At 67.4% G+C, this 115343-nt stretch carries 109 protein-coding genes and 1 riboswitch (2 of these 110 only partly in view); of the genes, 62 read left to right on the forward strand and 47 right to left on the reverse strand.

Going from position 1 to position 115343, the window contains the following annotated elements:
• The 3 genes in view from OVA31_RS16565 to OVA31_RS16575 are tightly spaced (each overlapping or abutting the next) and all read left to right on the forward strand, a layout consistent with a single transcriptional unit that may run on beyond the window.
• A protein-coding gene (locus tag OVA31_RS16565) for a transketolase family protein (RefSeq protein WP_267627694.1) crosses the window boundary here: on the forward strand, nt 1-835 show its 3' portion. It extends 155 nt beyond the left edge of the window; 835 of the gene's 990 nt are visible here — the last part of the coding sequence; the start codon falls outside the window, past its left edge; its stop codon occupies nt 833-835.
• On the forward strand, nt 820-1959 hold the full coding sequence (locus OVA31_RS16570) for an iron-containing alcohol dehydrogenase (RefSeq protein WP_267627695.1): 1140 nt from the start codon (nt 820-822) through the stop codon (nt 1957-1959). Before OVA31_RS16565 ends, OVA31_RS16570 begins: the two co-directional genes overlap by 16 nt.
• Nucleotides 1949-3523 (forward strand): long-chain-fatty-acid--CoA ligase, encoded by a 1575-nt coding sequence (locus OVA31_RS16575; RefSeq protein ID WP_267627696.1) that lies wholly within the window; start codon nt 1949-1951, stop codon nt 3521-3523. Before OVA31_RS16570 ends, OVA31_RS16575 begins: the two co-directional genes overlap by 11 nt.
• Nucleotides 3524-3750: 227 nt before the next feature.
• On the opposite strand, the gene OVA31_RS16580 is transcribed toward OVA31_RS16575, so the two are convergent.
• Together OVA31_RS16580 and OVA31_RS16585 are read right to left on the reverse strand one after the other, a co-directional pair.
• Nucleotides 3751-5349: a GMC family oxidoreductase gene (locus tag OVA31_RS16580; RefSeq protein WP_267627697.1), complete on the reverse strand. Its 1599-nt coding sequence runs from the start codon at nt 5347-5349 to the stop codon at nt 3751-3753.
• 55 nt (nt 5350-5404) lie between these two features.
• On the reverse strand, nt 5405-7141 hold the full coding sequence (locus tag OVA31_RS16585) for an aldehyde dehydrogenase family protein (RefSeq protein WP_267627698.1): 1737 nt from the start codon (nt 7139-7141) through the stop codon (nt 5405-5407).
• A 189-nt stretch (nt 7142-7330) separates the two neighbouring features.
• Between OVA31_RS16585 and OVA31_RS16590 the strand changes: the two genes are divergently transcribed.
• The 8 genes from OVA31_RS16590 (at nt 7331) to OVA31_RS16625 (ending at nt 17380) form a co-directional block, all read left to right on the forward strand.
• Entirely contained in the window at nt 7331-8521 is a 1191-nt protein-coding gene (locus OVA31_RS16590) for a PucR family transcriptional regulator (RefSeq protein WP_267627699.1), read from the forward strand.
• 163 nt (nt 8522-8684) lie between these two features.
• The gene (locus tag OVA31_RS16595; RefSeq protein ID WP_267627700.1) at nt 8685-10205 is read left to right on the forward strand and encodes a long-chain-fatty-acid--CoA ligase; all 1521 of its coding nucleotides are present in this window, start codon (nt 8685-8687) and stop codon (nt 10203-10205) included.
• Nucleotides 10206-10327: 122 nt separating this feature from the next.
• On the forward strand, nt 10328-12037 hold the full coding sequence (locus OVA31_RS16600; RefSeq protein ID WP_267627701.1) for a hypothetical protein: 1710 nt from the start codon (nt 10328-10330) through the stop codon (nt 12035-12037).
• A gap of 197 nt (nt 12038-12234) precedes the next feature.
• Entirely contained in the window at nt 12235-13284 is a 1050-nt protein-coding gene (locus OVA31_RS16605) for a hypothetical protein (protein WP_267631566.1), read from the forward strand.
• Nucleotides 13281-13883 (forward strand): NUDIX hydrolase, encoded by a 603-nt coding sequence (locus OVA31_RS16610; RefSeq protein WP_420714055.1) that lies wholly within the window; start codon nt 13281-13283, stop codon nt 13881-13883. Before OVA31_RS16605 ends, OVA31_RS16610 begins: the two co-directional genes overlap by 4 nt.
• Before the next feature lie 127 nt (nt 13884-14010).
• On the forward strand, nt 14011-14559 hold the full coding sequence (locus OVA31_RS16615) for a YceI family protein (RefSeq protein ID WP_267627702.1): 549 nt from the start codon (nt 14011-14013) through the stop codon (nt 14557-14559).
• A gap of 163 nt (nt 14560-14722) precedes the next feature.
• Entirely contained in the window at nt 14723-16444 is a 1722-nt protein-coding gene (locus tag OVA31_RS16620) for an adenylate/guanylate cyclase domain-containing protein (RefSeq protein ID WP_420714056.1), read from the forward strand.
• Nucleotides 16445-16504: 60 nt separating this feature from the next.
• Nucleotides 16505-17380, forward strand: a complete 876-nt coding sequence (locus tag OVA31_RS16625) for an oxidoreductase (protein ID WP_267627703.1) — start codon at nt 16505-16507, stop codon at nt 17378-17380.
• A 22-nt stretch (nt 17381-17402) separates the two neighbouring features.
• Here OVA31_RS16625 and OVA31_RS16630 read toward each other — a convergent pair whose 3' ends face one another.
• Nucleotides 17403-17942: a hypothetical protein gene (locus tag OVA31_RS16630; RefSeq protein ID WP_267627704.1), complete on the reverse strand. Its 540-nt coding sequence runs from the start codon at nt 17940-17942 to the stop codon at nt 17403-17405.
• 113 nt (nt 17943-18055) lie between these two features.
• Nucleotides 18056-18682, reverse strand: coding sequence for an alpha-ketoglutarate-dependent dioxygenase AlkB (locus OVA31_RS16635; RefSeq protein ID WP_267627705.1), 627 nt, complete (start codon nt 18680-18682; stop codon nt 18056-18058).
• Nucleotides 18683-18874: 192 nt separating this feature from the next.
• Between OVA31_RS16635 and OVA31_RS16640 the strand changes: the two genes are divergently transcribed.
• The 3 genes from OVA31_RS16640 (at nt 18875) to OVA31_RS16650 (ending at nt 22630) form a co-directional block, all read left to right on the forward strand.
• Nucleotides 18875-21112: an MMPL family transporter gene (locus OVA31_RS16640; RefSeq protein ID WP_267627706.1), complete on the forward strand. Its 2238-nt coding sequence runs from the start codon at nt 18875-18877 to the stop codon at nt 21110-21112.
• Nucleotides 21113-21130: 18 nt separating this feature from the next.
• Entirely contained in the window at nt 21131-21748 is a 618-nt protein-coding gene (locus tag OVA31_RS16645) for a TetR family transcriptional regulator (RefSeq protein WP_267627707.1), read from the forward strand.
• Between the two features lie 69 nt (nt 21749-21817).
• On the forward strand, nt 21818-22630 hold the full coding sequence (locus tag OVA31_RS16650) for a mycofactocin-coupled SDR family oxidoreductase (protein WP_267627708.1): 813 nt from the start codon (nt 21818-21820) through the stop codon (nt 22628-22630).
• A gap of 15 nt (nt 22631-22645) precedes the next feature.
• Here OVA31_RS16650 and OVA31_RS16655 read toward each other — a convergent pair whose 3' ends face one another.
• From OVA31_RS16655 to OVA31_RS16670, 4 genes are read right to left on the reverse strand one after another with little or no spacing between them, the layout of a single operon-like run.
• Nucleotides 22646-23308, reverse strand: coding sequence for a hypothetical protein (locus OVA31_RS16655; RefSeq protein WP_267627709.1), 663 nt, complete (start codon nt 23306-23308; stop codon nt 22646-22648).
• A 25-nt stretch (nt 23309-23333) separates the two neighbouring features.
• On the reverse strand, nt 23334-25064 hold the full coding sequence (locus OVA31_RS16660) for a GMC family oxidoreductase N-terminal domain-containing protein (protein ID WP_267627710.1): 1731 nt from the start codon (nt 25062-25064) through the stop codon (nt 23334-23336).
• Nucleotides 25061-26599 carry a flavin-containing monooxygenase gene (locus OVA31_RS16665; protein ID WP_267627711.1) on the reverse strand — a complete coding sequence of 513 codons (1539 nt, stop codon included), beginning with the start codon at nt 26597-26599 and terminating at the stop codon, nt 25061-25063. The genes OVA31_RS16660 and OVA31_RS16665 overlap by 4 nt, the downstream gene beginning before the upstream one ends.
• Nucleotides 26592-27173 carry a TetR/AcrR family transcriptional regulator gene (locus tag OVA31_RS16670; protein WP_267627712.1) on the reverse strand — a complete coding sequence of 194 codons (582 nt, stop codon included), beginning with the start codon at nt 27171-27173 and terminating at the stop codon, nt 26592-26594. The genes OVA31_RS16665 and OVA31_RS16670 overlap by 8 nt, the downstream gene beginning before the upstream one ends.
• Before the next feature lie 147 nt (nt 27174-27320).
• Here OVA31_RS16670 and OVA31_RS16675 point away from each other — a divergent pair, with 147 nt between their 5' ends.
• Nucleotides 27321-28283 (forward strand): SMP-30/gluconolactonase/LRE family protein, encoded by a 963-nt coding sequence (locus tag OVA31_RS16675; protein WP_267627713.1) that lies wholly within the window; start codon nt 27321-27323, stop codon nt 28281-28283.
• Nucleotides 28284-28477: 194 nt separating this feature from the next.
• On the opposite strand, the gene OVA31_RS16680 is transcribed toward OVA31_RS16675, so the two are convergent.
• Nucleotides 28478-29071 (reverse strand): TetR/AcrR family transcriptional regulator, encoded by a 594-nt coding sequence (locus OVA31_RS16680; protein ID WP_267627714.1) that lies wholly within the window; start codon nt 29069-29071, stop codon nt 28478-28480.
• Between the two features lie 155 nt (nt 29072-29226).
• On the opposite strand from OVA31_RS16680, the gene OVA31_RS16685 reads away from it, so the two are divergent.
• Complete coding sequence (locus OVA31_RS16685; protein ID WP_267627715.1) at nt 29227-30210, forward strand: LLM class F420-dependent oxidoreductase; 984 nt, start codon at nt 29227-29229, stop codon at nt 30208-30210.
• A 128-nt stretch (nt 30211-30338) separates the two neighbouring features.
• On the opposite strand, the gene OVA31_RS16690 is transcribed toward OVA31_RS16685, so the two are convergent.
• Nucleotides 30339-31493 carry a pyridoxal phosphate-dependent aminotransferase gene (locus OVA31_RS16690; RefSeq protein ID WP_267627716.1) on the reverse strand — a complete coding sequence of 385 codons (1155 nt, stop codon included), beginning with the start codon at nt 31491-31493 and terminating at the stop codon, nt 30339-30341.
• An 81-nt stretch (nt 31494-31574) separates the two neighbouring features.
• Here OVA31_RS16690 and OVA31_RS16695 point away from each other — a divergent pair, with 81 nt between their 5' ends.
• On the forward strand, nt 31575-32654 hold the full coding sequence (locus OVA31_RS16695; protein ID WP_267631704.1) for an LppU/SCO3897 family protein: 1080 nt from the start codon (nt 31575-31577) through the stop codon (nt 32652-32654).
• Nucleotides 32655-32666: 12 nt separating this feature from the next.
• On the opposite strand, the gene OVA31_RS16700 is transcribed toward OVA31_RS16695, so the two are convergent.
• Both OVA31_RS16700 and OVA31_RS16705 read right to left on the reverse strand, forming a co-directional pair.
• A complete protein-coding gene (locus OVA31_RS16700) occupies nt 32667-34334 on the reverse strand; it encodes a DNA repair helicase XPB (protein WP_324290120.1) in 1668 nt (555 codons plus the stop codon).
• A 55-nt stretch (nt 34335-34389) separates the two neighbouring features.
• Nucleotides 34390-36726 (reverse strand): helicase-associated domain-containing protein, encoded by a 2337-nt coding sequence (locus OVA31_RS16705; RefSeq protein ID WP_267627719.1) that lies wholly within the window; start codon nt 36724-36726, stop codon nt 34390-34392.
• A gap of 78 nt (nt 36727-36804) precedes the next feature.
• On the opposite strand from OVA31_RS16705, the gene OVA31_RS16710 reads away from it, so the two are divergent.
• The 5 genes from OVA31_RS16710 (at nt 36805) to OVA31_RS16730 (ending at nt 38944) form a co-directional block, all read left to right on the forward strand.
• Nucleotides 36805-36990, forward strand: coding sequence for a hypothetical protein (locus OVA31_RS16710; RefSeq protein ID WP_164307170.1), 186 nt, complete (start codon nt 36805-36807; stop codon nt 36988-36990).
• Between the two features lie 80 nt (nt 36991-37070).
• Nucleotides 37071-37499 carry a cyclic pyranopterin monophosphate synthase MoaC gene (gene moaC, locus OVA31_RS16715; RefSeq protein WP_203589147.1) on the forward strand — a complete coding sequence of 143 codons (429 nt, stop codon included), beginning with the start codon at nt 37071-37073 and terminating at the stop codon, nt 37497-37499.
• Entirely contained in the window at nt 37492-37992 is a 501-nt protein-coding gene (locus OVA31_RS16720; RefSeq protein ID WP_267627722.1) for a MogA/MoaB family molybdenum cofactor biosynthesis protein, read from the forward strand. Before moaC ends, OVA31_RS16720 begins: the two co-directional genes overlap by 8 nt.
• Nucleotides 37992-38444: a molybdenum cofactor biosynthesis protein MoaE gene (locus tag OVA31_RS16725; protein ID WP_267627723.1), complete on the forward strand. Its 453-nt coding sequence runs from the start codon at nt 37992-37994 to the stop codon at nt 38442-38444. The genes OVA31_RS16720 and OVA31_RS16725 overlap by 1 nt, the downstream gene beginning before the upstream one ends.
• On the forward strand, nt 38441-38944 hold the full coding sequence (locus OVA31_RS16730) for a DUF6328 family protein (protein ID WP_267627724.1): 504 nt from the start codon (nt 38441-38443) through the stop codon (nt 38942-38944). Before OVA31_RS16725 ends, OVA31_RS16730 begins: the two co-directional genes overlap by 4 nt.
• A 104-nt stretch (nt 38945-39048) precedes the next feature.
• Here OVA31_RS16730 and OVA31_RS16735 read toward each other — a convergent pair whose 3' ends face one another.
• The 5 genes from OVA31_RS16735 to OVA31_RS16755 all read right to left on the reverse strand — a co-directional run bounded on the left by OVA31_RS16735 (nt 39049) and on the right by OVA31_RS16755 (nt 42232).
• Nucleotides 39049-39690, reverse strand: coding sequence for a transglycosylase family protein (locus OVA31_RS16735; RefSeq protein ID WP_267627725.1), 642 nt, complete (start codon nt 39688-39690; stop codon nt 39049-39051).
• Nucleotides 39691-39695: 5 nt separating this feature from the next.
• Nucleotides 39696-39905, reverse strand: a riboswitch (cyclic di-AMP (ydaO/yuaA leader).
• A 226-nt stretch (nt 39906-40131) separates the two neighbouring features.
• A complete protein-coding gene (locus OVA31_RS16740; RefSeq protein ID WP_267627726.1) occupies nt 40132-40380 on the reverse strand; it encodes a MoaD/ThiS family protein in 249 nt (82 codons plus the stop codon).
• A gap of 6 nt (nt 40381-40386) precedes the next feature.
• The gene (moaA, locus tag OVA31_RS16745) at nt 40387-41478 is read right to left on the reverse strand and encodes a GTP 3',8-cyclase MoaA (RefSeq protein ID WP_267627727.1); all 1092 of its coding nucleotides are present in this window, start codon (nt 41476-41478) and stop codon (nt 40387-40389) included.
• Nucleotides 41475-42026, reverse strand: a complete 552-nt coding sequence (locus OVA31_RS16750) for a flavin reductase family protein (protein ID WP_267627728.1) — start codon at nt 42024-42026, stop codon at nt 41475-41477. Before OVA31_RS16750 ends, moaA begins: the two co-directional genes overlap by 4 nt.
• On the reverse strand, nt 42023-42232 hold the full coding sequence (locus OVA31_RS16755) for a hypothetical protein (RefSeq protein ID WP_267627729.1): 210 nt from the start codon (nt 42230-42232) through the stop codon (nt 42023-42025). Before OVA31_RS16755 ends, OVA31_RS16750 begins: the two co-directional genes overlap by 4 nt.
• Before the next feature lie 221 nt (nt 42233-42453).
• On the opposite strand from OVA31_RS16755, the gene OVA31_RS24715 reads away from it, so the two are divergent.
• Nucleotides 42454-42867, forward strand: coding sequence for a cold-shock protein (locus OVA31_RS24715; protein ID WP_164307758.1), 414 nt, complete (start codon nt 42454-42456; stop codon nt 42865-42867).
• Between the two features lie 16 nt (nt 42868-42883).
• Here OVA31_RS24715 and OVA31_RS16765 read toward each other — a convergent pair whose 3' ends face one another.
• From OVA31_RS16765 to OVA31_RS16775, 3 genes are read right to left on the reverse strand one after another with little or no spacing between them, the layout of a single operon-like run.
• Complete coding sequence (locus OVA31_RS16765; protein ID WP_267627730.1) at nt 42884-43435, reverse strand: DUF2771 family protein; 552 nt, start codon at nt 43433-43435, stop codon at nt 42884-42886.
• A gap of 9 nt (nt 43436-43444) precedes the next feature.
• Entirely contained in the window at nt 43445-45448 is a 2004-nt protein-coding gene (locus tag OVA31_RS16770) for an MFS transporter (protein ID WP_267627731.1), read from the reverse strand.
• 15 nt (nt 45449-45463) lie between these two features.
• Nucleotides 45464-45652 carry a hypothetical protein gene (locus OVA31_RS16775; RefSeq protein WP_267627732.1) on the reverse strand — a complete coding sequence of 63 codons (189 nt, stop codon included), beginning with the start codon at nt 45650-45652 and terminating at the stop codon, nt 45464-45466.
• A 153-nt stretch (nt 45653-45805) separates the two neighbouring features.
• On the opposite strand from OVA31_RS16775, the gene OVA31_RS16780 reads away from it, so the two are divergent.
• Together OVA31_RS16780 and OVA31_RS16785 are read left to right on the forward strand one after the other, a co-directional pair.
• Nucleotides 45806-46609, forward strand: a complete 804-nt coding sequence (locus OVA31_RS16780; protein WP_420714057.1) for a DUF3027 domain-containing protein — start codon at nt 45806-45808, stop codon at nt 46607-46609.
• Nucleotides 46610-46617: 8 nt separating this feature from the next.
• Nucleotides 46618-49401: a sacsin N-terminal ATP-binding-like domain-containing protein gene (locus OVA31_RS16785; RefSeq protein WP_267627734.1), complete on the forward strand. Its 2784-nt coding sequence runs from the start codon at nt 46618-46620 to the stop codon at nt 49399-49401.
• Here the strand turns inward: OVA31_RS16785 and OVA31_RS16790 are convergent.
• Nucleotides 49370-49957 carry a TetR/AcrR family transcriptional regulator gene (locus tag OVA31_RS16790; protein WP_267627735.1) on the reverse strand — a complete coding sequence of 196 codons (588 nt, stop codon included), beginning with the start codon at nt 49955-49957 and terminating at the stop codon, nt 49370-49372. The two genes, OVA31_RS16785 and OVA31_RS16790, sit on opposite strands and share 32 nt — an antisense overlap.
• Before the next feature lie 59 nt (nt 49958-50016).
• Between OVA31_RS16790 and OVA31_RS16795 the strand changes: the two genes are divergently transcribed.
• Nucleotides 50017-51159, forward strand: coding sequence for an acyl-CoA dehydrogenase family protein (locus OVA31_RS16795; protein WP_267627736.1), 1143 nt, complete (start codon nt 50017-50019; stop codon nt 51157-51159).
• Nucleotides 51160-51184: 25 nt separating this feature from the next.
• Here the strand turns inward: OVA31_RS16795 and OVA31_RS16800 are convergent, their stop codons facing one another.
• Together OVA31_RS16800 and OVA31_RS16805 are read right to left on the reverse strand one after the other, a co-directional pair.
• Entirely contained in the window at nt 51185-52009 is an 825-nt protein-coding gene (locus tag OVA31_RS16800) for a hemerythrin domain-containing protein (RefSeq protein WP_267627737.1), read from the reverse strand.
• A gap of 152 nt (nt 52010-52161) precedes the next feature.
• Nucleotides 52162-54324, reverse strand: coding sequence for an MMPL family transporter (locus tag OVA31_RS16805; RefSeq protein WP_267627738.1), 2163 nt, complete (start codon nt 54322-54324; stop codon nt 52162-52164).
• 110 nt (nt 54325-54434) lie between these two features.
• Between OVA31_RS16805 and OVA31_RS16810 the strand changes: the two genes are divergently transcribed.
• Genes OVA31_RS16810 through OVA31_RS16820 form a run of 3 tightly spaced genes read left to right on the forward strand, consistent with a single transcriptional unit; the run spans nt 54435 to nt 57434 of the window.
• Nucleotides 54435-55019 (forward strand): phosphatase PAP2 family protein, encoded by a 585-nt coding sequence (locus OVA31_RS16810; RefSeq protein WP_267627739.1) that lies wholly within the window; start codon nt 54435-54437, stop codon nt 55017-55019.
• A 50-nt stretch (nt 55020-55069) separates the two neighbouring features.
• Complete coding sequence (locus OVA31_RS16815) at nt 55070-56323, forward strand: acyl-CoA dehydrogenase family protein (protein WP_267627741.1); 1254 nt, start codon at nt 55070-55072, stop codon at nt 56321-56323.
• Between the two features lie 37 nt (nt 56324-56360).
• Nucleotides 56361-57434, forward strand: a complete 1074-nt coding sequence (locus OVA31_RS16820) for a phosphotransferase family protein (RefSeq protein ID WP_267627742.1) — start codon at nt 56361-56363, stop codon at nt 57432-57434.
• On the opposite strand, the gene OVA31_RS16825 is transcribed toward OVA31_RS16820, so the two are convergent.
• A complete protein-coding gene (locus tag OVA31_RS16825; RefSeq protein ID WP_267627744.1) occupies nt 57435-58283 on the reverse strand; it encodes an alpha/beta fold hydrolase in 849 nt (282 codons plus the stop codon).
• A gap of 82 nt (nt 58284-58365) precedes the next feature.
• On the opposite strand from OVA31_RS16825, the gene OVA31_RS16830 reads away from it, so the two are divergent.
• Both OVA31_RS16830 and OVA31_RS16835 read left to right on the forward strand, forming a co-directional pair.
• Nucleotides 58366-58944 carry a TetR/AcrR family transcriptional regulator gene (locus OVA31_RS16830; protein ID WP_267627745.1) on the forward strand — a complete coding sequence of 193 codons (579 nt, stop codon included), beginning with the start codon at nt 58366-58368 and terminating at the stop codon, nt 58942-58944.
• A 58-nt stretch (nt 58945-59002) separates the two neighbouring features.
• On the forward strand, nt 59003-60073 hold the full coding sequence (locus tag OVA31_RS16835; protein WP_267627746.1) for a MerR family transcriptional regulator: 1071 nt from the start codon (nt 59003-59005) through the stop codon (nt 60071-60073).
• Nucleotides 60074-60089: 16 nt separating this feature from the next.
• On the opposite strand, the gene OVA31_RS16840 is transcribed toward OVA31_RS16835, so the two are convergent.
• The 6 genes from OVA31_RS16840 to OVA31_RS16865 all read right to left on the reverse strand — a co-directional run bounded on the left by OVA31_RS16840 (nt 60090) and on the right by OVA31_RS16865 (nt 66174).
• Nucleotides 60090-60800 (reverse strand): TetR/AcrR family transcriptional regulator, encoded by a 711-nt coding sequence (locus OVA31_RS16840; RefSeq protein WP_420714058.1) that lies wholly within the window; start codon nt 60798-60800, stop codon nt 60090-60092.
• 4 nt (nt 60801-60804) lie between these two features.
• Nucleotides 60805-61950: an acyl-CoA dehydrogenase family protein gene (locus tag OVA31_RS16845; protein ID WP_267627749.1), complete on the reverse strand. Its 1146-nt coding sequence runs from the start codon at nt 61948-61950 to the stop codon at nt 60805-60807.
• A 219-nt stretch (nt 61951-62169) separates the two neighbouring features.
• Nucleotides 62170-63852 carry a class I adenylate-forming enzyme family protein gene (locus OVA31_RS16850; RefSeq protein ID WP_267627751.1) on the reverse strand — a complete coding sequence of 561 codons (1683 nt, stop codon included), beginning with the start codon at nt 63850-63852 and terminating at the stop codon, nt 62170-62172.
• Nucleotides 63853-63885: 33 nt separating this feature from the next.
• A complete protein-coding gene (locus tag OVA31_RS16855; RefSeq protein WP_267627752.1) occupies nt 63886-64635 on the reverse strand; it encodes an SDR family NAD(P)-dependent oxidoreductase in 750 nt (249 codons plus the stop codon).
• A 37-nt stretch (nt 64636-64672) separates the two neighbouring features.
• Nucleotides 64673-65464 (reverse strand): enoyl-CoA hydratase-related protein, encoded by a 792-nt coding sequence (locus OVA31_RS16860; RefSeq protein ID WP_267627753.1) that lies wholly within the window; start codon nt 65462-65464, stop codon nt 64673-64675.
• Nucleotides 65465-65589: 125 nt separating this feature from the next.
• Entirely contained in the window at nt 65590-66174 is a 585-nt protein-coding gene (locus tag OVA31_RS16865; protein ID WP_267627755.1) for a helix-turn-helix domain-containing protein, read from the reverse strand.
• A gap of 151 nt (nt 66175-66325) precedes the next feature.
• On the opposite strand from OVA31_RS16865, the gene OVA31_RS16870 reads away from it, so the two are divergent.
• From OVA31_RS16870 to OVA31_RS16880, 3 genes are read left to right on the forward strand one after another with little or no spacing between them, the layout of a single operon-like run.
• Nucleotides 66326-67711: a nucleobase:cation symporter-2 family protein gene (locus OVA31_RS16870; RefSeq protein WP_267627756.1), complete on the forward strand. Its 1386-nt coding sequence runs from the start codon at nt 66326-66328 to the stop codon at nt 67709-67711.
• Nucleotides 67712-68773, forward strand: a complete 1062-nt coding sequence (locus tag OVA31_RS16875; protein WP_267627757.1) for an isopenicillin N synthase family dioxygenase — start codon at nt 67712-67714, stop codon at nt 68771-68773.
• Nucleotides 68773-69576 carry an alpha/beta fold hydrolase gene (locus tag OVA31_RS16880; RefSeq protein WP_267627758.1) on the forward strand — a complete coding sequence of 268 codons (804 nt, stop codon included), beginning with the start codon at nt 68773-68775 and terminating at the stop codon, nt 69574-69576. Before OVA31_RS16875 ends, OVA31_RS16880 begins: the two co-directional genes overlap by 1 nt.
• A 26-nt stretch (nt 69577-69602) precedes the next feature.
• Here the strand turns inward: OVA31_RS16880 and OVA31_RS16885 are convergent, their stop codons facing one another.
• Nucleotides 69603-69851 (reverse strand): DUF2530 domain-containing protein, encoded by a 249-nt coding sequence (locus OVA31_RS16885; RefSeq protein ID WP_267627760.1) that lies wholly within the window; start codon nt 69849-69851, stop codon nt 69603-69605.
• Between the two features lie 127 nt (nt 69852-69978).
• Between OVA31_RS16885 and OVA31_RS16890 the strand changes: the two genes are divergently transcribed.
• Both OVA31_RS16890 and OVA31_RS16895 read left to right on the forward strand, forming a co-directional pair.
• Entirely contained in the window at nt 69979-71454 is a 1476-nt protein-coding gene (locus OVA31_RS16890; protein WP_267631569.1) for an NCS2 family permease, read from the forward strand.
• 160 nt (nt 71455-71614) lie between these two features.
• Nucleotides 71615-72085 (forward strand): MarR family transcriptional regulator, encoded by a 471-nt coding sequence (locus tag OVA31_RS16895; protein ID WP_267627761.1) that lies wholly within the window; start codon nt 71615-71617, stop codon nt 72083-72085.
• Nucleotides 72086-72116: 31 nt separating this feature from the next.
• Here OVA31_RS16895 and OVA31_RS16900 read toward each other — a convergent pair whose 3' ends face one another.
• Nucleotides 72117-73361, reverse strand: a complete 1245-nt coding sequence (locus OVA31_RS16900) for a GNAT family N-acetyltransferase (RefSeq protein ID WP_267627762.1) — start codon at nt 73359-73361, stop codon at nt 72117-72119.
• Nucleotides 73362-73538: 177 nt separating this feature from the next.
• Between OVA31_RS16900 and OVA31_RS16905 the strand changes: the two genes are divergently transcribed.
• A complete protein-coding gene (locus tag OVA31_RS16905) occupies nt 73539-74393 on the forward strand; it encodes a TrmH family RNA methyltransferase (RefSeq protein WP_267627763.1) in 855 nt (284 codons plus the stop codon).
• Nucleotides 74390-74728, forward strand: coding sequence for a DUF2537 domain-containing protein (locus OVA31_RS16910; RefSeq protein WP_267627764.1), 339 nt, complete (start codon nt 74390-74392; stop codon nt 74726-74728). The genes OVA31_RS16905 and OVA31_RS16910 overlap by 4 nt, the downstream gene beginning before the upstream one ends.
• Nucleotides 74729-74768: 40 nt before the next feature.
• Here OVA31_RS16910 and OVA31_RS16915 read toward each other — a convergent pair whose 3' ends face one another.
• The 3 genes from OVA31_RS16915 to serC form a co-directional block, all read right to left on the reverse strand.
• Nucleotides 74769-75569 (reverse strand): DUF6928 family protein, encoded by an 801-nt coding sequence (locus OVA31_RS16915; protein ID WP_267627766.1) that lies wholly within the window; start codon nt 75567-75569, stop codon nt 74769-74771.
• A 9-nt stretch (nt 75570-75578) separates the two neighbouring features.
• A complete protein-coding gene (gene sepH / locus OVA31_RS16920) occupies nt 75579-76580 on the reverse strand; it encodes a septation protein SepH (protein WP_267627767.1) in 1002 nt (333 codons plus the stop codon).
• Between the two features lie 323 nt (nt 76581-76903).
• On the reverse strand, nt 76904-78049 hold the full coding sequence (gene serC, locus OVA31_RS16925; RefSeq protein ID WP_267627768.1) for a phosphoserine transaminase: 1146 nt from the start codon (nt 78047-78049) through the stop codon (nt 76904-76906).
• 129 nt (nt 78050-78178) lie between these two features.
• Here serC and OVA31_RS16930 point away from each other — a divergent pair, with 129 nt between their 5' ends.
• From OVA31_RS16930 to OVA31_RS16940, 3 genes are read left to right on the forward strand one after another with little or no spacing between them, the layout of a single operon-like run.
• Nucleotides 78179-78844 (forward strand): TetR/AcrR family transcriptional regulator, encoded by a 666-nt coding sequence (locus tag OVA31_RS16930; protein WP_267627769.1) that lies wholly within the window; start codon nt 78179-78181, stop codon nt 78842-78844.
• Entirely contained in the window at nt 78828-79739 is a 912-nt protein-coding gene (locus OVA31_RS16935) for an ABC transporter ATP-binding protein (RefSeq protein WP_267631570.1), read from the forward strand. The genes OVA31_RS16930 and OVA31_RS16935 overlap by 17 nt, the downstream gene beginning before the upstream one ends.
• Nucleotides 79739-81370, forward strand: a complete 1632-nt coding sequence (locus OVA31_RS16940) for an ABC transporter permease (protein WP_267627770.1) — start codon at nt 79739-79741, stop codon at nt 81368-81370. Before OVA31_RS16935 ends, OVA31_RS16940 begins: the two co-directional genes overlap by 1 nt.
• A 175-nt stretch (nt 81371-81545) precedes the next feature.
• On the opposite strand, the gene OVA31_RS16945 is transcribed toward OVA31_RS16940, so the two are convergent.
• A complete protein-coding gene (locus OVA31_RS16945) occupies nt 81546-82673 on the reverse strand; it encodes a citrate synthase 2 (RefSeq protein ID WP_267627771.1) in 1128 nt (375 codons plus the stop codon).
• A 183-nt stretch (nt 82674-82856) separates the two neighbouring features.
• Here OVA31_RS16945 and pdxH point away from each other — a divergent pair, with 183 nt between their 5' ends.
• From pdxH to OVA31_RS16960, 3 genes are read left to right on the forward strand one after another with little or no spacing between them, the layout of a single operon-like run.
• Nucleotides 82857-83552, forward strand: a complete 696-nt coding sequence (gene pdxH / locus OVA31_RS16950; RefSeq protein ID WP_164307754.1) for a pyridoxamine 5'-phosphate oxidase — start codon at nt 82857-82859, stop codon at nt 83550-83552.
• Nucleotides 83552-84820, forward strand: a complete 1269-nt coding sequence (locus OVA31_RS16955) for an MFS transporter (protein WP_267627772.1) — start codon at nt 83552-83554, stop codon at nt 84818-84820. The genes pdxH and OVA31_RS16955 overlap by 1 nt, the downstream gene beginning before the upstream one ends.
• A gap of 57 nt (nt 84821-84877) precedes the next feature.
• A complete protein-coding gene (locus tag OVA31_RS16960; protein WP_267627773.1) occupies nt 84878-85963 on the forward strand; it encodes an isopenicillin N synthase family dioxygenase in 1086 nt (361 codons plus the stop codon).
• Nucleotides 85964-86087: 124 nt separating this feature from the next.
• Here the strand turns inward: OVA31_RS16960 and OVA31_RS16965 are convergent, their stop codons facing one another.
• Genes OVA31_RS16965 through OVA31_RS16975 form a run of 3 tightly spaced genes read right to left on the reverse strand, consistent with a single transcriptional unit; the run spans nt 86088 to nt 88706 of the window.
• Nucleotides 86088-87110, reverse strand: a complete 1023-nt coding sequence (locus OVA31_RS16965; RefSeq protein ID WP_267627775.1) for an oxygenase MpaB family protein — start codon at nt 87108-87110, stop codon at nt 86088-86090.
• 34 nt (nt 87111-87144) lie between these two features.
• Entirely contained in the window at nt 87145-88017 is an 873-nt protein-coding gene (locus OVA31_RS16970) for a biotin-dependent carboxyltransferase family protein (RefSeq protein ID WP_267627776.1), read from the reverse strand.
• On the reverse strand, nt 88014-88706 hold the full coding sequence (locus tag OVA31_RS16975) for a 5-oxoprolinase subunit B family protein (protein ID WP_267627777.1): 693 nt from the start codon (nt 88704-88706) through the stop codon (nt 88014-88016). Before OVA31_RS16975 ends, OVA31_RS16970 begins: the two co-directional genes overlap by 4 nt.
• A gap of 87 nt (nt 88707-88793) precedes the next feature.
• On the opposite strand from OVA31_RS16975, the gene OVA31_RS16980 reads away from it, so the two are divergent.
• From OVA31_RS16980 to OVA31_RS17000, 5 genes are all read left to right on the forward strand, one after another.
• Nucleotides 88794-89795: a carbohydrate kinase family protein gene (locus OVA31_RS16980; RefSeq protein ID WP_267627778.1), complete on the forward strand. Its 1002-nt coding sequence runs from the start codon at nt 88794-88796 to the stop codon at nt 89793-89795.
• A 10-nt stretch (nt 89796-89805) separates the two neighbouring features.
• Nucleotides 89806-91128 (forward strand): citrate synthase, encoded by a 1323-nt coding sequence (locus OVA31_RS16985; protein WP_267627779.1) that lies wholly within the window; start codon nt 89806-89808, stop codon nt 91126-91128.
• Nucleotides 91129-91208: 80 nt separating this feature from the next.
• Entirely contained in the window at nt 91209-91577 is a 369-nt protein-coding gene (locus OVA31_RS16990; protein WP_161060126.1) for an FKBP-type peptidyl-prolyl cis-trans isomerase, read from the forward strand.
• 53 nt (nt 91578-91630) lie between these two features.
• A complete protein-coding gene (locus tag OVA31_RS16995; RefSeq protein WP_267631571.1) occupies nt 91631-92911 on the forward strand; it encodes a cryptochrome/photolyase family protein in 1281 nt (426 codons plus the stop codon).
• A gap of 42 nt (nt 92912-92953) precedes the next feature.
• Nucleotides 92954-93982 (forward strand): enoyl-CoA hydratase/isomerase family protein, encoded by a 1029-nt coding sequence (locus OVA31_RS17000; RefSeq protein WP_267627781.1) that lies wholly within the window; start codon nt 92954-92956, stop codon nt 93980-93982.
• Here OVA31_RS17000 and OVA31_RS17005 read toward each other — a convergent pair.
• From OVA31_RS17005 to OVA31_RS17025, 5 genes are read right to left on the reverse strand one after another with little or no spacing between them, the layout of a single operon-like run.
• Nucleotides 93948-95153: an ABC transporter permease gene (locus OVA31_RS17005; protein ID WP_267627782.1), complete on the reverse strand. Its 1206-nt coding sequence runs from the start codon at nt 95151-95153 to the stop codon at nt 93948-93950. The two genes, OVA31_RS17000 and OVA31_RS17005, sit on opposite strands and share 35 nt — an antisense overlap.
• Nucleotides 95150-96055: an ABC transporter ATP-binding protein gene (locus OVA31_RS17010; protein WP_267627783.1), complete on the reverse strand. Its 906-nt coding sequence runs from the start codon at nt 96053-96055 to the stop codon at nt 95150-95152. The genes OVA31_RS17005 and OVA31_RS17010 overlap by 4 nt, the downstream gene beginning before the upstream one ends.
• A complete protein-coding gene (locus OVA31_RS17015; protein WP_267627784.1) occupies nt 96052-96642 on the reverse strand; it encodes a hypothetical protein in 591 nt (196 codons plus the stop codon). The genes OVA31_RS17010 and OVA31_RS17015 overlap by 4 nt, the downstream gene beginning before the upstream one ends.
• Nucleotides 96639-96938, reverse strand: a complete 300-nt coding sequence (locus OVA31_RS17020) for a helix-turn-helix transcriptional regulator (RefSeq protein ID WP_267627785.1) — start codon at nt 96936-96938, stop codon at nt 96639-96641. The genes OVA31_RS17015 and OVA31_RS17020 overlap by 4 nt, the downstream gene beginning before the upstream one ends.
• Nucleotides 96939-96970: 32 nt before the next feature.
• On the reverse strand, nt 96971-98122 hold the full coding sequence (locus OVA31_RS17025; protein WP_267627786.1) for an NAD(P)-binding domain-containing protein: 1152 nt from the start codon (nt 98120-98122) through the stop codon (nt 96971-96973).
• Nucleotides 98123-98157: 35 nt separating this feature from the next.
• Between OVA31_RS17025 and OVA31_RS17030 the strand changes: the two genes are divergently transcribed.
• From OVA31_RS17030 to OVA31_RS17045, 4 genes are all read left to right on the forward strand, one after another.
• Nucleotides 98158-98889: an enoyl-CoA hydratase gene (locus tag OVA31_RS17030; protein ID WP_267627787.1), complete on the forward strand. Its 732-nt coding sequence runs from the start codon at nt 98158-98160 to the stop codon at nt 98887-98889.
• Between the two features lie 151 nt (nt 98890-99040).
• The gene (locus OVA31_RS17035; RefSeq protein WP_267627788.1) at nt 99041-100765 is read left to right on the forward strand and encodes a purine-cytosine permease family protein; all 1725 of its coding nucleotides are present in this window, start codon (nt 99041-99043) and stop codon (nt 100763-100765) included.
• 71 nt (nt 100766-100836) lie between these two features.
• Complete coding sequence (locus OVA31_RS17040) at nt 100837-101943, forward strand: XdhC family protein (RefSeq protein WP_267627789.1); 1107 nt, start codon at nt 100837-100839, stop codon at nt 101941-101943.
• Nucleotides 101944-102040: 97 nt separating this feature from the next.
• Nucleotides 102041-103102 (forward strand): hypothetical protein, encoded by a 1062-nt coding sequence (locus tag OVA31_RS17045; protein WP_267627790.1) that lies wholly within the window; start codon nt 102041-102043, stop codon nt 103100-103102.
• Here OVA31_RS17045 and OVA31_RS17050 read toward each other — a convergent pair.
• The gene (locus tag OVA31_RS17050; protein WP_164307111.1) at nt 103084-103707 is read right to left on the reverse strand and encodes a TetR/AcrR family transcriptional regulator; all 624 of its coding nucleotides are present in this window, start codon (nt 103705-103707) and stop codon (nt 103084-103086) included. The genes OVA31_RS17045 and OVA31_RS17050 overlap by 19 nt on opposite strands.
• Nucleotides 103708-103894: 187 nt before the next feature.
• On the opposite strand from OVA31_RS17050, the gene OVA31_RS17055 reads away from it, so the two are divergent.
• From OVA31_RS17055 to OVA31_RS17065, 3 genes are read left to right on the forward strand one after another with little or no spacing between them, the layout of a single operon-like run.
• Nucleotides 103895-105076 (forward strand): MBL fold metallo-hydrolase, encoded by a 1182-nt coding sequence (locus tag OVA31_RS17055; protein WP_267627791.1) that lies wholly within the window; start codon nt 103895-103897, stop codon nt 105074-105076.
• The gene (locus tag OVA31_RS17060) at nt 105073-107577 is read left to right on the forward strand and encodes an HAD-IC family P-type ATPase (RefSeq protein WP_267627792.1); all 2505 of its coding nucleotides are present in this window, start codon (nt 105073-105075) and stop codon (nt 107575-107577) included. The genes OVA31_RS17055 and OVA31_RS17060 overlap by 4 nt, the downstream gene beginning before the upstream one ends.
• Before the next feature lie 13 nt (nt 107578-107590).
• The gene (locus OVA31_RS17065; protein WP_267627793.1) at nt 107591-107839 is read left to right on the forward strand and encodes an antitoxin; all 249 of its coding nucleotides are present in this window, start codon (nt 107591-107593) and stop codon (nt 107837-107839) included.
• Here the strand turns inward: OVA31_RS17065 and OVA31_RS17070 are convergent.
• Entirely contained in the window at nt 107836-108441 is a 606-nt protein-coding gene (locus OVA31_RS17070) for a DNA-3-methyladenine glycosylase (RefSeq protein ID WP_267627794.1), read from the reverse strand. The two genes, OVA31_RS17065 and OVA31_RS17070, sit on opposite strands and share 4 nt — an antisense overlap.
• Between OVA31_RS17070 and OVA31_RS17075 the strand changes: the two genes are divergently transcribed.
• From OVA31_RS17075 to OVA31_RS17095, 5 genes are all read left to right on the forward strand, one after another.
• Complete coding sequence (locus tag OVA31_RS17075) at nt 108419-108856, forward strand: SRPBCC family protein (RefSeq protein WP_267627796.1); 438 nt, start codon at nt 108419-108421, stop codon at nt 108854-108856. The genes OVA31_RS17070 and OVA31_RS17075 overlap by 23 nt on opposite strands.
• Nucleotides 108857-108879: 23 nt before the next feature.
• Nucleotides 108880-110700, forward strand: coding sequence for a substrate-binding domain-containing protein (locus tag OVA31_RS17080; protein WP_420714059.1), 1821 nt, complete (start codon nt 108880-108882; stop codon nt 110698-110700).
• Between the two features lie 94 nt (nt 110701-110794).
• Nucleotides 110795-111256, forward strand: a complete 462-nt coding sequence (locus OVA31_RS17085; RefSeq protein ID WP_267627803.1) for an FMN-binding protein — start codon at nt 110795-110797, stop codon at nt 111254-111256.
• A gap of 7 nt (nt 111257-111263) precedes the next feature.
• A complete protein-coding gene (locus OVA31_RS17090; RefSeq protein ID WP_267627805.1) occupies nt 111264-112157 on the forward strand; it encodes an FAD:protein FMN transferase in 894 nt (297 codons plus the stop codon).
• Nucleotides 112154-113722 carry an RnfABCDGE type electron transport complex subunit D gene (locus tag OVA31_RS17095; RefSeq protein ID WP_267627806.1) on the forward strand — a complete coding sequence of 523 codons (1569 nt, stop codon included), beginning with the start codon at nt 112154-112156 and terminating at the stop codon, nt 113720-113722. Before OVA31_RS17090 ends, OVA31_RS17095 begins: the two co-directional genes overlap by 4 nt.
• Nucleotides 113723-113816: 94 nt before the next feature.
• Here OVA31_RS17095 and OVA31_RS17100 read toward each other — a convergent pair whose 3' ends face one another.
• The gene (locus OVA31_RS17100; protein WP_267627807.1) at nt 113817-114707 is read right to left on the reverse strand and encodes a LysR substrate-binding domain-containing protein; all 891 of its coding nucleotides are present in this window, start codon (nt 114705-114707) and stop codon (nt 113817-113819) included.
• Between the two features lie 76 nt (nt 114708-114783).
• On the opposite strand from OVA31_RS17100, the gene OVA31_RS17105 reads away from it, so the two are divergent.
• Nucleotides 114784-115343 carry the start of an acetyl-CoA C-acetyltransferase gene (locus OVA31_RS17105; protein ID WP_267627808.1) on the forward strand. Its footprint extends 664 nt past the window's final position, so 560 of the gene's 1224 nt are visible here — the first part of the coding sequence; its start codon is at nt 114784-114786; its stop codon lies off the right edge, out of view.

Below are 115343 nucleotides of genomic sequence, written 5' to 3' on the forward strand. Positions count from 1 at the left end.
CATCATCCCGTTCCGGGAACGGTTCCCGGAACGGTACTTCAACGCCGGGATGGCCGAGCAGAACGCGGTGATGATGGCGGCCGGATTGGCCAAGGTCGGCAAGATCGCCTTCTGCGCGACATACGCCGCCTTCCTCACCCGGCGCGCGCTCGACTTCATCGCGGTGTCGTGTGCGCACAGCAAGGCGGACGTGAAGATCGTCGCCGGCTCTCCCGGCCTCGTGAATCCCTATGGTGCGACCCATCAATCCCTAGAGGATCTGGTGGTGATGCGGTCGATCCCCGATCTCACCGTCATCGACCCATGCGATGCGGTCGAGCTGCGCCACGTGATTCGGGCGGCCGCCGAGACGCCGGGGACCTTTTACATCCGCAATCTGCGCGGCAAGGTGCCGGTAGTGTTCGACGAGAGCGATTTCCGGTTCGAGATCGGGCGTGCGCGGCTGCTCCGACCCGGTCGTGACGTCGCGGTGATCGGCACCGGCTTCATGACCGCACGCGCGCTGAAGGCCGCGGCGACCGCTGAGCGGCAGGGCATATCCGCGTCGGTCCTGCACGTGCCGACGATCAAACCGTTGGACACCGAAGCCATCGCCGCGGTCGCCGCGGATTCCGGCCGGGTGATCGTGGTGGAGAACGGGCTCCGCTCGGGAGGCCTCGGTACCGCGGTGGTCGAGACGCTGGCCGACCGCGGAATCTCTGTCCCGGTGATGCGCATCGGCCTCGGCGACCGATTCCACCCGTGTGGATCCCAGTCCTACAACGAGACGCTGTTCGGGCTGGACGAGGACGCGATCACCCGCGCGGTCATCACCGGCGAATGGCCGCACACATGAGCGCGATCCTCGACGGCGTCGGCGTCGAACGCGCGGCCCGCAGGTTCGCGGCGCCTCAGCAGTACGTGCAGGGGCCTGGAGTGTTCGACAAGCTCGGCGCGATCGTCGCCGAACACGGCGCCCGCCCGGTCGTGGTGATCGACGCCGACATCGTGGAGCTACTCGGCGCACGTCTGACCGCGTCGATGGAGTCGGCCCCGCTCGCGCACCAGGTCGTGCCGTATCGGGGGCCGGTGACCCGCGGCCACATCGCGGCCACCGTCGACCGCGTCGCGACCGGTTTCGGCGACGTCATCGTCGGTGTGGGTGGAGGCAAGGCCCTCGATGTCGCGAAGGGCGTCGCCCACCGGCTCGAGCGCCCGATGATCTCGGTCCCGACGACGGCGTCCAATGACGGCCCGACGGCGAGCATCTACGCGCTCTACGACGACGAGGGCCGTTTGTCGGAACTCGGCAGACTGCCGAGCAACCCGGCCGCGGTGGTCGTCGACACCGAGGTCATCGCGAACGCCCCGATCCGGTTCCTGGTGTCGGGAATCGGGGACGCGTTGTCCAAGAAGTTCGAGGCACGGTCCTGCGCGCGGGGTCGCGGTGTCACAACCCAGGGGACCCGACCGCTGATCATCGGTGAGGTGATCGCGGACGGTTGCTCGCGAGTGCTGTTGCGTGACGGTGTGGCCGCGATCCGCGATGTCGTGGGCGGTCGGGTCACGGCTGAGGTCGAAGCCGTCGTCGAAGCAGTGATCCTGTTGTCGGGCATCGGATACGAGAACGGTGGTCTGTCGATCGCGCACTGTATGACACGCGGGCTCCAGGTCGGGCGCGGATCATCGAAGCACCTCCACGGGTTCCACGTCGCCTACGGGCTCCTGGTGCAACTCGCGCTCGAGAACGACCCCGAGGTCGACCGGCGCGAGATCCGCGACTTCCTGACCGAAGTCGGCCTGCCGACGTCGCTCGCAGACCTCGATATGCCGTCCCCGACGAGCGAGGAGATCGCCGCTCTCGGCGCCGCTGCCGCCGCGGCCCCCCATGTGGCAAACACGTGGGTCGACGCGTCCGCCGCACGTATCGCCGCGGCCATCGACGACGTGGAACGGGAGGCGGCCTCAGATGGCATCTGAGGATCGACCCGTGCCCCCGGTACCTGCGGAGTTCACTTTCTCGGCACTGAGCCCCGCGACGTTTCTGGACCGGGCGGCGCACGTCTTCGCGGACCGGATCGCCATCGTCGACGGTGATCGGCGGTTCACCTACTCCGACTTCCATCGGCGCGTCGACAGGCTCACGTCCGCCCTGGAGGGCCTGGGGATCGGCTCCGGAGATCGGGTCGCGGCTCTGTGCGCCAACAGCCACGTGATGCTGGAGTTGCACAATGCCGTTCCGGCGCACGGATCGGTGTTGGTGCCGTTGAACATCCGACTGTCGGAGGCTGAACTCGTCTACATCATCGAGCACAGTGGGGCAACGCTGTTGGTGGCGACCGCCGAATTTGCCGAGCGAGCGCGCGCGGTCGGTGCTGCGACCGGCGTGCGTGTGGTGGTCGCGGGCGACGAGCCATCGGACGAGTACGAACAACTCTTGGACGGCGCGTCGGAGCCGGTGTACCGCGAGCCGGACGAGCGAGGACTCCTCGCCGTCAACTACACGTCGGGGACCACCGGCAGACCCAAGGGCGCGATGTACCACCACCGTGGTGCCTACCTCCAGTCGGTGGCGATGGCCTACCACGCGGGTCTCCGCCCCGGTTCGCGATATCTGTGGACGTTGCCGATGTTCCATTGCGACGGATGGTGTTTCACCTGGGCGGTCACCGCGGCGGGCGGCACGCACGTCTGTCTGCGCAGCATCGATACCGCGCAGATCTGGCGCCATCTCGTCGAGGACGGGATCACACATTTCAGCGCGGCCCCGACGGTCCTGACCATGATCGCCGAGGACCCGGCCGCCGCCGCGCTTGAGCGCACCGTGCAGGCCGGAACCGGCGGCGCGCCACCGTCGCCGGCCCTGCTCGCGCGGATGGCCGGGTTCGGGATCGAGGTCACCCACCTGTACGGGATGACCGAGACGTTCGGTCCCATCGTCGTGAACCAGTGGCAGCCGGACTGGGACGTCGAGTCGGCCGCCGACCGAGCCGTGCGCACCGCGCGACAGGGCATCGGCAACATCGCCGCGGGACACGTCCGGGTGGTGACCCCCGAGGGCGTCGACGTCCCGGCCGACGGGGAGGCGCAGGGGGAGTTGGTAGTCCGCGGCAACAACGTGATGCTCGGCTATTACCGCGATCCGGCCGCGACCGCAAAAGCCACGACCGGCGGTTGGCTGCGCACCGGTGACCTCGCGGTGATGCATCCCGACGGGTATGTCGAGATCCGTGACCGCAGCAAGGATGTCATCATCTCCGGTGGCGAGAACATCGCCTCGGTCGAGGTCGAACGTGTTCTCGACGGACATCCGGACGTCGTCGAGTCGGCAGTGGTCGGACGCGCCGACGAGCGCTGGGGCGAGATTCCGGTCGCTTACGTGACCGTGCGTGGTGGTGCCCAGGTGGAGGCCGACGATCTGATCGCTTTCGCCCGCGAGAGTCTCGCCCGGTTCAAAGTGCCCAGGGAGATCGTGTTCGCCGACCTGCCGAAGACGTCGACCGGCAAGGTCCAGAAGAACGTCCTGCGCACGAGAGGCATATGAAATCGCTGTCTCTGCCGGAGGGCTCGGCGGGAGCCGACGGCATTTCATGGCAGGCCGATCACCGTTGTCGTTCTCGCGCCCGCGTTCTGCTGGGGACGCATGAATAACGCCTTCGGCCGCTCATCTACGCATCTATTTTGACTGTGGACCGATGGCGTCCAACGCGTATCGATCGCCGCCGCCCGAGCAGGCGACCAATTATCGCGCACGTCCTGGCAGGCGACAGATCAGCGATCCGCGAGGATCAGATCCGCCGCCTTCTCACCGATGATCACCGACGGGGCATGGGTGTGCCCTCGGACGATCGTGGGCATGATCGAGGCGTCGGCGACGCGCAGGCCCGAGACACCCCGAACCGCGAGGGTGGGCGTGACGACACTCTCGGCGTCGGTGCCCATCCGGCAGGTGCCCACCGGGTGATAGAGGGTGTGCGAGTGACGGTCCAGCACCTCGGTCAGGATGGCGTCGTCGGGCACGCGCGAGTCGGTGCGCGGCTGCGAGACCACGCCGAGGCGCCCCCGCAGTGACGGCGCCTGTGCGATCTCGACGGTCGCCCGCAGTCCCTGCATCATCGCCGCGCGGTCGACGCCTGCGGGATCGCTGAGGTAGCGCGGGTCGATCATCGGCTTCGCGGTCGGGTCCGCGGAGCGCAGCGTGATCGTTCCGGTGCTCTTCGGCTGGACCAGGATCGGACCCATCGCGACGGCGTGGTGCGGATACGCCTCGCCCACCCCTTCGTTGTAGAACGCGACAGGCGCGAAGATCAGCTCGAGATCCGGCAGGCGCAAGTCGTCGCGACTGCGGATGAATCCGTAGGCCTCGCCGACGTTCGAGGTCAGCATGCCGCGACGGCGCAGCAGGTAGTCGGCGAGTTGGCGAGGGCTCTCGGCGTCGCGCAGCGTCCCGGAGTCGACGTCCCAGCCGATCGGCGCCAGCAGGTGATCGAGCAGGTTGCGGCCGACGCCGCCGTTGTGCGCGACGGTGCGGATGCCGTGCCCGGCGAGCTCGTCGCTGTCGCCCACGCCCGAGAGCATGAGCAACTGCGGGGTGTTGACGGCGCCGCCGCACAGCACGACCTCACGTCGCGCGTGCACGGTCTGCGTCCGACCGGCCTGGGTGTACTCGACGCCGACCGCGCGGGTGCCCTCGAACAACACCTTGGTGGCGAGCGCTTCGGTGACGAGGCCGAGGTTCTTTCGTTTGCGCGCGGGACGCAGATATGCGTCGGCGGTGCTGAACCGTGCGCCCTTGTGCTGGGTCACCATCGTCTGCGAGAAACCCTTCGGCTCCGGCAGATTCGCACGTTCCACGGTGTGTCCGCATTCGGCCGCGGCGTCGAGGAACGCGCGGGTCAGCTGGCGCGGCGAGCGCTGGTGTGACACGTGCAACGGCCCGGTGGTGCCTTCGTCGTTCTCGGTGGCGCCCGCGACGTTCTCGATGCGCCGGAAGTACTCGACGAGACCGTTGAACGACCAGTCCTCACCCGCATGGTCGGCCCACTCGTCATAGTCGGCGGCGAATCCGCGAACCCACATCATGGCATTCATCGACGACGAGCCGCCGAGCGTCTTGCCGCGTGGGTAGACGACGCGTCGACCGCCCAGTTCCGCCTGCGGCTCGGTCGAGTAGTCCCAGTCCGACGCGCTGCCGAACAATTTCGAGAACGCCGCGGGGATGTGGATGAACTTGTCGGAGTCCTTCGTCCCGGCTTCGAGGACGAGGACCTCGTTGCGGGAGTCGGCGCTGAGTCGGTTGGCGACGACGGCACCGGCGGATCCGGTCCCGACGACGACGTAGTCGACGGTGCGTGGTGCTGTGCTGGGCATGGTGGCCTTTCGTGGTGGGATGGTCAGCCGTAGTTGTGTTCAGCCGCAGTTGTCTTCAGCCGCGCAGGGCGGAGGCGAAGATGGCGGGCAATTTCAGCGGAGACGGCGCGCTGGCGAAGTCGGCGAGCAGGCGACCGGTGGTTGCGGCTGTCCGGTTGGTGACGAACCACGGCGGCTTCGGGGAGATCGACCATTCACGATGCAGAACCGAGCGCGGTGCGGGCCGGAAGGGCCCGCGAACCACCGTGCGTTCGGTGTCGGCAAGGAGGAAGGCGTTGTGCACCACACCGGTTCCCGATTGGACGTCGTCCATCGTGTGACCGGGGAACGCGCCCCACGTTGCCGCGGCGCTGAGGAAGCCCACGCCGGTCCACGCGTTGACGGCGATGGTCCCGTAGCGGAGGTCGGCGATCATCGACTCGAAGGCCCCGCCGAGTCCGGCGATCGAAGCAGGGTGTGCGATCACGTTGACCCCGAGGGTGCCGAGGAAGTGATTGTTCGCGGCATCGGTTGCGCTGGTGAGGAAGTCGGCACCCGTTCCCGGAAGTTCGAGAACACCGAGGACCGGTCCGAAGTACTCGGTGTGCAGGATGTCCTCGTCACTCCGCTCGCCCCGGTCGTCGAGGGACAGCCCGGTGATCAGCAGTCGCTCACCTGCCGTGCCGAGTTGTTCCGACGTCGGGTACGCCGTGCGGGCGGCGCCGACGCGGTCGTCGCTGCCCGGGTAGTAGCAGACCCGCGCCGGGGCGGAGGCGAACGCCTCGCGGAGCGCGTCGAGGAACTCCTGCTTCTGGTCCCAGTCGGCGGAGACGATGACGACCTGGGCGGCCACGCAGTTGTATCCGCCGTTGTGCAGACGCTGGGTCGCGATGTGCTCGGCCTGGTAGCGCAGGTCCGCTGTGCTCCATCGGCCGGGCACCACGATGGCCGGGGACACACCGCCGAGTTCGCTGGTGATCGGCTTGGTGAGGCGCGGCTCTCCGGATGCCCTGCGCCGCTCGGCCTCCTCTCCGGTTCCCCAGACGATCGCGTCGTGCGTGTTGGCGCTGCCGGTCATGTGGACGTGCGCAACCGCGTCGTGGCCGACGAGGTACTCGCCGACATCGGCTCCGCCGGTGAGGATTCGGATCGCGCCGAGTGAGATCAGGGGTTCGAGCACCCGCTCGAGAACAGGCAGCAGGGGATCGGTGAGCGGGTTGAGCTTGAGGGCGACGACCCGGTTGTGGGCGAGCAGTTCGTAGATCACGTCCAGCGGGGCGATCGACGTGATGTTGCCGGCGCCGAGGACGACGCCGATGCCGCCCGTGGCAGTGGGATCGAGTTGTGCGAGACCTGCCGCCGCTGTGGCCTGCGCGGCATCCACCCCGGGCCGCAGCCACACGTCGGCGGTGAAGCCATTGAGCAGCAGCGAGTCGTAATGCGACGACGGCAGAACCCGGATGGTTGTCTGGCCTGCTGCGGTCCCGAATGCGGCGTCGGCGATGGGGCTGCGACCCGCGGCCAGGTCGCGAAGCGTTTGTGCAGCGGCACCGAGGCCGGTGGCGAATGCGTAGGGGCCGGACATCCATTCCTCGCCGAGGAGGGCCGAATGCGGCCCGAGCCGTTTGATCGACGCCGACGCCGCGACCCAGTCGGCGGCGTGTGTCCCGGTGCGTTCCCGGACTCGGTCGAGAAGGTCGGCGCGTTCGAGCAGGGACAAGCCGGCCCAGGCCTTCTCACCTGCGGACAGATCAGAGAGCGCGGCGTCGATCAAGTCTCGGTGATCGGCGGTCTGGTGTGTGTCGACGCTCATGTGCGTTGATCAACTCCTGTGGTCTCGTGGTTACTGCTCGTGGATTGGGTGATGGCCCGATACCTGGATTCTTCGTGGTGGACCACGGTTGCCGCCATAGGCGACGGCCACGCTGTCGGCCACGTGTCCTTGTGCACTGGCACAAGGCCGAAGTGGTGCAGCTCACCGTGGCCCGCTACGATGTCAGCCGTGGCCATCTCAACCAGCAGCTCGACGGCAGCTGCGCTCGCCGCCGACCTGCTCGACGACTTGCCTGCTCTCACCGAGACCCTTGTCGAACGATTGCAGAGGGCGGAGGCGACGTACCTCGAGTCGCAGTTGCTCACGCTGGAGCAACTGTCGGCTGCGTGCACCGAGAATCTGAGTTCGATCCTCACAGTGCTCGCCGGTCGCGGCCGGTTTCGGATCGACGTCGCGCGCGCGACAGGCCGACTCAAGGCCGAGCAAGCGATCCCGCTCCCGGCGCTGCTACGCGCGTACCGGCTCGGTGGTCAGCTGATCTGGGAGCAGATGTTGCGCGGCTCTCGCGGTGTCTCGCCGGTCGAACTGCTCGACGTTCCCGGTCAGCTCTGGGCCGCGATCGACAGGTACTCCGATGCCGCCGTGGAGGGCTATCGGGAGGCGGAGATCCTGCTCACCCATGCCGACGCCGAGGCGCGAGCGCTCCTCGTGCGGACGGTGTTCGACGACCACTCGGACAACCCGACAGCCATCATCGACGCCATGCGGGCCCTCGGTCTGCCGGAACGTGCGAGCTACGTCGTGGTGTGTGCGGAGAGTCCCGAGTCGCGCCCTGCCACGGCGAGCGATACCGCAGGCCGTTTGCAGAGCAAGGGCATCACGTCGGTCTGGGACGCGCGACCCGACGGGTATCTCGGATTGATCTGCGGCCGGCACGATGCCGACATCGAGGCCGGGCTCACCGAACTCGGCACGGTGTTCGACCTACGTGTCGGTGTGAGCGGGCCGTTCTCGATGCCCATCGAGATCGCGCGTGCTGTGGACGAGGCGCGCCTTGCCCGACGCTCCGTTCCTCCTGGTGCGGCGACTTTCAGCCGATACGGAAGTCTCACGCTGGCACTACTTCTCGTCCGCAGCCCGGATACCGCGCGTGAGGTTGCGGCCCGCACGTTGGGGCCTCTGCTGAACCTGCCCGAGGACGAACGCGAGGAGATGCTCGCGACTCTCGAGGCGTGGTTCGAGTGCGACGGTTCGACAGCGGCAACGGCGAAACGGCTCCATTTCCACCGCAACACGGTGCTGTACCGGCTGCGCAAGATCCGCGATCTCACCAATCGGTCTCTCGACAAGCCGGTGGACGCCACCGAGTTGTACCTCGCGCTGCGGTCGGTACAGCTCCTCGGTGATGGGCGGGTGTGAAGAACCCGACGATGCGTCATCGGGTGTCGGCCCCGGGATGTGCGGATGAACAACACGGTCGCCGATCGCATGTGGCAGCGACCATCGACGCCCGATCGGGCGTGCCCGACAATATGAGACATTCACGACATCAAGTCCCACATCAAGTCCCAGGAGTACAGCGATGACCAACCTTTCCATGAACCTGGTTGCCACGGCGCGCGATCACGGTGACACCGTCGCGTTGCGGTGCAACGACTTCGCGTTGACCTTCGCCGAGTTCGACTCCGCCGCAGCGCGGATCGCGACGCTGCTGGACCGGGAGGGGATCGGGCCGGGGGACCGTGTCGGCATCATGCTGGGCAACACACCGGCCTTCGCGCTGGCGTTCTACGGGATTCTCCGTCGCGGTGCGATCGCGGTGCCGATGAATCCGCTGCTGAAGGCTCGTGAGATCGAGTTCTACCTCAGCAACACCGGAGCGTCCGCGCTGTTCGCGACGCCGCTGTTCGCCGACGAGGCGCGCGCGGCCGTCGACGCGGCGGGTGGCCGGTTGTGGCTGGTCGACGATGCGGGTCTGGCCGACATGATCGCTGACCTGCCGGCTCAGCAGAGCCCCGTCGATTGCGAGGACTCCGACACCGCCGTGATCCTGCACACCTCGGGAACCACCGGCAAGCCGAAGGGCGCTGAACTGACCCACGGCGGGCTAGCGCACAACTGCGAGGTGACTGCGCGGACCCTGTTGGGGATCGGGTTCGGCGACGTCGTCATGGGATGTCTGCCCCTGTTCCACGTGTTCGGGCTCACCTGTGGGATGAACACTTCGGTGCTGGTCGGCGCGACCTTGACGCTCATCCCTCGATTCGATCCGCGTACCGCCTTGCAGGTGATCGAGCGGGACCAGGTGACGGTGTTCCTGGGCGTCCCCACGATGTATGCGGCGATGTTGAGTGTGGCGCAGGAGTTCGGCCCGTCGGCAACCGCGAGCCTGCGAACCTGTGCATCAGGCGGGGCGTCGTTGCCCGTTCAGGTGCTCAACGACTTCGAGAAGACCTTCGGATGCATGATCCTCGAGGGCTACGGATTGTCGGAGACCTCACCGGTCGCGTCGTTCAACCATCCTGACCGCGAGCGGAAGGCGGGTTCGATCGGCACCCCGATCGAGGGCGTCCGGATGCGGGCGGTCGATGGCGAGGGGAACGAGGTCGCCACCGGAGAGCCCGGCGAGATCCAGATCGCCGGCCACAACATCATGAAGGGTTACTGGAATCAGCCCGACGCGACGGCTGCGGCCATCGACGCGGAGGGGTGGTTCGCCTCCGGCGACATCGGGACCGTGGACGAGGACGGCTATTTCTTCATCGTCGACCGCAAGAAGGACTTGATCATTCGCGGCGGCTACAACGTGTACCCGCGTGAGATCGAGGAAGTTCTCTACGAACATCCCGCGGTCGCCGAAGTGGCCGTCGTCGGAATCGCGCACGAATCCCTTGGCGAAGAGATCGGCGCCGCGGTCGCGCTGAAGCCGGGAGCTGCCACCGACCCGGGCGAACTCGTCGACTTCGTCAAGGAGCGCGTCGCCGCCTACAAGTACCCGCGTCACATCTGGTTCCTCCCCGAGCTGCCGAAGGGCGCCACGGGCAAGATCCTGCGCCGGGAGATCAACGTGTCGGACGTCGAGAGCAGCACGGGACGCGCGTAGTTCGGTGGGCCGGTGCCCACCGCAGGTTGCGACCCCCCCGGTTGGGCAAAAACGACTCCACACCCTCGGCGTTCGCGCTACGCTCCGCCGCATCCGATCGACTTCGGCGGGGGATGGGGCGGATGAAGTTGTCTGTGCGATGGGCGTTCGCGCTCGCGGTTTCCGGGCTGGTGGGCGTGATGATCGGGCAGACCGCCGATCTTCCGATGGCGGCCGGTCGACCATCACCGAGCCGGATCGAACACCGGATCGCGTCATCGTCGCCGGTGACCGACGTGATCGCATCGGTGGTCAGTCTCAGGGTGCCGCTGCCGGCGACCGCGAAGGCTCATCCCGCCGCGTGTGATCGCCTCTCCTATCTCAGATACCGCTCGGCGGACGGGCCGGCGAGATCGGTCGATGCCGACCGCGTGCTGGTCGCCCAGCCCGGCATCTTCGAAGGTGCCGGGGCGTTCGAATCCGTGGCGCGCAACACCGTGGCCGCCGCGGCGGCGCAGGGACGTCATATCGAGTTCTGGGCCCTCGACCGCCGATCCAACTGCCTCGAGGACCACACGGGAACCCAGGCTGCGCTCTCGGCGAAGAACCTCGATGTCGCGACCGACTACTACTTCCACGGATCATCGGTGTACGGGCGGAGATTCGGCGGCTACGCCGACGGTCCGGCCACGGCCTGGCTGGGGGACGTGGGGCTCGCACAGACACTGCGTGACGAGTACGACGTACTCCGGCTCGAGTTCCCCGACCAGGCGGCTCGAAAGCGGAAAGTCATGTGCGGCGGACATTCACTCGGCGGATTCATCACCGGGTACTTCGCCAACTGGGACTTCGACGGCAATCGTGCAACCACGCGCGATGCCGGATTCAACCAGTGCTCAGGCTATTTCGCGCTCGACACCGTCATCAAGGCCGGCGGTCCGAACCCGATCCGCGGCGTCGACACCCCCGACATCCCGCCGGCACTCGCGGCGCCGCTCGCGGCCGCCTCCGGCGAGCTCACCGATATCTATCCGGTGCTGCGGCTGCCGGCGGTCATCAATCCCGAGACGACCAATCTGCTCGCGATCGCGGGCCTCGCCGCGCGACTGAACCCCGACGGCATCAACGATCTCGTCTCCCGACTTCCACAGAACCCCAACATCGATGCCACCCTGCGGGCGTTGCTGTCGAAGGACCCGCTGATGGCCGCCTCGGGATCGCCGAGTATCCGCGATCTCTATGCCACCAACGACGCCGTTGTGGGAGCCTTGCTCGACGACAACTCGCAGCCGCTCGGGTTCCTGCAGGCGAGTGTCGGATTCATCGATCGTGGGCCGGTGCAGGACAAGTCCTTTCCGGTGCCCAACGAGGTCGTCGCCGCCGCGCCGGCACTGGGCAGCGTGTTCGGGCGCGACCGCAAGGCAGCGCCTTCGGTGTACGGCAACCCCAGGGTCGTCTACACGTGGGCCGACTACGACGAGGTCACCCCGAACGCCTACACCGACCCGTCGAAAGAGGTGACGTCGATCGCGCAGCTGGTGCGGAGCCTGTCCGAGCCGCCGCTCGACTTCACCGAATGGTATTTCCCGATGGCGATCAACACCGACCTCGTGCAGGGGACCGCTCCGGCGATCGCGGCGCACTACCTCTACCGCGACGGAGTCAAACGCAATCCCGTGCTCACCGTGCAGGGTGACGGTGGCCTCGACCTCGGAGCGTCGGACAACCCCACCGACGTTCCGGTCACACTGCACGGCTACAACCACATCGACGTGCTGACCGCGGCCCAGCGGCAGAACGACGGGCGGCCCGAGCAGGTCTCGACCCGGCTGGCGGCGTTCAGCGGCCGCTGAATGGACCGCGGACGAAACGACCCTGTCCCGGTCAGCCGATCGTGCGCGCCGGTGCCCTCGGAGACCAATCCACCTCGATTGCCGCAATCCACCTGTGAACCCTCCGAAGGTGGATTGCGACGAACGGGGTGGATCGAGCCGACGCGCTCGCCATACTTTCGACCATGACCGAGTCGCGACATTCGCGCACCAACGCGGTGATCGTTCGCAGTATCTACGGGACCGCTGCGGTCGAGTGGTTCCTGATCTTCGCCATCGGCACCATCCTGGTGACGCGGCTCTATCTCCAGCTGACCGGGTATCCACAGGTCGGCGGCGGGACGCTGCACATCGCACACGCGCTGTGGGGCGGTGCGCTGATGATGCTCGCATTGGTCACCGGCTGGCTCTTCCTCGGCGCGACACCGCGCATCGTGGCGGTCGTCATGGGTGGCATCGGGTTCGGCCTGTTCCTCGACGAGGTCGGGAAGTTCGTGACCAAGGACAACGACTACTTCTACGGTCCGTCCGCCGAGATCATGTACGTCCTCGTCGTGCTGATCCTGCTGATCAGCCGGATCGTACGGGACGTCAAGCGGCCGTCCGAAGCGGAGGCGTTGGCGAATGCGGCGGCGATCATCGCCGACGGCGTCGCGCACGGCCTTCCGCATCGCAGGCGTGAGCAGGCCGAGAATTTCCTCGACCTCGCGGCAGATCGAGGCGCCGATCCGGACGTGATCGGTCACCTGCGGGCACTGCTCGACACCGGAGCCGACTCGCCCGATCGTCTGATGCGTCTGCGCCACCGGGCCACGGCGATGATCCCGGGGTTCCTGCGGAGTCCGAAGTGGGTCACGTTCTTCGGATGGATGCTCACGATCAGTTCGGTTGGCACGGTGATCGTCGGCGGCCTCAGCTTCTACTTCGACGGCACGCGGGGTGGCGATGTCGACATCTATCTCGAATTGAGCCGCAACGAGACCGCGACGTGGATCCTGTTGGTCAGCGGCGTGGTGACTCTGACGCTGTCACTTCCTGCGATGATCGCCCGCCGACGGACCACTCGCGTGTGGCCCCTGCGGTCGCTGCGCATCGCGGCGCTCGTCTTCACGCTCTCCAATGCACTGGTCGACTTCGCGCTGGACGGCTTCGGCGCATTGTTCAACCTCGCGATCGGGCTCTTCGCGCTCGCGGTGATGACTTACCACCTCGGACTGACGGTCCAGGCGGCCGATGCGGCAGGCGAGCATGATCAACTGAGAGTGTGATCACCGCAGAACGCACACAGGCCGCGGCCCGCATTGCCGGGCTCGGCCGCCGCGAAGTGTCGTCGCCCGAAGCCCGCCCGGCCGCGGTCGCGATCATCATCGCGGAGCGGGCCGGCCGGCAGGGGATCTGGCTCATGAAGCGGCCCGCGACGATGCGCCGCCATGCCGCGCAGTATGCGCTGCCGGGCGGCCGCCTCGACCCGGGTGAGGACTCCGTGACAGCGGCATTACGGGAGACGCACGAGGAAATCGGGCTGGATCTCGGCACGGACTCCGTGCTCGGCATGCTCGACGACTACCCGACCCGATCCGGCTTCGTGATCACGCCGGTCATCTGTTGGGCCGAGGGCGAGGCCGAACCGACGCCCAGCCCGGACGAGGTGGCGCAGTTGTTCTTCGTCACGCTCGACGAGCTGATGGTCGAGCCGCGGTTCCTCACCATCCCCGAATCGGACCGCCCGGTGATCCAGCTCCCGATCGTCGGCGCCCTGGTCCATGCGCCGACGGCCGCAGTCATCTACCAGTTCGCCGAGGTCGTGCTCCGGGGGAGATCCACCCGTGTCGACGGCTTTGAGCAGCCGGTTTTCGCCTGGCGATGATTTTTTGAGAATTTTTCCAGATCTCGGGAATGGAATCGGACCGCGGTCCGTTTGAACGTGTGATGGGTCGAGAGGCCCACCCTGACAGACCGAACATGATCACCGTCCACCTGGAGGATTTGTCACCATGACCACAGCAGTAACCGCTCCCATCGCCGCCGGCACCTGGGCGATCGACGCTTCGCATTCCGCCGTCGCCTTCTCCGTGAAGCACCTCATGGTGAGCAAGGTCCGCGGAAACTTCGAGAACTTCTCCGGCACCATCACCATCGCCGAGGACGGCACCCCTGCCGTGCAGGCCGAGATCGACGTCACCTCGATCACCACCGGCAACGAGCAGCGCGACGGACACATCAAGTCCGCCGACTTCTTCGACGCAGAGAAGTTCCCGAAGGCGACCTTCGTCTCCACTTCTGTTGCCCCCAAGGGTGACGACTACGTCCTCACCGGCGACTTCACCCTCCGCGGCGTCACCAAGACCGTCGAGCTCGAGCTCGAGTTCAACGGCGTGAGCCCGGGCATGGGCCACGGCCCGGTCGCCGGTTTCGAGGCCAAGACCGTGCTCAACCGCAAGGACTTCGGTATCGACATCGAAATGCCCCTCGAGGGCGGCGGCGTCGTCGTCGGTGACAAGGTCACCATCACCCTCGAGATCGAGGCAGGCCAGCCGGCCTGATCCCGACCGTCTGACCTCGGCACCGGAGTCACCTCGGGTCGACCCCTGACGGGAGTCGATGCCGCGCCACACCTGAGCGCGGCGTCGGCTCCCGTTTTCGTGGTCGGCGCAAGGGCGGCGTTCGGTAGGCTTGCACTACGCCGCTGGGCAGGGAGGTGGCCGTATGGTGCGACCACGCGGCCCCTGGTCCGACACCGTCGGGTCGTGGGGCGGAGTCCATGCGCCCTCATTGCTGTGGGGTCGCATCAGCGCACCGATCTCACAGCATTGGGCCAACCTGACTGCGACCGAGCGCGCGCGAATGGCGCGGTGGGCCACGGCGGCGGCGGCACTGGCGATCAGCATCACGAACTGTGTCGTCGGCGTGGAGACCTTTCTCCTCGTGCAACTCGCGTTCAACGGCGGCCAGCTCAACTTCGACACCACGCTCGGCGCCCCCAATTTCCCCGCAGTCGTGATCGCCATCGTGATAGGGCTGATCATCAACGTCGCCCTCGGACTCTCCGTGTTCCGCCCGCAGCTGCGCTGGTTCGTCAGCGGGCGTCCCGCGGACCGCGCCCGGCGTCGCGCCGTGCAGCGCATCCCCGGCTATCAGGTGATCGCCACCCTGATCGCGTGGTCGGCGGCGGTCCTGTCCTATGTGCTCGCCGCCAACGAGCTCACCGAGAAGACCGTGGTGGGTGTCGCAGTGGCATTCATGATGGCGGGTTTCTCGAGTTCCTGCATCACCTACGTGTTCGCCGAGCGGGCCGCCCGGCCGTTGTCGGTGGTCGCGCTGCAGGACGCACCGGCACAGCACGTGATGCACGGCGTACAGACGAGGATGATCGCGGTGTGGGCGGTGAGCTCGGCCGTCCCGATGCTCGGCCTGCTCATCATCAACATCGGGCGGTGGACGGGCATGCTGCCGCCGGCCGTCGGCCCCGTCGACTGGGCGACCGTGGTACTCGCCATCGTCGGTCTGGCATCCGGAGCCCGCGTGATGGTCCTCGTCGGCCGAGCCATCGCCGACCCGCTCGTCGATCTGCGGCGAGCTGTCGAACGCGTCGAGCAAGGGGACCTATCGGCCCAGGTCGCGGTCTACGATTCCTCCGAACTCGGTGTCCTGCAACACGGTTTCAACGAGATGGTGGAGGGACTCGACGAGCGTGAACGCATGCGCGAGCTGTTCGCCCGCCACGTCGGGGACACGGTTGCCGAACTCGCGCTCGAGCGTGGGGTCGGCATGCACGGCACCAACGCACTCGTCGGTGTGCTGTTCGTCGACATCGTGGGGTCGACGTCGATTGCCGCCCAGCAGGACCCGCAGGCCACGGTGAAATTGCTGAACAGCTTTTTCACCATCGTCGCCGACGTGGTCGACAACCATTCCGGGTTCGTCAACAAATTCGAGGGTGACGCCGCACTCGCGGTGTTCGGCGTGCCGGTCGTCATCGACGATCCGGCAGCCGAAGCCCTGGCGGCCGCGCGGGATCTGGCGGTGCGGCTCGAGGAACTGCCGGTCCGGTGGGGGATCGGGGTTTCCTACGGGATGTCGTTCGCGGGCAATGTCGGTGCCGAACAGCGCTACGAGTACACCGTCATCGGAGATCCGGTCAACGAGTGCGCGCGGCTGTCCGAACTCGCGAAGACATCCGCCGTCCCGGTTCTGGCCGGTGACGCTGCCGTCGGCGCTGCGGGAGATGAGGCGGAGGAGTGGAGTTCGGTTGGCAGCCGGACATTGCGCGGTCGGCCGCGGCCGACGGAGGTGTTCGCCCCGGCGGCGCTGATCGTCGAGCCGGCGAACCCGTCGGTCGGCGGGGTGCTCTCGGGCCTGCTCCGGCCGGCGCGGCGCGTGGGGCTGACCGGGATGATGCGCCTGCCGTCCGGGTTTCTCGGCCGTTGACGGCCATCGGCGACGTCAATAGCGTGGACCGCATCATTCGCCGAGCAGGGGGTTGTGAGCATGAGTGGTTGGTCGACATCGGACATCCCGGATCAGTCCGGACGCACGGTGGTCATCACCGGCGCCAACAGCGGTCTTGGTGCGGAGACCGCGAAGGCGCTGGCTGAGGCGGGTGCAGAGGTGATCCTCGCGTGTCGTAACGCGCAGAAGGCCGATGTGGTGGCGCGGGAGATCGGGTCCGCGGCGACCGTGGCCCAACTCGACCTCGCCGATCTCGACTCGGTGCGTGCCTTCGCCGACGGTCTCACCGGGGCCGACGTGCTGATCAACAATGCGGGAGTGATGGCGATCCCGCTCGGTCGCACGGCGCAGGGATTCGAGATGCAGATGGGCACAAATCATCTCGGCCACTTCGCGTTGACCGCGCTGGTCCTGCCGAAGATCACCGGACGGGTCGTGACGCTGTCGTCGACGATGCATCAGATGGGACGAATCGACCTCGGGGACCTCAACTGGGACAAGCGACGTTATCGGCGCTGGCGAGCGTACGGCGACTCCAAGCTGGCCAACCTCATGTTCGGCAAGGAGCTGGCCGATCGACTTGCCGCCGCCGGGTCTGCGACGGCGTCGCTGATCGCGCACCCCGGTTATGCCGCAACCGAACTGCAGGGCAAGTCCGGGACGGTCGAGGACGTGTTCATGAATGCGGCAAACAAGATTTTCGCGCAGTCGGCCGCAGCGGGGGCACTGCCGTCGCTGTATGCCGCGACGTCCCCCGATGCCACGAGCGGTACCTTCTACGGGCCCACCCAGATGTTCGGTGCCCACGGCGCCCCGGGGATCTCCGGGTACAACAAGCGTGCCGACGACAAGGCCATCCGCGATGGTCTGTGGACGACCTCGGAGAAGTTGACAGACATCGGCTTCCAGATCTGACGCCGGTGTGCAGGCGCCCGGGCTACTGGACGTCGAACTTGATGGAGTTCGAGGCTCCGGAGATGGTGTCGGTGACGCTGATCGAGTAGGAACCCGGAGCGCGGAGGAGGAACGTCTTCGCCGAGGTGCAGTCCTGAGTCTTGGTCAGCTGCGCCTTCTTCGGGACCTTCGGTCCCGACAGGCGGACCTCCATGCGGCACTGGTTGCCGTCGACCACGGGACCGGCGTCGATGGTCGAGTTCCACCGCACGCCGAGCTGTGCGTTCTTCGGGTACACGCCCGGTGAGATCGCCTGTGCCTTGGGCGCATACGCCCACACGTTGATGGACTTCACGCCATTGGTCGCATCGGGGCGGCCGAGCTTGCCGAAATGCTGCGGCTTCGAGCTCGACGACCCGAGGGCGGAGCTGCCGGCGTTCAGGAGATCGGAACTGCCCGACCCTGAGCTTCCCGCGCCCGCACTGCCGAAGAGAGTGTCCAGTGGACCGGCCGTTGCCGGGGCGGCGGCGGTGGCGATCGCGGCGGCGGCCAGAATGGCGACGGCGGCAGACTGTCGGATCATGATTCTCTTTTCGGCTCGGCCCCAGGGCGGTGACAACGCCCCCGATTCAACCACCCGACCAGGATGGGAAAGATATCGGGTTGGGTCGATGTCGGGTCTGTCGGATCCCGCCGCTACCAGACGCCGGGCGGGCGGAACTGCACACTGATGCGGGGACCGACGCCGGGCGATTTGGGCACCGCGTGTTCCCACGTCCGTTGACAGCTCCCACCCATCACCAGCAGATCCCCGGGCCCGACCACGAACCGCACCGACGATCCGCCGCCGCGGGGCCGCAACATCAGCGGGCGCGGGGAGCCGAGGGAGACGATGGCCACCATCGTGTCCGCGGTGGATCCGCGGCCGATCCGGTCGCCGTGCCAGGCGACGCTGTCGGAGCCGTCGCGATACAGACACAGTCCCGCGGTCGCGAAACCCTCGGGCAGTTCGTCGCGGTAGTGCCGCGACAGCCGCTCACGTGCTTCGCGGAGCAGGGGATCGGGGAATGCCGCCGCCTCGAGGTAGGTCGAGACGAGTCGCGGGACGTCGACGACGCGGTCGTACATCCGTCGACGTTCGGTGCGCCAGTCGGCCTTCTCGCGCAGCGCGTCGAAGAGCAGATCGGAGCCGGCGATCCAGCCCGGTCGCAGATCGACCCACGCGCCGTCGGTGAGCATGCGGCGAGTGGTCGCGTCGAGATCTCCGATACTCGTCTGGTCGCACTGCTGATCGAAGAGTGAACGCTGGATGCCCGCGGTCATGCCCAACAGGCTACCGCATGATGCGAACATGTGTTCGATGATGTGCATCGCACCCGTATGGCGCCGAGGGGTCCGCCACAAATGTCCATTTTGTGGTGGCGAACAGCCGAGTCTTTCGGTATCCAGTAACAAGTGGAAGTCACTAACATTTTTGGTGGCTTCTGTTTGTTGGGCTCGTGCGAAGGGAAGACCATGGCGTCGTTGTTGTTCCGGGTCGGGAGGTTCTCCTTCCGGCACAAGTGGTGGGTGATCGCGGTGTGGTTGCTCGCTGCCGTGACCGTCGCCGGTCTCGTCGGTGCGTTGAGCCCGAAGTTCGCGAAGGACTTCAGCCTGCCCGGTACCGATTCGGGAACCGCGACGTCGCAGGTCGAGAAGTACTTCCCCGACGTGATGAAACAGCAGTCGCAGGCATCGACCAGTGTGCTGGTGGCCGCCGACGACGGACTGGCGGCACACTCGTCGCAGATCGATGCGCTGGTCGCCGATCTGCACAAGCTGCCCGAGTTGACCGACGGCACGACCGTCGTGAACCCGACCACGGTGGCCAAGGCGCAACCGGCGCTCGCCTCGTCCGTCCTCGGCGACGACGGCAAGGTCGGTCTGATCCAGGTCCGGCAGAGCATCGAGATGATGGACCTCACGGTCGACCAGAAGGATCAGCTCAAGGAGATCCTCGCCGATCACCGCGGTGGCGGGCTACGCGTGGAGGCGACGGGCTCCCTGATGCAGGTGCAGGAAGCGGGCGGCAAGGCCGAACTGATCGGTTTCGCGGTGGCCTTCGTGGTGATGATCGTTGCCTTCGGCGCGCTCGTCGCCGCATTCATCCCGCTCGTCACCGGATTGGTCGGCGTGATGATCACCATCATGCTGCTCACGCTCGGGGCCAAGTTCATGAGCATCAACCAGACGGCCACCGGCATCGTCACGATGCTCGGCATCGCCGTCTCGATCGACTACGCCCTGTTCATCGTGTCGCGCTATCGCAGTGAACGACAGCGCGGTGGGAGTGCCGCCGATGCCGCGGGCAGAGCAGTCGGCACGGCCGGGTCGGCGGTCGTGTTCGCCGGGCTGACCGTGATCATCGCGGTGGTGGCACTGATGGTCGTCGGTATCCCGCTGATCACCCAGATGGGTATGGGCGCGGCGGTCGCCGTCGCGGTGGCGGTCCTCGCCGCACTGACCCTGATCCCGGCGTTGCTCGGCGCCGTCGGACGGTTCGCATTCGCACCCCGTATCCCGTGGATCAAACATGCCGAGCCGTCGGAGAACTCCGAGACCGTCGGCGTGAAGTTCGGCCGCACCGTCGTGAAGCGTCCGTTGCCGTTCATCATCGCGGGCCTGGCCGTCCTCGTGCTGGCCGCGATCCCGGCCACGAAGCTCGAGTTGGGGATGTCGATGACCACCGACGACGAGGCGGCGGCACAATCGCTGCTGCAGCGCGGCTTCGGTGAGGGCATCAACGGTCCGCTGCTGGTGGTGGTGCACACCGAGAACGGTGACGTCACCGTGGCCGCCGCGCAGACCGTCGAACACATCAAGACGCTCCCCGACGTCGCCAACACCAACACCCTGACCTGGGTGGGCAACGGCGCGACGCAACCTCAGGTCGGCGCGAACACCGCACTCATCTCGGTGACGCCGACGAGTGCACCGTCGGATGCGGCCACCCATGATCTGATGGAGCAGATCCGCGACTACACGCCGGTCGTGGAGACCACGGGTGCGCAACTGCACGTGGGTGGGCAGACGGCGATCATGTCGGATCTGTCGGCGAAGCTCGACAAGGCCCTGATTCCCTACCTCATCGTGGTGGTGGGCCTGGCCTTCCTGATCATGATCGCGGTGTTCCGATCGATCTGGGTCCCGTTGATCGGCACCGTCGGCTTCATCTTCTCGGTGCTGGCGACGTTCGGTGTGACCGTGGCGATCTTCCAGGAAGGCAACTTCGGGCTCATCAGCCACACCCAGCCTATCCTGTCGTTCCTGCCGATCTTCCTGATCGGGGTGGTCTTCGGCCTTGCCATGGACTACCAGGTGTTCCTCGTGACGCGTATGCGTGAGGAGTACATCCACGGGATGTCGGCGAAGGACGCCATCATCGCGGGCTATCGGCACGGTGCACGAGTGGTGACCTCGGCGGCGATCATCATGATCAGTGTGTTCGCCGCGTTCATGCTGTCCCCGGACACGACGTCCAAGATGATCGGGTTCGCACTCGCGGTCGCGGTTGCCTTCGACGCCTTCATCATTCGGATGATGGTCGTACCGGCGATCATCGCATTGCTCGGAGATCGCGCCTGGGGCCTCCCGAGATGGTTGGATCGACTCGTGGTGAACTTCGACATCGAGGGCGGCGCCGTCCGCGACCGTGGACTGACGGACTCCGACACCGAGGCGACACCACGGGAGCCAGTGGGTTCGGCAAGCTGATTCGAGGAGGTCGGGAGCATGGCCACACCGACGACGGCCCCGGGCGTCAGTCCGGGGCGTCGCATCGGGTTGCGGGAGAAGAACAAGATCCGCACCCGCAAGGCGATCCGCGAGGCGGCGATGGGGCTCTTCGCCGAGCACGGTTACACGCAGACCACCGTCGAACAGATCGCCCGTGAGGCCGAGGTCTCCCACACCACCTTCTTCAGGTATTTCGCATCGAAAGAACAGGTGGTCATCTCCGACGACCTCGAGGAGGCGAGGGCCGCGGCGACCGCCGCGATTCCCCCGGGCCTCGGGCATTTCGACCTCTTGCGCCGATTGGTGACCGATCTGTTCCAGATCGGTACCACCGACGACTGGGCCAGCAACACCGAACGGATGCGTCTGATCCAGTCCGAACCGGTCCTGCGCACCGCGTATCAGATCGAATCCGACCGGGCGATCTCCGAGGCGACGGACTTCTTCGCGGAGTACACCGGCAAGACCGTCGACGACTTCCGGCTGCGGGTGTTCATCGCCGCGGCCGGCGGGGTGATGTTCCATTTCGCCCAGTCCGACGACCTGGCCGACGATGAGCTACTGCGAGGATTGCTGGAGGCCATCGACCTGCTGGAACAGGGCCTGCCTCTCTAGGGCGCGCATCATCACATCTGCTTCGACTGCGGTGGCATGGTGTCGCCGCGTCACGAAAGGAGTTCTGCCATGGGACGTCTCGACAACAAGGTCGCTTTCATCACGGGTGCCGCCAGGGGCCAGGGGCGCGCCCATGCGGTTCGGCTGGCGGGCGAGGGCGCGCAGATCATCGGTGTCGACATCGCGGGACCGCTGCCCGGCGTGCCGTACGACCCGGCGACCCAGGCGGATCTCGACGAGACCGGCCGGCTCGTCGAGGAGCAGGGGTCGAAAGCGCATCTCGTCCGCTGTGATGTGCGGGACCTCGACGAGTTGAAGGCAGCCGTCGACGACGGCGTCTCCGCGTTCGGTGGTCTCGACATCGCGGTGGCGAACGCGGGTATCTGCATCCCGGAGACATGGGACGAGGTGACTCCCACCAGCTTCCGCGACACCATGGACATCAACGTGATCGGCGCGTGGAACACGGTGACCGCAACCGCGCATCACCTGATCGAGCGAGGTGGCGGCTCGATCATCCTGACCAGCTCGTTTGCCGGAAAGAAGATGCAGCCGTTCATGGTTCACTACACCACCAGCAAACACGCGCTGGTCGGGATGACGAGGGCCTTCGCCGCCGAACTCGGGAACCACAGCGTCCGGGTGAACAGCATCCATCCCGGAGCGGTGGCGACGCCGATGGGGTCGGGTCAGATGGTCGCCCGGATCGAAGAGACCAACGCGGCCAACCCGCGACTGGCCGGGATGGGTATGACCTTCCTGAACCAGTTCGTCGCCGAGGCCGACGAGATCGCCAATGTGGTCGCGTTCCTCGCCTCGGACGAGTCGAAGTTCATCACGGCCGAACACATCTCGATCGACGGTGGCGCGCAGTACTTCTGAGTACGGTCCGCGGCGTCAGCAGCGACGCCCGCGGCCGGTCGACATCCGGCCGCGGGTGATCGTGATGCCCTGATGTGTACCCGCTCTCAGCCAGGTGGGGAGTGTCGGCCCGGTGAGGACGACGTCGACGCGGGCGGGACGGAAGGTCCCGGCGAGCGACGCCGTGGCGCGGAGGAAATCGACCGGTCCGCCCGCCCGGCTGATCGGCTGCGCGAAGCCGAGCGCACCGGCGATGGGCAGTGTCACCGGTAGCGAGCGCGCGATGGCGTGCACCGACCAGTCGGCCCCGTTGGCGACCATCTCCGACGTCGCCGAGCCGGTGAACGCCGCCATCACCTTGGGCAGCATCCAATGGCAGCGGCCACCGTGGACAGAGGTCTCCGAATCCACCGCGATGAACGGGACGTGCAGCCGTGGAAGAGGTCCGAGCCGCCGGCTCGGTGTCAGGAGCACCGGGCTGGCGAGGACTTCGCGATACGGTCCGACCGGCGAATCGAGGTAGTCGATCATCATCCCCATCGTGACCGGAATGGTCTTGGCGTCGGAAATCGCCAGCGACCGGGCGTCGTCGGTGGCCAGGTGCCACCAGAGGGTGGCGCGGACCGACGCAGGCCACGGCGCCGGTGGGCTCACCGGCCAGAGATCACGATCGGTGCGGGACTCGACGACACTCCACATGCTGATGCTCCTGGGATTCGTGTGCTCAGGCGTGATGACGGACGGGACTGATGGGTAGGTGTCTCGGGAGGCGCAGCGCGCCCGGGGCGCCGGACGGGACGGCCGGGTATTTCGGTGACACCGGCTCCACCAGCTGGTAGGCGGAGCCCGGTGCGGGGCGGTGGTCCTGTTCACCGCTATTGGGCCACATGGCCAATGCCCGTTCGGCCGCGGCGGTGATGGTGAGCGACGGGTTGACGCCGAGGTTGGCCGAGACCGTCGAACCGTCCACGATGTGCAGCCCCGGGTGGCCGAACACCCGGTGATAGGCGTCGACGACACCGGTCCGCGAGTCGGCGCCGATGGCACAGCCACCGAGGAAATGCGCTGTCATCGGGATGTTCAGGAGGTCGACCACGGAGCCGCCGGCATCGCCGTCGATGCGCCCGGCGACCGATCGCACGGCCCGATGACCCTCGGGGATCCACCGCGGCGGCGGGTCCCCGGCGCCGGGCCGGCTGCGCAGACGCGGACCGAGGCGGCCTCGCCTGGCGAAGAGTTCGATCGAGTTGTCGGCGGTCTGCATCACCAATGCGATGATCGTGCGCTCCGACCAGTGCCGCACCGACAACGATCGGAGGGCGGCAGCCGGGTTGGCAACCATCGCCCCGATCGCCTTGACCACCCGCGGGACACGTCCGCCGCCGTCCACGAGCACCGCCTGGAGGAGACCGATCAGGTTGCTGCCCTTGCCGTATCGGACCGGCTCGATATGGGTGTGCGCATTCGGGTGGAACGAGGAGGTGATCGCCACGCCCTGGGTGTAATCGACTGTGCGGTCGCGTGCGGTCGCTGCCAGTACGGCCTCCGAATTGGTGCGGACGACTTGGCCGAGACGATCCGAGAGGCCGGCGAGCTCTGCGGACTGCTTCATCGAGAGGAGAAGTTTGTTGGTGCCGTAGGTGCCGGCCGCGAAGACCACCTGGTCCGCGGTGTAGGTGCGTACCCGCCGACGGCGTCCGGTGCGATGGGTCCCGACGGTGTAGCCGCCCTCGGCGCTGGGGCGGACGGCATGCACCGAGGTCATCGGGATGATCTGTGCGCCTGCTTGTTCGGCGAGATACAGATAGTTCTTCACCAGGGTGTTCTTCGCCCCGACGCGGCAGCCGGTCATACATGCTCCGCACTCGGTACAGCCGGTGCGTGCCGGGCCCGCGCCGCCGAAGAACGGGTCCTCGGTGGTGACCCCGGATTCCCCGAAGAAGACGCCGACCGGCGTCGGGACGAAGGTCTCCTCGACGCCGAATTCCGCTGCCACCTCGCGCATCACGTCGTCGGAGGGGGTGACGTGCGCGTATGTGGTGGCGCCCAGCATCCGTTCGGCCTGGTCGTAGTACGGGCCCAGTTCGTCCGCCCAGTCGGTGATGGCGCCCCAGTGCGGATCGTCGAAGAAAGCCGCGGGTGGCCGGTAGAGCGTGTTCGCGTAGTTGAGCGAGCCACCCCCGACACCCGCGCCGGCCATCACCAGGACGTCGCGGAGAAGATGCATTCGTTGCACGCCATAACATCCGAGAAACGGCGCCCAGAGGTAATCGCGGAGCCGCCAGCTCGTCGCCGGGAGTTCGTCGTCGGCGAACCGCCTGCCCGCCTCGAGGACGCCGACGCGATAACCCTTCTCGGACAGCCGGAGCGCGGCGACCGAGCCGCCGAAGCCGGAGCCGATCACGATGACGTCGAAATCGGTGGTGGATGCGCCGACGGTGGGACGGCCGATCATCGAACGACGCCCACGGTGTCCGGGAACCTCGGCGTGATGTCGGCGGTTGACGAGCTGGTGCCGGTGATCAGGTGATCGGCCGGGTCGAACTGCGACATCATCTTTCGGTAGTCCTTGGTGAACGTCGGCCACATCACCGAGTTGCGCCCCGAGGAATCCATGTACCAGCTCGAACAGCCGCCGGAGTTCCACACAGTACCTGCGAGCTCGCTGTCCATTCGGGCGGCGTAGCGTCGCTGGGCGTCGCCGGTCACCTCGACGGCCGAACGGCCCTGGGTGCGAAGGTGTTCGAGTACGGCCGAGATGTAGTACGCCTGCGGTTCGAGCATCAGCACGATGGAACTGTGTCCCAGGTTCGTGTTCGGTCCGTACATCAGGTGGAGATTCGGGAAGCCGTGTACGGAAACACCGCGATAGGCGCTCGGCGAACCGGCCCAGGCCTCGGCCAGTGTCCGGCCGTCCCGGCCCCGGAGGATCCTGGCGATCGGCGGCGTGGTGGGTGTGAAGCCGGTGGCGAAGATGACCGTGTCGACCCGGTGTTCGGTGCCGTCGGCGTCGACCGCCGCACCGTCGGCGAGTCGGGAGATCGCTCCGGTCAGCGTCACGTTGTCACGTTGCAACGCCGGAAACCACTTGTTGGTCAGCAGCATCCGTTTGCACCCGATCGTGTAGTCGGGGGTCAGTCGTCGTCGCAGACCACGGTCGCGGACCTGGAGGCGCAGGTGCGCCTTCGCGAGGGCGGTGGCCGCCGGGAGCAGTCGTGGCCGGCGGGCCATCATCACCACGTAGGCCTCCCGATAGAGATAGGTGAGTCGACGGATCAGCGTGTGGCTGATCGGCAGGGTGCGATAGGCACTCCGTTCGACGGGGCCGATGGTCCGGTCCATCCGCGGGACGACCCAGGCGGGCGTGCGCTGGAAGACGGTGAGATGCGCGACCCGGTCGACGATCTCGGGAACCACTTGGACGGCGGACGCCCCGCTGCCTACGATCGCGACGTGGCGGCCGGTGAGGTCGTGATCGTGACGCCACCGTGCTGTGTGGAACACCGTCCCGCCGAACCGATCCGACCCCGGCAGATCGGGGACACCCGGCTCGGAGAGGGCGCCGGAGGCGGCCACGAGGTGCCGAGCGCGGATCGTGCCGAGCCCGGTCTCGGCGATCCAGTGCGCGGTGTCGCCGTCCCAGGCCGCCGCCGTGAGCGGGCAGTTGTACCGGATGACGTCGGCGTGGTCGCGGGCGACGGCCTCGAGGTAGCGGCGGATCTCGTGCTGTCGGCCGTAGGTGTGCGACCACTCCGGGTTGTCGGCGAAGGACAACGAGTACAGGGAGGTCGGCACGTCGCAGGCCGCACCCGGATAGTCGTTGTCGCGCCAGACCCCGCCGGGACCGGCGGCGCGCTCGATGACCCTGATGGTGAGCCGGGGATGGTCTGTGCGGAGGCGATGGACGGCGGCGAGTCCGCCGAATCCGGTTCCGACGACCAGGACGTCGACGTCCTCGGTCGGCTCGGGGCGTTCGGGATGTTCAGGCATGGCGGTCGAGGAGTTCCTTCCACACTGGGAGCAGCCGGGTGATGAGGGCCCGGTCGGCATCGGCGGTTCGGAGGATTCGGGAAACAGCAAGTCCACGTGCGAGTTCCACGGTGAGCTCGAGTTCGGCGGGGGTGTATCGGTCGCCGAACAGGTCGGCGCACCCGGCGGCCAGCGCGTCGGTGACCTGTTGCTCGAGGGGGATCATCGCCTCGCGGAGCCCGCGGTCGGTGCGCGCGGCCACCCAGAGTTCCAGTGCCGCATCGAAAAGTGGACCGCTGAAGGCTTCGACGATGATCTCGATGTCCTCGTCACCGGTACGGGGGCGGTTCAGGAGTTCGGTCAGCCGACGATCCACGAGGTGTGAGACCGCGGCGACGACGAGCGCCTCGCGGGTGGGGAAGTGGTGCAGCAGGGCGCCGCGGGACACACCCGCGCGGCGGTTGACCTCCTGGGTCGTCGTCCCGGCGTACCCGAGCTCGACGAGTGCGTCGACGGCCGCATCGAGCACCTTCGCCTGGGTGGCGGCGGTGCGCTGGGCCTGGGTGCGCGTCGCCGGTGCGGGCTGCTCGGTCATGGTGCGAGAGCGTAGCGGGATTTCAAGAAACAGTCCAGACTGCTTGTTTGTTTCCGTGTCGTACATCCTCGTGCGCCTATCCGAGGGACCTCGAGTCGGATAGCCTCTGACCTGCACAGGGTTGGCGCGCCGTCGGCTGCCGCGGGTATGAGGGGAGATCCGACGACCAAGGTGGGCCGGATTCAATTCGTCGGTGTGGTGGTGGTGGCGGCGGTGGTCGCCGGAATGGTGCCGTTGTTGGTGGGCCCACAGGCCACGGCGGCACCCCGTTGCCCCGCGGTGTCGGTCACCACCGCGGCCGAGTCGCCGGCTCTCACCGGCTGGGCCGAGAACCTGACCTTCGACGGCGGCGGCAACCTCTGGGTGTCGAGGGTGCTCGACAACACGGTCGAACGCTTCGATCGGGCCGGGCATCGCACCGCGGCAGTGCGTGTCGTCGCTCCCGGTGCCATTCGGACCGGACCCGACGGCCTGCTCTACATCGCCTCCGGTGACACCACACTCAACATGATTCCGGGATCACCGCGCATCGGCACGATCGTCCGGCTGGATCCCTCGCGGCCTCGTCCGGTCGCGCAGGTTTTTGCGACAGGCCTGGGCATGCCGAACGGAATGGACTTCGACGACGCCGGTTTTCTCTATGTCGCCGACGGCAACCTCGGGGTCCTGCGCATCGACCGTCGCGGAGCCATCGACACAGCATGGTCCCGTCGGGCGCCGAAGAATCTCGCGCTGTCTCCTACTGTGAACGGCACGAGCACCAACGGGATCGTCGTCCTCGGCGCCAACCTGTACGTGACATTGACGATGAGTCTCACCGGACGGATCCTGCGAGTGCCGATCGGGGATCCGGGCGCGGTGTCGATCGCCGCCGACGTGACGCGGCCCGTCCCGGGAGTACTCGACGATCTGGTCGCGCTCGACGGTCGCACGCTGGCGGTCACGATGACCACCGGCCAGATCGCCACCGTCGATCTGCCGACCCACGAGGTCTGCGTTGCCGGCGTCGGTCAGCCGGTCACGGCCATCGCGCAGCGTCCCGGCCGCCCGGACCTGCTGATCGTCGGCACCGAGTCCGGTGCGCTCCTGGCCGTCTCCGCGCGACGCTGAGGCGATGTCGTCCCCGATTGGCGAGAAAACTCGGCCGGTGTGTTGAGTCAGGTGACTGAATGATGGTTGAATGGGTCGGACCCCGGGGGCCGGGGGGCTCCGGGGTTGCAGTCGGGGGACCGTGTCAGGGGGTGTCGGGCTTCCGGGGATGTGGGGGTCCTCGGCGGTTCGGCGCCCTCTGCGCCGGTCGCCTGTCACTCGGGCGTGTGGGTCACCGGTGCCAACCAGATGCCGACGAGCGCATCGATGAGCTGGTTGCCGACGTCCGACCACGACCCGGTCGCCTCGCCGGCGGCACGAGACCGCTCATGGTCGGCCAGGGTCAGCAGGATCATGTTGCGCGCCATGGTGTCTCGCGATTCGAGAACGGTGTCGGGAATGGCGGGTAGCGAGGAGTACAGGCCGGTGAGAACGGCCATCAATCCACTGGATGCGACCGCCTGATCGTAGAGCAGAGTCCCGAACTTCGGGTCGATCGTGATCTGCGCGCAGAAACGGGCGAAATAGGTGGGCGTGCCGAGCGAACCCAGATAGTCGGTCTGCGGCGCGACGAGACAGCCGATCCAGTCACGAATCTCGACGTCCGGTCCGAGTGCCTCGACCATGTGGTGCCGCAGCGGTTCGATCTCGGCGTTGTGATGTTCGAGGATGGCCCGGACCAGTTCGAGCCGACCACCGAAGTGGTACCCGACGGCGTAGTTGTTGCCCTGGCCTGCGGCCTCGCTGATCTGGCGATTGGAGACCGTCGAAACACCCTGCTCGGCGAAGAGTCGCTCGGCAGTCGACATGATTCGGGCCCGCGTTGTGGTGACCCGCTCACTGCGGACCCTGCCCATCGTCGTCGATCTCCTACCTGTCGCCGACTCCGTTCGGGTCGGGCACACCTCGAGTCTAGTGCCCACCGAAGGCACTGGCGCCTGGTCGGCCCGGGTAGCGTGGGGCCATGCGATTCGGACTGTTCATTCCACAGGGTTGGCGTCTCGATCTCACCGGCATCGCGCCGGCCGATCAGTGGTCGGTGATGTCGTCGCTGGCCGCGACCGCCGAAGGGGCGGAATGGGATTCGATCTGGGTCTACGACCACTTCCACACGGTCCCGATGCCGACCGACGAGGCCACCCATGAGGCGTGGAGCCTGGTGTCGGCCTTCGCGGCCACCACGACCCGCGTCGACATCGGGCAGATGTGTACGGCGATGAGCTATCGGAACCCCATGTACCTGGCGAAGGTGGCGGCCACCGCCGACCTCATCTCCGGCGGGCGAGTGCAGATGGGGATCGGCGCCGGGTGGTACGAGCAGGAATGGCGTGCCTACGGCTATGGCTTCCCGTCCGCTGGTGAGCGACTCGCTCGGCTCGACGAGGGGGTGGCGATCATGAAGCAGGCCTGGGAGACCGGGCGTGCGAGTCTCGACGGCGTGCACTATCAGGTCGATGACGCGATCTGCGCGCCCCGGCCGACGGCGGGCCGCCTCCCGCTGTGGATCGCGGGCGGTGGCGAGCGGAAGACCCTGCGGATCGCCGCCCGGTACGCCGACTACACGAACTTCGACGGGACGGTCGACGGGTTCGCGCACAAATCGTCTGTGCTGCAACAACACTGCACCGACCTGGGGCGCGATTACGAATCCATCGTGCGTTCGGCGAACTACAACGTCGTGATCGCCGAGACGGATGCCGAGGTGGAGCGTCGGCTCGACGCCCTCGAGCAGCGGCTGGCGCGGTTCGTCCATCCCGAGGCTGCTGCCGGCAGCATGGCGGCCTATCGCGGCATGCCTGCCGTCGGGACGCCGGAGCAGGTGGTCGAGAACCTGTCTGCCCTGGCCGACCTGGGGATGTCGTATGGGATCTTCTATTTTCCCGACATCGCGCACGATCGCAGCAGCCTCGACCTGTTCGTCAACGAGGTGATGCCGGCGCTGCGCTGACGGCATCCGCCAACCGCCGACCGTGCGCAACTTTTCGTCGATCGTGCGCAGACTTCCGCCGAGTGGGTACAGTTTTTCGTCGATCGTGCGCACCGAGGGCTTTGCGTAGGTTGTCAGTTCGGTGGCTGCTAGAGCTGCCGAAGTCGTTGCGCGGCTTCGGCGATGACGTCCTCGCGCTTGCAGAACGCGAATCGGACGAGGTGTCGCCAGGGTTCGACGTCGTCGACGAATGCGCTGACCGGCACGGCCGCGACCCCGATCCGCTCGGGCAGCATGCGACAGAACGAGACGCCGTCGTCGAAGCCGAGCGGTCGTGGATCGGCACACACGAAGTAGCCGGCCTCGCTTCGGTGGACGCCGAATCCGGTGTCGCGGAGGGTGTTCGACAACAGGTCTCGTGCCGAGGCCAGTCGTTGCGCGGAGTCGTGCACCCAGTCCATCTCGTCGTCGAGGGCGGAGGCCACCGCGGGCTGGAACGGTCCGGAACCCACATAGGACATGAACTGCTTGGCCGAGCGGGCCGCCGCGACCAGCTGGGCGGGACCGCTGACCCACCCGACCTTCCATCCGGTGCAGTTGAACGTCTTCGCGGCGCTCGAGATCCGCAGGGTTCGGTCACGCATGCCGGGGAAGGTGGCGAGTGGTCTATGGACGCGGTCGTCGAAGAGCAGGTGCTCGTAGACCTCGTCGGTCACCGCGACCACGTCGTGTTCGACGCACAGCCGTGCGATCTCGGCGAGGTCGTCGTCGGAGAGGACCGTTCCGGTGGGGTTGTGCGGTGAGTTCACCAGGATGATCGCCGTGGAGGGCCCGAACGCTTCGGCCAGCCTGGTCCGGTCCAGACGGAAGCCGTCGCCGTCGGCGATCAGGGGGACAGTGCGGCGGATACCGCCGGCCATCGCGACGGTGGCGGCATACGAGTCGTAGTACGGCTCCACCATCACCACCTCGCGGCCGGGCTCGACGAGTCCGACGACCGCTCCGGCGATCGCCTCGGTTGCGCCGACCGTGATCAGCACCTCTGAGTCGGGGTCGTAGTCCAGTCCGTAATGTCGCCGCTGGTGGCGGGCCACCGCATATCGGAGTTCGGGCACGCCGAGCCCGGGTGGGTACTGGTTGTGCCCCTCGGCGATGGCTCGTTGCGCGCCCGCGAGCATCGACTCGGGCCCGTCGGTGTCGGGAAAGCCCTGACCGAGGTTGACCGCATCGTGCTCGACCGCGAGCGCGGACATCTCGGCGAAGATCGTCGTGCCGAAGGGGCGGAGGCGGGAAACGGTGCGCACGGAACAAGGCTGACACACCGAGGGGCATGCGTGCAGACGGCATCGCCACGGCCGTCGCGGGCGGCGGTACGATCTGCGACTATGACCACCCCGCCCGAACCGCCGAACCCGGATTCACCGCAGGGGCCGCAGGACGCGGAACCCGAGCAACCCCAGGGCAGCGGTGAGGGCTCGGACGGAGCACAACAGTCACCGAGCGGCGAGCAGTACCCGGGTGCCCAGCCCTACCCGGGGGAACAGCCCTACCCGGGGGAACAGCCGTACTACGGGCAGCCCTATACCGGCGCCCAGCCCCAGCCGGGTGCGCAGCCGTACCCCGGCGCGCAGCCGTACCCCGGCGCACAGCCATATCCGGGTGCGCAGCCATATCCGGCTGCGCAGCCGTATCCGGGTGCGCAGTACCCGGGAGGCCAGCCGGGCCCCGGCGCCCAGCCGTATCCAGGGGAGCCGCCCTACCCCGGTGCCCAGCAATACCCGGGCGGACAGCAGTACCCGGGTGCCCAGCCGTATCCAGGGCAGCAGCCTTATCCCGGTGCACAGCAATACCCCGGTGCACAGCCGCTTCCCGGCGGCCAGCCCTACCCGGGCCCGTATCCGTATGCGGCACCGCCGCCCAAGCGGTCCAGCAAGCGGTTGTGGTGGGTCGTCGGGATCGTGGCGGTCCTCCTGATGGCGATCATCGGGGTGGTCGGCTTCATCTCCCGCGATTCGGTGTCCGGCACCGATGACGTCGCGGTGGGTGACTGTGTCTCGGTCACCGGCGGTGGCCAGGGAAGTGACGTGCACGCGCGGAAGATGGACTGCTCCTCGACGAGCAAGTTCACCTTCTACGTGGCTCAGAAGGTCACCGGCGCGACGTGCCCCAGCGAGGACTACTCCCGGCTCTACTGGATGCGCGACGGCGAGGAAACCGGCGAGCAGTTGTGCCTGTCGCCGAACCTCACCCAGGGCAAGTGCTACCAGATCCCGGTCGGCGGGATGCCGAGTGCGTCGCTGTCGGACTACAAGGAGCTCGCGTGCGGGGCCACCAAGGCGGCAGGCACCGAGATCGTCCGCGTCGATCAGCGGAGCAACGGACAGCCGTCATGCTCCAGCGATCAACTGTCCGTCTACTTCGCGCTGCCCAAGCCGCTCGGCTACTGCCTCGCCGAACCGACCTGAGTCACCGGCCGGTCACCCCGCCGATTCCTCGCCGATGGCGGGACCCAGCAGATCATCTGCGTCGGTGATCCGGTAGGCGTAACCCTGCTCGGCGAGAAACCGCTGCCGATGCGCCGCATAGTCGGCGTCGAGGGTGTCGCGGGAGACCACCGAGTAGAAATGTGCCTGCCCGCCATCACGTTTCGGCCGCAACAGGCGACCGAGTCGCTGCGCCTCCTCCTGGCGGGAACCGAACGTGCCGGAGACCTGGACCGCGACGGACGCCTCCGGGAGATCGATCGAGAAGTTGGCCACCTTGGAGACCACCAGGGTACGGATCTCACCCTTGCGGAACTGGTCGAAGAGGACCTCTCGTTCCTTGTTCTTGGTGGAACCCTGGATCACCGGCGCGTCGAGCTCGCGGCCCAGCTCCTCCAGCTGATCGATGTAGGCGCCGATGACCAGCGTCGGAGAATCCTTGTGCCGGGCCAGGATCGACTTCACCACATTCACCTTGGTGTGCGCGGTGGAGCAGAGTTTGTACTTCTCCTCGGCCTCGGCGACCGCGTACTGCATGCGCTCCTCGTCGGTGAGGGTCACCCGAACCTCGACACAGTCGGCTGGCGCGATCCAGCCCTGGGCTTCGATGTCCTTCCACGGTGCGTCATAGCGTTTCGGCCCGATGAGGCTGAAGACGTCACCCTCGCGACCGTCCTCACGGACGAGGGTCGCGGTCAGGCCGAGCCGGCGCCGTGACTGCAGGTCGGCCGTCATCCGGAAGACCGGCGCGGGCAGCAGGTGCACCTCGTCGTAGATGATCAGGCCCCAGTCGCGGGAGTCGAACAGGTCGAGATTCTTGTACTCGCCCTTCGACTTCCGGGTCATCACCTGATAGGTGGCGATGGTGACCGGACGGACTTCCTTGCGTTCCCCGGAGTATTCGCCGATCTCGTCCTCGGTCAGCGAGGTGCGGGCCACGAGTTCGCGTTTCCACTGACGCCCGGCGACCGTGTTGGTCACCAGGATCAGCGTGGTGGCACCGGCCTTGGCCATCGCGGCGGCGCCGACCATCGTCTTGCCCGCGCCGCAGGGCAGCACCACGACACCCGATCCGCCCGCCCAGAACGAGTCGGCGGCCAGTTCCTGGTAGTCACGCAGATGCCAGTCGTCTTGATCGAGTTCGATGTGGTGGGCCTCGCCGTCGACGTATCCGGCGAGATCCTCGGCCGGCCAGCCCACCTTCAGCAGGACCTGCTTGAGGCGGCCACGCTCGGACGGGTGTACGACCACCGTGTCGTCGTCGAGGCGGGTGCCGAGCATCGGGGCGATCTTCTTGTTGCGCATGATCTCTTCGAGCACGGCGCGATCGAGACTGACCAGGGTCAGACCGTGTGCCGGGTGTTTGACCAGCTGCAGGCGGCCGAACCGGCCCATCGTGTCGACCACGTCCATCAGCAGCGGCTGGGGGACTGCATAGCGGGAGTGGCTCACGAGTGCGTCGACCACCTGCTCGGCGTCGTGGCCTGCGGCACGCGCGTTCCACAGGGCGAGCGGAGTCACCCGGTAGGTGTGCACATGTTCGGGGGCACGTTCGAGCTCGGCGAACGGCGCGATCGCCGCACGGGCCGCCGCCGCGTCGGGGTGGTCGACCTCGAGCAGCAGGGTTTTGTCGGATTGCACGATCAGGGGTCCATCGGTCACCCCGTCCATTGTCCAGATCGGCGCAACTCCTGTCAGAATGCGGTCCCGACGGCCCTCAGTTCTCGAGGAGCTCGACGCTGGTGATCCGGTGCAGGGAGAAATGCTGCTCGTCCTCGGTTCCCGAGTCGATGGCGACGAGTTGTCCCGCCCCGAGGGTTCGGGGCGTCACCACATGCCTGCTGGCCGATCCGTGCGCGTCGACGTAGTCCACTCGCAGCCGTCGGTTCACCCGCAACGCGAGCTGGATCAGGGCAGTCGCCGATTCACCGCCACCGCTGGCCCGGACCGGTGTCGCCGACGTCGCACGGTCTGCGGGACGGGCCGTCGCGGCCCGGTCCTGGGAACGCAGCCGGGCGACGACGGTCCGCAACTGATCCGGTGACGGCACGGGCCGGCGGGGCTGGGGTTGCCGGCGCTGGCGGGCGACGGTGACCCGGCTGCCGCGTTCACGCAGGTCGACGACGGTACCGGTGGAATCCTCGCCGGCCGGGGCGAAACCGGCGGCGCGGAGTCGGTCGATCACCTCGCGGACATCGGCCTGCGACACCGCAACAGTCGGCGCCAGTGCGCGTAACGCCAGGTGATCGGCGGCGTCGCTGCGCAGCACCGCGGCCAGGGTGGTGGGGTCCTCGCAGCGCACGAAGGCCGACGCGACGCCCACCCGCAGCTGCCCGTGCTTGCGCGCGACGTCTTCGATCAGATAGGTCAACGACTGGGGCACCGGGGTCCGCGAATGCGCGGTGAACAGGGTCAACAGTTCACTGCTGCTACGGCCCGCGTCGAGCGCGCGCCGCACGCTGGCCTCGGAGACGCGATAGACCGACGCCGCGCCACCGGACTCGAGGTCGGCCACGAGTTCCACCTGTTCGGCCAGGTCGGCGGTCATGGGTCCAGGAACCGTCAGGGTGAGGTCGGCCTGGGCGAGGAAGTGGTCGACGGGCTCCGGCAACGCCGCCCGCATCGCGGTGAGCACCGACGACTCGATCTCGTCGTGGTCACCGGTGATGGCTGCCCGACCCACCGCGGTCAGCGATCCATGGGCGACCACCCCCAGTTCGCGCGCCTCGCGCAGTGTCTCTTCGACAACGTGTCGCGAGTACCTGCGGATCTGGCGTGGATGCTGCCAGTGCACGGCCGCGGCGAGTGCGTCGGTGGTCACCGGCATCGCGCGTCCGGCCTCGCCCAACGTCGAGAGCATCTCGTGTCGCGCGATCGGCGCGTAGGCGTCGTGGAGCTCCCCCGACAATGCCGGGAGGGCGTTGCCGTCGCGATCGGGTTCGCCGATCTGCCACGCACGCCGGGGCATCTCGAGCCATGCGCCCAGCAACGCCCACCACTGCCGGTCGGGTGCCTGGTGCAGCCAGGTGTCGGCGGCCGTGGTGGGCGCGAAGGCGTGCTCGCCGGAATCGGATGCCGGCGGGGGCTCGGGGAATCCGGCATCGATCAGGCGCAGGTAGGCGAGCAGTTCGGCGATGAACGCGAGCCGCTGCTGTTCGAGGCCGGTCACCTTGGCCAGGCGCCGCACTTCACGAACCCCCAGCGCGCCCGATCGCAATACCGCCGCCGGCGTCGCGCCGAGTGCCCGGATGAGCGAGGTGGCGTGGCGGATGAGCTCCAGCGCCTCGCCGCCCGCGGCCGCCTCGACGGCGCTGGGGGAGAACCGGCGCTTGGCCGACTCGTCGTGCAGGGCGGGGGCAGCGAGATCGTCGGTGCGCAGTGCGGGCTCATCGCGCAGCAGCTGGCCGATCATCGGCGGCAACTCGACGGTCTGGTCGTCGATGCGCGCCAGGAGACCGGCAGCGAGGAGCCGGGCGACCGGTGCGTTCGGATCGGCGTCGGGTGCGGCGTCGCGGCTACGGCCCAGTGCGGGCCCGCGGGACAGGGTTTCGAGTAGGTTGCGCTCGCGCTCATCGAGACCGTCGAGGGTGGCGCGCAGATCCTCGGGCTTCTGGCGGGCGAGCGGCCCGGTGAGATGGTGGCCGCGCCACGGCAGGGCGGCCGGGGCATGCGCTCCGGTCAGCAGGGCGTCGTCGGGCCCCCAGAGCAGGGCGCGTCGCCGCAGCAGGTCGATCCGATCGAGGACCTCCTGGTTGTCGGCCTGGCCGGCGAGTGCGGCGACGATCGATGCGACGGCGGTCGGCGCGGGAATCGTGCCGGTGGTCTCGAGGCCCAGCGCGATCACCTGCTCGAGCACGGCCACCGCGAGCAGGTCGAGATCTTCGCCTGCCAACGCCGATGAGGCCGCCGACAATGCCCGCGAGGCCAGCACACCTGTGCCCGCAGGCGGTGGGGACGCGAGATCCGGGCGGGCGGTGAGCAGCTCGATGATCTCGTCGTCGCTGCGCAAGGCCAGGTCATCGGCCAGGCTGACGCCCTGGTCATCCGCACTCATTCGGTCGATTCTACTGAGCGGACTCCCGACCGCGGTTTCGGCGGGACGGCCGTCGAGGCCACATGGCACAATGACCCCGTGGCTGAGAAGAAGAAGTACGTCGACAACGGCTGGCCGAAAGACGGAGAGGGCGACAGCGCGCACGCTGTTTCCGAGTTCGCGGCCGGCCTGTCCGGTGCCTTGTCACCCTTCGGTGACGTCGAGTTCCCGCTGGCCCCCGACGACCTGCCCTACCTTCAGCCGAAGACCGTCGTCAACCGCTGACGAGAGTGGCCGCCGGGAGCGAAGCGAGCGGGCCGACCCGACCGGGCCTGAGTCACGTCGACTCGACCGGCGCGGCCCGGATGGTCGACGTCGGCGGCAAATCGCGCACCGACCGCCGTGCGGTGGCCGGTGGGACGTTTCGCACCACGACCGAGGTGATCGGCTTGCTCAGCGACGGCAAGCTCCCGAAGGGCGACGTCCTCGCGACCGCCCGGATCGCCGGGATCATGGCGGCCAAACGCACCGACGAACTGATCCCGCTGTGTCATCAGCTCGCCCTGTCGTCGGTCGAGGTCGAGTTCGCGATCGCCGACGATCACATCGACGTGACGGCAACCGTCGGGACCAGCGGGCAGACCGGTGTCGAGATGGAAGCCCTGACCGCCGTCGCCGTCGCCGGCCTCACCTTGCACGACATGGTGAAGGCGGTCGACCGACGCGCCAGCATGGACGGGGTGCGCCTGCTCGAGAAGACCGGAGGCAAATCGGGGTCGTGGCGACGTGAGTGAGTCACCGGGCGACGGCGGACGGCCCCGGGTGGCCAGGATCGTGGTCGCCTCGACTCGGGCCAGCCGTGGCGACTACACCGACCGCACCGGACCCGTCATCACCGACTGGCTCAACGCCCGCGGGTTCGTCGTCGATGACCGCTGTGTGGTGGCCGACGGCCGGCCGGTCGGGGACGCGATCCGCGCCGGTGTCGATGCAGGCGCCGATCTGGTCATCACCACCGGCGGGACCGGCCTCTCACCGACCGATCGCACCCCCGAACAGACCCACCCGTTGCTCGACGTCGAGATCCCCGGTCTGGCGGACGCGATCCGTTCCGCCGGCCTGCCGACGGTGCCGACCGCAGTCCTGTCGCGCGGCATCGCGGGTGTGGCCGCCACCACGTTGGTGATCAACCTGCCGGGGTCGACCGGCGGGGTGAAGGACGGGCTGTCCGTGCTCGCGGGAGTCCTCGACCACGCGCTGGACCAGATTCGCGGCGGCGACCACTGATGCCCGAATGGTCCGTCGGCGTACAGGTGGTGCGGGCCTCGTTGTCCGACAACGAGATCGACCTGGCATCACACGAAGCCCTCGTCGTCGAGGCCGCGGGCGGTGCCGCCGGCGCGGTCGTGGGGTTCGTGGGTGCGGTACGCAACCACGATGGCGGGCACGAGGTCACCCGGCTGGTCTACTCCGCCCATCCGACGGCGCCTGCGGTGCTGTCCGACGTCGTCGGCGAGGTCGCCGGGGCAGCCGCCGGGGTCCGTGCCGTGGCGGTGTCGCATCGGGTCGGAGAACTCGCGATCGGCGATGTCGCCTTCGTGGTGGCGGTCGCGGCCGATCATCGTCGGGCGGCGTTCGAGCTCTGCGCGCGCCTGGTCGACGAGGTGAAGGCGCGATTGCCGGTGTGGAAGCACCAGTTCTTCGGCGACGGCAGTGACGAGTGGGTCGGCTCGGCATGACCTCGCAACGGGATGAGGACGACGCGTCACAACCGCGCCGCCACGAGACGCCGACCGAGCGACTCGACCGAAACTGGGCCAGCCTGCTGCAGGAGCTGCGGGTGGTGCAGACCGGCGGTCAGATCCTCACCGGTCTGATGCTGACCGTCCCGTTTCAAGAGGGCTTCGAGGAGCTGAGCTCTCGTGAGCAGTACATCTTCGTCGTCAGCCTGGTTTTCGCGGTGCTGTCGACGGTCACCTTGATCTCGCCGGTGGCATTGCACCGATTGTTGTTCCGGCGCCACGCGATCGATCAGCTGGTGGACCGCGCACACCTGTTGACGCTGATCGGCATCGGATTGCTCGGAATCGCACTCATCGGCGTTCTCACGGTCATCTTCGACATCGTGTTCGGCGGCTGGGCCGCGATCACGGCCGGGTGTCTGGCCCTGGTGGTCTTTCTGTTCATGTGGGTCGCGATGCCGCTGCGTGAACGGCGACGGTTGTCACGACGCGACTGACCGGCCGTCCATGAGGGTGGAAAAGGGCCCCGCACGGGTCTGAAACCATCGTGCGGGGCCCTTCGACTGTGGGCCCGTGGATCGGGCCGAGTCAGCTGCTCCTATCAGGGAGTGGGCAGCTGGTCCTTGTGCTCGTTGAACATCTTGATCTGGTCCGGGGTGAGCTCGTAGCCGCTCTTCTTGGCCATGTCCCACATGTTCTTGACCTCGGGCGAGATCTTGCCCTTCTCCTGCGCCTGGCTCAGCGCGGAGTCGAGCTGCTTCTGCACGTCACCGGTGCTCTTGGCCTCGGGTGCGGCCGACCAGTTGAACGGTGCCGGGAGCTTCGGGAGCTGCAGGCGCGGTGCCTCGCTCGGCGCGCTGCGCTGGGTGGCGCCCGAGAGTCCGGTGCCGCACACGGGCCATGCGCCCTTGCCCTGGCTGCCCAGCACGCGCTCGGCCACCGTGATCTGCTGCTCCTTGGTGGCCTGATCGGCGCTCGGAGCGAACTGGGTGCCGCCGTGGCCGGCCCAGGTGCTCTGGCTGAACTGGAGTCCGCCCTGGTAGCCGTTGCCGGTGTTGATGGCCCAGTTGCCGCCCGACTCGCACTGGGCGACCTGGTTCCATTCGGCGTCGGTTGCGGCGTTGGCCGAACCGGTGCCACCCAGGAGGGCGGCGCCGCCGCCGAGGACGGCCCCGGTGAGGGCGACCTTGGCGAAGGTCTTGGTGGGAGTGCCTGTCGTCGGTTTGCGATGGCGTCCGGACATGGTGGTGTTCCTCTCTCCACGCGCCTACGAAGTCAGCTGTCGGGTTCGGGCGAGAGGTGCCCGGTCTCGGCCTGACGTGAGTCACGCCGGGACTTAACCCCAAGGACGTCGTGATGACCGCCCGGTTCTCTGTCGGAGGGTGGGTCCCCCGTCCTCGCTCCTAGATGTCGTTCTGGTGAGTCCCGTGACGGAGCGAGGTTCGGCGCGGCCGACGGGACGTTATGCATTTGGTTACTTGCTCGTGACCCCCCAGGGGGCGTCGTTCAGTCACAGTACGACGTCTGCGAGCTCGAATCACGTTGTTGGCAAGCCTGTTTTCGGCGCCTGATTGGGTCTCCCGACCCAATTCGAGGGTCGTCCCTGCTCACGGGGCGATAGTCGACTTGTGTCCTTCTCGTTATCGACCCGTTATGTGAGGAAGCTCACAAGGGGGATGTGGCGTCAGCCACCGGCAAATGGCGGCAGAACGTCGACGGTCGCACACGTCCCAAGGGCCACAGTGCGATCGCAGAGCGCGACGGAGTCGCGAAGATATGAACACCGCGCCAACACCCGCCGCAGATCCGGATTGTCGGCGGACAGGATCGTCTCGAGATCGGCGAGCGTCGTGTCCGCGTCGACGTCGACGACGGCCGTGTCACTGCCCGCCGCGGCGCGCGCGGCAGCGAAGTACCGGACGGTCAATTCCATCGCCGATCAGCCCCCGATGGCCGACATCGGCCGGGTGGGCTGGTGGAACTCGGGGCTGTTGACCCCGTGCCCGGCGGCCTTGACCCAGGTGTTGCCGCGCCAGAGGTCGGCGATTGCCGCATCGAGGCGATCGCCCTGCAGGCCGCTGCGCAGCACGGCGCGGAGATCGGTCTCCGACTCCGCGAACAGGCAGTTGCGCAAAGCGCCGTCGGCGGTGAGCCGAGTGCGATCACAGTCTCCGCAGAAGGGACGGGTGACCGATGCGATCACTCCGACGCGCGCGGGCGCACCGTCCACGTCGTGACCGTCGACCAGCCAGGTCGCGGCCGGAGCACTGCCGCGTGGCCGGGGATCGGGCAGCAGGGTGTAGCGGGCGCGCAGCGCCGCGAGGATCTCGTCGGCGGTCACCATCGACGACCGGTCCCAGCGGTGCTCGGCGTCCAGTGGCATCTGCTCGATGATGCGCAGCTGATAGCCCTGGTCGAGGCAGAACCCGAGGAGGTCGGGGAGGCGGTCGAGATCGTCGTGGCCGGCGAGGACTGCGTTGACCTTGATTGAGCGAACTCCGGCGGCTCGGGCGGCGGCCAGACCGTCGACGACGTCGTCGAGGCGGTCACGACGGGTGATCGCGGCAAATCGCTGTCGGTCGACGGTGTCGAGTGAGACGTTGATCCGGTCCAGTCCGGCCGCCACCAGCGGTTCGATCCGGTGCCGGAGACCGAGGCCGTTGGTGGTCATCGCGATCTCGGGTGCGGCAGGCAGGGCAGACATGGCGGCGATCAGGTCGTCGAGGTCGCGACGGAGCAGCGGCTCGCCGCCGGTGAAACGGATCGTGCGGATGCCGAGGTCGCGGACCGCCACGGTCATCACCCGGATCAGCTCCGTGGTCGTCAGCACGTCGTCGGTGGGCAGCCAGTCGAGGCCCTCGGCGGGCATGCAATAGGTGCAACGCAGATTGCAGCGATCGGTCACCGACACGCGCAGGTCGGTGACGATCCGACCGAACCGATCCCGCAGCGGACCCGTCGTGGGGGTGCCTGCCTGCGGGGCATTCATCGTCGGCGAGGTGGTGGGGAGGCCGAGCCCGACGACCGTCATGGGTCGGTCCTCCGCACTTCCAATGAGCGAAATGTGCTGGCGTGGAACACGAGTGGTTCCACGCCGGCATCGTACTGCAGTGCCTCGATGCGGAGGAGGACCAAGGTGTGGTCGCCGGCCGGGATCTCGTTGTGGAGCGAACAGGACAGACACGCGGCCGCGTCCGGGATGAACACAGCGCCGTCGTCGGTGCCGGAGGGGGTGATCCCGGAGAAGCGGGCATGGCTCGGGCCGGCGAGCTGTCGACACAGGTCGGACTGATCGCGCGCGAACACGCTGACGCCGATGGCCGGGGCCGCACGGAGTCGCGGCCAGGTGGTCGACGAGTTCTGGACGCACAGCGAGACGAGGGGCGGATCGAGCGAGACGGTGGTGAACGCACTCGCCGCCATCCCGACGAGTTCCGGCGCGCCGTCGGCGCCGGCGACCCGGCATGCGACCGCGACGACGCCGGAAGGGAAACAACTGTAGGCGCGTTTGAGTACATCGATGTCGGCCGCGGGGGAGAGTTCGGCGGCCGTGGTCGGGAACGCGGAGTCGAGGGTCACCGTGCGCGCCGCCCCGATCGGAGTGCGAAGACCAGCCCGATCACGAATCCCACCGGCGCGCACATGGTCAGCACGTACACGAAGGTGGGTGCCGTGCCACCGTCGGTGACCAGGGGGGTCACGAACAGTGCGACGATCGCCGCGAGTCCGATCGCGAACACGACCCCGGCCAGCTGCAGCAGTCGCGGGGACGATTGGCTCTTCATGTCTTCCACGGTAGAACACGTGGCGGATCGGTGGCGCCCGTGATCGGCGCCGGACGTGAGGTAATCCACGTGACCGGTCTGATCCGCGTTGGCTAGACTGAGTGCTCATTGGCGCCTCTGCTCATCTGATGTGGAGCCGGGTCCCGTCCGCGGGACCAGCTGTGACTCAGGTCAGGGGCGCTTTTGTCATGGACTCCGACGTACAGGTGAGGGTGAGCACGGTGCCGACCGGCAAGGTGAAGTGGTACGACGCGGAAAAGGGTTTCGGCTTCCTCGCGCAGGACAGCGGTGAGGACGTCTACGTCCGATCCTCCGCATTGCCCGACGGCGTGGAGGGACTGAAGCCGGGCCAGCGCGTCGAGTTCGGCATGGCCGCGGGTCGTCGCGGACCACAGGCGCTGACCGTCACCGTTCTCGAACCGGCGCCCAGCGTCGCGAAGAACACGCGCGAGGCTGCGCGCAAGGAGACCAAACGCCACACCCCCGACGAACTGCACGGCATGGTCGCCGACCTGATCACCCTCCTCGAGGGTGCCGTGCAGCCGGAGCTTCGAAAGGGTCGCTACCCGGATCGCAAGACGTCGCAGCGCATCTCCGAGGTGGTCCGCGCGGTCACCCGCGAACTGGAGCGATGACCCGACCGGGTGAACGTCAGCGCGGGTCCGCGGCGGGCAGTCGTAGGTCCTGCGGGCTCGTATCGGCCGCGAGGTAGCCGCGCGCGATCACGTTGTTGTTCTCGGCATCGGCGATCGCCGACGGCACCTGCACCTCGACGTTGACCAGGATTCGGTCCGGCGTCGAGTGCAGCACCGTGGTGTAGGTGGAGTTCGACCGCATCGGGACCGACGTCCCGTCGAGTCCCTCGGGTGTGAGGTACTGGATCACCAGATTCCACGGCCATTCGGCGATGTCCTTGGACACCGACAGCATCACCGCTTCGCCGACCGGTACCGGCACGCGCTGGGCCTGGGCATCGGCGATCCTCTTGGGCTCGCAGTTCTTGAGGAAGACGTCGCACATCCGGGTCGGCTCCACGCGTACGAGCCGATCGCCCACTGCGAGTTGCAGATACGGATGCTCCTCGGTCGAATCGCCGGACCACTGATCTCTCGTCAGCACGGCGACCGTCCCGCCGACGATCACGACGAACGCGACCACCACGGCCGCGATGATCGCGAGCGCCTTTTTTTCTCCACTGTTCACGTGCACGGTCTACGACTGTCCTCGATCGGGTTCGGCGGGCATCTTCCGGGTCGGGTCCGCGGCCTGGCCGCGACGTTGATCAGGGTGCCGACCACCAGGATGATGCGCGATGCGGGTCGGGGCGTCGGACGGGGGGTGGTGCCCGGGCGACGACCGGCGCGGCGGTGGCCCGGGGTTACCGACCGCGCGCAACGCCACCGTCGGTGCGGCGTAGTCGGGTCGTTGTCCGCCGATACCCGGCACCAGCGACGATCCGCGCGTGGTCATCACGGTCTGCACAAGGCCGATACCCAGTAGCACCGCGACGACGGTGAAGCCGATCCACAGGGTCGGGGGCAGCAGGACACCGAGTGTGGCGCCGAAGACCCATCCGAGCTGGAGAACGGTCTCCGACCGGCCGAAGGCCGAGGCCCGCGACTCCTCGGGCAGATCGTCCTGGATCGACGAGTCGAGACAGACCTTGCCGATCGCACTGGTGCCGGAGGCGACGAAGGCGGCCAGCGTGGCGATCACGATGTTGCCGAAGATCGCAGCCAGCGCGGCGACGACGAAACAGGCCGCGGTGGACCAGAGCACGATCCGCGGTGGGTTCTTCAGCTCCAGTCGGGTGCCGAGCCCGTTGCCGATCATGTTTCCGACACCCGCGGCCGCGCCGACCGCACCGAGCAGCACGAGTTGCGTCCAGTCGGAATGCACGTCCTGCTGTGCCTTGGCATAGAAGGCGATGTAGAGCGTGAGGAACCCGGTCAGGATGCGGATGGTCGCGTTGCCCCACAGCCCCGCGACGACCTTGCGGCCGAGTGGCTGTCGCATCTTCGCCGCCAGCGCGGTGGCCGTCTCGCGGGCGCCGCGGCGACCGCCGGCGGCGTCACCCGTGGGAGCGTGCGACATCGCCGGTTCCCCGTGATAGGTCAGCGTGGTCGGGATCTCACCCTCGGTCACCTCGACCCACGATGGGATGCGCATGCACAGCCAGGCACCCACAGCGGCGATCACCGCCAGCCAGGCCATCGCGCCGGGGATGTGGATGGGCAGCACCTTGGCCAGCAGCAGCTCGAACATCGCCGCGACGGCACCGCCGATGATGGTGCCGCCGATCAGGCCGAAGGTGGTGAGACGGGAGTTCACCCTGGGCAGGTCGATCGTCGGTGGCACCACGCGTGGCGTCACCGCGGATTTGAGGACCCCGAACGATTTGGACAGCACCAGCAGACCCAGCGCGCAGGGATAGAGCACCCAGGGGTCGTATTGCAGTTGTTGCGTCGTCGTGTCCCAGGACGAGTTCGCCAGGATGAGCAGTGCCAGGATCACCCTGAGCCCGAACGTGGTGGCCATCGCGATGCGGCGGCCGTGCTGGAGGCGATCGAGCATGGGGCCGATCAACGGCGCGATCAGCGCGAACGGGGCGATCGTCAGCGCCAGGTAGAGGCCGACATTCGTCTTCGACTCGCCGGTCGCGGCCGCGAAGAACAGTGTGTTGGCCAGTGCGACGGCCATCGCGGCGTCCACGGCGAAATTGACGATAACGGGCAGCGTCAGGGCGGTCAGGCCGGAGCGATCGGCGCCGTCGGCGGTCGCAGCCTGGTAGATCTTGCCGATCCCGCGGCCGGTCAACTCGCGGCTGCGCATCGCGGCGACACGTGCGACGGTGATCTTCTTGGGGATTCCCGGACCAGAGTTGCCGCCCGGCATCGCCCTGGTCCCGCCGATCCGGTCGGTCGGGGCCCCTGACGGGGTCTCATCGCGCCCGTCGAGGGGCGGCAGATGTGGATTGTGGGTGGGCGGTGGCAGATACGCGGTGTCGGCCGGGCCGCGGGACGAGGAGCGTCCGGTGACCGGACGCCGGGCGGTGGTCGGCTCGTCGGCGGGGTAGTTCGCGGTGCCGGGGTGCTGCCGACGACTGCGACCATCGTGGCCTGCACCCGGTTCGGCATCGTGACCCGCGCCGCGCGGGTCGGGCCCCGTCGGTTCGCTTCGCTCCCCCCGGGGGAAGCGGGGGCTGGGTCGGTTCACACCGACAATTGTTCCTCATCCCACCGACTCGGTGTCGGCACGGCCATCGCCCGCGCGTTCGACGGTCCACACATCACCGACCGTGCCCAGTTTTCCGCCGATCGTGCCCAGTCTTCTGCCGATCGTGCCCAGTTTGCTGTCGACCGGGCACAGCGCATCCGTGTGCCGTCCATCGGTGCGCACGGTCGGCGCGAATGTGCGCACGATCGGCGGGTGGCGCCGGCGCGGCGAGGTCGACCGGCCTCGCGAGGCGGGCGGGCCGGCACGACGCGGTACGGCCCAGGACTGCGGCACAGGACCGCGGTACAGGACTCCGGTGCGAGACAAAGTGCGGGTCGGTGCCGCCGCGATCACGCGATGTTGCACACTGGACACGTGACTCTTGCATTCGACGGTGACCGGCTGCTCGCCGCTGTCGACGTGGCGCGCGCAGCGTTGGTCGAAGACGGTCAGCACCCCGGGGCGCACCTGGAGAGCACCCCGGAGGGGGATTGGGCGGTCGCCCACTACTTCGAGGCCGACCTCGCAGGCTACCGAGGCTGGCAGTGGTGTGTCGTGCTGGCCGGGGCGCCGGACACCGACGAGATCACCGTCAGTGAGCTCGTGTTGCTGCCGGGCCAGGGATCGCTGCTGGCCCCGAGCTGGGTGCCGTGGAACGAGCGGGTCGTCGCGGGCGATCTGTCACCGGGTGACGTCCTGGCCGCCGATCCCGACGATCCGCGGCTGGTGCCCAATCAGATCGACACCGGCGACGAGTTCGCGTTGTCGTCCGACGACGACGATCCCGACGACATCGGGCAGATCGCCGGTGAACTCGGCCTCGGTCGTCGGCGACTGCTGAGTCCTGACGGTCGTGACGATGCTGCGCAGCGCTGGCACGACGGGGAGTTCGGTCCGCGCAGCGAGATGGCGGTCGCCGCGGCCTACTCGTGTGCCAGTTGCGGCTTCTACCTCCCGCTCGCCGGTGCTCTGCGGCCTGCGTTCGGCGTGTGCGCCAACGAGTACTCGGCCGACGGCCACGTGGTCGCCGCCGACTACGGGTGCGGTGCGCACTCCGACGTCCCCGCACCGTCCGGCGGTGGATCGCCCGCCTACGACGCCTACGACGACGGCGCCCTCGAGATCGTCAGCGCCGGCGTCGGCGCGGACGCGACGTCCTGACCGACGCCGTGCCCTCGGGCGTCGATCCCTCCGACCTCGACGACCCCTTCGGTCTCGACGAGCTCCGGGCGGCCACGCTCGACGCGTGGCGTAACTCACCGACAAGATTCGCCGAAGACGCTGCGGCCGAACGGGATCTGGTCACCGTCGGTTACCGGGACCGCCTGTTCATCGAACTCGCGGCCAACGCCGCGGATGCCGCCTCCGCTTCCGGTTCCCCGGGCCGGCTCGCCATCTGGCTCGACGGACGTGCGCTACACGTGGCCAACACGGGTGCCCCGCTGACCGTCGACGGCGTGCGGTCGCTGTTGTCGCTGAGGGTGTCGGCCAAGCGCGGTGATCTGGGACCACCGAGCGTCGGCCGGTTCGGGGTCGGCTTCACCGCGACCGGCACCGTCGCCGATCGCATCGAGATCCGGTCCACGTCCGGGTCGTTCGTCGTCGATCGCGACCGGACCGCACAGGCTGCCCGCGACGCCGGGGTGGCCGTGTCGGGGTCCGACCACACGCCCTTGCTCCGACTGGCGTGGGCTCTCGACGCGACGCCGGTGCCCGACCACGACACCGAGATCATCCTGCACCTGCGCGACGACGTCTCGGCCGACGCGCTGTTGGCGGCGGCCCGAGCGCAGGTCCCCGATCTGCTCCTGGAACTGGCGGGCCTGGACGAGATCGCGGTGTCCGGCTCGACGACGACGATCGACCGGGGGAAGCCGGCCGCGCACGCGCGGACCCGCCGGTTGACGATCACCGGGACGGCGGCGACCGACGGTGTGGTGCGGACCTGGATCGAGGCCGAGCGCGGCGGCACCCGATGGTTGATCGAGGCGGGGGAGTCGGGACCGCGACTCCTCGACAGGGAGGTGCTCAGAGCGCCGACCCCGACCGACATCGAGCTCTCGTTGCCTGCGCGATGCATCACCGACCTCCCGCTCACCCCCGACCGTCGACATCTGCATCCGAACGCCGACATAGCCACGGCGGCAACGGGTCACGCGGACCTGATGACGGGTGTGCCCGCGGCGTGGCGGCCGATGTTGATCCCCTCGCCGGCGCGGGCCCGCAACCGCGACGACGCGGCCCTGATCGAGGCCGTGCTCGGTGAACTCCGCGACAGGGCGTGGCTGCCGGCCGCCGAAGGGGCCGACCTGGTCCCATCCCGGGCAGTCGTTCTGCCAGACCTGAGTGAGGATCTCGCCGCCGTGCTCGCCCCGGTCCTGGGGGATCTGGCCCACCCCGATATCTCCGAACGCCGCCATCTCGGCCGCCTGCGCGCGGTCGGCGTCGGCGAGATCGGGCTCGCCGACATCGCGGAGAGGCTGGTCGGCGTCGAACAAGATCCGGCGTGGTGGCGTGACCTGTATGCGGCGCTGTCGCCGTTCGTGACCACCGGGATCGACGCCGACGAACTCGGCGCGCTGCCGATCCCGCGCGCCGACGGCCGGATGAACATCGGTGCACGCGGGGTGTTCGTCGCCGACGGCATCGACATCCCGATGCGCTGGATCCCGACCGTCGCGGCGGCCGCGCGACATCCGCTGGTGGAACGACTGGGCGCCGAGCCGATCTCGGTGGAGCACGTGCTCGCAGATCCGGCGTTGGCGCAACTTGTCGACGAGGCCGACGACGACGAACTCGTCGAGGTGGCCGACGAGGTCTTCGCGCTACTCGCCGCGGACACCGCTGCGGCAGTGCCGGATCGGCTGTCGGGGCTGCCCGTGCCCGACCAGGACGGGGAGCTGCGTGCCGCCGACGAGCTCCTGCTGCCGGACAGTCCGTTGGCATCGGTGCTCGTCGACGATGCGCCGTTCGGTCTCGTGTCCGACGAACTGGTCCGTCGCGTCGGGCCCGACGTGCTGCGGCGGCTCGGCGTGGGCTGGGGTTTTCACGTCCTGGTCGACGATCTCCCGGTGGCGCCCGATCACGACCTGCCCGACGAGGAACAATGGTGGGACACCAACGACGATCCCCCGCAGAGGCTCTCGGCCGTACGCGATCTCGACCTCGTCGACCAGAACCGATGGCGCGACGCACTCACCCTCCTCGCCACCGACGACGCTGTCACACCGCTGCTCGCCGACCGCGCCGGGTACACCGCCTGGTGGCTGCGCCACCACGCGCTGATCGACGGACATCCGCTGGGGTGGTACCGGGCGCCGTCGGATCTCACGGTCGAGGGGGTGCGCGATCCGCTGGATCATCCGCACGCCGACCTGTTCGCCGCGGCACTGGGCACCGACGACGTGGAATCGGCCACCGATGCCGGCACCGTGCTCGCCAGTCTCGGCGATCCGGGGCGTCAGATCGCCGCTGGTGTGGCGGGTACGGTCTACGCATCGGTCGTGCGGGCGTGCCGATCCGGCCTGTTCCAGGCGACAGAACTCGCAGTGCCGCAACGGGTTCGGGCAGTGTCGGGGGAGGCCGGAGAACAGGCCGCGGTGCTCGACCACCCGTGGCTGATCCAGACGATGGATCCCGACACGACGGTCGTGCTCGGCGGCCGCATCGACGCCGACGACGCCGAGATCCTCGCCGACATTCTCGACCTGCCGACCACGAGTGAGGAATCGCGCGCCGTGGTGCGCGACGAAGGGGTGGCCGCCACCTGGACGTCCACGGACGCGGTGCTGTTCGCGGCGGAGTGGGGTCGCGACCTCGGCCACGGCGAGGTGCGACTCCACGACGAACTCTGGATACGACTACAGCGCAACGGCTCCGAGTCGGATGTCGAGGTGACCTGGTGGGTGGACGATCGCGGGGTCACCCACCTCGCGCGTCGATTCCCCCGGTGAGGATGGAGGCCAGCTGCCGGTAGGCCTCCGCGTCGTCGAGGCCGGTGGTGGCCGCCACGTCGCGTCGCTGGATCCGGGTCATCATGGATGCCGCGAGATCGGCGGCGAAGGCGGCGTTCACGTCGCGGAATGCCCCGGTCGCCACCCCTGCGGTGATCAGCTCGGTGACGCGGACGGTGGCGGCCTCGGTGTTGCGTTCGTAGAGTTCCCGGGTCGGTTCGTAGGCGTGCAGGTCGGTCATGAACGCATCCGAGGCGGGCGCGAGTGCATCCCCGACCGCGATGAGGTACGTGATCACCTTCGCGCGCGCGTCCGTCTCCGGGGCCACCCGTGCCTCGACCTGATCTGTGGCCGTCCGGAAGAAGTGCGTCACCGTCTTGACCACCAGTTGCTCTTTGCTGGCGGCGAGCGTGTACAGCGTCGACTTCGAGCATCGCAGTGCCGAGGCCAACTCGGCCACGCCGAGGTGGGCGAATCCCTCGGAGAGCAGGAGTCGGACCAGCGCGTCGAACAGGTCGCCGCGACGTCGGGTGGCGAAGCCGGTGTTGTCACTCACGCCCTCATAGTACTGTGACAAGTACTTCAGTACTGTTCTGATTCCCTCGGAGGTTCGACATGCCGGTTGATCGACTGCTGCCCACGAATGAGGCGCACGACCTCATTGCCCTGACCAGGGATTTTGCCGACAAGCGGTTTGTTCCGATCGTTGACGAGTACGAGAAAGCGGAGAAGTATCCCGACGGTCTGTTCGCCGAGATGGGCGAGGCGGGTCTGCTCGGTCTGCCATATCCGGTCGAGTGGGAGGGCGGCGGTCAGCCCTACGAGGTGTACCTGCAGGTCCTCGAGGAACTCGGGGCGCGGTGGGCGGCGGTGGCCGTCGCGGTCAGCGTGCATGGACTGGCGTGCCATCCGTTGTTCAACTTCGGTACCGAGGAGCAGAAGCAGCGGTGGCTACCGGATCTGTTGAACGGGCGACTGATCGGTGCCTACAGCCTGTCCGAGCCTCAGGCCGGATCCGATGCGGCGGCACTGACCTGCAAGGCGGCCGCCGTCGACGGCGGGTACCGGGTGAACGGGGCCAAGGCGTGGATCACCCACGGCGGTATCGCCGACGCCTACAACGTGTTCGTCCGCACGGGTGACGGATCGAAGGGCATCAGCTGCCTCCTCGTTCCCCGCGACACAGACGGCCTCAGCTTCGGTAGGCCCGAGGAGAAAATGGGTCTGCATGCGGTGCCCACCACGTCGGCCACCTACGACGATGCACTCGTCGCCGACGACCGTCTACTCGGTGCCGAAGGGGCGGGGCTGACCATCGCGTTCTCGGCCCTCGACTCCGGCAGGCTCGGTATCGCCGCGGTGGCCACCGGACTCGCCCAGGCCGCCCTCGACGCCGCCGTTGACTATGCCCAGGAGCGAACGACCTTCGGCCGCAAGATCATCGATCATCAGGGCCTGGCTTTCCTGCTCGCCGACATGGCCGCCGCAGTGGATTCGGCGCGGGCGACCTACCTCGACGCCGCGCGCCGGCGCGACGCCGGACGTCCGTACTCCCGGGCCGCGGCGACGGCGAAACTGGTCGCCACCGACGCCGCCATGAAGGTCACCACCGATGCGGTCCAGGTGCTCGCTGGCTACGGCTACACTCGCGACTTCCGCGTCGAGCGCTACATGCGCGAGGCCAAGATCACGCAGATCTTCGAGGGCACCAACCAGATCCAGCGTCTCGTGATCGGGCGGGCACTGGCCTCGCGATGATCGCCACGTCCCGGACCGCAGCATCTCAGATCGCGACATCGGGGTCGTAGCGGAAGGCGCGTCGTTCACCACGCCTGAACGACCTCGATCCGAGCCGCGCGATGACCCACATCGGCCCCGGGATGCGCGGGCGCAGCTGTCGATACGCGTCCTGGTCGAGGCCTTTGACGGCCCACGGTGCGACACGGAACAGGTCGCGAAGCTTGTTGTCCTCGCCGAACCGCTTCTCCAGCGCGGCCCAGTCGTCGTCCGAGAGGTATTGCTGGATCAGGGCGAGCGCGTCGTTCTCCTCGTGCGCGAGATGGGTCGCGAGATGCTCCTGCGTGCGTCCGAGGACGTCGGTCAGGTTGTCGCGCGAATGTTCGTCGGCGCCCGCGGCCATCGTCGCGAAGCCGTCGTCGCATGCCGCGAGAAGCGGATCGATCTGGCCGTGCTCGGCCTCCATGGCGTCGAGTACGTCCTTCTCGGCGCTCGTGCACCGCGACTCGAGCAGCGGCCAGAGCCAGGCGTCCTCGCCGGCGTGATGGTGATGCAGCGTCTCACGGAACAGCGACCACCGCTCCTGCAATGCGTGCCAGGTGGCGCGGTCGGGGACCGGCGTGTGCGATGCGCTGCGGGCGAACTCGGCCAGGTCTCGGCGGAACGCGTGGTGCATCACGTACATCATGAACGGGTCGATCGGCCCGTCGGGAGCGGCCGCCTGGCCGGGCAGCCGGACCTGGGTGACGGTCGTCCCTCCGGCCCCTGAGGTGCGAGCCTGCGTCCCTTCGTTCCCTGAGGTGCGAGCTTGCGAGCCTCGAAGGGCGGATTCGGGGGTCTCGCCGGCGGTGGTGTTCTGGGTGGTGGTCATCGGAGGTCTCCTTGTCGGTTGGCTGTCTCGACAAGCATCCGACGGACCGCTTGTGCCGCACTTGGAGTGCACTTGTGCCCTCATCGACAAAGCTGTATCCGTTCCTCCCGGCGAGCGCGAAGAACGGATACAGCTCTGGTACGACGACCCGATCACACGGGCGTCATCTGTGCATCCCGCTGGGCGGGCATCGGTGCCTCCGTCGAACCGGCCTCGACATCCGGCTCGAGTCCGACCTGCGGCAGTATCCGGTCGAGCCACGCGGGCAGCCACCAGTTGACGCGCCCCAACAGCGACATGGTCGCCGGTACCAGGACCATCCGAACCAGGGTGGCGTCGAGGAAGACGGCCACCGCCATACCCAGACCCAGCATCTTCATCACGATGTCGGTCTCCGTCGCAAAGCTGAGGAACACCGCGACCATGATCGCCGCCGCAGTGGTGATGACCCGGCCGGTCTTGGCCAGCCCGCTGATGACGCTCGCCCGCGCGTCACCGGAGGTGAGCCAGTCCTCGCGGATGCGGGAGAGCAGGAACACCTCGTAATCCATCGAGAGGCCGAACAGGATCGCGAAGATGAGTATGGGCACCCAACTCGACACCGCGACCGGGTTGTCGACGCCGAGCAACGACAGGCCCCATCCCCACTGGAACACGGCGGTGATCACCCCATAGGCGGCGGCCACCGACAGAAGGTTCATCGCCGCGGCCTTCACCGGGACCACCACCGACCGGAACAACACGGTCAGCAGGATCACCGAGGCGACCACGACGAATCCGATCACCAACCACAGCCTGCGCTGCAGCATGTGCGAGATGTCGTCGTAGTAGGGGGTCTCGCCGGCCAGGATCGCGCCGTCGGGTAGACGCTCCCGGATATCCGAGAGCACGTCGCCGGTGGCCGCGGCCGCCGGATCGGCACCGATGGTGATCGGAGCGATCTCGATTGCGCCGTCGGGGGATTCGGTGACCGGTGCCACCGCGGTCACACCCGGGACGCGGGCGATGTCACGCAGCGCTGACATCAGCTGGTCGCGATCGGTCTCGGCCGACGGTGCGACGACCACGACGTCGGCATTGGTCCCCGGACCGAACTCGGCGGCCAGCAGGTCATGTGCGCGCCGCGTGGTCAGTTCCGTCGACTGGGCACCGGAATCCGATGGCCAGGTGCGCATCGCGGCGGCCGGCGCGGCCAACGTGACGAGCACGATCAGCGCCAGCAGGATCGCGACGACGGGCCGTTGCCCCACCCGTCCGGCCCAGCGAGCGGTCAGCGGCATGCGAGGCGCCACGCCGTCGGTTGCCGCGGGGAGGGGGCGCCTGGCCTTGCGCGGCACGATCCGGCGACCGGCCAGCCGGCACAGGGCGGGCACCACCACCAGGGTCGCGGCCAGCATCGCCACCACCGCGATCGCGGTGGCGAAACCGAACGACGAATACGTGGGCAGCCCGGCGAGCCGGAGGCCCATCAACGAGACGAGCACGGTGGTTGCGGCGAACGTCGCGGACCGGCCCGCGGTGGCGACCGACCGCGCGGCGGCCTCGACCGGATCGTGGCCGCGTCGGAGGAACTCGACGTGCCTGCTGACCACGAGCAGGGCGTAGTCGATCCCGACGCCCAACCCCACCATGCTCGCGACCATGGGCGCGGTGGGGCTCACGTTCATCACCCCGGCGAGCAGCATGACCCCGGCCGATCCCGCGATCAGCCCGGTGACCGCGGTGACGATCGGCAGACCGGCGGCGACCACCGATCCGAAGGCGAACACCATGATGAGCAGTGCGAGGGTGATCCCGATGATCTCCGCGTGTCCCTTGATCGGGGCGGCCGCGGTCTCGGGTACCGACCCGTTCATCTCGACCTGTAGGCCATCGTCGGTGGTGGGGGCGACGGCCTTCTCGAGGCCGTCGGCGTTGCCCATGATCGACCGGTCGGTGACCGGGACGTCGTACCCGACGGTGACGACCGCGGTGTCCCGATCGGCGCTGTACCGGGCGTCGCTGACGGTGGCCACGTGGTCCGTGTCGCCGAGCCGGTCACGCAGTCCGTCGATGGCGGACGCCGGAATGATCCCGTCGTCGGAGTGGACGACGATGCGCGCGAACGCATTTCCGGCGCCGGGCACGTGTTCGCGGAGTAGGTCGATCCCGACCTGGGAGGGGGTGCCGGTGACGTCCCAGTCCTCCTGGGTGTCACCGCCGAACGTGGCCGATGCGGCCAGGAGGATGCCGAGCGCGGAGACAAAACCGATCAGTGCTCGGATCGGATGGGCAGCATTGGCGTGCCCGATCCGGTACAGCAGGGTGGTCTTCATCGGAGTCCTTTCGATATGGGTCTGATCGTTAGGGTGGATTCCGTGACTTGTGGATCGCTTGGATGTGACTTGAGGCCGCTGCGAACGGTGGACGCGACAGGTCTCGACCGGTGTTCTTGAGCCCGAACGGGGTGGATCGCACGATCACCGACGCGGTGGTCGACGTACGCACCGACCTCCTCACCGACATCGCGCTCGTCGTCACGGCGACGGGCAACACCCTGGTGCTCACGACGGTCGTGGTGGTCGTCGTCCTCGGCCTCGTCGGCAATCATGCGTTTCCTGAGGCGATCCTGGTGGGGGCGGGTTCGTTTGCCGGCTACCTGCTGATGGTGGGTCTGAAGCATCTGTTCGCCCGACCCCGCCCACCGATCGCCGACCGCCTGCTCGACATCGACACCTACTCGTTCCCGTCTGGCCACGCGATGATGAGCACGATCGTGTTCGGACTGCTGGCCGTCGCGGCATATCGCCTCAGTGCCTGGGTACGTGACCATCCGGTGGTACTGCTGATCGCGCCCATCTGGGCGATCGCGATCGGGGGCACGCGTGTGTACCTCGGTGTGCACTGGACCACCGACGTGCTGGCGGGGTGGCTGATCGGTGCGGTCTGGGTCGCGGCGTGCGCCTGGCTGTGTGCGCATTGGGCGGCGACGCCGCAGCGACAACGCACGGACCGCCGCGCGGAACCCTGAGACAGGGATTCCTCCGCATTCACCGTTTCCGACCGACTACCGTCGCGAGTATGGATTTCGCCCTCTCCGCACGGTCGGCCGACCTGACCGATCGTGTGCGCACGTTCATGGCCGACGAGATCATTCCCGTCGAGGCGCAGGTGCACCGCGACATCGCGCGACGGCGCGAGTCCGGCGAGGACCGGTGGACGCCGCCCCCGATCCTCACCGAACTCAAGAGCAAGGCCCGCGCTGCCGGCCTGTGGAACCTGTTCCTGCCCAAGGAACATGCCGGCCGGTACGCCGCCGACTTCGGCACAGACGGGGGCGAAGGACTGTCCAACGTCGACTACGCACCGATCGCCGAGGCGATGGGGGCCTCGATGCTCGCCCCGCTGGTGTTCAACTGCAATGCCCCCGATACCGGCAACATGGAGGTGTTGCTGCGTTACGGCACCGAGCCGCAACGCGAACGGTGGCTGGAGCCCCTGCTGAAGGGTGAGATCCGCAGCGCCTTCTGCATGACCGAACCCGACGTCGCGTCGTCGGATGCGACGAACATGGCCGCCACTGCGATCCCTGACGGCGACGACGTGATCATCAACGGCACCAAGTGGTTCTCCACCGGCGTCGGCAATCCCGACTGCAGGATCTTGATCTTCATGGGGGTCACCGACGCGACCGCCGATCGGCATGCGCGGCACACGATGGTGCTCGTGCCGATCGACGCCCCCGGCGTCACGGTCGACCGCATGCTCACCACGATGGGCTACTTCGACGAACCGCTCGGACACGGCGAGGTGTCGTTCGACGACGTGCGGGTGCCTGCGTCGAACATCCTGCTGGGACCGGGAAGGGCGTTCGAGATCGCCCAGGGCCGACTGGGTCCCGGCCGCGTCCATCACTGCATGCGTGCCATCGGCCTCGCCGAACGCGCTCTCGAACTCGGTGTCCGTCGCTCGTTGGAGCGCACCGCATTCGGCCGGCCACTGGCCAAGCTGGGCGGCAACAGCGAACGTATCGCCGACGCCCGGATCGCCATCAACCGATCACGGCTCCTGGTCTTGCACGCGGCCTGGCTGCTGGATCAGGGGCTTTCGCGAGAAGCGGTCTCGGCGGTGAGCGAGATCAAGGTGGAGGTGCCCAACATGGCCCTCGACGTGATCGATCTGGCGATCCAGCTGCACGGCGGCGCGGGCCTCACCGACGATTTCCCGCTCGCGGCATCCTGGGTCGGCGCCCGAGCGCTGCGGCTGGCGGACGGACCGGACGAGGTGCACCGCGGTGTCGTCGCGCGGATCGAGCTGGGGAAGTATCGCGGATGAGTGGCGATGGATCGTGTCGGAGTCGGAGGGAGACAACATGAGCAGCCAGGTGGCGGGGGCCAAGGCGGTACGGGACGAGGATGCGTTCGACGTCGAGCGGGTGGCGCAGTGGTTGCGCGCGAATGCCGACGACGCAACAGGTCTCGACGGCACGCCGGAGGTCCGTCAGTTCTCCGGCGGCGCTTCGAATCTCACGTTCCAGCTGACCTATCCGGACCGGGAGGTCATTCTGCGCCGGGCGCCCAAGGGCACCAAAGCGCGGGGCGCGCACGACATGGGCCGCGAGTACCGCATCCAGTCGAAGCTCGCAGGCGTTCTGCCCTACGTGGCACCGATGGTTGCCTTCTGCGACGACGAGTCGGTGCTGGGCGCCGACTTCTATGTGATGGGCAAGATCGACGGCGTCATCCCCGGCAAGGAATGGCCCTCAGACGTCGCTCTGTCGGACGAACAGGCCCGCCAACTCTGCTTCACCTTCATCGACGTCCTCGTCGAACTCCATTCGGTCGACGTCGAGGCGGCCGGCCTCGCCGATCTCGGCAAGGGCCTCGGCTACGTCCGGCGCCAGGTCGACGGATGGTCGACCCGGTTCCGCAACGCCCGCACCGACGATGCGCCCGACTATGAATCGGTGATGGCGTGGCTTGACGAGAACCAGCCCGACGACGTCGCGAACTGTGTCATCCACAACGACTACAAGCTCGACAACGTCGTCCTGGCGACCGAGGATGTCACCCGCGTGGTCGGCATCCTCGACTGGGAGATGGCCACATTGGGTGATCCGCTGATGGATGTCGCCGGTTCGCTCGCGTACTGGGTGCAAGCCGACGATGACGAACAGCGGCAGATGATGCGCCGGGTGCCGACCAATCTGCCGGGCATGATCACCCGAGCCGAGTTCGTCGAATATTATTGCGAGCGAATGGGTTTCGCGATGACGCCCGATCGGTGGCGATGGTATGAGGTGTTCGGGTTCTTCCGATCCGCAGTGATCGCCCAGCAGATCTACTACCGCTATTACCACGGACAGACCACCAACGAGGCGTTCGCGATGCTCGGCGCAGCCGTTCACCTCATCGACGAGGAGATCGCGCGGCTGATGGCGCGTTGATCACCGGCCGGTGGCCGGGACCCTCGCCAGGAACGTGCCGATCTCCCGGGCGACCGCCGCCGGCTGGTCCAGCATCGACAACACGTACGCATCGTGGATCTCGGCGTACCGGGCGTTGGGGATCAGATCCGCGAGCCTTCGCCCGTGTTCGGGCGGCATCACCCGATTCTCCGGCGACCACAACACCAGTGCGTCGCCGCCGAATTCGGCGAGCGCTTCGGTGTCGCGGATCAGTTCCGCATCGGCGAACGTGGTCGCGGCGTACTTCTCCAGGTCGCGACGGACACCCGCGTTCGTCAGGCACGGATCGGTCCACCGGCGGACGACGTCGTCGGGGATCGGGCGCCGCACCATCCAGCCGAACAGCAACGGCGTGCGGCGCAGCCACCCGATCCGCAGCTGCCGAGCGGCGAGGGTGATCCCACCGGGGAGTTTTGTCGCAAGCGTGGCCATCCGGCCGGGGAGGCCGGGTGGGAAGTTGTCGAATGCCTCACACGGCAGCACCACCATCGCGTTGACCCGGTCGTCACGGCCGATCGCGGTGAGGAAGAGCCCGCCTCCCCAGTCGGCATGAACGAGCGTCACGTCGTGGAGGTCGAGTGCATCGAGGAAGTCGGCGACCAGGTCGACCATCCCGGGCAGTGCGAGGTCGGCATCCGGGTTCATCGCGACCCGGTGCCCGCCGAGCGGTAGGACCGGGCGGATGTACCGGAATCCCTTCGGGAGCAGCGGCAGCGTGGTGTCCCAGACGGTCTCGTCCATGAGCAGGCCGTGCAGCAGCACCACGGGCGGACCGTCCCCATCATCGGTGTATTCGATCGTGCCGGCGGGTAACCGAACCTGCATCATGATGAACTCCTTCTCGTGGCGTCCGTCTGGAGTAGTCTCTCTAGAGAAATCACTCTAGAGCAAATGATCTAGGATGTGAACCGTGCAGACAGATCAGCGCATCACCGTGGCGATGGCGGAGCTCCTACGTCGGCAGGGCTACGCCGGGACCGGGATCAAGCAGGTCATCGAGGCGGCGGGTGTGCCGAACGGCTCGCTGTACCACCACTTCCCGGGCGGCAAGAGCGAGATCGCCGGGGTGGCGCTGCGGACCATGGGCGCTGCCTACGCCGAGCTGGTCGGCGGGCTGCTCGCCGACGGCGACGATCTGCCTGCCGCCATCGAGCGTGCCTTCGACGCCGCCGCGGACGACATCGAGAGCACGGGCTGGGTCAACATGTGCCCGGTCGGAACGATCGCCGGCGAGGTCGCCGACGCCGAGCCCGCCCTGCGTGAGGTGGCGGCCGAGATCTTCGTCTCGTGGATCGACGGCGGTACGGAACTCGTCGTGGGCCGGGGGTACGCCACTGACGACGCCCGCGGGTTGGTGACGGCGCTCGTGGCCGCGCTCGAAGGGGCCTTTGTGATGGCTCGGACACTCCGGTCGACCGAACCGCTGCGTGGTGCCGGTCGCGCGATGGCTGCGTATGCCTCGTCGCTGCCGGTCGGTGTGCGGTCGTGAGCGAGCAGGCCGGCCGCGCCTTGACCTTCACGTTGGTGGAAACCCCAGCATTGTCGTCATGACCAACGACGACCTCCTCACCATCAGTGTCTTCGCGCGGGCCTGCGGCCTGACCGCGAGCGCGCTGCGCTTCTACGCCGACTCCGGGTTGCTCGAGCCCGCATTCGTCGACGACGCCACCGGTTACCGCTACTACACGCAGGAACAGCTGGACGGTGCCGTGTTGGTCCGGCGCCTGCGCGAGATGGGGATGCCGTTGTCGCGCTTACGCGATGTGATCGACAGTGGCGACCCGCGATCGGCCGCCGATCTGATCGACGATCACCTGGCGGAACTCGCGGCCAGAGTGCGCAGTGCGACGGAGATCGCCGAAGTGGCCAAAGAGTCGTTGTCGGCACCGGCGCGGGCCGCGACGGTGCATGTGGACCTCAGCGGTATCCGCCTCGCCGCGGCGCTCGAACAGGTACTGACGGCGACAATCGTCGATGCTGAGTTCCCGCTGCTGAACGGGGTGCACGTGGTGGTGGGGGCCGGTGCGATCACGCTGGTGGCGACCGATCGACTCCGGTTGACGACGCGGACGCTCGCGACGAACGGTGGAACCGGCGACACCTGGTCGGCCACCATCGACGCCGACGAACTGCGGTCGACGTTGTCGTGGGTCCGGCGACAGCATCAGGTGTCGCTCACCGATGGTGACGGGACTGTCGAGATCACCTCGGAGGCCGGAGTCCGACGGTGCCGGACGTTGGACGTCGGGTTCCCCGATCATGAGGAGATGCTGAGGTCACTGCCGCCGAGTGTGACTCGCGCCGTGGTCTCGGCTGGCCGGTTGCTCGATGTCGTCGAGCAGTTCCGCTCGAGGTACCTGCGACTCGAGATCGGCTCGTCCGGAGACGATTTCGTGGTCTCGGGAGGAGCGGACGAGCCGGCCGTGGCGGTCGCGGCGTCGGTCAGTGGTCCGGCCATCGGTCTCGACTTCGATGTGGTGACCCTGCATCCCGCCCTCGGGGGTGCGATCGGTCCCGAGGTGATGCTCGAGTTCTCCGGGCCGGAGTACCCGATGATCGTGCGGTCCGCCGACAGTGGCGATCTGACCACCGTCGCGATGCCGGTCCGGGTGAGCTGATCGGCGGTGCTCGTCGTCAGATCCGCGCGAGGTAGTCGTCGAGTCGATCCGCGACGACCAACGCGGGCAACGTGAATCGCAGTTGCGCGGCGATGTAGCTGTCCAGGGCGAACGCGGTTGATGATCGGCCGGTTCGCCTCGTTCCCGGGGCCGGTGCGAAATGCCAGTGCTTCAGGGCCCAGCCGTGGGCGAGCATCATCAGGTCGAACACCACCAGATCGGCGTCGACCTCGTTCATCAGGCCGGCGTCCACGCCTGCGGCGATCGCATCGCGCATCGGCGCCGACGTCTCCACCTCGAGCTCTTTGATGCGCTCACGGCCGGCGGCATCGAGGGTGCGGCTCTCTCGATACGTCAGGACGACGGCGTCGCGGTTCTCGTCGACGATGGTCGTGTACTGCCGGAAGCCGGCGACCAGCCGGATCACCGGGTCGTCGCCTGCCTCATCCATCGCCGGCTGCAGCTGGTCGCGAAAGGTCTCGAGAATGTCGACGATGGACGCCAGGAGGATGTCTTCTTTGCTGCCGAAATACTTGTAGAAGAGGCCGACGCTGACCTGCGCCTCGTCGGCGAGCGCCTGCATCGACATCTGGTGGAAGCCGGTGCGACCCATCACCGTGACGGCGGCGTCGAGAAGCTGTCGACGTCGCGACGACGCGCGAACGGCACGCACCGCCTCGGCCACGTCCACCGACGTCGTCGCTCCTGAACCCGTCACGGCTGCCATCCTCTCAGATGCCCAGATCCTTGGCGACGATCGTTTTCATGATCTCGGTGGTGCCCCCGTAGATCGCCTGGATGCGCGCGTCGACAAAGGCGCGTGACACCGGGTACTCGCGCATGTACCCGTAGCCGCCGTGCAGCTGGAGGCAGCGATCGGCGGTCCGCACCTGCAACTCGGTGGTCCACCACTTCAGTTTCGCCGCGCGGGCCGCGGACAGCGTGCCCTCGACGTGCTCGGCGATGCAGTCGTCGAGGAAGGTACGGGCGATGTCGAGTTCGGTAGCCAGCTCGGCCAGCACGAACTGGGTGTTCTGGAATGATGCAACCGGCGAGCCGAACGCCGTGCGCTCCTTCACGTAGTCGAGCGTGCGGGCGAACGTTCCCTCGGCAGCGGCGACCGCTCCGATCGACAGCGAGAGTCGTTCCTGCGGAAGGTTGTGGACCAGCTGATAGAAGCCACGTCCCTCCTCGCCGAGACGGTTCGCGACCGGCACGCGCATGTCGGTGAACGAGAGCTCGCTGGTGTCCTGGGCGTGCAGGCCGATCTTGTCGAGGTTGCGTCCGCGTTCGAAACCCGGTGTGCAGGCGTCGACGACGAACAGGGTCAGTCCCTTGTGCTTCTCCGGACTCGTCCGGGCGGCGACGACGAACAGATCGCCGTTGCGCCCGTTGGAGATGAACGTCTTGGATCCGTTGACCACGTAGTGGTCGCCGTCGAGCACCGCCGATGTCCGGATGCCGGTGAGATCGCTGCCTGCGCCCGGCTCGGTCATCGCGATAGCGAGCACGGTCTCGCCGGAGACCACGCCAGGCAGCCACCGCGACTTCTGATCATCGTCGGTCATCGCCACGAGATAGGGCAGGACCACGTCGTTCTGGAGCGAGAACGCGATCGCCTCGGCTGCCGCGCCGGTCCGGGCGGTCTCCTCGATGACGATCGCGTTGTACCGGAAGTCGTCGACTCCCGGGCCGCCGAACTCCTCCGGCACCGTGAACCCGAGCAGTCCGTTCTTGCCCGCCTCGGTGAAGAGGCTGCGGTCCCACTGGCCGGTCTGCTCCCAGGACTCGTGGGCCGGGCTGATCTGATCGGCGACGAACTTGGCAACGGTCTCGCGAAAGTGCTTGTGCTCGATGTGGTGTGTCAGTGCGCTCATGGTGTTCCTCGTCGAGGTGGTGGTTGGCGTGGTCGTGTCTGCGATGAGATCCGGTGGTCACACGGGGTTTCGATACGTGGCGGACTCGGTTTCGATATGCGTCGGACTCGCTCCGCTCGCGCGTCGCTACTCAACCGGCGGGTTGGGCGAGGCGCCGGTCCTGCTGGTCGAGTAGGCACCGAGCGAAGCGAGGCGCCGTATCGAGACCACACCCACGCTTCACCGCGATGGTGCGGTCTCGGGAACCGCGAACGCCCCGGCGGCCATCTCGATCGCCGCGTTCTCGGTTGCCTTGTAGTGCAGCTTCTTCCCGGTCGCCGAGACCGGCAGCGAGTCGATGAACCGATACGCCCGCGGGCGTTTGAACTGCGACAGCATCGGGTGCGCTCGGCAGTACGCGTCGAGCGCTGCCACGCTGGGCGACGCGCCGTCGGCCGGCAGGACGTACGCGACCACCAGCTGCCCCCAGCGGTCGTCCGGGACCCCGACGACGAGCGAGTCGGCGACGTCGGGATGGCCGTTGAGTGCCTCCTCCACCTGGACCGGATGGACGTTCTCACCACCGGAGATGAGCATGTCGTCCTTGCGGCCCACGATCGTCACGAACTCGTCGGCGTCCCAGGTGGCCAGATCACCGATGTGCAGCCAGCTGCCGTGGTACTTTGCCTTCTCCTGACTCGGTGAATCGTAATAGGCGGCCGCGCATTTCGGTGATCGGATGATCACCTCGCCGACTTCGGCCCCGTCGCGGGCGACCACCTCGTCGGGCCCGGCGAGACGTCCGTCGTCGTGCACCGTGACCACGCGGACGTCGTCGTCGATGCAGGCACGACCGGCGGTCCCGGCACGGTCCGGCAGGTCGGTGGGTCGCAGGAAGGTGTTCCAGAATCCCTCGGTGCTCCCGTAGCCGTTGAAGATCCGCGGGGTGAGGATCTCCTGGTAGCGCAGCGTCGCCTCACGTTCCAGCGGTGCGCCCATGGTGACGATGCCGTTGAGGCTGGACAGATCTCGTGGTTTCGCCTGCTGGGCGGTGGCGAGCATGGCCAGATTGGTCGGCGCACCGATCAGGAAGGTCAGCCGGTACTTCTCCACCCAGTCGAGGGTCTGGTCCGGATCGAACGCCCGCATCGGCACCAGCGACGACCCGAGATAGAAGGTCGGGTTCGGTCCCGCGCAGTAGAGGCCGCCCCGATGGAACCAGGGCGTCATGTTCAGGGTGCGGTCCTCGGGCGACAGCGGGAAAGCCATGATGACGTCATGCGCGGAGAAGATCTCGATCGCGCTGTTCATCGGTACCGCCTTGGGCATGCCCGTGGTACCCGAGGTGTACAGGCGGGTGGTCTCGTCGAAGACCGTGCGGGGGATCGTCGGCGGATTCGGCTCGATGTCGGTGAGCGCGGCGAATCGCAACGACGTCGGGGCGTCGATGAGTGCGCCGTCGCCGACCCCGATCAGGACGTCGGGTGTGTGGTCGGCGCGTGCGATCGCCTCGGCCACCATCGGGGTGAGATCTGTTTCGTAGACATAGATCCGGGGTCGGCTGATGTCGAGGATCACCGCTGTCTCGCCGGCGGCCAGTCGGAAGTTCACCGGCGAACCCACCACTCCGGTCGCCTGCGTCGCCAGATACAGCTGCGCGAATTCCGGACCGTTGAGCAACTGGTACGCGATCACATCGCCGGGCTCCACGCCGAGGCCGGTGAGAGCGGTCGCAATGCGGTCGACCGCGTCGCCCAGCTGTGCGTAGGTCCATTCGGTATCGTTGACCGGGTCGATCATCGCGGTGGCATCGGCATAGCGGTTGACGTTGCGGCGGAAGCCGTTCAGGTAGGTGAATTCGTTCTCGAAGAAGCTCCGGTACTGATGGGCGTCGTAGACGTATTTTGAGTCGCTTGTGCTCATGGCGAGGTCTCCGGTGATCCGTTGAGTGGCCGGTCAACCGGCCATGGTGAGTCCGCCGCTGACACTGATCACCTGTCCGGTGATGAACGACGCTGCGGGAGAGGCGAAGAACAGAACGGGCGCGGCGACTTCGTCGGGGCGGGCGAGGCGCCGGAACGGGATCGCCTTGATCAGGGCCGCTTTCAGCTTGTCGTCCTGGGCCTGGAAGAGCGGGGTGTCGGTGGGACCGGGGCACACCGCGTTCACCGTGATCTGGTGACGGGCCATTTCGCGGGCCAAGGACTTGGACAATGCGATCACCCCGCCCTTGGCGCCGGCATAGATGCTCTCGCCGGAGCTCCCGACCCGGCCGGCATCGGAGGCGAGGTTGATGACCCGCCCACCCTGCCAGTCGTGACGTTTCGATGCCTCGACCATCCCGGGCAGGAAGGCGCTGGCCGTGTGCACCGGACCGAGGTAGTTGATCGCGACCACCTTCTCGGCGAACTCTGTTGTCGCGTTGAGGAATTGGCCGGTGCGGTCCCAGCCTGCGGCGTTGACCAGGATGTCGGGGACACCGACCTCCGCGTCGACTGCGTCGCGTAACGCGTCGACCGTGGCGCGGTCCGCGACGTCGACGCCCATCGGGATGATCTTCGCGTTGTGCTCGGCGGTCTGTTTCGCCGCGTCGAGATTCAGGTCCGCGGCCACCACGGTGGTGCCCCGTTCGGCGAACCCGAGGGCGACGGCCCGGCCGATCCCGGATCCGGCGCCGGTGACGACGGCGATGCTGGTGGTGCTCATGATGGATGACTCCTGGTGGTCGAGGTGGCTTCGGCGGTCAGGCGCCGACGTACTTGTTGAACTCGGGTTGACGCTTGTCGGCGAACGCCTGGGCCCCCTCGAGACCTTCGGGGGAGTGGGTGAACAGGTCGAGTGCGCTCATCGCCATGTTGGACAGGCCTGCCTGGTGATCGGTGTCGGCGTTGAAGCTCTGCTTGAGGAATCTGATGGTGGTCGGTGACTTCTCGGCGATCTCGGCGGCGACCTTCTTGGCCTCGTCGAGCAGGTCGGCGGCCGGCACGACCCAGTTGACCAGGCCCCAGCGCTCGGCGGTCTCGGCGTCGTATTGGCGGCACAGGTACCAGATCTCGCGTGCCCGCTTCTCGCCGACGATGCGCGCGAGGAAGGCGGAGCCGAAGCCCGCGTCGAAGGAACCAACCTTGGGCCCCGACTGTCCGAATCGGGCGGTGTCCGCGGCGATGGTGAGGTCGCAGAGCACGTGGAGGACGTGCCCACCACCGATGGCCAGACCGTTGACCGCGGCGATGACCGGCTTGGGGATATCGCGAATTATCTTGTGCAGGTTGCCGATCTCGAACATCCCGCTCTCCGATGGCCCGTAGTCGCCGGTCTCGGCGCGCTGCTTGACGTCGCCCCCGGTACAGAAGGCCTTCTCGCCGGCGCCGGTGAGGATCACGGTCTGGACGCCCTTGTCGGCCCACGCGCGACGGAAGGCGCTGATCATCTCCTCGACGGTCTTCGCCCGAAAGGCGTTGTACCGCTGCGGGCGATTCATCATGATGATCGCGGTCGGGCCCTCGACGGTGTACTCGATGTCGTCGTAATCCATGTCTCCCACTCCTTCTGTCGTCGCGGTATGTGACCGCGCTTTCATAGTGAATGAACGTACATTCACCAATAAAGGCGTGTCAAGGGTCACACCGGGCCGAGGCCCGGCGCCGTGAGGGGGCCGACTCAGAACGGTGGTGAGCTGGTGATGAGGAATCGCGCGGGTCGGTCGGCGCGGTTGTGCCAGCGGTGGCGGACGGTCGCGGCGTAATACAGAACGTCGCCGGGGGCGAGTCGATAGGTGACTGCGCCGACTTCGATCTCCAGCAGGCCGTCGAGAACGTAGACGAACTCCTCGCCGGCATGCTCGGTCGCCGACGACGCCGAAGTGCCTGGGCCGGCGGTGATCTCGTTGGCCGCCATCACCGCGCTGCGACGTGCGCACCGGCGCATGGTGGCCCCGGGGGACGCCTCGAGCAGCGGTCCGTCGGCGGCGCGCACCAGGGACACGTCGTCATCGGGAGGGCTCAGCAGCTCGTGAGCGGTCGTTCCGAGCGACCGGGCGATGGTGTGCAGATTGAGGATGCTGGGAACGGTGTGTCCGTTCTCGGACTGCGACAGAAAGGACTGGGACAACCCGGTGCGCTGGGCGAGCGCCTGGAGGGTCAGCCCGGCGTTCTTGCGGGCGGATCGGATGGCGGCGCCGAGCGTGACGGCGAGCGCAGACGCGTCCTCGTTCTGATCCCCGACATCGGGCGCCGCCTCGTGCACGCGTCTCACGGTAATGGAGTGCAGCGGTGTATGCGCAGCGTGCGGCGCCGCGGGGGACGTTTACACGGCGGTCACAATATGGGTAGCACTGAAGAAATATTCGATCTGTTCAATATCGACTGCCCGCTCCTCAACGCTCAACGGAGAACACATGTCGGAACACACGGTCGATGTCAGACCCCAATGGGGACGCTTGGTCGCGTTCGCCATGCAGCACGTCCTCATCATGTATACGGGATGCATCACGGTGCCCTTGGTCTTCGGTGCCGCGGTCGGGCTCGACAGCTCTGACATCGCGTTCTTGATCAGCGCCGACCTGCTCGTCGCCGGCATCGTGACGGCGCTGCAGAGCTTCGGATTGGGTCGCATCGTCGGCGTCAGACTCCCGATCGTGTGCGGCGCGACCTTCAGCGGGCTGACGCCGATGATCCTGATCGCGCAGAAGTACGGCCTGCAGGCCGTCTACGGCTCGATGCTCATCGGCGGCGTCGTGGGGCTGGCGCTCGCGATCCCGTTCTCGCGGGTGATCCGGTTCTTTCCCGCTCTGGTCACCGGCAGCGTGCTCACGGTCATCGGGCTGTCCCTGATCGGCGTGGCGGGTGGTCTCATCGTCGGGTCCGATTCGGCGGCACCGGATTACGCCTCCCCTCGGAACCTGCTGGTGGCCGCGGTCGTCGTGGTGGTCGCGCTGGGGCTGTTGTGCCTCGGGAGAGGGTTGTGGTCGCAGCTGGCCGTGCTCATCGCCCTCATCGCGGGCACCGCTCTCGCCGCGAGCCTGGGGATGTTCGATCTCGGTGCGCTCGGTTCCGCCTCCTGGGTGGGATTCCCCGCGCCCTTCCACTTCGGCGTCCCGCACTTCCCGATCGCCGCGGTGGTGTCGATGAGCATCGTCATGACCGTGGTGTTCGCCGAATCCACGGCCAGCATGCTCGCCGTCTCGGAGATCACCGGCAAGAAGCTCAGCACCGGGGACCTCGCTCGGGGACTCGTCGGAGACGGGATCTCGGGTGTGCTCGGCGGCATCTTCGCCGGCTTCATCGACACCGTCTTCGGGCAGAACGTCGGCGCGGTGGCCACCAGTCGCATGCACAGCCGGTTCGTCACCGGTGCCAGCGGGTTGATCCTCATCGTGTTGGCCCTGATCCCGAAGATGGGTGCCTCGGTCGCGGCGCTCCCCGGCCCGGTTGTCGGCGGCGTCGGGCTCGTGTTGTTCGGCACGGTCACGATGATCGGCATCCGGACGCTCGCCCAGATCGACCTCAACGATCATGTCAACGTGGCGATCGCCGCGACGTCGATCGGGATCGGATTGCTGCCCGAATACGTCCCGGACATGCTCGAACGGCTTCCCGATGCCATGCAGATCATCTTCGGCAGCGGTATCACCCTCACGGCGATCGTGGCTTTCACGCTCAATCTCGTGTTCCGCCACTCACCCTTGCGCAGGCGTGTCGCCGCGGAGCCGGTGACGAACGAGACCACCGACATCGTGGTCGTCCCCGCAGAACAGCCGGCCACCGTGAAAGGCAGCGCATAGATGAGTCAGCCCGAACCCGGCGACCCCTTCGTCGTCCCGACCGTCGACATCTCGGCCTATGTCGGTGAGGGGTCGACGACAGCGCGCCGCGACGTGGCGCGTGCGATCGATGATGCCTGTGCCACGGTCGGTTTCATCCAGATCGTCGGCCACGGCATCCCCGATCCCGTGATCGAGGGCCTCACGTCGGCCGTCGACGACTTCTTCGGTCTCCGCCCCGAGGACAAGAAGCGGTATCGCGTGCCCGGCGCCAACCGCGGCTACACGGCACCCAAGACGGAGTCACTGAGCCTCAGTGCCGGCGTCGAGTCGGCCTCGCGGATGAACGACTTCTTCGAAGCGTTCAACGTCGGTGTGGAGGCCAGATCCTTCACCGGACTCGATCTCGACGAAGCGGACTACGGCATCAACCTGTGGCCCGACATCGACGGGTACCGTGCGCGGATCGAGGCGTACTTCCAGGCGGCGCAACGTGTGGCCGGCACGCTCACGAGGATCTTCGCCGACGCGCTCGGAGAAGAACCCGACTTCTTCGAGCGGCTCACCGATCACTCGATCGATGTGCTGCGGATGAACAACTACGCGCTGCCGCCGGGCACCGACGTCACGCTCGACGGCGACCTCACCGGCATGGGTGAGCACACCGATTTCGGCATCGTCACCGTGCTGTGGGCCGATCAGGTCCGAGGGCTGCAGGTACTCGCACGCGATGGATCGTGGCACGACGTGGAACCCGCCGACGGCGCGTTGCTGGTCAATCTGGGCGACCTGACGGCCCGTCTCACCAACGACCGCTGGATGTCCACACTGCACCGCGTGAGGCCGCCGGTGGTCGATGGCACCATCGAGCGTCGTCGGTCCGTGGCGTTCTTCCATGACGGCAACGCCGACGCGGTCATCTCGACCTTGGCCAGTCACCTCGAGTACGACAACGGGCTCGCCTACGAGCCGATCACAGTGACCGATCACATCGCCGCGAAACTGGCCGGATCGCGCGGCGGGAAACTCAATTCCGCCGCGGTCCGGGAGGCCACCCGAGTGTTGCAGGCCGCCGAGAAATGATGACGCGCAACCCGGCCGCGGTTCTCATCCACGGCGCCTGGGCCGGCCCCTGGGTCTGGGACCTGGTGACGCCGTACCTGGCCGAGGCCGGGATCGATACGCGGTGTCCGGACCTTCCGGGGTCGGGTACCTGGGAGCCGTTCGAGGCCGTCGCACTACCGGACCTGGTGGACCATGTCGTCGGGGAGCTCGGCGACATCGAGGGGCCGATGGTCGTGATCGGCCACAGCGGCGGTGGCGTGGTGGCGACCGCCGTCGCCGAACGGCTCTGCCGGACAGGCGATACGCGGCCGGCCGGCCTCGGTGTCGTCGCGGGGATGATGCTGCCCGCCGGGATGGATTTCGGCGAGTTGTGTGACGCCGCAGGACTGACTGCGCCGGTGGGCATCTCGGCTTTCACGGAACCGACCGCGGACGGTCGGGGAACCATCGTCGGTGCGGCGGCCGCCGCAGCGGTCTTCTTCCATGACGCCCCGCCCGCATTGTCGGTGAATGCGGCCCGCCGTCTGGTGCCGCAGCTGGAGAGCGCACGGCTGATCGCGCCGGACTGGACGCCCGACGGTGCCGGCGCGTTGCCGAGGCTCTATGTGGAGGCCACGCGGGATCGTTCGGTGCCACTGGCCGCGCAGCGCGCGATGCAGCGATTGAGTCCGGGAGCGCGGATCGTGACACTGGAATCCGACCACGCCCCGCAGTTGTCACGGCCCGCCGAGTTGAGCCGGATCCTGGCGGAGTTCGTCCTCGACGTCCGGGATCGGGCCGAACCGTCGCGATCGCCGGTGCCCGCGGGCGCCGATCGGTGATGAGCCGCACGGGCTCCCGAGGCGGCTCAATCAAGGCCCTGCTGGGCGGTGCGGTCACCGCGGCGCACGGCGGCCCGCTGGACCAGGAAGATCGTCGTCCCCAGGACTCCGACCGCCAGTCCGACGAGGCACACCGCCAGCGTGCGGTCGCCACCCCAACCCGTCAGCCCCACCACGATCGCCGCCACGAGCCAGGCGAGCATGCCGGCGATGATGACCGGCTCCGGGGCGCGCAAGACAGAAGGTAGTTCGGGGATGTCGGATGCGTCGGCCATGCCATCAGAGTAACTTTCGACTGTGCCCACCGATCCGTCGAGCGAGCCCAGCACGTCGTCGACCGAGTCCACGGAGAAATCGACGGCGCCCTCCACCCCTCCGGTCGAATCCACCGGTTCACCGGGCGTGTCCACCGCATCATCGGGCGAACCGGTGACGTCGCAGCCCAAGGGGCTGTTGGACCGATACTTCAAGATCGGTCAACGCGGGTCGACCGTCAGTCGTGAGATCCGCGGCGGCCTCGTCACCTTCTTCACGATGGCCTACATCGTGGTGCTGAACCCGATCGTCATCGGCGGCATCCCGGGGGAGCCGAAGAATGCCGACGTTCTCGGCAACGTTCTGCCGCTAGCGCAGGTCGCGGCGGTCACCGCGCTCGTCGCGGGCGTGATGTCCATCATCTTCGGCCTGGTCGCCAACTATCCGTTCGCCATCGCCACCGGTCTCGGGATCAACAGCCTCCTGGCCGTGACGATCGCGCCGCAGGTGACGTGGCCGGAGGCGATGGGGCTCGTCGTGATCGACGGCATCATCATCGTTCTGCTGGCGGTGACCGGCTTCCGCACCGCGGTGTTCAACGCGGTACCGGCCGAACTGAAGGCGGCGATCGCGGCGGGCATCGGTGCGTTCATCGCGTTCATCGGCTTCGTCGATGCGGGCTTCGTCCGGCGGGTCCCCGACGCCGCGGGCACGACCGTCCCGGTCCAACTCGGTACCGACAACTCCATCAACACCATCCCGACGCTGATCTTCTCGCTCGGCGTCCTGTTGATGGGCGTGCTGGTGGTGCGCAAGGTGCCCGGAGGCCTGCTCATCGGCATCGTCATCACGACCGTCGTGTCGATCATTCTCGAGTCGACTCTCGACCTCGGGTCCAGTGCTGACGATCCCAAGGGGTGGAGTCTGTCGATTCCTCAGATTCCCGACGGATTCGGCGGCATGCCCAATCTGAGTCTGGTCGGCGACGTCGATCTGTTCGGTGCTTTCACCCGGATCGGGGTGCTGGCGGCGTCGGTCCTCGTCTTCACATTGGTGTTGTCGAACTTCTTCGATGCCATGGGCACGATGACCGGTCTCGGCAAGGAGGCCGGGCTCAGCGATGGCAAGGGCAACCTGCCCGGGATCGGCCGCGCGCTGGTCGTGGAAGGGACCGGCGCGGTTGCCGGCGGCGTCGCGTCCTCGTCGTCGAACACCGTCTTCGTCGAGTCGGCATCGGGCATCGCCGAAGGTGCGCGGACGGGTCTCGCGAACGTCGTGACCGGCGTGTTGTTCCTGCTCGCGATGTTTTTGACGCCGCTGTACGAGGTGGTTCCGCTGGAGGCGGTGGCACCTGCGCTGGTGGTCGTCGGCGCGATGATGATCGGCCAGGTGAAGCTCATCGACTTCACCAAGTTCTCCCATGCCCTGCCCGCATTCCTGACCATCGTGATCATGCCGTTCACCTATTCGATCGCCAACGGCATCGGGGTGGGGTTCATCAGCTGGGTGGTGATGGCGGCGGCAGCAGGCAAGGGCCGGTCGGTCCATCCGTTGCTCTGGATCATCGCCGCGGTGTTTGTAGCATATTTCGCCCGCGGACCGATCTACGACTTGGTGGGGTGACCACGGCGGGTCGGAATGATCGACCTGTGTCCTCCAAAAGGACGAATCCTGCAATCGCAAATCACGCTATCGCATTGCGTGATCGTAGAAGTGAATTACGCTTAGCGGCGTGGACTCAGTGGTCTCAGATATGGCTCGCTCGGACAGGACATTCGCGGACATGACTATCTCGCACCTCGAAATGACGGATATGACCTTGCCGGACAGAACGCTGTCCGGTGAGTTGTCGCTGGCGATCGTCCGACTCGCCAGACGGCTTCGAGGGCGCCGGGTCAGCAAGGTCGTGTCGTTGACGCAGTTGTCCGCGCTGTCGACACTCCACCACGAAGGTCCCATGTCGCCGGGTGCGCTGGCCCTCGCCGAACGGGTGCAGCCGCCATCCATGACACGGGTGATCGCGTCGCTCTCGGACCTCGGGATGGTGCGGCGTGAACCGCATCCCACCGACGGGCGGCAGGCGATCGTCACCCTTGCCGAACGCGGCAACGAGGTGATCACCGCCGAACTCGACGCCCGCGAGGAGTGGTTGAGTGCGCGGCTGGCAGAGCTGACGCCCCACGACCGAGGTCAGCTCGCGGCCATCGTCCCGATCATCAACAAGCTCATCAACGGCGACGACGACGCACGCTGAGTGAACGGTCGTCCGGCGACGTGAACGGCCACTAGAAGAACGTCCCGGCGAACGGTGCCCGATCGGTGGCGAAGGCGCGGTCGAGGGCCGCGAGGGTGTCCGCGCTGTCGGTCCACAGGCGCTCGGCCGCCGCGAATCTGCGCGCAGGCGTGCCGCCGAGGAAGATCGATCCGAGTACGGAGATGTCCATACGTACTGTCGGCGTCGCCGAACTGGGTGCGACGATCGCGCCGCCGTCACGGATGGACACGTCGAAAATGCCTCCGCGGCCGCGGAACTCGTCCGTCACCTCGATCACGACGTCGAGATCCGCCGCGAAGCGGCGGGAGCCGAGTGCCCGCGGGACATCGAGGATACGGAGCCACATCGTGTCGCGGACGCCGGTCACCGAGACCGCTCGATGGTTCGTGAGGGAGACGGGCAGCGGATCGTCGACGGGGATCGACGCCGTGACCGTCGGCATGAGATCGAGTCCCACGAGTACCCGCCACAGATCGGTGTGTGCCTCATCCGTGGCGGCGACCACCTCGGCGATGTCCCCGCGGGTCGGTTGCGTCGACTGATTGATCCGGTACGCCGCGTAACCGTCGGGGTGGAGCAGATAGTGCATACCACTGCTGTGGGCCGGGCGCTGCGATGCACGATCGGCCAGGATCGGGTCCCACCACGACTGTGGGCGGGCCAGGGCACCCGGGCGGGTCGCCGTCCAGCGTGCGTGGAGTTCAGGGATGTGGCGGGCCACCTCGTCACCTGTGGCGTAGTTGACCGGCGAGTGAGCGCGGTCGGCTCGGTGGCGCATCTTGGCGGCACCGAGGTCGACGGTGACGTCCTGCGCGAAACAGGTCGGGCCGAATCCGAATCGCTCGTAGATGGTGGCCTCGCTGGCGGTGAGGATCGCGAACAGCTGATCCTCGGCCTCCCACTGATCGAACAGGTCCGTGATCATCGTCCGCAGGATGCCGCGTCGGCGGTGGGTCGCGGCCACCGACACCCAGGAGAGCCCGGCCGCGGGGTGCGCCGCTCCGCCCGGCAACGTCATGGCCATGCGATAGAACATCGAGACGCCGACGAGTGGCCGGCCTGCGAGCCCGTCGGGATCGCGCACCAGGACCACGTCGGCGTCGTCGACCTTGCCCCGCATGTCCGCCTGCTCGGCCGCCGACAGCGGGTTGGTCATCAGGAAGGCGCGCGCGTCGGTCGCGAAGATCTCGTCCCAGTCCGCATCGGTGGCACGGGCCACGGTGAGCGCGGATGAAGCGGCCTGCAGATTACTCACCTGTCAACCGTTTCACAGGCGGTCGGGACCGATGCGAGCAGCCCCGCCATCCCGCCGACAGAAACCCGATCCCGCCGACAGCAACCCCGATCCCGCCGACAGCAACCCCGATCGCGCCGACAGCAGCCCTGCCGGACCGGTCCGGAGAGGCGAGTACCGCCTTGGCAGACTGTCGGGGTGGCCACCATCCGAGTCGACGTCATCGACATCGACGACCCCGCCGATCCGCGGGTCGACGACTTTCGCGATCTGAACTCCGTCGACCGACGACCCGACCTGCCCGCGTTGCCGGGTGGTCGGGTGGGCAAGGGCCTGGTGATCGCCGAGGGGGTGCTTGTCGTGCAGCGGATGATCGCCTCGCGGTTTTCGCCGCACGCATTTCTCGGGGTGGACAAGCGGCTCACCGAGCTGGCCGACGACCTCACCGCGCCGTCGCTCGACGGTGTGCCCTTCTACCGCGCATCCGCGGAGGTGATGGCCGAGGTCGTCGGTTTTCACCTGAACCGAGGGGTTCTCGGGGCGGCCCGCCGGCCCCCATCACTGTCGGTCGCGGAAGCGATCGCGGGTGCGCGGACCATCGCGGTCCTCGAGGGCGTCAACGACCACGAGAACATCGGCAGCATCTTCCGCAATGCCGCGGGACTCGAGGTGGACGCCGTGCTGTTCGGTGCCGGATGCGCGGACCCGCTGTACCGCCGCTGCGTCCGGGTGTCGATGGGTCATGCGCTGCTCGTCCCATTCGCACGCTTCGACGATTGGCCGAGAGGACTGACCACGCTGGGCGACAACGGGTTCCGGATGATCTCGCTGACTCCCGGCGACGGTGCCGTCCCGCTGTCGGGTGCGGTCGACGCGGAGAAGGTCGCGTTTCTGGTCGGCGCGGAGGGCCCCGGATTGTCCGAGACGGCGATGCGCGCCAGCCATGTCCGCGCCCGGATCCCGATGAGCCGTGGCACCGACTCGCTCAATGTCGCGACGGCCGCGGCGATCGCGTTCTACGAACGTGCCCGATCGGGCACCATGGACGGATGATCTCGACAGATCGCGACGGCCGGCGACGGATCCGTCTGTCTGTGCCAGATGCCGACCGGGTCGTCGACGAGCCGACGCCGTGGGTTCTCGGTCTGCTGGTCTCGGCGATCTGTGCCCTGTTCGCCACGTGCTTGCTCGTCGGTGTCTACGAACTCATCGGTGGCGTGCTGAGCTGGCTCGGGTTGGCGGCCGTCGTGGTGGTCACGGTCGGACTGGGGTGGACACTGTGGGATCTGCGCGAGCGACCTGTCTGGCGATGGATCGTGTGGGGCAGCATCATCGGCCTGCTGGCCGGGTTCGGCTCGACGGTGGCGCTCCTCGCGATGGGCCGATGACAGGTGGCGCACCGACCGCGCCGTCGGCCGTCGGACCCCGTCAGTTGCCGAAACCGAAATAGCGGGCGATCCGTCCCCGTTGTCGGGTGGGACGGACCGGGTCGTGGTCCGGCGGTGCGGGATTCGGGGTGTCGTCCGACGGGCGCTGCTCGACCGGCACTTGGCTGCGGCTCCGGTAGTCCCGCCAATCCGATTCTCCCGGTACGTAATCGGCAGGGTGAATCGCGAAGGCGGTGACCGGGATTCGCGACGGATCGTGATCACCTTCGATGCGCGGGCGGGTGAACCGGAAACCCAGCCATTCCCGATTCGCCTGCTCGGCGAGGTGCTGCGGGTGAAACGGCAATGCCAGAGGTTCCGGGGCGACGCCCGGCGCATAACGGAGGGGGTGCTCGCCGGCCCAGAACTCCCGCTCGAACGGGTACGGGAGTCCGCAATCCTCGAAGATGGTGACCGGATCCGCCCCGAACGATCTGCGGAGCTCGCCGTGCTCCCACCGTGCGAAGGTTCCGGTCGCCGTCTCGGGATCCGTGTAGAGCACCGTCGCTGCGGAGCTCTGTCGGATGGACGCGATCGTCCGGGTCAGCGTCGATGGTTGGGTGGTCGCGAACAGCGAACAGGTGATGACGGCCAGTCGCCCGTACCAACCGGCGTACACGTGGGCGTCCTGCGCCGCGGCGGCGGTCGCGAGGTCGGTGTCAGCGAATGGGACCAGTACCCGGTCGCCGTAGATGGCCTCGGCCAATTTCTGCGCTGCGACAACGTCATTGGTGGGGGAGGCGAGCTCTGCAACCGGATTGTCGCTGTCGATGAACCAGAGGGTGACCGCGCGTGCCGACACGTCGAGAGACTAGCTGTTGCCGTTGCTGCGGACGCCGAGCAGAACGTCTTCCCACGCGGGGACCGCAGGCTTGCGCGACTTGCGCCGAGGCTTCGTCGACGGGGCGGAGGCCTGGTTGTCGGTGTGCTCGCCGGAGGCCGTGGTCGCCGCAGGCGCCACGTCGTCGTCGCGTTCGGAGGCGTCCGCGGGCCGAGAATCGGGCTCTGTCCAGGTCGCATCGTCGCGACCGCCGAAATCTATGGCGACCGTGCCGTGCTCGTCGTGGCCCGGCTGCTGTGATCCACCGCGGGTGCGTTGCGCATCGATCAGACGGTCGGCGTCGACGGTGACCTCGTCATGACCGTCGGCGCTGGTTCCGGCGACCGGGTCGACCTCGGGGTGCGGCGTCAGGTCCGGGGTTGCCACCGGCGTCAGCCGCCGGCGCGGCGGAATGGCCTCGGGATGGGTCAGCTCGTCGGCCAGGTCGTCGAGCGGATCGGCCGTGCCACCGTGGGCGCCGGGCTGGAAGCGCCAGTGGGCGTGATTGTCGGTACGTCCGACGTGCCAACCCACCTGCACCACCCAGTGGCCGTCGTCGCCCTTCCAGGCGTCCCATTCCACGTCCTGTTGGCTGTGGCCCATCGCGGTCAGGGCCTCGGCGACGACCTCACCGAGGGTCGAGACCGACGGACCGTCTTCGCGGATCGGGTGCGACATCGAGGCCAGCTCGGTGGCCCGGGCGCGCTCGAGAAGGACGGGATGGGCGAAACGCTCGATCTTGTCGACCGGAACCCCGGCCAGTGCCGCGACCTCCGGCACACTTGCACCGGCCCGGATGCGGGCCTGTATCTCTCGCGGCCTGAGTGAGCTTTCCATTTCGATCTCGATCTGCCCCAATCGTGAGATGTCACCGCGTGCGGCGGCGCGGAGGCGCTCGTCGGCCGCGATCCGGTACTTCTCACCCGACTCCGGGTCCTGGCAGATCACATGGGTGCCGTCGGCCTCGACGCCGATGACGCGTAGCTCACGCATCTGCTCCTCCTCCAGTGACCACGAGTGCGGGCATTGGGGTCAGGTTAGACCACCGGTGGGTCGCCGAGCCGTGGGACACGCGGCAAAACCGCAGATCAGCAAGGCTGTGGCGCATGCTGCCACAGGGGCAGGTGTGTCGCAAGTGACCCATGTGCCACCCTACGCTCCTGCCTCCCGCACAATCCCACCGATGCCAGACACCGCAGCCGCGACGGTTTCGGTCATCCGCGACGCCCAAACGGGGGCGCGGATGCCGGAAACCGTCGCGGCTGCGGGTTGGGGTTCGTGGGGAGGAGAGGGGAGTGTGGGGTTGGGGTTGGGGGTTAGAGGGCGCCGACGACGTGGTCGATGCACTGGGTGAGTCGCGTGATGTCGTCCGGGTCGATGGCCGGGAACATGCCGACGCGCAGCTGATTGCGGCCGAGCTTGCGGTACGGTTCGGTGTCGACGACACCGTTGGCGCGCAGCGTCTTCGCGACTGCGGCGGCATCGACGTCGTCGTTGAAGTCGATCGTCCCGACAACCTGGCTGCGCTGCGCAGGGTCGGTGACGAACGGCGTCGCGAACTCACTGGCCTCGGCCCACTGGTACAGCCGCGAGCTGCTGTCGGCGGTGCGTGAGACGCACCAGTCGAGGCCGCCCTGGCCGAGCATCCACTGGATCTGGTTGTCGAGCAGCAGCAGCGACGCGACTGCCGGGGTGTTGTAGGTCTGGTCCTTGCTGCTGTTGTCGACGGCGGTCGGCAACGAGAGGAACTCCGGGCACCACCGGTCGGTCTCGGCGATCTGCTCGACCCGTTCGAGGGCCTTCGGGCTCATCAGGGCGATCCACAGACCGCCGTCGGATGCGAAGCATTTCTGCGGCGCGAAGTAGTAGACGTCGGCGTCGGCGATGTTCACCGACAGACCGCCGGCGCCCGAGGTCGCGTCGATGGCCACCAGTGCGTCGTCCGAGCCTGCGGGCCGGGTCACCGGCACCGCGACACCCGTCGAGGTCTCGTTGTGTGCCCACCCGATGAGGTCGATGCCACCGAAGTCGTCGGAGGTCAGCGCAGCCGGGTCGGGAGCCGTCCCGGGGTCGGTGGAGATCACCGACGGCGAGTCCAGGAACGGTGCCTTCTTGGCCACCGTGGCGAACTTCGAGGAGAACTCGCCGTAGGTCAGGTGCAGCGAACGCTGCTTGATGAGGCCGAATGCCGCGGCGTCCCAGAAGGCGGTGGTACCGCCGTTGGAGATGACCACCTGGTAGCCCTCCGGCAGGGCGAACAGCTCGGCGAGACCGGCGCGGATGGAACCCACGACGTTCTTCACCGGCGCCTGGCGGTGGCTGGTGCCGAACACCGACGCGCCGGTGTCGACGAGGGACTGCAGTTGTTCGGGGCGCACCTTGGACGGACCGCAACCGAAGCGGCCGTCCGACGGCAGGAGGTCGGCGGGGATCGTGATCGGTGCGGTGGCGGTGTCACTCATGTAGGCGATTCTAGGGTTGTGGCGCCGACCACCCCCGTCGCGGTCCCTGTGGAGGCGTCCCGCCGGCGACGGCTTGTCTGCCGCGCGCAACCGTTGACCCGGGCTGAACATGCGTTTAATCTACTGAACATGCGTTCAATGCGCGCCGATGACCGCACCACCCGGGCCCGTCTGCGCGACACCGCCATCGAGGTGTTCGCCCGTGACGGGTTCTCCGCGACGGTGCGGGCCATCGCCGAGTCGGCGCACGTCAGCCCCGCTCTGGTGATCCATCACTTCGGCAGCAAGGAGAAGCTGCGGGCGGAGTGCGACGCGCATGTGCTGCGGCGCACTCGCGAGGTCAACCGGGCCACCGTCGAAACACGGCCGGGTGCAACGGCTTTCGACGGGATGCTGGCCAAGATGGACTCGATCGACGAGGACGGGCCCCGCATCGTTTACCTCATCCGCAGCCTGCAGGCGGGCGGCGACATGGCGCGAGCGCTCCTCGACCACCTCGCCGACGACGCCGAAGAGACGTTCCGCGGCGGGGTGGCGGCCGGCACGATTCGCCCCTCACGTGACGAGCAGGCAAGGGCGCGTTACATGGTCGCCCAGTCCATGGGTGCGTTGCTGGTGGATGTGGTGATGCATCCGCCGGACGACTGGTCGGACGCGGGCGCAATCCTGCGGTCCTACCTCGACCGCGTGGTGGTCCCCGCCACCGAGATGGCCGTCCACGGCGTCATGGCGGACGACTCCCTGCTCGACGCAGTCCTGGCATACCGAGAGGAACATGATGGCCCGACAACATGATCCGGTGATCGACGTGACCGGACTGCGCAAGCGTTTCGGTTCCTTCCAGGCCCTCGACGGTCTCGACCTGCAGGTGCGTGCCGGCGAGGTTGCCGGTTTCCTCGGTCCCAACGGTGCGGGCAAGTCGACGACGATCCGCGTCGTGCTGGGGATGTACCGGCAGGACGGTGGCCGGGTCCGGGTGTTCGGTGCCGACCCGCTCGCCGACGCGGTGTCGATCCATCGGCGCCTCGCCTACGTGCCGGGTGACGTGAACCTGTGGCCGCAACTCTCGGGCGGTGAATGTATCGACCTGCTGCTGTCGCTGCGCGACCTGCGGAGCGAATCTGCCACGCGCAAGGCCGAACTCATCGATCGATTCGAGCTCGACCCCACCAAGAAGGCGTCGACCTACTCGAAGGGGAACCGGCAGAAGGTCGCGCTGATCGCGGCGTTGTGCGCCGACACCGAGTTGTTGATCCTCGACGAACCGACCTCCGGACTCGACCCGCTGATGACGCGCGAGTTCGCGGACTGTGTCGCCGAACGGGCCCGGACCGGGTCGGCGGTACTCATGTCGAGTCACATTCTCGCCGAGGTCGAGGAGTTGTGCGAGACCGTCACTATCATCCGCGCGGGGAAGACTGTTCAGTCGGGCACCCTCGCCGAGCTGCGGCACCTACGTCGATCGCGCGTGACGGCGACGGTCGCCGGTGATGCGTCGGGTCTGGCCACCATGCCGGACGTGCACGATTTCGAGTCCGACGGCGACGCTGTGAGTTTCACGGTCGCCGACGGTGGTCTGGCCGCGGTCACGACAGCCCTGGCCGGACTGGACGTCCGAACCCTGGCCGTCGAACCGCCGAGCCTCGAGGAGCTGTTCCTGCATGCGTACGGGGACAAGGAGCCGGCGTGATGACGACGGTCGCCCCGGCACCGACATCGACCGGGGGCGGGCGTGACCTACTCGCGAAGTCCGGTCGGCTCATCCGGCTGATGACGCGCCGCGAGCGGTGGATCATCGTGATCACTCTGGTGGTCTTCCTGCTGATCAACCTGTCCACCGCCGCGACCATCCGTAGCTCGTATCCGACCTCGGACGAGCGGGCCGCCCTGCAGGTCGGCGCCGGGTCGAACTCGGCGTTCCGATTCCTGCTCGGCCCACTGGACCACATCGACTCCGCTGCCGCGGTGACGGTGTGGCGGGCGGGGCTGTTCATGATCGCCGCTCTTGGGGTGTGCGCCGTGATGATGGTGGTCCGGCAGACGCGGAAGGAAGAAGAACTCGGGCGGGCGGAACTGCTGCGTGCCGGCGCCACCGGACCCCTGGCCTCCCTGTGGGCGGCGACCGTGGTGGCGACGACCTTCTGCGTGGTCGTCGCGCTGGGGATGTCGATCATGCTGTTCCCGCTCGGGGCCGGCGTCGGCGACGTGTTCGCGGTGTTCGCGCAGTACGCGACGACCGCGATGGCGGCCGTCGGGGTGGCCTTGGTGTCCGCCCAGATCGCGAAGACGTCGCACATCGCCAACCTGACCGCGAGTTCGATCGTGCTTGCCGGCTACGTGCTGCGCGGCGTCGCCGACGTCGTCGACACGTGGTCGTGGCTACGCTGGATCACCCCGGTCGGGTGGGCCGAACTCATCGATCCGTTCGGCGCGAACAACCCCTGGCCTGCCGTCGCATCGCTTGCCGTCGCGGCCCTCGGCGTGGGTCTCGCGGCCCGGTTCGCCCTCGGTCGCGACATGGACGCGGGTCTGATCCAGCCACGTCCCGGGCCGGCGTCATCGACGAGACTGTCGTCGGTCAGGGCCGTCGCGATGCGGTTGTCGGTCTCGTTGCTCGTTTCGTGGTCATCGGCAATCACGTTGTACGCGTTGGTCATCGGATTCCTCCAGCCGTCGGTCGACGAGCTGGCGGGCGACAACGAGCAGATGCGCCGGGTGCTGGAGCAGTCGGGTCTGCAGGGCAGTCTGAGCACACTGTTCGGCTCGACGATGATGACGTTCCTCGCCGTGGCGGCGAGTGCGTGGTCGGTCAACCTGGTGACACGGATGCGATCGGAGGAGGTGTCGTCGCGCACCGAGGTCCTGCTCGTCACACCGACGGCGCGATCGCGATACCTGGCCGTGTACGCGGTGACCGCCGCCGTCGGGGTGGTGGTGATCCTCATCGCTGCCGCACTCGGCATGACGGTGGGCAACGGCGTGGCCGGTGGGGGCTGGAGCGCGGTCGGCGACAACCTCGCGGCCGCCGGAGTCCAGATCCCGGCTGCGCTGCTCGTCACCGGTGTCGCCGTCGCCCTCTATGCGATTCGGCCGATGCTGGTCCCGATCGGCTGGCTGGTGGTGATCGCCGCCCTCTTCCTCGGCCCGCTGTCGGGGATGTTCAGCCTGCCGCAGTGGGCCCGCGACCTCTCCCCGTTCTCCCACGCGCCTGCGGTGCCGCTGGAACCGATGCAATGGCTCCCGATCGTGGTGCTGCTCGCCATCGCGGCGCTGTTCGCCGGCGCCGCCCAACTGGCCTTCCACCGTCGCGACATCGGCTGACGCCGCATCGGCGACGCCGCATCGGCGACGCCGTCACCGGCCAGAGGTTCTGGCCGCAGTTTCGTGTTGCGGCTTCGAGCTGATCCTGCGGCCAGACGCCGAAGGTGCGGCCGGAACGGCAGACGAGGTGGGGACGAGGTGGGGACGAGGTGGGGACGAGGGGGTGGGGTGGGGGTCAGAGGCCGGGCTTGACCAGTTCGCCCCATCCGGCGACGTCTTCGGGTCGACGCGGCGCCGGTCCGGTGTAGATCGCGGCCGGTCGGACGAGTTTGCCCAGGCGCTTCTGCTCGAGGATGTGCGCACACCAGCCCGCGGTGCGGCCGCAGGTGAACATCGCAGGCATCATGTGCGTCGGCACCTCGGCGAAGTCGAGGATCACCGCGGCCCAGAACTCCACGTTGGTCTCGATGGCACGATCGGGGCGGCGTTCACGCAATTCGGTCAGGGCGGCCTGTTCGAGTGCCGCCGCGATCTCGTAGCGGGGCACATCGAGCTCCTGCGCGGTGCGGCGCAGTACCCGCGCCCGGGGGTCCTCGGCCCGATAGACCCGATGACCGAAGCCCATCAGCTTCTCCTTGCGGTCGAGAACGCCCCGCACCAGGCCGCGGGCGTCGCCGGTCCGCTCGACCTCTTCGATCATCGGCAGCACGCGGGCCGGGGCGCCGCCGTGGAGCGGGCCCGACATCGCGCCGATCGCTCCCGAGAGCGAGGCCGCGACGTCGGCGCCGGTGGACGCGATCACCCGGGCGGTGAAGGTGGAGGCGTTGAGACCGTGTTCGGCGGCGCTGACCCAGTAGGCATCGATCGCCCGGATGTGCTTGGGGTCCGGATCGCCCTTCCAGCGGGTCATGAAGCGGGCGGTGACCGTGTCGCAGTCGTCGATGACGTGCTGGGGGACGGCAGGTTGATGGATGCCGCGAGCCGACTGGGCGACGTAGGACAGTGCCATCACCGACGCCCGTGCCAGATTGGCGCGCGCGGTGGCGTCGTCGATGTCGAGCAGTGGCTGATATCCCCAGATCGGTGCGAGCATCGCCAGCGCGGCCTGGACGTCGACTCGGACGTCACCGGTGTGGATCGGCAGCGGGAACGGTTCGGCCGGGGGGAGGCCGTCGCCGAAGCGCCCGTCCACGAGCAGCGCCCAGACATCGGCGAAGGTGACGTGGTTCTCGACCAGGTCTTCGATGTCGACCCCGCGATAGCGGAGATTGCCGCCGTCCTTGTCGGGTTCGGCGATGTCGGTGGTGAACGCGACCACGCCCTCCAGTCCGGGGACGAAATCGTCGGGAACACTGTTCGCCATGGTGACCACCTATCTCGAAACACGTCATCGTGGGCGGCGCTGTCGGTGATGTCCGGCGTACCGGACCGAGCACCCACTTGGACTGTAGGGCAGCCGCGCGCCCAGGGGTGTACTGGGGAGTAACGGGCGTGTCCAGGGAGTAGCCTCACGCAGGTGCCGGATGAACCGATTGACCTGCCGAACATGCGTGTCGGCTACGGCGGTGGCATTCCGCCCAACATCGGCGAGGGTGACCGGGCTGCGGGCGCCGACGGAATCCGCGAGAACCTGGACCCGAGCTGGCTGCGAGGAGATCCACCGTGGGTGGATCTGTTCACCGTCTGGCTGCGCGAGGCGATCGAGGCGCGGATCCCCGAACCCAATGCCATGGTGCTCGGCACGGTCGACGCCGACGGTCACCCCGCGACCCGCACGGTGCTCTGCAAGGGTGCCGATGCGGCAGGCATCGTGTTCTTCACCGGTTACGACTCGGACAAGGGGCGCCACCTGGCCGCCAATCCGTATGCGTCGGTGACGTTCCCGTGGATCGCACTCGAGCGCCAGGTCAATGTCCGCGGCCGCATCGATCACGTAGGCATGGAGGAGACCCACGCCTACTGGTTCAACCGCCCGCGTGGTTCGCAACTCTCGGCGTACGCCTCCGAACAGTCCCGGCCGATCGGCAGCCGGACCGACCTCGAGGCCAAGGCCGCGGCGGTCGCGGAGGAGTTCGGTGGCTTCGACGACGGCGCCGAGATCCCGGTTCCGTCGGACTGGGGTGGTTTCCGCCTGGTCCCGACGGTCGTCGAGTTCTGGCAGGGACGTGCCAATCGGCTGCACAACCGCGTGCGACTGACCTTGCTCGACGACGGCTGGCGGGCGGAAAGACTCCAGCCCTGATGGCCAGACTCCTGGCCGACACGACGCCGCTGCGCAACACCTACTTCCGACGTCTGTGGCTCGCGAACATCGTCACGGTCATCGGTGCACAGCTGACCGTGGTCGCGGTGCCCGCGCAGATCTATCAGATCACCGGTAGCTCTGCATATGTCGGGCTGACCGGCATCTTCGGACTCGTCCCGCTCGTCGTGTTCGGCCTGTGGGGTGGCGCGCTTGCAGACGTGTTCGATCGCCGCACCCTGCTGATCATCTCGACACTGGGGCTCATCGGGTGCAGCGCGCTGTTCTGGGCGCAGGCGGCGGCCGGTGTCCGGAATGTCTGGATCATACTGGCGCTCTTCGCCGTTCAGCAGGCATTCTTCGCCGTCAACCAGCCGACCCGCAGTGCGGTGCTACCGCGGCTGTTGCCGGATCGCGAACTGCCTGCGGCGTTGTCGCTGAACATGACCGTCATGCAGGCGGGCGCCATCGCGGGACCGCTCATCGGTGGTGCCCTGATCCCATGGCTCGGGTATCCACTGCTCTACCTCGTCGACACCGTCTTCCTGGTGCCGACGCTCCTCGCGGTGATCCTGCTGCCATCGTTGCGGCCCGAGGGCGACGACCGACCCAAGACGCCGGGTCTGCGGTCGGTCATCGACGGCCTCAAATACCTGGCGGGCCACAAGATCCTGATGGCGTCGTTCCTGGTCGATCTCATCGCGATGATCTTCGGGATGCCCCGTGCGCTCTTCCCGCAGATGGCGCACGAGAACTTCGGCGGGCCGTCCGGCGGGGGCATCGCCTTCGCGCTCCTGTTCACCGCCATCTCGGCCGGTGCCGTCGTCGGCGGCATCTTCTCCGGGTGGGTCAGTCGCGTCGAGCGGCAGGGTCTGGCGGTCATCGTGTGCGTCATCGTGTGGGGACTGGCGATGGCGGGTGTCGGCGTCGCGGTGGGGTTCGCCGGCGGCACGTCGTTGCCGATGCTGCCCGTGGCGCTGGTCTTCCTCATGATCGGCGGCGCAGCCGACATGGCATCGGCGGCGTTCCGCCAGTCGATCCTGCTCGCCGCGGCGACCGACGATGTCCGTGGTCGGCTGCAGGGCGTGTTCACCGTGGTGGTCGCCGGTGGCCCGCGGATCGCCGACGTCGTGCACGGTGCGGCAGCCGCCTCGATCGGGGTCGCGGTGACCACCACAGCGGGTGGACTCCTGGTCGTCGTGCTGACCATCGTTGCCGCTCTGGCGATCCCGGCGTTCGTGGCGTATCGGGTCGGTCAGCATGCCTGACGCGCAGGGCGTCGGCGCAATTACGCTGATCGGCGAGGTCGGCGATTCGATGCCACTATGGGTGCCATGAGCGCGGTAGTCGACAACCACGCGGGCACCTTTGCGGTCCCCATCATCGACATCACCCCGTACACCGGCAACGGAAGTGCGGCCGATCGTGCCGTCGTCGCCGACCAGATCGACAACGCCGCCAGTGCGGTGGGGTTCATCCAGATCGTCGGGCACCAGATCCCGTCGGTGGTGATCGACGAGTTCACGGCCGTGATGGACGACTTCTTCGCGTTGCCACTGGAGCAGAAGAAGGCCTATCGCACCCCGCCGGAGATCAATCGTGGCTACGCGCCACCGAAGTCGGAGTCGTTGTCGCTGAGTCTGGGCGTCGAGCCGGCCGATCGGATGAACGACTTCTTCGAGGCGTTCAACGTCGGGGTGGAGGCGACGACCTACCCGGATCTCGAACTGCCGGAGGATCAATACGCCGGCAACACCTGGCCGGCCGTGGATCATTTCGAGGCTGCGGTGTCGGCGTACTTCGCCGAGGCCGCACGGGTGGCGCACACGCTGACCCGGATCTTCGCCGACGCGCTCGACCTCCCGCCGGACTTCTTCGACGGCTACACCGACCACTCACTCGACGTCTTGCGGATGAACAACTATGCCCTGCCGCCCGGCGAGGTGGAACTCGACGGCGAGCTCACCGGGATGGGGGAGCACACGGACTACGGCATCGTCACGGTGCTGTGGGCCGATCAGGTCAAGGGGCTACAGGTGCTCGATCGCGCCGGCGTCTGGCACGATGTCGAACCCGCCGACGGGGCGCTGCTGATCAACCTCGGTGACCTGATGGCGCGCTGGACCAACGAGCGATGGATGTCCACCCTGCACCGCGTCAAGCCGCCCGTGGTGGACGGGACCATCGAGCGCAGACGATCCGCCGCGTTCTTCCACGACGGCAACATCGACGCCACCATCTCCACGTTGCCGTCCTGCGTCGGCGCCGGGAGTCGATACTCGCCGATCACGGTGGGTGAACACATCGGCGCCAAACTGGCCGGCTCTCGTGCCGGACAATCGAATCCGTATGCCCGGCGAGAGGCGCAGCGGGTGCGGCAGGCGATGCGCCGGGGGTTGGGGCAGCAGTAGGGGCATCTTCTGGTGCAGGGCGGTGGATCTCGATACGGGTCCTCGCTACGCTCGGTCCCTACTCGATCGGCGGGAGCGGGTGTCGGGTCTCGCTGGTGATTGTTTCGATCGGCGGGAGAGGGTGTCAGATCTCGCTGACGCGGCCCGGATAGGTGGCCCGTCGTGCGGCATGCACCGGGCAGTAGTGCATCGGGTTGTCGCGCTCGGCTTCCGGTGGGAGATTACGAGCAGGCGTCTCCACGAGGGGGGCGTCGGGAGCCACCCGCCCATCGACCCGATCCCATGCGTCGCGCGGACGTGGATGGCGCAGAAAACGTTTCGGGAGCAGGCGGTGCATCACGAGGTTGATCGTCCGGCCGAGCAGCCGGAAGCGCCGCTCGTCACGCTCGGTCCACGGCAGCCCCATCATCTCGCGGATCGGCTCGTCGTAGAAACCGGTGGTGAGCCAGGTGAAGAAGCGCTGATTTGTCTCGGCCATGTAGCGGAACCACACCGTCTCCGGAATGAACCGCAGGAACGGCGGCGGCGGCAGTTGTCCGATGTCGAGAACGGTCCGGACAGCCGGATGGTCACGAAGAACATTGCGGCACATGTGGTCCCAGTATTCGAGGAAGTCCTCGTAGGTGTCGGGCACCGGTCGCATCGAGACGCCGTACATCGCATACCACGCCTTGGACTCCTCGAAGAGCTGACGCTTCTGATCCTCGGTCAGCCACGGGCCGAAGCGTTCGCAGAGTCGTACGTTGCCGTACCAGAACGTGGCGTGCGCCCAGTAGAAGACATCCGGGTCCAGCGCGTGGTAGCGCGTGCCGTCATCCATCTGGCCCTTGATGTCCCGGTGATAGTCGCGTACTTCGCGGCCGGTCGCGGTGCCGCCGTCGAAGACCACACCGCTGATGGGGTAGAGCGAGCGCATCAGTCGCTGCCATCGTTCACCGAAGAAATCGGAATGCTCCCAGACCGCCGCGCCCAGCTTCGGATGCATGTTCTGCATCGAGCCTGCCCACAGGCCCTGGAACATGCCGGTCCAGGTGCCCCAGATCTGCCACGTGAGCGAATCCGGTCCGAGCGGTGCGTAATCCTCGGGCCGCGGTGTCGGGTCACCGTCGGTCGTGGCGTCCGCAGATTTCGTCAGCACCTCGGTCATGAGACGAAAGTCTAGGATCGTCTCAGGCGGGGTGTCAACGACGGTGGAACCGGATTCGTTGTCCGGCGACGAGTTGGGCAGCGTGGTCGACTGCGGTCGGGGTGAGCACCGCGATGACCGGATAGCCTCCCGTCACCGGGTGATCGGCGAGAAAGATGACCGGTCGGCCGCTCGGCGGGACCTGGACGGCGCCGTGCGGCACACCTTCGGAGGCGAGTTCGGGTGCAGCGGCGCGATGGACGACGAGCGGGTCGTCCGAATCGGCCGGTCGATCCAGTCGCACTCCGACGCGATTGCTGTCCGGGCTGACCTCCCAGATCCCGTGCGTGAGGTCCCCGGCCTCCTCGACCTGTTCTCGACGCGGACCGTCCGAGACCTCGAGGGCGACCACCTCGGGCTCGCCGTTGTCGACCGGCGCGGCGGAGATCACCGGCCACGGAGCGGTGGCGCGCCCGATCGGGAGTTCGACGTCGGCCGCGAGCGGTTCGGGCCCGAGCCCGGAGAGGGTGTCGGTGGAACGGGAACCCAGCACCGCGGGCACGTCGAAACCGCCGCGGACGGCGACGTAGTTGCGGCAGCCCCAGGTGGGTGTGTCGATGGTGAGCTCGGCGCCGTCGGGAAGGGGCACCGCGGCGGCATTGCCGACCGGGGACTCGTCGACGCGGACCTCCGCACGCGCACCGGTCACGGCGATCACGAGGGTCCCGTGCGCGCGAATCCGCAACCCGCCCAGCGTGGTCTCGATCACGGCGGTGGATTCGGGATTGCCGACGAGTCGGTTCGCCAGCGTCAGCGATGATCGATCGGCGCCGCCCGAGCCCGGCACGCCGAGATGCGCATAACCGGAGCGCCCCAGATCCTGCAGGGTCGACAACGGGCCCGGGTCGATCACGGTGACGGATTTCACGGCCGGGGTCCTCGCGATCCGTCGCCTGCGTCGACGAAGTGGACGAGTGAGCCGGGTTCGAGAACTGCCGGCGGAGTGTTGTCTTCGTCCCACATCGACTGATCGGTGTGTCCGATCAGGTGCCACCCACCAGGGCTGGCCCGCGGGTAGACGGCACTGTAACCGGCCGCGATGGCGACGGCACCGGCCGGAACCCGGACCCGGGATTCGCTGCGGCGGCCGACGTCGCGGAAAGGGTGATCTGAGTTCTGTTGTGGGACAAGATAACCGAACCCGGGGGCGAAGCCCATGAACTGGACCTGCCAGGTGGTGTCCCGATGGATCTCGGCGACCTCGTCGGTCCCGAGGTCGAGCAGATCGGCGACGTCGGCGAGATCCGGTCCGTCGTAGGAGACCGGGATACGGATCTCGGACGCGGTCGAGTCGTCGGTGTTGTCGTCGGTCGCGACGGCCCGCAGTGCGCGATGGATACCCAGCACGTCGATCCCGCAGCCACGCTCGGCCTGCACCAGCAACGTCTGCGCGGTGGGGATCACCTCGGTGGCGTGCAGGCTTCCGGCCTGTACCGCACGCCGCAGTGCCGCCGCCGCAGAGCCGACAGCGCGCAGCGGCGCTGTGTCGGTGGCGGAGTCGAGGTCGGTGGCGAAGTCGAGCAGCACCGCGTCGGGCCCGGCGGGTAACTCTCGCATGTGCACAACCTACCGTTGCGTCGACGAAAAATGCCGGTGGAGTCGGCCGTCGATGGCAGGATTGTCGGCAACTCCGGAGGTGTCCTGATGCGTGAGATCGTGATCTGCGGCGAAGCCCTCGTCGACGTCGTCGCGGCCCGCGCGCCCGTCAATGCCGGCCGGCTGGCCGCGTTGCAGCCGGCGCTCGGTGGCGGACCGTTCAACGTGGCCGTGACGCTGGGCAGGCTGGGCAGTGCCGTCTCGTTGTGCACGGCGGTCTCCACCGACACCTACGGCGACGCGATCGTCGCGGCCTTGCAGGCCAGCGGCGTCGGAACCGGGCATCTGCAACGGCGTGGCGAGCCGACCTCGCTGGCGCTCGCGACGATCGGTACCGACGGCGCCGCGCACTATTCGTTCTACGTCGAGGGGACGGCCGACCGTCTGGTCCAGGATCCAGGAGCCTTCCCGCAGACCGTCTCGGCGGTATGTTTCGGAACACTGTCGCTCGTGCTGGAACCCGGTGCGTCGGTGTACGAGTCGCTCCTCCGCCGCTGCCACGACGAGGGCCGGCTGGTGGTGATCGACCCGAACATCCGGCCGGCGGTGATCGCCGACCACGACGCGTACCGCCGTCGGTTCGCGTCCTGGATGGACGCGGTGGACATCGTCAAGCTCTCCGACGAGGATGCCGACTGGCTCTCCTCGGGCCCCTCGGGTACCGGACCGGCCGACTGGCTCGCCGCCGGTGTGACCGCGGTCATCACGACCGCCGGACCGGCCGGGATCACCGTGACCACCGCTGCGGCGGCGGTCACATCGCCAGCCCCGAAGGTGCAGGTCAGCGATACGATCGGGGCGGGGGACAGTGTCGTCGGCGGAGTGCTGCGTCACCTGGAGAATCTCGGTGCACTCTCTCCGCGCGCGGTGGCGGAACTGAGCGCCGAACAGTGGCTGGCGATCGCGGAGTACGCAGGTCAGGTGGCTGCCATCACCGTTTCACGGCCGGGCGCGGACCCTCCGTGGGCGGGCGAGCTGCGAAGCGACTACGTTGATAACCAGCAGCATCCTTACCCGGATGTGCGTAGTACAAGACTCTCACCTGAGTAAAGGGGTTCGTGTGTCCGCTGAAACAGTCCCAGCTGACCAGGCGTCCGATACGGCCTCAGCGACATTCACCTACCCCGGTGGTCAGCTGGAGCTTCCGATCCTGAAGGCCACCGAGGGTTCTGACTCGGTCGGGCTGGGCAAATTCCTCGCCGAGACCGGCCTGACCACCTTCGACGGCGGCTTCGTCAACACCGCGTCCACCAAGTCGGCGATCACCTACATCGACGGCGAAGCGGGCATCCTGCGGTATCGCGGCATCCCGATCGACCAGCTGGCCGAGAAGTCCACCTTCATCGAGGTCAGCTACCTGCTCATCTACGGTGAACTGCCGACGCCCGCGCAGCTCGAGGACTTCACCGACAAGATCCGCAGGCACACCTTGCTGCACGAGGATCTGAAGCGCTTCTTCGACGGCTTCCCGCGCAACGCGCACCCGATGCCGGTGCTCTCGAGTGCGGTGAACGCACTCTCCGCGTACTACCAGGACTCGCTCGATCCCAAGGATCCCGAGCAGGTCGAGCTGTCCACGATCCGGCTCTTGGCAAAGCTGCCGACGATCGCTGCCTATGCGTACAAGAAGTCGGCCGGTCAGCCGTTCCTCTATCCGGACAACTCGCTGAGCCTGGTCGAGAACTTCCTGCGCATGACGTTCGGCTTCCCGGCCGAGCCCTACGAGGTCGACCCGAAGGTCGCCAAGGCCCTCGACATGCTGTTCATCTTGCATGCCGATCACGAGCAGAACTGTTCGACCTCGACGGTGCGTCTCGTGGGATCGTCGCAGGCCAACCTGTTCACATCGATCTCCGGTGGCATCAACGCGCTCTGGGGCCCGCTGCACGGCGGTGCCAACCAGGCGGTGCTCGAGATGCTCGAGGACATCAAGCAGTCGGGCGGCGACACCCAGGCCTTCATGAACAAGGTCAAGAACAAAGAAGACGGTGTGAAGCTCATGGGCTTCGGGCACCGCGTCTACAAGAATTACGACCCACGCGCCGCGATCGTCAAGCAGACCGCCGACCAGATCCTGGAATCGCTTGGCGTGCAAGATGATCTGCTCGACATTGCGAAGGGTCTCGAGGATGTCGCGTTGAACGACGACTACTTCATCGAGCGCAAGCTGTACCCGAATGTCGACTTCTACACCGGCGTCATCTACCGTGCAATGGGCTTTCCGACCCGGATGTTCACCGTGCTGTTCGCACTCGGCCGGCTGCCCGGATGGATCGCGCACTGGCGTGAGATGCATGCGGATCCGTCGGGCAAGATCGGCCGCCCGCGTCAGCTGTACACGGGCTACACCGAACGCGACTACGTGAACATGGGGCAGCGCTGACGCGCCGGAAGGCCTGAGATCAGCGCCACGTGCGCCGATCTGACCAGAAACCTGATCCGACGACTCAAAGGAGAGTCCCGTTGACCAGCACAGAGAAGCCCGTAGTCGAATTCCCGGAAGGTCCAGCTCCCGCCGAACTGCAGGTCAAGGACCTCATCGTCGGTGAAGGTGCCGAGGCGCAGAGTGGTGGCGTGGTCGACGTGCACTACGTCGGCGTCGAATACGACACCGGCGAAGAGTTCGACTCCTCCTGGGACCGCGGCCAATCGGCGAACTTTCCGCTCGACCGGCTCATCCCGGGATGGCAGGAGGGTATCCCCGGCATGAAGGTCGGAGGCCGCCGACAGCTGACCGTTCCGCCGCAGCTCGCATACGGTCCGGCAGGGGCAGGCCATCGGCTCTCGGGCAAGACGCTGGTGTTCGTCATCGATCTGCTGGGCGTGGGATAGTCGCTGCGGCAGACGAGCGAGCGGACGGGCTGGTGCCGTCGGCACCGTCGGTGCTGTGGCTCAGACGCGATCTGCGTCTGAGCGATCTTCCGCCGCTCAGCGCCGCCCATGACGGCGGCGATCAGATCCTGACCTGTTTCGTCGTGGACCCGAGGCTCGAGAAGTCCTCGGGGCCACGACGTCTCAGTTTCCTGTACGAGTCACTCCGCGAACTCGACGACAAGCTCTCCGGCCGTCTGCTGGTGGTGCGTGGCAGACCGGAGGAGGAGATTCCGCGGCTGGTGGCCGCGGTCGATGCCGCGTCCGTCCATGTGAGCGAAGACTTCTCGCCGTTCGGGCGACGCCGCGATGCGGCCGTTGCGGAGGCGCTCGGAGACCTTCCTCTCGAGGCCACCGGTTCGCCATATCTCGTGTCACCTGGTCGGGTCACCAAACCGGACGGTGATCCGTACAAAGTGTTCACCCCGTACTTCCGGCAATGGCGCCACCACGGTTGGCGACGTCCCGCATCGTCCACGGTGGCGGTTTCGGACCTGTTGGACCCCAGTGACATTCGTCAATCTGGACGTGTCCGGGTGCCGGCCGCCCCGGCGAAACTCGAACTTCCCGCAGGCGAGGACGCTGCGCTGGCGCGCTGGGCGGAGTTCGTCGGCGACGATCTCGATGATTACGAATCAGGCCGCGACCGACCGGATCTCGATGTGAGCAGCCGGATGTCGGCCTATCTGAAGTTCGGCAACATCCATCCCCGGACGATGGCCGCCGACCTGGGCCGGTCGAAGGGTGCTCAGGCGTATCTCCGGGAACTCGCTTTCCGGGACTTCTACGCCGCGGTGCTCTACCACTGGCCGGACAGCTTGTGGCACAACTGGAATCGTCAGTTCGACGACATAGAACTCGACACCGGCCAGGACGCGCACCGACGTTTCGATGCGTGGAAGGAGGGTCGGACCGGATTCCCGATCGTCGATGCCGGTATGCGTCAGCTCGCCCAGACCGGCTTCATGCACAATCGCGTCCGGATGATCGCGGCGTCATTCCTGGTCAAGGATCTACACCTGCCGTGGTGGTGGGGTGCGCGATGGTTCCTCGATCAGCTCGTCGACGGCGACATGGCCTCTAACCAGCATGGCTGGCAGTGGGCGGCCGGCACCGGAACTGATGCGGCGCCGTACTTTCGGGTGTTCAACCCGGAGACCCAGAGACGGCGGTTCGATCCCGACGGCGAGTACGTGCGGCGGTGGGTACCGGAGGCCGACGGCGACTACCCGGAACCCATCGTCGACCACAAAGCGGAGCGGGAAGAGGCCCTTCGACGGTTTCGGCAAATCTGATGTCGATCGAACGCCGTTCCGGCTCCGCACTAGGCTGACAGCGTGATCGCGACCCCCGACCCGTTTGTCGCCGACATCTCCGACGATGCGGCGTGGGCCGGTCTCGCCTGGTCATCGGACCGCCACGTCGAGCCCGTGCGGATCGGATTCACGTCCGGGCCGCTCCCGACAGTGGATTGGGCGGTGCTCGGCGAGCAATGCGATGTGGTCTATGCCGAGCCCGATACCGAGGGCGTGCACCGAGCGGTCGTCGGGGCCGACGAACCCGAGGTGGCCGCCCGCCGACTCGCCGACCACGTGGCCGACAATCCGCAGGCTGCGACCACCTTGGCCGCCGTGCTCCGCACCGGAACGCAGGTATCGGTCCGGCAGGCGCTCGACATCGAGTCGTGGGCGTACTCGACCTTGCTCGGCGGAGACGAGTTCGCGGCGTGGCTCACCCGGCGAGGTCCGCGTCCGTTGCCTCCGACGCCCCGGGTTGCGCCGGTGACGGTCGACCGTGATGCCGGACGGCTGACGATCGGCCTGAACAGGCCGGAGCGCCGTAACGCCTTCGGTGCGGCCCTGCGGGATGCACTCGTCGAGGCGCTCGACGTCGCGGTGCTCGACGAGACAGTGACGGAGGTCCACCTGCGTGGCTCGGGGCCGGTCTTCTGCGCGGGCGGAGATCTCGACGAGTTCGGGACCACGCCGGATCCGGTGCTCGCCCACTTCGTCCGGACAGCCGGCGGGGCCGGCGTGCGCCTTGCGGAGATCGCCGACCGGACAACGGCATTTCTGCACGGCGCATGCGTTGGTGCGGGAATCGAGCTGCCCGGCCTGGCTGGGCGGGTGGTGGTCGATCCAGCAGTTGCGATCCGCCTGCCCGAGGTGAGCATGGGCCTGATCCCGGGCGCCGGAGGTACCGTCGGTATCCCACGACGGATCGGACGCTGGCGGACCTTTCATCTCTCGGTGACCGGCGTCGCCGTCGGAGCGGAGACCGCTCTGCGGTGGGGACTCGCCGATGAGATCGCCGACGTCGTGCCCGTCGACGTCAGCGCGCGAGGGACAGGGCCTCGGACCACTTGACGCGGGTGCCGGTCCGCAGGATCGACCGCTGGTAGATCCGGGATGCGAACCAGGTGGCCGAGGCGCAGGCGAGCACCATGAGTGCAAACGTGACGACGACCTGGACCGTCGAGGTGTCGCCGGTGGCGATCCGGACCGGCATCAGCGCGGCGCTGAACGGTGGTATCCAGGTGAGCACCTGGATCAAGGTGGAGTCGAGGGCCTGGATGCCGAAGATCCCGGAGTACATCACCGCCATCGCCAGGATGGTCAGCGGCGCCGAACTGGCGTTGAGTTCCTCCTGACGGGAGACGAGCGCACCTGTCGCCGCGTAGAGCGTGGCGAAGAACAGGAAACCCAGGACGAACCAGGCGATCACGGCCGCGAACATCCCGATCGCGGCCCCCGGGATCGTCAGCAGTCCGGTCACCCGACCCGCGATCAACGCAGTGGCGCCGAGCAGCAGGACCTGTGCCATTGCGATCGCCCCGATGCCGATGATCTTGCCCCACAACAGATGCAACGGCTTGATCGTCGCGAGCAGCAACTCGACGACCCGCGACGTCTTCTCCTCGACCACGCCGACGGCGACCATCGAGCCACCCATCATGATGGCGGTGATCAGTAGGATGGTGCCGACGAGTGCGATCACGATGCGTTGTCCCTCGTCGGGCTTGTCGGGAGTGGTCTGTTCGACGGTGATCGTCGCGCGGGGCAGGGAAGCGGCGTCGACGCCCCGTTCGGCGAGCGAACTGGTCAGGCCGACCTGCTCCACCGACGACCGCAGGACACCGTCGAGGGTCGGACTGAGACCGCTCTCGGAGACCGCGACATACGAGTTCGGTGCGGTGCCCGGTACGAGGGCGGCGGTGAGGTCGCCGTCGGCGACCCGCGAGCGGGCCTCCTCCGCCGAGGCGACCGAGACCACATCGACCGACGTGCCGGTCGCCGAGCCGAACTCCTCGATGGTCTGTGTGAGTGCGGCGTCCTGGCCGACCACACCGACGCGATCGGCGTCGTCACCGCCGCTGAGTGCCGACCAGACGACGGCGCCGACGATGATCACGACCATCAACAGCCCGGTGCTGATCAGGAACGACCGGGTCTTAGCACGGGTGGCGATCTCCCGTTCGGCGACCAGCCAGATCGACTGCACGGCACCGGCTCCACCTGGTGACATGGGGGAGTTCATGCGGCGACCACCTCTCGGAACAGTTCGGTCAGTGACGGGGTCGATGTCGCGAAACGGTGGACCGGGCCCACGCGAAGGGCCGCTGTGAGGATCGCCTGGTCGTCTGCGACAGCAGGGTCGAGCCGCAACATCGTCAGGTCGGTGTCGGTGTCATAGTCGGCCTGTACGACGCCGGCGATGCCCTCGGCCCACCGGGTTCGGGTGGACGGTCCGGCGATCTCCAGCATCATCCCTTCGCGTGCGCGGAGATCGTCGACCCGGCCCAGAGCACGCATCTGGCCGCGCGCCACGATGCCGACCCGATCGCACAGGCGCTGGACGAGATCGAGCTGATGGGAGGAGAAGATCACCGGGATGCCCTCGGCTGCTTTCTCTTTGAGCACATCGCTCATGACGTCGACCGCCACCGGGTCGAGTCCGGAGAACGGTTCGTCGAGCACCAGGACGCGTGGATCGTGGATGAGGGCCGCCGCGAGCTGGACGCGCTGCTGATTGCCCAGGCTCAGATCGCCGACATCGTCGTTCACCCGTTGCTCGACCCCGAGCCGGTTGGTCCACCGTTCAACGCTCTCACGGGCTGAGGTGGAAGACATCCCGTGGAGTCGGGCGAGGAACACGAGCTGTTCGCCCACCTTCATCTTGGGATACAGTCCGCGCTCCTCGGGCATGTACCCGATGCGTCGTCGCGTCTGCAGGTCGATCGGATGATTGCCGAGGCGCACGCTGCCCGCATCCGCGGCGAGGACACCGAGGATGATCCGCATCGTGGTGGATTTGCCCGCGCCGTTGCTCCCGACGAAGCCGAATATCTCGCCAGGTGAGACCTGAAAGGTCATGTCCTGCAGAGCGATCAGATCGCCGTATCGCTTGTGTAGTCCGTCGATGATCAGCGGACCGTTCATCCGTGGCTCCGTTCTGTCTCACTGGTGACGAGGTCTTCGGGGTCGGGATCGTTCATCCACCACGCGGTGAGCATCGTCGGGAGTACCACCGCGATCACCACGAGAGTGATGAGCAGAATGCCGGTGCCGTACACCGATTGGCCGCTCACGCTGTCGCGCGATCCCAAGACGATGAGGATGAGATAGGGAATGAACATGAGCGTGTACAACACGAAGAATCCGATCGACCGGGCAGAGTTCCGCTGCGCGAGCTGGATCTCGTCGAGGGCCGGGACGGGAGTGTCGGCGACTGAACCGGTGACGATGCGCAAAGCGTATTGCGCGGCGCAGGATCCCAGGACTCCGATGATGAACGGTATCGCGAACCACATGGTGCTGAACGCCATCACCGCGCCGGCGAGAGCCACGGTCAGTGTTGTCACCTGGGTCAAGACCAGTCGCCGGGCGCCGCGACGATTGCGCCACGAGTTCAGCGCACCCGCATGCTTCTCGTTGAATCGGAGATGACGCCCGGCCCGCCACTCGTCGTAGCGCCGCCAGAGGGCCGGGGTCGCCTCCTCCGGGATGGCCGAATTGGGGTCCCTCATCGTGCTCCTCCGTGATCGGGTTGTCTGTGGTCGGCGACCCGTGGGTACAACTCGGCCGACATGGCCCCGAACTCGCGGCGGCTGAAGACGGCCTCGACCGGCAGGTCGAAGACGGCGCAGATGCGGAACGCGAGGTCGAGGCTGGGGTAGTTGTCGCCGCGTTCGAGGGCGCCCACGGACTGGACGTTGATGCCGACCAGTTCGGCAAGGTGTGCTCGCGACATCTTTCGCTCGGCGCGTAGGACGCCGATGCGATTGAAGATCGGGAGCTTCTCACCCCTTCGAACAGGACTCACCTATCCGATTGTTTGGAAAACACAACAGAATGTCAAGCGGTCCCGCGAACGCCGAGCAACTCCGCGACGTTGCGCGCTGCCGCGCGACCTGCCCGATTGGCTCCGATCGTGGATGCCGACGGCCCGTAGCCGAGGAGTTGGATTCGTGGTTCCGTCGCGACGGTGGTGGCCAACCGGCCGGTCATCGTGATTCCGCCGCCCGGCCCGCGCAGGTGTAGCGGGGCCAGATGGTCGAGCGCGCTGCGGAATCCGGTGTTCCAGAAGATGACGTCGACGTCCAGGGTGTCGTCGCCGCTCGTGGCGTCCACTCCACAGTCCCAGCACACGCCGGTCTCCGTGATCCGGGTGAACATCGGGCGCCAGGCGAGGATGCCGTCGTCCTGTGCGGCCCGGATCGCCGGCGTGAGGGCCAGCCCGGTCACCGAGACGACCGACGTCGGCGGCAGCCCGGCCCGGACACGTTCTTCGACGCGGGCGACCGCCCGTCGGCCTTTGTCCGGATCGAACGGGGTCGGGTCGAACACCGGCTCGGTCCGGGAGCACCAGAACGTCTGTACCCCGGGTGCCCTGCGGGAGATCTCGATGAGCAACTGGATCGCTGAGATGCCTGCCCCGACCACGAGTACCCGTTTGCCCGCGAACTCCTCGGGCCCGACGTAGTCATGCGTGTGCAGTTGGCGGCCGCGGAAGTCGCCGATCCCGGGGACGTGCGGGATGAACGGGCGTTCCCAGGTACCGGTCGCGTTGATGATCGCGCGGGCCGTGATCGTCCTGCGGTCGCCCAGGGTCACGGCAAAGCCGTCGTCGCCTGACTCGGCGCGGAGGCGCTCGACTGAGCGGACATCGACCGGCCGGTGCACCCGAAGGCCGAACTTCTGCTCGTATTTGCCGAAGTACTCCGGGACGGCGGTCGCGGCGGGAAACGTCTCACAGTTGCGTCCGAGGGCCTCGACGAGCCCGTACCCGGGCAGGTCGTGGACGCGATTGGCGGCAGCGAGAGTCAGCGTCGGCCAGCGGAACTGCCATGCACCGCCGGGACCCCGGGCGTGGTCGAGGAGCTGATAACGATCGTCGAGAGAGAATCGCTGCAGGAAGTAGGCCGCCGACAACCCGGCTTGCCCGCCGCCGATGACCAGTACGTCACAGTCGTCTCGGATGTCGCTGTCGTTGTCGGGAGCACCCACACTGGGCAGTCTGTCACCTCGGTAGGCTTCGGCACATGATTCACTCGTCTGCAGAAGGTGCAGTGGTCAGCATCGAGCTCGACCGCCCCGACAAGCGCAACGCCCTCGACGAGACCATGGTCTCTGAGCTCTCCGAGGCATTCGTCGATGCAGTGGACGGTGGTGCGCGGGCGATCGTGCTCACCGGGAGGGGGCCGGTCTTCTGTGCCGGCGCCGATCTCTCCGGTCCGGTCTACGACCCGGCGTTCCTGGACAAGCTCGTGACGACCCTGCAACAGATCGAGGCGACGCCGGTCCCGGTGATCGCCGCGCTGAACGGCTCGGCGCTCGGCGCGGGCCTGCAGCTCGCGATGGCGGCGGACCTGCGCGTGATGGCTCCCGATGCGATTGCCGGCATCCCGGCCGCGAAGATCGGTGTGGCGGTGGATGAATGGACGATCAAGCGGTTGTCGTCGCTGGTCGGGACCGGCCAGGCGGCCGGCATGCTGATCGGATGCGATCCGCTGTCCGCGGATCGTGCCCATGCACTCGGCTTCGCCAACCGGATCGGTGATCTGACCGACGCCCGACACTGGGCCTCCGTGATCGCCGACCTCGCGCCGCTCACCCTCCAGCACTACAAGCTCGTCCTCAACGGTGACGGTGCGCGCGACGAACCGCCGGTCGAGCGGTCGGCCGCGATGATGCGCGCCTGGGAGAGCGACGATCTCGCGGAAGGTCGGGCCGCGCGGGCGGAAAAGCGCACCCCGAACTTCAGCGGACGCTAGGAGAGTCGGGCAAAACGGGCTCCTCACCAGGCCGGTATGGGAGTTTTCGTGTCCGAAACATTCCGGTCAAGTGATCGAAATCGCCCGTTTCTACCTTCACCCAAGGTGTCCTCCGGTCCGGAGTGCGCACGAAACCTGGTGAGGGAGCGGTATGTCGAATGAGTCGGTCCACGACGGGGTCGGGGAGTTCGCCGACCAAGTCGGTGATGTGGAGAAGGCCGAGGGAGGAATCATCGCCACCGGCCCGCAGGCTGCGGCCGCGCGCGAGACGCTCGAGGATTACACCCTCCGATTCGCGCCACGCAGTTATCGCAAGTGGGGGCCGGGAGTCGTCGCCATTTCGGCGCTGGGCGGAATCGCCTACCTGGCCGACTTCGCCATCGGCGCCAACATCGGTATCGCCAACGGTACCGGCAACGCGCTCTGGGGCATCCTGTTCTTCGCGGTGGTCATCATGCTCACCGGGTACCCACTCTCGTACTACGCCGCGCGATTCAACATCGACCTCGATCTGATCACGCGCGGAAGCGGTTTCGGCTATTACGGGTCGGTGTTGACGAACGTCATCTTCGCATCGTTCACGTTCATCTTCTTCGCGCTCGAGGGCTCGATCATGGCCCAGGGCCTCAAGCTGGGCCTGAGCATCCCGCTGTGGCTGGGCTATCTGCTGTCTTCGGTGCTGATCATCCCGCTGGTCATCTACGGGATGAACACTCTCGCCAAGTTGCAGGTGTGGACCACGCCGCTCTGGCTGATCATGATGGTCGCGCCCTTCTTGTACCTGGTCATCAAGCACCCTGATGCGATCGGCGACTTCCTCTCGTTCAGCGGTGGTACCGACGGCCAGGCGGGACACGGTGTCTCGTTCGCCGGCACCATGCTCGCCGCGGGTGTCTGTCTGTCCCTGATCGCGCAGATCGCCGAGCAGATCGACTATCTGCGGTTCATGCCGCCGAAGACGCCGGAGAACAGCCGCAAGTGGTGGACCGCGGTTCTCACCGCTGGACCGGGCTGGGTGATCTTCGGTGCCGTCAAGCAGGTGGTCGGCCTCTTCCTGGCCGTGTACCTGATCATGAATTTCGCCGATCAGGCTGGTGTCGCCAATGAGCCGGTTCACCAATTCCTAGCGATCTACGAGGAGTTCATGCCGCACTGGCTGGCGCTCACCCTCGCCGTCATCCTCGTGGTCATCAGTCAGGTGAAGATCAATGTCACCAATGCCTACTCGGGATCGTTGGCCTGGACCAACAGCTTCACGCGCGTCACCAAGACGTACCCAGGGCGTCTGGTGTTCCTGGTCTTCAACGTCGCCATCGCCATCGTCCTGATGGAGGCCAACATGTTCAGCTTCCTCAACGAGTTGCTGAACTTCTACGCCAACCTCGCGATCGCGTGGATCGTGACCGTTGCCTCCGACATCGCGATCAACAAGTACCTGTTGAAGATCTCGCCCAAGCAGCCCGAGTTCCGGCGCGGCATGCTCTACAACTTCAACCCGGTCGGATTCGTCTCGGTGATCGTCGCCGGTGCCGCCTCGATCATGGTGTATTTCCATGTCTTCGGCGACGCCATCCAGCCGTACTCGCCGCTCGTCGCGTTGGTGCTGGCCCTGGTACTGCCGCCGATCATCGCGCTGTCGACCAAGGGCAAGTACTACCTGCGTCGTACCGACGACGGCATCGACATTCCGATGTACGACGAGCACGGCAACCCGACCGACGAGAAGCTGATGTGTTGCGTCACCGGGATCGAGTTCGAGCGCCCGGACATGATCGCCTCCGCGGTCCCGGGACCGAACGGGGAGAAGCAGTACATCAGTTCGCTGGCGTTGTCGTGTGACAAAACCGGTGAGCACGTGCTGCCTGCGCAGGCGTAACGCGTCCGCGGTCGACCGGGTTCGGGTGTTCGACCCGAGCCCGGTCGACGTCGGTCTGGGAGAATGACGAGATGCGAAATCTCATCCCCGTGCTGCTGGACCGTCTCGCCGACGGTCCGGTGGCATTGGCGCGGGTCGTCGCGACGAGTGGCCCGGCGCCTCGCCGACTCGGTGCGGCGATGGCGGTCACCGCGGCCGGTGAGGTGATCGGTTCACTGTCGGGGGGATGTGTCGACTCGGCCATCGTGCAGTCGGCGCGCGACGTACTGGACACGGGATGTGCGGTCGGTGAGCGCTTCGGTCCCGCGGACCTCGATGACGTCGTCATCGGCCTCACCTGCGGGGGAGAGATCGAGGTCTTCGTCGAACGGATCGATGCGGGTCACGTGGCCGCCCTCACCGAACTCCTCGCCGCGATCACCACCGGGCGGCCGGTCGCGGTGGCGACGACCCTGACCACGCAGCCGGTGTGGCGGGTGAACCACGATGACGCGATCGAGCGCCTGCGTGAACTCGACGAGGACATCATCGACCTGCTCGACGCCGGGCGCAGTGGGATCGTGGGCGTCGATGACACCGAGACGCCCCTCGGTTGCGCGGCCGACCGACCGCGGACCTTCGTGCAGACCTTCGCATCGCCGCGTCGCCTGATCGCGGTCGGGGCCAACGAATTCGTCCGGGCCCTCACCTCGGCGGCGAAGAACGTCGGTTATCACGTCACCGTCGTCGACCCGCGTCCCGTGTTCACGACCGCGGCCCGGTTCCCCGATGCCGACGAAGTGATCGTGGCCTGGCCGGATCGATATCTGGACGGCGAGATCGTCTCGGGTCGAACAGATTCCGCCACCGCGGTATGCGTGATGACGCACGACGCCAAGGTCGACGTGCCGATCCTGATGTCTGCCCTGCGGTCCGATCGGGTCGGGTTCGTGGGAGCGCTCGGCTCCCGACGTACCCACACCGATCGCAACACCCGCCTGATCGAGGCCGGGCTCGCGCGAGACCAGATCGATCGGCTGCGGTCTCCGCTCGGACTCGACATCGGCGGCCACACTCCGTCAGAGGTGGCGATATCGATTCTGGCGCAATTGATCTCCGAGCGGAATGGTGGCAGTGGGCGGCCGCTGCGCGATGTCGACGGACCGATCCACCGCGGGTCGGAGAATTCCATCCGCTGATCGAGTGGCGCGGAGCGCCATACCCCCTGAGTAGGGGTCCGCACTCACTCCCGCGGGGGAGGCCTCGAAGTGCCTTGTACACCTACCTTTCCGAGACATGGAACTGTTTCGGACCCAGCGAATCCTGATGTGCACGGCAACCCTGATGGCAGCGCTCGTGGTGGTCGGGCTGTGCGCCATGGCACTCGATGATCGGATGCTGCTGGGGGTCTCGGTCTGGGCCAAGCCGGTCAAATTCGGTGTGGCCTTCGCGCTCTACACCGCGACCCTCGCCTGGCTCCTCGACCATCCGCACCGCGGTCGCCGATGGACGCGGGTGCTCGCGCCCGTCTTCGCCGCGACCGCGGTGATCGACGTGGGATTCATCGTCGTGCAAGCTGCCCGGGGGACGTTCAGCCACTTCAACTCCCAAACCGATCCGGTCAACTCGATCGGACAGATCGTGTTCACCACCGGCGTGCCGGGCCTGTTCTTCGCCAACCTCCTCATCGCGTGCATCCTGCTGTGGCAGCGCATCGGCGACTCGGCCACCACCGTCGCCATCCGTGCCGGGCTCGTGATCTCGGTTGTCGGGATGGCTCTCGGTTATCTCGTCGGGTTCGCCGGCCCGCAGCTGGCGCGCACTGCGTCCGGTGAGCTGGTGACGCTCTCGGCCAAGCACACCTTCGGCGGGCCGGACGGCACGCCGGGCATGCCGATCACCGGATGGAGTCTGCAGGCCGGAGACCTGCGTATCCCGCATTTCCTCGGACTGCACGGGATGCAGATCCTCCTGCTGCTGACCTTCGTGCTCCTGGTCTCCGCGCGGCGGTTGCCACGCATGCGTGACCAACGTACGCGGGCTCGCATCGTCGGCATCGCGGCAGGCGGCTACGCGAGTGCGGTGGCCATCACGTTGTGGCAGGCGTTGCACGGTCAGTCCCTGGTGCATCCGGACGCCGGGGTGCTGTGCGCGTGGGCGGTCGTGGTGGCCATCTGTGTGGCCGCGGCAGCGTTCGCGGTGTGGGCAGTTCCGGCGGACTCGGCCGACGACGACGGAGCGGCGGTGGTCGGCGACAAGCCGGTCGGGATCGAATCAGTCACCGGTGGAAGGGAATTCGTCGAAGGCCGGACACTCCGACCCGGGGGAGCTCGGCCTGCTCAGTCCTCGACGACGTAGGACATCAGCGCGGTCACCACCAGTTCGATGATCTTCGCGATCGCCACATCGTCAGAGGTGCTCAGATAGGTGAGGGTGATGGTGTTGGTGGCGGCGATGATCACCGGGCTGAGATCGGAGACCGGTTCCTTCCATCGCACGCCCGCGCGCTCGGCCGAGATCTCCAGGCCGATACCCGCCACCTCGTACAGTCGGCCGTACATCTCCTTGCCGACCTCTTGCAGCTCCGCGTGATTGTGCGCGTAGATGCCCAGTGAGATGGTGGCCTGCATCCGGCCGGGATCGGCCTTGAGCAGGGTGTAGAAGCCCTCGAGGTGTGCCTGCGCGTTCTTGCGCATCGCCTCACGCCCGCGGCCCTCCGGATCCGCGGCCATCGGCAGGATCGCTTCCAGCATCCGGCTGATGTCGGAGGGCACGGCGGTCTCCATCACCGCGCAGAGCAATGCCGTGCGACTGTCGAACGCATAATGGAAACTGGCCAGCGGCATGTTCGCGTGCGCGCAGATCCGACGCGTGGTCGCACCTTCGACACCGTGATCGGCGATCACGCGATATGCGGCTTCGATGAGCGCCGTTCGACGCTCCCCGACAGACATTCGTGCCAACGAGGACTACCCCCAAGACCGCATGTGACCTGCACATGTATGGTGACGTGTTCGCCGAAGCCTATCAGTGCGAATCGGGCAACGGACGTGAGATGGCCGGGTCCGCCGAGCGAGACGGTTCGTCGAGACGGTCAACACGTCGGCATCCCGGCCCGTCCGAGAGTCCGGCGGCACTATCCTGGGTCCCGTGACCTCGACTATCAGCCGGACCGGCGCAAATCTGGCACAGCGTGCGGCCTCAACTCTCTCGACGGTGGGGCTCACGACGGCCAACGCGGTCACGGGCGGACTTGCCAGGCGCGGACTACCCGCGGCGCGTGCCCTGGGCGCCGATGCGGAGGAGATCGGCCGGTACACGGCGGCGTCGCCGCGGCAACGCGGCGGCGTGTTCAGCAATGTCGAACAGGCCGAACTCTCGGTCGACGCCGACTTCCGCGTGATTCTCGACATGGCGCGCCGTCCCGGGCGGCCGCGACGCCCGATCCCGGTCCTGAGCCCCGATTTCGGGGATGAGGCGCGCGCCCTGCACGCCACCTGGCTCGGACACGCCTCGGTCCTCGTCGAAATCGACGGACTACGCGTGCTGACCGATCCGGTGTTCAGTCGACGTTGTTCACCCGCCAGTGCCATCGGCCCGGCCCGCATGCATCCCGCACCCGCCCACGTCGAAGACCTGCCGCCGATCGACGTGGTCCTGATCAGCCACGACCACTACGACCACCTCGACATGCCCACCGTGGTGGGCCTCGCCGCGCGGCAGCCGGGCGTGCGTTTCGTCGCCCCGATCGGGGTCGGCGCCCACCTCATGTCCTGGGGGGTCGCGGCTGACCGGATCGACCAGATCGACTGGTGGGACGAACACACCCTGTCCTTCGGTCGCGGCGACCTGACGTTCACCTGCACGCCCGCCCGACATTTCTCCGGGCGATCGCTGACCCGCAACCTCACGCAGTGGGCGAGCTGGGTAGTTGCCGGTGCCACCCACAGTTTCTTCTTCTCCGGTGACACCGGGTTCTCCGAGCAGTTCGAGGAGGTCGGGATGCGGCTCGGTGGCGTCGACCTGACGCTGGTGGCCGTGGGCGCCTATGACCCCGTCTGGCCGGATGTCCATGTGAACCCCGAAGAGGCCGTCCGGGTGCATCGGATGGTTACCGGAGATCGTGTGCGCGACGCGGTGATGATCCCGATCCACTGGGGGACGTTCAATCTCGCCCGGCATTCGTGGGGCGACCCCATCGCCCGGCTGCTACCGGCCGCGGCAGACAACGCGACGACCGTGGTGGTTCCGCCACCCGGCGGCGCGATCGACCTCCTGACACGATCCGGCACCGGACTCGACGACCCGGCGTGGTGGGAGGCGTCCGCGTGACGCAGGTGAGCGCCGGTCATCCTGGTCTCACCGCAGCGGAGGTCGCCCAGCGGGTGGCCGACGGCCAGGTCAACGATCTGCCGGATCGGTCGGGACGCTCCGTCGCCGACATCATCCGAGCCAACGTTTTCACCCGGATCAATGCGATCCTCGGGGTCCTGTTCGTGATCGTCGCCTCCACCGGCTCGCTGATCAACGGCCTGTTCGGGCTGCTCATCATCGCGAACAGCGGCATCGGCATCATCCAGGAGGTCCGTGCGAAACGGACGCTGGACAAGTTGGCGATCGTCGGTCAGACGACACCGATGGTGCGTCGAGATGGGCAGGTGGGCGCGCTGTCGCCCAACGAGATCGTCCTCGACGACATCATCGAGATCGGTGCAGGCGATCAGGTCGTCGTCGACGGGGAGATGGTCGAGGCGATGGCCCTCGATGTCGATGAATCGCTGCTCACCGGAGAGGCTGACCCGGTCGACAAGGTGCCGGGGGACCAGATCCTGTCCGGGAGCTTCGTCGTCGCGGGCTCCGGCGCTTACCGCGCCACCAGGGTCGGTGCCGAGGCCTACGCCGCGCAACTCGCGTCGGAGGCGTCCAAGTTCACCCTGGTCTCCTCGGAACTGCGGTCGGGGATCGACCAGATCCTCAAGGTGATCACCTGGCTGCTGATCCCGGCGGGCATCCTCACCATCGTCAACCAGGTGTTCATCAGCGACAACGGGATTCGCGCGTCCCTGTTGGGGATGGTCGCCGCGCTGGTACCGATGGTGCCCGAAGGTCTGGTCCTGATGACCTCGATCGCGTTCGCGGTCGGCGTGGTGCGGCTCGGTCAGCGTCAATGTCTGGTCAACGAGCTGCCCGCGATCGAAGGTCTGGCACGCGTGAACGTGGTGTGCGCCGACAAGACGGGGACGCTCACCGAGAACGGGATGCGGCTGTCGGAAGTGCGGCCGGTCGCCGGGCAGGCGCCGGCCGATCTCGGACCCGTCCTGGCCTCGTTGGCCGCACACGACCCGCGACCGAACGCCAGCATGCAGGCCTTGTCCGAGGCCTATCCCGAGCCGCCGTCGTGGTCGCTGGTCACGGTCGAGCCGTTCACGTCGGCCAAGAAGTGGAGCGGAATGTCGTTCCGCGACGCCGGCGGTGAGGACATGGGCAACTGGCTGGTGGGTGCGCCCGACGTGCTCCTCGATCCGGCGAGTGCCACCGCCCATCTGGCGAACGAATTGGGTTCGACGGGACTGCGGATTCTGCTGCTCGCCCAGACCGATGTGCCGGTCGACACCCCGCCTGCGCCGGGTGCCGACACCCCGGGATCGGTCACCCCTGTCGCGCTCGTCGTGCTCGAGCAGCGGGTACGGGCCGATGCACGGGAGACTCTCGACTACTTCGCGAGTCAGAACGTCGACGTCAAGGTGATCTCCGGCGACAACGCGCGTTCGGTCGGCGCGGTCGCGGCCTCACTCGGTCTGGGCTCACCGGACACGTCGGTGGACGCACGCAGCCTGCCGACCGACCAAGACGAACTCGCCGAGATCGTCGACCGCGGCGTCACCTTCGGCCGGGTGCGCCCCGATCAGAAGCGGTCGATGGTCAAGGCGTTGCAGTCCACGGGCGACACCGTCGCGATGACCGGAGACGGTGTCAACGACGTGCTGGCGCTCAAGGACGCCGACATCGGGGTGGCGATGGGATCGGGAAGTTCGGCGGCGCGTTCGGTCGCGCAGATCGTGTTGCTCGACAACAGGTTTGCCACTCTGCCCTATGTCGTCGGCGAGGGTCGCCGCGTGATCGGCAACATCGAGCGGGTTTCCAACCTGTTCCTCACCAAGACCGTGTACGCGGTGCTGCTGGCGTTGTTCGTCGGCATCGGCGGACTGGTGGATCACCTGTTCGGTGCGGGCTCCCTCAGCTACCCGTTCCAGCCGATCCACGTGACCATTTCGGCGTGGTTCACGATCGGTATCCCGGCGTTCGTACTGTCGCTGGCACCGAACAACGAACGGGCCCGTCCGGGATTCGTCCGACGGGTGCTGTCCCAAGCGGTGCCGAACGGGATCATCGTCGGACTGGCCGCCTTCGTCACCTACGTCATCGTGAATCCAGGTGGGTCGGGCGTCGAGATCGGGAACAAGGACTCGGTCGACCTCAGCCCTCTGCAGACGCAGGCGGCAACCGCGACCCTGATGACCCTGATCGCCGTCGCCCTGTATGTCCTGGCGGTGGTCGCGCGGCCGTACAACTGGTGGAAGGCGATCCTGATCGCGGTGTCGGTCGGCGCGTACGTGGTGATCTTCCTGTGGCCGTGGACTCAGGACCTGTTCAAGCTCGACACGTCGAATACGCAGATGATGTCGGTCGCGGCGGTGTCGGCGGCGTTGGGCATCGTGGCGGTCGAGGTGGTCTCGCGGATGGTTCCGCGAATCGTGGCGGCGCGAGATCAACGCCTGGCCGATACCGCGGGTCCCGTTGACGATGGGACTGCACCCCGACGTCCGGACTGACTAGACTCGGAGCATGGATCTCAAAGGACTGGTGGACAAGGCCAAGGCCGCGCTCAGGGGCAACCCGAGCCTGATCGAAAAGGGCGGCGACACGGTCAACAAGGTCACCGGCGGCAAATACTCCGGTCATGTCGACAAAGCGCAGGACGCAGTCAAGAAGGCGGTCGGGTCGGACACCCCGAAGCCGGAGAACCCGGCTCCCGCCCCGAACCCGGAGCCGCCGAAACCCGAAGAGCCGAAGCAGAATCCGCCTCAGGCCTAGGGTTCGCCCCGGGTCTCGGCCCGAGCATGCCGCCGATACGACGACACGGTCGGATCGGCAGCGAACCAGAAACGCCACGGCACGTCGGCGGCACGTCGGACGCCGACCCGCGGTCCGACGCTGATCGCTGCCGACGCCACCGGTCCTGATCTGTCGATGCTGACGGGCCTGCCGTCGTCGAGGTCGCTGTCGAGGTCATCCATGGTGATGCCGAGCGCGCGGGTGAGATTTCCCGGCCCACGTGCCAACGACACATCATCCTTGGCGGTCGGCCGCCGTGTGCGGGCCAGATCGAGCCCGTCGATGATCTCTCCGGCGCGGATCAGGACGGCCGATCCCTGTTCGGTCGGGCCGGTCACCACATTCGCGCAGAAGTGCCCGTGGATTCGGTAGACGTAGAGCCGCCCAGGCGGGCCGTACATGATCTCCGACCTGCGTGTGCGGGTGTATGCGTGCGATGCCGGATCGTCGCGACCGCCGTATGCCTCCACCTCTGTGATGCGGGCGGCGACGCCGTGCCCCACCAGAACGGTGCCCAGCAGCGCTCGCGCGTTGTCGCTGACGCTAGGCTCACTGACCATGGCCAAGACTAGTGACTCCATCGATGTGGACCTGTCTGTCGAAGATACCTGGGCCGCGGCATCGGATCTGACGCGTTACACGGAGTGGCTCGTGCTGCATGACGGCTGGCGGTCGGCGGTTCCGGCGGCCGACGAACTCGGCGAAGGTGTGTCGCTGGCATCGGTGGTCAAGGTCAAGGGGACCCGCATCCGGTTCGACTGGACGATCGAGAAGTACCGTCCATTGGAGCAGGTGCGGTTGAAGGGCAACGGCAAGGGCGGCGTGAAGGCCAAGCTCGACCTGGGCATAGCGCCCACCGATTCGGGGTCGACAGTAACCTTCACTGTTGATCTCGGCGGTTTGCCACTGATCGGGCCGGCCGGCAAGGCAGCGGCCATGGCGGTATCCGGGGATCTGCGGAAGTCGTTGACGACATTCCGTGAGGTCTTCGGCTAGACGACAAACAGGGGGGGACGGCGATGGGGCGTCACAGTTCGGGCGGTGGTCGCCCGGAGTCGGGAGACGGTCGGGATCGGCCGGAACCGGGAGCGGGGCACGATCGACAAGGGTCGGGCGCGGAACGTGTGTCGCGCACGGGCCCGATCGACATGCCGGCGAGCGGTCCGATCGAGCGGCAGTCGGCTCGGCGGGGCTCCGACGACGATTTCGGGTTCGATCACCGGCGTGCGTCGACGGGTCGCCGGGCAGGCTGGCTCTGGGGCGGCGCCGCTCTGATCGTGGTGGCCGCACTGGTCACCGGCTTCGTGTTGTGGCGGACAGGTGCCGTGGGCTGTGCCGATCGGGAAACCATCTCGGTCGCATCGGATCCCTCCATGACCAGTGCGTTGCGCACCGTCACCCAGGACGCATCCGAGGACTCCTGCTACGACTTCGACATCAACGGCGTGGCCGGAGCACAGGTGCCCGGTCAGTTGACCAGCGGTGACAAGGCGCCTGACCTGTGGGTCGCCGACTCGCAGATCCAGGCCCGCCGGGTCACCACTCAGGTGCGCCGCGATCTGAACATGGTGTCGCCGTCGATCGCGTCCTCGCCGACGGTGGTGGTGGGGAAGTCCGTCCCGCAGTTGAACAGCTGGGTCGACGTGATGAAGCTGCAGGATCTGCGGACCGGCAGCCCGATCGACACCAGCACCGGTGACGCGCCGATCGTGGGTGCCCTGGCGGAGGAGAATGCCGGGAACCTGTCGGAGAAGCAGCTGACGGCGGCGATGACGGTGCTCGCCGTGCAGCAGAACAACGCGCGCCTGGCCAACGACAACGAGGGCACCCGCCTGAACCTCGCGAACACGACCGAGGTCCCGGTGGTCACCACCGAGCAGCAGTACCTGCTGTTCACGCGAACCCATCCGGGATCAGAACTGAAGGCATCGGTGCCTTCCGACGGCACAGTGATGCTCGACTATCCGATGGTCAACACGGCGAGCGCGGCTCGAAAGGACACCGCCGCCAAGGCGGGCAAGGAACTGGCCGACAGGCTCGCGTCGTCCGATGGACAGAAGACGCTCAACGAGTCCGGGTACCGCAACCCCGACGGTGCGCCCTTGCCCGACGGCGCCGGAATCGGTCAGGTCAAGAACCTCGAGCTCAAGGATCCGTCGCAGGTCGACCGGGCGATCCGGCAGTGGCAGGTGCTCGGCGTGCCGATTCGCACGCTCGTCGTCGAGGACACCTCGGGTTCGATGGCCGCACCGGCAGGCGACCAGACGCGTGCCGATCTGCTCATCGATGCGTCGATGACCGGTCTCACCCTGTTCCCCAACAACGCGATGGTCGGCGGATGGGCGTTCGGCATCGACAAGGGCGGCCCCGATCAGGACTGGAAGTGGATGTCCCCGATCCGGCGTCTCGACGCCCAGGCCGTCGGTGGCGGAACGCATCGTCAGGAACTGGGCCGGGCGGTCCGCCGTGGTCTCGCACCGTCTCAGCTCGGCGGCGGGACGGGCCTCTACGACACGACTCTCGCGGCGTTCAAAGAGGTGCAGAACAGCTACGACCCGAACTACTCGAACTCGGTCATCATCATGACCGACGGGCAGAACGAGGATCCGAACAGCATCAGCCTCGACGAGTTGCTCTCGCAGTTGAAAGAACTCGAGGATCCGGCACGTCCGGTCCTGGTCCTGACGATCGGGATCTCCGAGGATGCGGACACCGAGGCGTTGAAGGAGATCGCCGACGCCACCCCGGGTGGCACCACGTATGTGGCCCAGACACCCGAGGACATCAAGTCGGTGTTCGTCGATGCGATCCAGGCGCGCGTCGCCGCGGCCGGCCGCTGATCGAGCACGCCTGAAGCTGTCGTTTACCTGAGGATTACCTTGCGATCAGCTTCTCCGGCTGGTCGTTAGGTAGGCCTTATTGCAGAATCGACGTATGACCCGTAAAGACACCCTGCCCCGCGCGGCCGGAGTCGCCGCAGCGTTGGCGACCGTCGGCCTCGTCACCGGTGCGTGCGGTTCCGACGACCCATCGGATACCGCAGCGACGAGTTCGATGGCCTCAGGCGGGGCAGCCGGCACCGCATCGGCGGCGGGTGGGACCTACCAGGACGGCGAGTATTCGGCCACCGGTCACTACGTGTCACCGGGCGGGCCGCAACAGGTCGGTGTCACCGTCACGTTGTCGAATTCGGTGATCACGGCATTGAGCCTGGACACGAGCCAGACCAAGGGCACCTCCAAGGAGTTCCAGGGCAAATTCGCGAGCGGCGTCGACGCATTGGTGGTCGGCAAGAACATCGACGACCTCGACGTCCACAAGGTCTCGGGATCCTCGTTGACGTCGACAGGATTCAACGACGCGATCGATCAGATCAAGACCGAAGCGCAGGCCTGAGACGTCGGTGTCCGCAGCTGTGCGACCGCTCGCCCATGTGTGGTGTTTCGATGCCCTCGGCACACGCTGGGAGATCTCCACACCCGTTCCCCTCGCCGACGACGTCGCGCGTCGGGTGACCGACGAACTCGATCGGATCGATCGGGTGTGGTCTCGGTTTCGTGACGATTCCACGGTCGCCGAGATCGGTCGGCGTGCCGGCCGCTATCCGATCGCCGCGGCCGATCAGCCACTGATCGACTGGTATCGGCGGCTCTACGACCTGACCGGTGGAGCGGTGTCGCCGATGGTCGGCCAGGTTCTCGTCGATGCCGGCTACGACGCCGGCTACAGTCTCGCGCCGAAACCCGAGGTCGCACCCGCGCCCCGGTGGGACGACGTGCTCGCCGGTCACACCGGCTCTCTCGATGTCCGTCGCCCGGTGCTCCTCGACGTCGGGGCCGCCGGGAAAGGGTTTGCCGTCGATCGAGTCGCCGGGATCGTCGGCGAGGAGGTCGACAGCTATGTGGTGGATGGCAGCGGCGACATGCGGATCCGATCATCCGACGGCCCGCTGAGGGTTGCACTCGAGCACCCGGTCGACGTCGAGAAGGCGATCGGGCTCGTCGAACTCGACGACGGAGCGATCTGTGCGTCGGCGGCCAATCGTCGAGCGTGGGCGGACTGGCATCACATCGTCGATCCGCGCTCGGGGGCCCCGGCCCGGGAGGTGCTGGCCAGCTGGGTGATCGCCCCCGACACAATGACCGCCGATGGGCTGGCCACCGCGCTGTTCTTCACCCCGGCGTCGATTCTGCGGTCCGCCTTCGATTTTCACGCCGCGGGTTTCCATCACGTGACCATCCGACGCAACGGGACCGTCGAGCACACCGACATCCCAGGGTTGGAGTTGTTCCTGTGACGCGCGTGATCCCGGCCTGGCTAACGGCTCATCGCGCCGTGCTCCTCGCCCTGCTGGCACTCACCGTGGCGGCCTTCGTGGTGGCTGCGACCGATGGCGACTTCGCCTACCGCCCAGACGAACTGGCGTTGTCGCTGCTCATCGCCGTGGTGGTCACCGGTCTCGCGACCTATGCAGGGGCCGTGGTGGTGCGGGTGCCGCCGGGGTCGGATTCCTGGTTGATCACGGCGCTGATCCTGTTCTTCATCCTGCCGGGCGTGACCGATTCGGGTTCCGCGATCACCGTCGCCGTCGGCGCCGCCGCTGCCGGATTGTCGAAGTACGTGCTCGCGTGGCGCGGACGGCTGGTGATCAATCCGGCGGTCGCGGGTGCCGTGGTCGTGTACGTGCTCGCCTACGCGGAGGTCGGCACCATCGGCTACCCGCTCTGGTGGATCGCCGCGAAACCGCTGGTGATCCCGATGGTCGTCATCGGGGTACTCCTGGTCACGGTGCTCCGAGAGTGGCGCCTGGTCCTGGTCTTCCTCGCGGTGACCCTGGTGACCAGTGGTGTTCTCGAGCTGACCGAGGGAGGTCAGTCACTGGAGTTCTGGTACGCGTCCAGCCCGACGTTCTTCGTCGCGGCCGTGATGCTGCCGGAGCCGCTCACCTCACCGAGCACGCGCGTACATCGCATGATCTACGGAGCGTTGGTCGGCGTCCTGATGTATTGGCAGGTTTCGATCACGGTCACCGACTCGCTGAGCCTCGAGTTCGTCCCGGAGATCGCGCTCCTCGTCGGGTCGCTCTACGCCTTCGGCGTCCGACTCGTGACCGGAAACCCCTCGGCGCGGCGACTTTCCCTCACCTTCGCCGATCGTGCCCAGTTTCCCGCCGATCGTGCGCGTCCCATCGCGGACAACACCTACGAACTCGACCTCGTGGCACCGGCGCCGACGAAGTTCCTTCCCGGACAATGGGCATTGCTCAGTGCGCCGGAGTGGTCGAGGCCGGTGTGGCGTGGGTCGCGACGAGTGTTCTCCTACACGGATGCGCCAGGCGGCAAGGAAGTCCGCTTCGCGTTCACCGCGTCGGCTACCCCGTCGCATTTCAAGCACGGCCTCATCGGCGGCGACACCCGACGCCTCTATCTCGACTTGTCCGGCGGCGACTTCGTGCTGCCCCGTACGGGGCGAGGACGGCCGGTGGTTCTGCTTGCCTCCGGGATCGGCATCACACCGTTCCGATCGATGTTGTGCTCGGCGATCACCAATGGTGCCGACTTGCGCCTCATCACCCTGGTCCATGTCGTCCGGGTGGCCGACCGGGAAGTCTTCGGCGATGTGCTGGACGCCGTCAGGGATGCCGGGGCGTCGGTTCGGGTCGTCGAATCAACCGATCTCGCCGACGGTTTCGACGACGACTCGCTCCGCCGGCTGATCGGCGACGTCGACGGTTCACCGCACTACTACGCATCCGGGAATCCACGGTTCGTCCGTTCGACCGCTCAAGCGATCCGACGCATCGACTCCTCCGCTCGGTGGCAGTTCTGGCGCGTTCACACCGACGCGTTCCTGGGCTATTGACCCGGTCCCGACGACGTGGTCGGAACCTCACGCACGATGGGCGACATTCTGCGCACGGTCGGCGGGAAACCGGGCCCGATCGGAGAGTTGTGCGTCACTCCTCCCGCGCCACCCGCCGCAGGACCGCCAGCACCTGCCCGATCATCGGTGACGGATCGCCGGCGAGGCGGGCGACGGCGAGATCGACCGGCGCGACGTCGGGGACCAGCGGCAGATACCGCACCCCCGCGACGCCGAGCGCAGCGGTGGGTTCGGGAACGATCGCCACGCCCAGCCCGGCGGCGACCAGAGTGACGAGTGTCGACGTCTCGGTGACCTCGTGCCGGATTGCGGGTACGAATCCCGCCGACGCACAGATCGTCGCGACGATCCCGTTCATCACCGATCGACCGTGCCCGGCGTGCACGATGAACTCCGCATCGCGCAGTGCGTCGACGTGGACCGTCGCATCCCTCCATCGACGGTCGCCCTCGGGTATCGCGACGAAGAGACGGTCTCGGCGGACGGTCTCAACGACGATCTCCGTGCCACCCGCCGGTGGCCGCAGCAGTGCCAGATCGATCTCGCCGGACATCAGCGCCGACAGCTGTGCGGGCGCCAACATCTCGCCGCGCACGCTGACGTCCAGATCGGGGAGGTCCTCGCGGAGGGCACGGACCAGCCGAGGGAGCAGAGAGTAGGTGGCCGACCCGACGCAGCCGATCGCCAGAGTGCCCTGCCGGCCCTCGGCGACGCGTTGTGCCTGCAGCCCCGCGACATCGACGGCATCGAGGATGGCCTCCACCCGTTCCAGGTAGGCCGTGCCCGCCGGCGTGAGTTCCACGCGCCGGGTGGAGCGGACGAAGAGGGTCACACCGAGTTCGGCCTCGAGTTGCCGGATCTGCTGAGACAGTGGCGGCTGTGCGATGTGCAGTCGCTCCGCGGCGCGGCCGAAGTGGAGTTCCTCGGCGACGGCCCGGAAGTACCGGAGATGTCGGAGTTCCATGATTGAGACCTTACGCATATCACTGGGGCGAAAATGAATACTTCTCAATATCGAATGACGTTCCTATCGTGGATGTATGAGTACCGGATCCGACGTAGTCATCTGTTCCCCGTTGCGCACACCGGTCGGGCGAATGGGTGGCGCACTCGCCTCGTTGACCGTGACCGACCTCGCCACCGGATTGCTGAGGGAGCTGGCCTCCCGAACCGGACTCGGCGAAGGCGACATCGACGACGTGATCCTCGGTCAGGGTTATGCCAACGGTGAGGCCCCGGCGATCGGCCGGATCGCCGCACTCGACGCCGGGCTGGGCACCGGCGTCCCCGGCATGCAGGTAGACCGGCGCTGCGGTTCGGGGCTGCAGGCGATCCTCAACGGTGCCGCGCAGGTTGCCACGGGTGGCGCACGCCTGGTGGTGGCCGGCGGGGCCGAGTCGATGTCGAACGTCGAGCACTACGCGCTGGGGTTGCGGACCGGAATCCGGCAGGGCGGCGTCGAACTGATGGACCGCCTCGACCGTGGTCGCCTTACGGCGGGCGGCGACAGCCATCCCGTGCCGGGCGGCATGATCGAGACCGCCGAGAACCTCCGTGCCCGGTACGGCATCAGCCGCGCGGAGCAGGACGAGCTCGCCGT

Origin of the sequence: Gordonia sp. SL306 (assembly GCF_026625785.1) — a bacterium.
Classification (GTDB): domain Bacteria; phylum Actinomycetota; class Actinomycetes; order Mycobacteriales; family Mycobacteriaceae; genus Gordonia.

Coding starts and splice junctions, on each gene's coding strand:
- OVA31_RS16570 (WP_267627695.1), top strand. CDS start 820: ATGGCCGCACACATGAGCGCGATCCTCGACGGCGTCGGCGTCGAACGC.
- OVA31_RS16575 (WP_267627696.1), top strand. CDS start 1,949: ATGGCATCTGAGGATCGACCCGTGCCCCCGGTACCTGCGGAGTTCACT.
- OVA31_RS16580 (WP_267627697.1), bottom strand. CDS start 5,349: ATGCCCAGCACAGCACCACGCACCGTCGACTACGTCGTCGTCGGGACC.
- OVA31_RS16585 (WP_267627698.1), bottom strand. CDS start 7,141: ATGAGCGTCGACACACACCAGACCGCCGATCACCGAGACTTGATCGAC.
- OVA31_RS16595 (WP_267627700.1), top strand. CDS start 8,685: ATGACCAACCTTTCCATGAACCTGGTTGCCACGGCGCGCGATCACGGT.
- OVA31_RS16600 (WP_267627701.1), top strand. CDS start 10,328: ATGAAGTTGTCTGTGCGATGGGCGTTCGCGCTCGCGGTTTCCGGGCTG.
- OVA31_RS16615 (WP_267627702.1), top strand. CDS start 14,011: ATGACCACAGCAGTAACCGCTCCCATCGCCGCCGGCACCTGGGCGATC.
- OVA31_RS16620 (WP_420714056.1), top strand. CDS start 14,723: ATGGTGCGACCACGCGGCCCCTGGTCCGACACCGTCGGGTCGTGGGGC.
- OVA31_RS16625 (WP_267627703.1), top strand. CDS start 16,505: ATGAGTGGTTGGTCGACATCGGACATCCCGGATCAGTCCGGACGCACG.
- OVA31_RS16630 (WP_267627704.1), bottom strand. CDS start 17,942: ATGATCCGACAGTCTGCCGCCGTCGCCATTCTGGCCGCCGCCGCGATC.
- OVA31_RS16635 (WP_267627705.1), bottom strand. CDS start 18,682: ATGACCGCGGGCATCCAGCGTTCACTCTTCGATCAGCAGTGCGACCAG.
- OVA31_RS16640 (WP_267627706.1), top strand. CDS start 18,875: ATGGCGTCGTTGTTGTTCCGGGTCGGGAGGTTCTCCTTCCGGCACAAG.
- OVA31_RS16645 (WP_267627707.1), top strand. CDS start 21,131: ATGGCCACACCGACGACGGCCCCGGGCGTCAGTCCGGGGCGTCGCATC.
- OVA31_RS16650 (WP_267627708.1), top strand. CDS start 21,818: ATGGGACGTCTCGACAACAAGGTCGCTTTCATCACGGGTGCCGCCAGG.
- OVA31_RS16655 (WP_267627709.1), bottom strand. CDS start 23,308: ATGTGGAGTGTCGTCGAGTCCCGCACCGATCGTGATCTCTGGCCGGTG.
- OVA31_RS16660 (WP_267627710.1), bottom strand. CDS start 25,064: ATGATCGGCCGTCCCACCGTCGGCGCATCCACCACCGATTTCGACGTC.
- OVA31_RS16665 (WP_267627711.1), bottom strand. CDS start 26,599: ATGCCTGAACATCCCGAACGCCCCGAGCCGACCGAGGACGTCGACGTC.
- OVA31_RS16670 (WP_267627712.1), bottom strand. CDS start 27,173: ATGACCGAGCAGCCCGCACCGGCGACGCGCACCCAGGCCCAGCGCACC.
- OVA31_RS16675 (WP_267627713.1), top strand. CDS start 27,321: ATGAGGGGAGATCCGACGACCAAGGTGGGCCGGATTCAATTCGTCGGT.
- OVA31_RS16680 (WP_267627714.1), bottom strand. CDS start 29,071: ATGTCGACTGCCGAGCGACTCTTCGCCGAGCAGGGTGTTTCGACGGTC.
- OVA31_RS16685 (WP_267627715.1), top strand. CDS start 29,227: ATGCGATTCGGACTGTTCATTCCACAGGGTTGGCGTCTCGATCTCACC.
- OVA31_RS16695 (WP_267631704.1), top strand. CDS start 31,575: ATGACCACCCCGCCCGAACCGCCGAACCCGGATTCACCGCAGGGGCCG.
- OVA31_RS16705 (WP_267627719.1), bottom strand. CDS start 36,726: ATGAGTGCGGATGACCAGGGCGTCAGCCTGGCCGATGACCTGGCCTTG.
- moaC (WP_203589147.1), top strand. CDS start 37,071: ATGGTCGACGTCGGCGGCAAATCGCGCACCGACCGCCGTGCGGTGGCC.
- OVA31_RS16725 (WP_267627723.1), top strand. CDS start 37,992: ATGCCCGAATGGTCCGTCGGCGTACAGGTGGTGCGGGCCTCGTTGTCC.
- OVA31_RS16730 (WP_267627724.1), top strand. CDS start 38,441: ATGACCTCGCAACGGGATGAGGACGACGCGTCACAACCGCGCCGCCAC.
- OVA31_RS16735 (WP_267627725.1), bottom strand. CDS start 39,690: ATGTCCGGACGCCATCGCAAACCGACGACAGGCACTCCCACCAAGACC.
- OVA31_RS16740 (WP_267627726.1), bottom strand. CDS start 40,380: ATGGAATTGACCGTCCGGTACTTCGCTGCCGCGCGCGCCGCGGCGGGC.
- moaA (WP_267627727.1), bottom strand. CDS start 41,478: ATGACGGTCGTCGGGCTCGGCCTCCCCACCACCTCGCCGACGATGAAT.
- OVA31_RS16755 (WP_267627729.1), bottom strand. CDS start 42,232: ATGAAGAGCCAATCGTCCCCGCGACTGCTGCAGCTGGCCGGGGTCGTG.
- OVA31_RS16780 (WP_420714057.1), top strand. CDS start 45,806: ATGTTGCACACTGGACACGTGACTCTTGCATTCGACGGTGACCGGCTG.
- OVA31_RS16795 (WP_267627736.1), top strand. CDS start 50,017: ATGCCGGTTGATCGACTGCTGCCCACGAATGAGGCGCACGACCTCATT.
- OVA31_RS16800 (WP_267627737.1), bottom strand. CDS start 52,009: ATGACCACCACCCAGAACACCACCGCCGGCGAGACCCCCGAATCCGCC.
- OVA31_RS16805 (WP_267627738.1), bottom strand. CDS start 54,324: ATGAAGACCACCCTGCTGTACCGGATCGGGCACGCCAATGCTGCCCAT.
- OVA31_RS16815 (WP_267627741.1), top strand. CDS start 55,070: ATGGATTTCGCCCTCTCCGCACGGTCGGCCGACCTGACCGATCGTGTG.
- OVA31_RS16820 (WP_267627742.1), top strand. CDS start 56,361: ATGAGCAGCCAGGTGGCGGGGGCCAAGGCGGTACGGGACGAGGATGCG.
- OVA31_RS16825 (WP_267627744.1), bottom strand. CDS start 58,283: ATGATGCAGGTTCGGTTACCCGCCGGCACGATCGAATACACCGATGAT.
- OVA31_RS16835 (WP_267627746.1), top strand. CDS start 59,003: ATGACCAACGACGACCTCCTCACCATCAGTGTCTTCGCGCGGGCCTGC.
- OVA31_RS16840 (WP_420714058.1), bottom strand. CDS start 60,800: ATGGCAGCCGTGACGGGTTCAGGAGCGACGACGTCGGTGGACGTGGCC.
- OVA31_RS16845 (WP_267627749.1), bottom strand. CDS start 61,950: ATGAGCGCACTGACACACCACATCGAGCACAAGCACTTTCGCGAGACC.
- OVA31_RS16850 (WP_267627751.1), bottom strand. CDS start 63,852: ATGAGCACAAGCGACTCAAAATACGTCTACGACGCCCATCAGTACCGG.
- OVA31_RS16855 (WP_267627752.1), bottom strand. CDS start 64,635: ATGAGCACCACCAGCATCGCCGTCGTCACCGGCGCCGGATCCGGGATC.
- OVA31_RS16860 (WP_267627753.1), bottom strand. CDS start 65,464: ATGGATTACGACGACATCGAGTACACCGTCGAGGGCCCGACCGCGATC.
- OVA31_RS16870 (WP_267627756.1), top strand. CDS start 66,326: ATGTCGGAACACACGGTCGATGTCAGACCCCAATGGGGACGCTTGGTC.
- OVA31_RS16875 (WP_267627757.1), top strand. CDS start 67,712: ATGAGTCAGCCCGAACCCGGCGACCCCTTCGTCGTCCCGACCGTCGAC.
- OVA31_RS16880 (WP_267627758.1), top strand. CDS start 68,773: ATGACGCGCAACCCGGCCGCGGTTCTCATCCACGGCGCCTGGGCCGGC.
- OVA31_RS16885 (WP_267627760.1), bottom strand. CDS start 69,851: ATGGCCGACGCATCCGACATCCCCGAACTACCTTCTGTCTTGCGCGCC.
- OVA31_RS16895 (WP_267627761.1), top strand. CDS start 71,615: ATGACTATCTCGCACCTCGAAATGACGGATATGACCTTGCCGGACAGA.
- OVA31_RS16910 (WP_267627764.1), top strand. CDS start 74,390: ATGATCTCGACAGATCGCGACGGCCGGCGACGGATCCGTCTGTCTGTG.
- sepH (WP_267627767.1), bottom strand. CDS start 76,580: ATGCGTGAGCTACGCGTCATCGGCGTCGAGGCCGACGGCACCCATGTG.
- serC (WP_267627768.1), bottom strand. CDS start 78,049: ATGAGTGACACCGCCACCGCACCGATCACGATCCCCGCCGACCTCCTG.
- OVA31_RS16930 (WP_267627769.1), top strand. CDS start 78,179: ATGCGTTCAATGCGCGCCGATGACCGCACCACCCGGGCCCGTCTGCGC.
- OVA31_RS16935 (WP_267631570.1), top strand. CDS start 78,828: ATGGCCCGACAACATGATCCGGTGATCGACGTGACCGGACTGCGCAAG.
- OVA31_RS16940 (WP_267627770.1), top strand. CDS start 79,739: ATGACGACGGTCGCCCCGGCACCGACATCGACCGGGGGCGGGCGTGAC.
- OVA31_RS16945 (WP_267627771.1), bottom strand. CDS start 82,673: ATGGCGAACAGTGTTCCCGACGATTTCGTCCCCGGACTGGAGGGCGTG.
- pdxH (WP_164307754.1), top strand. CDS start 82,857: ATGCGTGTCGGCTACGGCGGTGGCATTCCGCCCAACATCGGCGAGGGT.
- OVA31_RS16955 (WP_267627772.1), top strand. CDS start 83,552: ATGGCCAGACTCCTGGCCGACACGACGCCGCTGCGCAACACCTACTTC.
- OVA31_RS16960 (WP_267627773.1), top strand. CDS start 84,878: ATGGGTGCCATGAGCGCGGTAGTCGACAACCACGCGGGCACCTTTGCG.
- OVA31_RS16965 (WP_267627775.1), bottom strand. CDS start 87,110: ATGACCGAGGTGCTGACGAAATCTGCGGACGCCACGACCGACGGTGAC.
- OVA31_RS16975 (WP_267627777.1), bottom strand. CDS start 88,706: ATGCGAGAGTTACCCGCCGGGCCCGACGCGGTGCTGCTCGACTTCGCC.
- OVA31_RS16980 (WP_267627778.1), top strand. CDS start 88,794: ATGCGTGAGATCGTGATCTGCGGCGAAGCCCTCGTCGACGTCGTCGCG.
- OVA31_RS17005 (WP_267627782.1), bottom strand. CDS start 95,153: ATGAACTCCCCCATGTCACCAGGTGGAGCCGGTGCCGTGCAGTCGATC.
- OVA31_RS17010 (WP_267627783.1), bottom strand. CDS start 96,055: ATGAACGGTCCGCTGATCATCGACGGACTACACAAGCGATACGGCGAT.
- OVA31_RS17015 (WP_267627784.1), bottom strand. CDS start 96,642: ATGAGGGACCCCAATTCGGCCATCCCGGAGGAGGCGACCCCGGCCCTC.
- OVA31_RS17030 (WP_267627787.1), top strand. CDS start 98,158: ATGATTCACTCGTCTGCAGAAGGTGCAGTGGTCAGCATCGAGCTCGAC.
- OVA31_RS17035 (WP_267627788.1), top strand. CDS start 99,041: ATGTCGAATGAGTCGGTCCACGACGGGGTCGGGGAGTTCGCCGACCAA.
- OVA31_RS17040 (WP_267627789.1), top strand. CDS start 100,837: ATGCGAAATCTCATCCCCGTGCTGCTGGACCGTCTCGCCGACGGTCCG.
- OVA31_RS17045 (WP_267627790.1), top strand. CDS start 102,041: ATGGAACTGTTTCGGACCCAGCGAATCCTGATGTGCACGGCAACCCTG.
- OVA31_RS17065 (WP_267627793.1), top strand. CDS start 107,591: ATGGATCTCAAAGGACTGGTGGACAAGGCCAAGGCCGCGCTCAGGGGC.
- OVA31_RS17075 (WP_267627796.1), top strand. CDS start 108,419: ATGGCCAAGACTAGTGACTCCATCGATGTGGACCTGTCTGTCGAAGAT.
- OVA31_RS17070 (WP_267627794.1), bottom strand. CDS start 108,441: ATGGAGTCACTAGTCTTGGCCATGGTCAGTGAGCCTAGCGTCAGCGAC.
- OVA31_RS17080 (WP_420714059.1), top strand. CDS start 108,880: ATGGGGCGTCACAGTTCGGGCGGTGGTCGCCCGGAGTCGGGAGACGGT.
- OVA31_RS17085 (WP_267627803.1), top strand. CDS start 110,795: ATGACCCGTAAAGACACCCTGCCCCGCGCGGCCGGAGTCGCCGCAGCG.
- OVA31_RS17100 (WP_267627807.1), bottom strand. CDS start 114,707: ATGGAACTCCGACATCTCCGGTACTTCCGGGCCGTCGCCGAGGAACTC.